Consider the following 115,343-nt stretch of genomic DNA (forward strand, 5'->3'; position numbering starts at 1 on the left):
AAGCCATTCCATTATTGATGAATTAAAAAATCTATTGGATTAATTATGGAAATGAATACAATAGGTAGTTTCTTAAATCGAGTTAAAGACTCGGTTGAAATTCAAGATGATATAGAATACAAAAGAGTAACCATTAAAACCAATCATCAAGGAGTTAAGCTTCGAAATAAGGCTTTAGGTTCTACTATAGGAACGAAGAAACAATTTAAAATCAAAGGAGGAGATTTTATCTTGTCTAAAATTGATGCGAGATATGGAGCATTTGGGATTATTCCAGAAGATTTAGATGGAGCTATAATTACTGGAAACTTTTGGACCTATGAGGTAAATACAGATATGGTAGACATAGAGTGGTTCTTCTATTTTACTCATTCTTTTGATTTTATGCAGATTTGTAAAGAATCGAGTACAGGTACAACTCATAGGAAATATTTAAATGAAAAGATTTTTTTAGGTCACAAAATTTATTTACCAAACAAGTCAGTTCAATCTGAAATGGTGAAAAAGTATAAAGAGGCTTCAATAAAAGGGAATATTCTTGACTCCGAAATCCAAACCCAAAAACAACTCATTTCCCAACTTAAACAAGCTATTTTACAAGAAGCCATACAAGGTAAACTGACACAAGAATGGCGAGAGCAAAACCCAAACACAGAACCCGCAAGCAAATTATTAGAACGCATAAAAGCTGAAAAAGAACAGTTAATAAAGGATAAGAAAATTAGAAAGGAAAAACCTTTGCCACCAATCACAGAAGATGAAATTCCTTTTGATATTCCTGAAAGTTGGAGTTGGTGTAGGTTGGGTTCAGTGTCATTATACTTGAATGGAAAAGGATTTGAAAGCTCTGATTTTCAGAAAAACAAAGGAATTAAGTGCATAAAAATAACGAATGCTGGTGTTGGAGAAGTTATTCCTACAGATGATACTTTACCATTAAATTTTAAAGAAAAGTATTCAGCTTATTTGGTTTATGAAAATGATATAGTAATTGCACTTACTCGTCCATACATTGCAGATGGTTTAAAGGTTAGCTTATGCCCAAAAGAATATAATGAATCCCTTCTTAATCAGCGTGTTGCTGTGATTAAAGGTTTGTTTGTAAAAAATAAGTACATCTATAAATATCTTCGCACAAACTTTGTTCTAAAAGGATATAAAGATGAGTTTGATTCAAAAGGGCAACAACCAAATTTAAAAACGGAACACATTACAAATTTACTTTTCCCTCTTCCACCATTTGAAGAACAAAAAGCAATAGTAGAAAAAGTAGAAACTTTAATGCAAAAATGTAATGCGTTGGAGGAAGAAATAACCCAAAGTGAAGAACACGCCAATATGCTAATGCAATCGGTTTTAAAAGAAGCTTTTGAGGGTTAAACATAAAATGATAAGCTTTTTGTAAGCTTCGGATAATTAATGATTTGTAATATCTAAAAACAATCTAATAATTTTTTTAGACAAACATTTAGATGTAGATTTTTGTAATATGCAGTAATTAGGTTCTTAGTAGATATTTTGATGTCATCATTTAATAAACGATGAATTTCAATCCCCCAAGCAAATAAGTATAGCTTTCATTACATTTCAGCCATACCCATTTTGCTTTCCGCGCAGTAAAAGCTGAAATACCTCCATTGCATTGCAGTATCTCAGCCCTTACTTTTTGCCTTTGCACTTTTCATAACCAATCAAACTCCACAAAGTCAAACCGAAAACCGCCAACTGAGAGCCGATAACCGAGAACCAATTTAGTCTTGTGTCTAATAGTCATGAGTCTTGATTCCAAAGGAAACCGATTTCACGAATAACCAGTTTTACAAATCACCAATTTAGTCCTGAGTCAAAAAGTCGTGTATCAAAAAGTCCATATTGAGTATTGAATAATTCAAAATTTAAAATTCATCATTCAAAATTATTTATCTACCATTCACCAATCAAGAATAACTGATAACCGATAACTGTGAACGGAAAACTGAGAACAGTCAACTGATAACCGATCTAGTCCTGAGTCTAATAGTCTTAAATCTTGAATCTAAGAATAACCGATTTCACGAATAACCAGTTTTACGAATCACCAATCACCATTCACCATTCACTAATCACCATTCACTAATCACGAATAACCGCCAACAGAGAACAGCCAACCGATAACCGATAGAGTCATTCAAAATTATTTAAAGTCTATTCCCTCACAACTTTCATATAAGATTGTTTTCCATTCGTATCTGTTAGGGATAAAATGTACAATCCAGGTTGTAGTTTAGACAAGTTTACTTGCTTATGTTTTAAGTTACCAGATTGTAATACTTTCCCTTGCAAGTCATAAACTTTATAGGCAGTTATTTCATCTTCATAGATGATATTGACAATGCCAGAGGTCGGGTTAGGGTGTATTTTTAGTTTTGTTTTGTTAAAGTCTTCTGATGAGGCCGTTTCAGAGCAATTTCCAGTGCCGTATTGCGCGATAAAGAAATCACTATCCACACCTAGTTTATTAAGTGTTTCAACAGAGTGATTACTAAAGAGGCTACCACCAAAATAGCCACCGCCAATAATATTGCCGTAGCTATCGAGAGCAATAGACATAAAAGCATCGTGGTAGCTAGAGGTTTGAGGCATGCTAATCACATTTTCAACATCACCAGTTGCGGCATCAAAATGGATGATGCTGGGGTCAGGGACAAGTCCCTGAAGTTCAGGACCAGGAACATTAACCCCACCCCAAGTATTGCCTAAGATGCCTAAGCCTAAGTACACATCATCACCGTCAATAGCAATGCTTCGACCAGGGAAACGAGAATACTCAATGGCATTGGTACCCCAAATCAAGTTCCCATCGCTGTCAAGCTTAACAAGAAAAGGACCTTTAGGTTCTTCCATGGATGCAGTCATAAACTCAAAACCAGCAAAACTGTCAGGCGTAAACTCAAGATTAGAATCAAGCAGACCGTCGCCCGTATATTGACCTGTAAAATAAATATCACCATTGGAGTCAAGTTTTATATCTCCAATTGAATATGAATAAGGAAACTGATTTTCGTGATACCAAATCACATTGCCTTGATCATCTAGGGCAGCCAAATAAAAAGCTTTTTCTGTTCCAGAAGCCATACCATAGCCATCTATACTGATTTCATCTGATGGATTACGTTTCGTATCCGCAATATAATAGCGATTTAAGTTGGCATCATAGACCATTTGATGATCATAAAAATTATAAGTTTGCATGTCAATGGTGAAAAAACGATCAAGGTTGCCATCAGCATCATAAACCACCATCGTTGACTGAATTTCACCATCGGCAACTATTAATTGGCCGTTTAAATGTGTGCCTTCAGTAAACCGAATTAAATGATGTGTTGTACCATCAGCTTCTACAGTTGATCGATCTATTAACCCACCAAATAAACCACTCAAAGCCCCTTCAGGTTCTCTTAACCATTGATAATTGCCGTCTTGATCATATTTAATAATAAACATGTTTTTAAGCATTTCGCCAGCTTGAGAGTTGGCAGGACCYTTRATGCTRTCTGTATCAAAATGAGGAGGGGGGGGAGTATTTATACTATTTCTAACATGTCCGCTGAGATATATATTGTTATTGTTATCAATACCTATAGAACTGGCAGAATCGTCAATGCCCCCTCCAATCATTTTATCCCAACGTAAGTTGCCTTCACAATCTGTTGAAAACACATAAATATCTTTTTGATTACCATTAGCACTGTAAGCAGTCAGAGGCATCCCGTCATAATCTGTTTGACTAGAGCCTACTTCGGCTAAAAAGTAATAATTATTATCATTATCCACCACCACTTCCAAGATCCGTTCCATGCCATTGCCATAAATATCAATTCCAGTTGATAATGCTGTGATACCACCCCCGCGTTTGGCCCATTGCCAATCTGGTGTGTCTTCTTGAGCGTGTATGCTTAAACTAGAAAGCAAAACCAAGGCGATGCAATAAAGATGTAATTGTCGTTTCATGTCATATAATTTTAGAATGAATGAAAATAAGCACATTGTGATACAATGTGCTTATTTAAAAAATTATTTTTTGATTAAAATCTTTTGTGCAATATTTTTGCCTTGATAGCTAAAAACAAGCACATATTGTCCCATCGATAAGTGTGTGAAATCAAAACGCTCCACACCTGTTGCCATCTTCAAGTTGCGTTCTGTTTGCAAATGACCACTGATGTTATAAAGCTGTAGCCTTGCACCCTTAAAATCAGATGCATCTATCCCATCAAAGCTGTAGGTAATCTCTGTAAAACTCGTCACAGGGTTTGGTGAAGCAACAATATTCACAGTCAATGGTGGTCCCGCGATACTTGGGTAATCAATATGGAATTCATTTTGACAAATAATATTTCGATTGATAAGAATAAAGATTAACATTACATTAATTTCTAATTTAATTTCTTAAAATTAATAAAAAGCAATAATTAAACAACCTAACTGTGTTAATTGTTTTAACTATATATATTTACATAATGCTTTTTAATGATTTTAAAATAGGTTTAATGAGCATAAAACCTAATAGTTGGGTGTTGTTAAAGAAAAGAATGAGTAATTGAATTTTTCATAAAAATTAAAGATAATTCTATAATTGAAACTAACTGTTTGTTCGATTTTAATCTATTTAAAATTATATAGATATCTACAATTCGACCCTAATATGTCTAGTTACTTTTCAATCAAATTATTAATAGACTAGCCCTTATATTAATAAATTGCGTTTCAATTAATTTGTATCTAAGCCCCAAGCAAATAAGTATAACTTCCATTGCATTTCAGCCATACCCATTTGCTTTCCGCGCAGTAAAAGCTGAAATACCTCCATTGCATTGCAGTATTTCAGCCTTTACTTTTTGCCTTTGCGCTTTTTAAATCCGTTTTCATAAGTGATTTGATTGCAATGTTGAAAGTGACGTGGCAGGTAATAAGGTGAGCTTTCGTCATTCTGTTTTGTTCCATAATACATAGCTGCAAGAGCTAAGAGAATAAATCAATATTTCTACAAGCCAAAAACCTAACACCTACAACCTAAGTATTAGTACCTATTCTCTTGCATCTACCATTCATACACTTTCAACGCCTTCCATCCTCAGGCTTCAAAAGCTATTCATTTGCATTATTTCACACACGTCATTCCTTCAGCACCCGCAGTTTTTTTTGCACCCAAACCCATAAAGATTTGCTGCGCAAGTATAATAGTTGGGTGCAATCACTGCTGATTAATGTGCGAGCCTGCGAACACAACGGGCTGGTGTTTGTCACAGTAATTGGAACAGCCATTTTTGCATAAAGCTTTACATTCATGTGTAAACAGGAACCTTTAAGGATATTGTATCAACATCACATTTTGAATCATATGATAATCACTAAAGCCTTATTGCAAAAGCGCAAAAGAGCTGTGAGTTTTCTCATTCATTACAAGCGCTCCACCTCACGTCATTTCACTTTGTCTTGTCTAAAAAAATAGCCAAACCTCAGCTCATTATGTTCTACTCGCTAACTTTCCATTCATTCCAAAATTACAGCACTTTCTTTCCCACGCCCAATTACTCCGCCAAACGTGTGATACATAGCACTAGCGGTATAAATACCACTTGCTAGTACACCCGTTGTTTAACTCGCAGTCGGCTCGCGCCTCTGGATTACCTGCACAAATTGAAAAGCTTGCAAAGTAAAAAAGCATCTTTCAGTTCATGAAAAAAAATCGATTGAATGAAAGTATTGAACCAATAATGAATGATGAGGTTTCAAAAGTCAGTTGAATAATTATAAATAAATATTATTTGATAAGGTTGTTTATAATGAATGAGTTTTCAAAAGACAATAAAAAGAGTTTTTAAGTCAGAAAAAAAATAAAGCCAAAAATAGGCAGCTCCCAAAAGCCCACCGCCAATAGCTGTAAAGGTCAAGCCATGAAGATTTTCTGAAAAATAGAATTAAGCTTGAATAAGCTTACATTTTTCATCAAACGATTTTTCAGAAAAACCTTGACAGCATCCACCGCTACCAATCTATTAGGCATATTTTTTAGCTGAAAAAAAAATGAGCGAAGCGATTTAGTTTAATTTTTAAATCCTGAATTATGTTTAAACTGAACGTTTACCAATTGAAAGTTCACAACTCAAACGTGAAAACAAATCCGCAACATTCTTTTTTCATCCTTAACAAAGGCAACAACGCAGGCAGACCAATGGTGATGCCTTGCGCAAATTGCTTTGTCGTGACTGTAAAGTCTGAAACTGAAAGAGATGTTTTGTATTGGCTCACTTTTGCAGCTTGGAAAACGAAACGATTTTTACCTTATTTAAAAGGAACCACAATCCTCAATCTGACAACTCCTGATGCTAAATATGTTCTGAATGAATGTATTTTAGGACTGAATCAGTTAGAGGTGAAGCACAAAATTAAGGCCCTTAAAAATACTGAAAAGCTTGAAAAACTTCTTGTTCTTCAACTTGAGAAATTCAAAGAATTAAAACATGTTCTCGCAGCTTCTTTCTTTAAATCTTAACCACAAAAAAGCCCTCATTTAAGAGGGCTTAATTTTTTAAATATGAATTTGAAACTGACGACTATGAATCAAAGGAGCTCGACTCCAACCACTTACTACTAACTACTAACTACTGACTACTGACTACTGACTACTAATCTTTGTCCTGGTCCTTATTAAAATACTTACTCAGAAATTTCAAAACCACCGAACTCATAAAACTGACTGATGCGCCAGTAATAGCCAAAACGCTCGTCGTGATGAAATCATCAAGATTCACACTACCTAGCAAGCTCAGCGCTGATCCACCAATAAACGCAACTTTTTCATGTGTCGTCATAACTTTTTTACTTTTTCAATTGTCTTTTTCCCTTGAATTTTGGCTCATCTTCAATTTCCTTGCCTGTCACCACCTGACTTACCGCTGAAATCGCTGCGCCTGCAGCTAATCCATAACCTGCAATTGTCACGACTAATGCCGGTAATGAGACTGGCGCTGTTAAAATAGCACCGGCAACGGCCGTAATGCCTAAACCTATGTTTCTTAGCTTTCTAAAAAACTTCGGTGTTTTTGATTTGTATCTGTCTTTAACTGTCATTGTTCTGTGTTTTTTTCTGTTTTAAAATAATATCTTCGAAATGTGAACTCTTAAACTCAATGATCACACTTTTCTCTTCTAAAAAGTAGGGGCGAAGTCGTTCTAAAATTTTATCCAAAGCTTTCCTTGACGAATAGCCTTTGGCAACCTCAACCAAACTGCTGACTGGTGCGATGCAGCCTTCCAATTCTTTTAAAGCATCATTCGCTGGATGAAATAAAATCAAATCTCTTTTGTGAACGCCAACGACTAATAAATGCCACTTAAACTTTTTTGAATACCTCAGCTTTAACTCATAAATACCATCAGGGACCGCAGAAATATTTCTTTGATTTTGTCTCCAGGGGAGTTCAATGGTAAAACTTAGGAACTCATCAAATAAATAGAGGGCACCAACTGTACCCTGTGGAAAATGCCCTCTATATAAACCAAGTCGAATCAAAATTAACTGTTATCAACTGCGATGATGTTCAAGGCATTGAATGCACCGTTTTTAAGCGGATACATTGTCCCGTTGACCTCCTGATAGAACTCAATTCCAACAACTTGTACCAAAGGCAAAGTTGATGCAGCTGTCACCGTAGCTGACATACTGATCGCTGAGGTTGTTGAACTATCCCACGGAAGAATACTGGACTCATCAGAATCAAATACTGAATTTTCATTCACGAAATCTAATTCAGCAACACCAGTCACGACTTTAAAATGCGTTGTTCCGCCAGGTGCCTCAACCATTGTCATCGGTTCAAAGGGCTGAATGTCAATTGTGCCTTCACCAGTCACACGATCTAAAGTGTCCGTGATGTCCGCATAAAGCGTTCTCCCAAACTTTGCTTTCGTGTTGAAATCAAAGTTTTGTAAAAGGCTCATATCACCATCCTGAATGGTTCTTTCGCCACGATCATTGACCGCATCCGTCTTGATGACCTTCATCAAATTTCGCTGTAAGTTGTTTGACACACGTTTGTCTGTCACATTCTGAAGCAGCAATCTAATTGCATCTCTCAAAACTTTACCAGCTTTACCTGCTGCTCCAAATTCAGAACCATTCTCACGCGTTCTTTGAAACGCAGGATCATTTTTGATTCTGTTACCATCCACGCCACCTTTTTCTCTTGCAAGGTGTCCATCTGAAGTCTTATAGAATGAAATACCACCTATAGTTCCCTTTAATTTAATAATACCTGTTTGCTTAGCCATAATGATTTATTTTTAAACAAATCAAGAACATAAATACTTGTGATGCAATGAATTACTTCGTATTTGACGCTTTTGGCAGCATAGGCGCAAATGACATCCATGATTTTGTTAGATAAGCGCAAAACGCTTTATATTAGCTATGTGAAAACACCGCATGAGTAGAGTAGGAATAAAGCATAGATAGTGTATGGATAAAGCACACTCAAAGCAAAAAAGTACCAAATAACTATAAAATGAAAATCAAGCGACGTATACAAGTACATCCAACAGACATTCAGAACATCACTGGATTCAGTTTGCGTCATTCCCAACGCATCTTAAAAAGACTCAAGGAGATGAAAGGCAAGTCCAAAAATCAAATCATAACCACCCAAGAATTAGCTGATTATCTAGGTATTGATCTTGAAATTGTTCAAGATTATATTGATTATTAATTGACAAATAAGTTATAAATACTTATATTTATACTACGTTCATTAATATTCGGATTAATCAAAAATATCAAATTAGATATATATAATGATAAAAAGAAAGTGACCTATTCGGTTACCTCTTTACTTTCATAACTCTGAAAGACTGATGATTACAGCGATTAGAGATGTCAGCCTTCGGGCTGCCACCCCGACTTTACTCATTTATAAATACTTATAAATAGTACTAAAAAGACCTGTAAGTCATTGATTTACAGGCCTTTTTGTTTTTAGAAAGTGACCTATTCGGTTACCTATTCGGTTACCTCTTTTTGGTTTATTTTTAATGACGCGATTTGCGTCAAACAACTTAAAATCAAAAAACTAGAATCATTCAAAATTTAAAATTCATCATTTCTTAACCAAGACTCAAAAATAAATATCTTTAAAATGCTTGAGCTTATAATCGCTATCAATAAAAGCTTCAACTGTTTTAAGACTCTTTAATAACTCCTGCTTTAAACTATCTTCCTTTGCCTTAGACTCTAAATATTCATAGGGAATAAGCTCATCAAACTTCTTAACAGCTGCAACAGTAATACTATCAAAATAAGCCTTTTTCTCATGCTCTAAGCTAAACTTATCATAATCAGTTAAATTCATATCAATCCTTGCCTGATAAACACTTTTAGCGATCAACCTTAAATGTTCGTGGGTGAGATAAGATCCCTTGTTTTGCTTATGACGATTTAAGCTAATATTAAAGCGACGTAGTTTGATGAGGTCGTGCAACAAAATCTCATAAGTCTCATTCGTCTCGTTAATCTCATCTTGTACACAAGCATAGACTAAATAAATACCATCAGCTGGACCTTCAGAATAGCGATAAGCGTTCCCTGATTTATAAATTAAGCTTTTAGGTGATTGAGCTTCAAGTGATTTAAAACTCGGAAAACTATCTAAAACTCGATTCACATAGGCTCTTTCAAGATCGAAGGTATCCTTGTTGATCACAAATCTCAAACTATCTTTACCAGTCCCAAAAGCCAAATGATCAAGACTGAAATCCTTATTTATGGTTGGAGAAAGCTCAGGCTCTTCCTTAATCTGTTGAGATGTTGAAACAGAATCAAATTTTTCAGGTATTGTATCATGATGTTCATCTTGACTATTATCAGTTGAGGTTTTTTTCTGACAAGCAGACGTTGAGCAAATAAGAATAAAACTTAAGAAATACAGACTTCGGTAAGCTATGGACATGGCGTTAAAATTGTTTTCCCGAATCTAATCAATTTACAGAAAATAATTATCCACAATACAGATATTTAATTTAAAAACCTAAGACCTAGTACCTAAAACCCGCCAACTGAGAACCGCCAACCGATAACAGTCAACTGAGAACCGATTTTACTATTCACCAATCACTATTCACGAATAACAGTCAATCGAGAACTGTCAATTCGAGACTCTATACAATAATTATGAAAAACGTGGTATTGACGTTTCAAAGTAGCGCTTAGCAATTTTTTTCCCCAGTATAAGTTTTGGTTTGCGTTAAAAAATCTCGAAGCCTTGGAGAGATTTTAGCAAACCAAAACTGGTTTTCAGCTCTGCTGAAAAATACCTTGGAAAAAGCGCCTTTTCTTTTGTTTCGTTTTCTTTGGGCGAGCAAAGAAAATGAAAAGAGGTAATTTTAATTGCTATGTTCAAATCGCTATAAATTAGGTTTTTATGAAAATACGTCAATTCCAGTGTTTTTCGTTGAAACAAAGTTGAAGCGAAAAATGCATCGAGAACAAACAGTTTGAGTCAATAGTCCTGTCTCTAACAGTCTTCCGTCTAGAAGTCTAGAGTATTAAATGTTGAGTCATTCAAAATTCACCATTCAAAACTTTCTAACACTTACTACCTAAGACCTACCACCCAATTAATCGTCAACCGAAAACTGACAACCGCCAACCGAGAACTGTCAATCGACAACTGCCAACAAAAAACAATCAATCGATATCACCATTCACGAACTTGTGTCTAGTGCTATTCGCTAAAATAACTTGTCATATAAAGCTATAATTACTCCATGCTAATAGCATAGGTTAAGTATAGTTGACTCGTAGTTCCTTCGAAGATTATAGGTGTTTTCCTTGGAATAGCAGGTCTTTACCGAAGAAACATCGAAGGATCATCGAATTTACAACGAGTTACATTGCTTATGTATAGGAGTTGATATGGAGTATCCTATTAGTATCTGAGGGTAGACTGCATCATTTATAAAAGATGTTTTTGAGTGGTCGTAACTTTATCTATTTGAAATCTGACTTATGATTCCAGTAAAGCAATCAGAGTTGAGTTGTTCAGCTAAAGAAAAATATATTGTGTGGTTTTTAGTGAACTGATTTTTAAAGTATTAATTCAAATAAAGAGTTAAAATTTGTGAAAGTTAATTTTAAACATGTATTTTTGAAATGTGATGAGAGAAGCATTCCGCAAAATATTATCATTTTTCATGGCTTTTATAGTCATGATTTCTACAATGTCATTTATTGTAGATCTACATTATTGTGGAGAAACTTTGGTCGATAAAGCGATCTTTCATACAGTGGAAACTTGCGGAATGGACATGGAAAATCCTCTAGCTGACGGATGTTCTATCGAAAAAGAAAGTTGCTGCAGCGATGAGCAATTAGTTCTTGATGGTCAAGACGAATTGCAACAATCTGCGAATAAAATAACATTCGAGCAGCAAGTCTTCATAGCTTCTTTTATTTACACGCACATCAATCTTTTTGAAGGACTTGAAAAAGAAGTTATTCCTTTCAGAGATTACAAGCCTCCCTTTCTTATAAGGGATTTTCAAAAGATTCACGAGACTTATTTAATTTGATTTTTAGGAGTTGATTCTATAGCAAGCCCTTTGCCTTAGAATCTTTCTGTGTTTTGAAGCAATTCATTATTAGCTTCAAAAACGATTGTACTTAATACTTTGTTCCAACTGCTAAAATCTTATTACAAATGCTAAACAAAGGCATAAAATTTCTTATTGAAAATAAACTCGTTGCTGTTTTATTGCTCGTGTTTTTTGTCGGCTGGGGTGTTGTCAATGCACCTTTTAACTGGAATACAGGTTTCCTACCAACCGATCCTGTCGCTGTTGATGCCATTCCTGACATTGGAGAGAATCAACAAATTGTATTTACAAAATGGGAAGGTCGATCTCCACAAGATATTGAAGATCAAATCACTTACCCATTAACCACTTCATTATTGGGAATTCCTGGCGTAAAAACGATTCGGAGTTCTTCTATGTTTGGTTTCTCTAGTATTTATATCATTTTTGAAGAAGATGTTGAGTTTTACTGGAGTAGAAGTCGCATTCTCGAAAAATTAAATTCTTTACCAAATGGATTATTGCCTGATGATGTTAATCCATCTTTAGGTCCTGATGCTACTGGTTTAGGACAAATTTATTGGTACACTTTAGAGGGACGAGATAAAGATGGAAACGTCACTGGCGGATGGGATTTACACGAACTTCGAAGTGTGCAAGATTACTATGTGAAATATGCGCTTTCTTCTGCAAGTGGTGTCTCTGAAGTTGCTTCTATTGGCGGTTATGTTCAAGAATATCAAATAGATGTTGATCCAGAGAAAATGCGACAGTATGATGTTGCCTTAAGTGATATTGTGACCTCTGTTAAGAAAAGCAATAAAGATATTGGCGCACAAACTCTTGAAATTAATCAGGCAGAATATTTAGTGCGTGGTTTGGGTTATGTAAAGTCTATTTCTGATATAGAAAATGCCGTCGTCACATCTGAAAACTTTACCTCAATACGCATCAAAGATATTGCTGAAGTTGGTTTAGGGCCAGCACCAAGACGAGGAATTTTAGACAAAGAAGGAGCAGAGGTCGTCGGTGGCGTTGTTGTTGCCCGATATGGTGCTAATCCTATGGAGGTGATCAATAATGTTAAAGATCAGATAGAAGAACTTCAAGCTGGTTTACCTTCAAAAGAACTGGCAGATGGCCGTACTTCTCAATTAACTATTGTTCCGTTTTATGACAGAACAGAGCTCATTCAAGAAACTCTAGGAACGCTTGATGAAGCTTTGACTCTGGAAATTCTCATTACCATTTTTGTAATTATCATTATGGTGTTCAATTTAAGAGCCTCAATTCTTATTTCTGGATTACTTCCAGTAGCGGTTTTGATGGTTTTTATTTCGATGAAACTGTTTAATGTTGATGCCAATATAGTTGCATTATCTGGTATTGCTATTGCTATTGGGACGATGGTTGATGTGGGTGTGATTCTCTGTGAAAATATCATCAGGCATCTCGATGATGAAAAAGAACGATTTGAAAAAACAGGCAAAAAACAGCCTATCAATACTGTTGTGTTTAATGCGACTTCAGAGGTGTCAGGAGCTATATTGACTGCAGTATTAACCACCATTATTAGTTTTATACCTGTTTTTACGATGATAGGTGCTGAGGGAAAGCTGTTTAGACCTTTAGCTTTTACTAAAACGATGGCTTTAGTCGCTTCCCTGATTGTTGCTCTGTTTTTAATTCCTCCTTTTGCATCTTTTTTATTCCGTAGGAAAAGTATCAGACAAACTAGTCAACTCTTGATTAATGCTTTATTAATTATTATAGGCATAACAGCAATTTTATTTGGTTATTGGTTAGGTCTTATATTAATCGTTTTTGGAGTGACGGCATTTTTAAAGGATGATAAAATCACTTCTAAAATTTCACCAAAATTACCTATAACAGAGAAGCGAGCAAACAGCATAAATATTTTTATTTCTGCTTTAGCAATTGTCTTTTTACTTGCAGAATATTGGCGACCACTGGGTGTTGATGAAAGTATTTTTTGGAATTTACTTTTTGTCGGAGTCATCTGTTTTGGTTTATTAGGCGCGTTTTGGTTATTCCAAAGCTACTATACCAGAATTTTACGTTGGGCACTCAGAAACAAGTTTTTATTTCTTTCCGTACCTACTCTGATCGTCATTTTTGGTATCTTAATTATGCAAAATACAGGGAAGGAATTTATGCCGTCTCTAAATGAAGGTTCTTTTCTTTTGATGCCGACCTCTTTGCCTCATGCTGGAATAGAAGAGAATAAAAGAGTCCTGCAACAATTAGATATGGCGGTGGCAAGTCTTCCAGAGATTGAAACTGTGGTTGGTAAAGCTGGTCGCACAGAATCTGCTCTTGATCCTGCGCCACTTTCAATGTATGAAAATATTATTCAGTATAAATCTGAATATATGTTAAATGAAAACGGAAAGCGTCAGCGATATAAAATTAATGAAGACGGATTGTTTGTTTTAAAAAATGGGAATTTAGTGGTAAATCCCAATCACGATGTGGTTGAAAATAAAAGTTATACTGATTCAGAAATTGAAGATCCTTTTCAAGTCAAAAGTCAAAACCTCATTGCTGATGAAGATGGAGAGTTTTACAGAAATTGGCGTCCAGAAATACAATCACCAGATGATATTTGGAACGAAATTGTTCGGGTCACTAAATTACCTGGCGTGACTTCAGCTCCTAAATTGCAACCTATCGAAACCCGTTTAGTCATGCTGCAAACAGGCATGCGTGCACCTATGGGAATTAAAGTAAAAGGCCAAGATTTAAAAGAAATTGAAGACTTTGGAATGCAACTAGAAAACATTCTTAAACAAGCTGAAGGCGTCAAGGAAGAAGCTGTTTTTGCGGATAGAATTGTGGGGAAACCTTACCTTTTAATCGACATTAAAAGAGAACAACTTGCAAGGTACGGAATCTCTATTGAAGATGTTCAAGAAGTCTTAGAAGTTGCCGTCGGTGGGATGCCACTCACCCAAACCGTAGAAGGCAGAGAACGTTATAATGTGAGAGTAAGATATCCGCGTGAGTTGCGAGCCAATCCTGATGATATAAAAGGAATATATGTGCCTGTCGAAAAAGGAAATCCTGTACCACTTGGAGAATTAGTTGATGTTCGATACGAGCAGGGCCCTCAAGTGATTAAAAGTGAGGATACCTTTTTAATCGGTTATGTTTTATTTGATAAATTGGATGGTTTTGCTGAGGTTGATGTCGTTGAAAATGCGCAGGCCTTGATTCAAGATAAAATTGACAATGGCGAGCTAAGAATACCAAAAGGAATTAATTATCAATTTACTGGAACTTATGAAAATCAAATACGAGCAGAAAAAACTTTAAGCATTGTTGTTCCAATGGCTTTGGCAATCATTTTCCTAATTCTCTATTTTCAATTTCGTTCTGTTTCAACTTCTTTGATGGTATTTACCGGCATTGCAGTGGCTTTTGCAGGTGGCTTTTTAATGCTATGGTTTTATGGTCAGGATTGGTTCTTAAACTTTAGTTTTTTTGGTGAAAATCTAAGGGATTTATTCCAGATGCATCCAATTAATTTAAGTGTAGCCGTTTGGGTAGGATTTATTGCCCTTTTTGGTATTGCGACTGATGATGGCGTTGTGATGGCAACTTATCTTACCCAAACTTTTGATCGCAATAAACCAGAGAACAAAATGGAAATACGCGATTCAATTGTAGAGGCTGGGCAAAAAAGAATTCGTCCGTGCTTAATGACAACAGCCACGACAATCTTAGCCTTATTACCAATTCTAACATCAACTGGAAGAGGAAGTGATATTATGATTCCGATGGCGATTCCGAGTTTTGGCGGGATGCTCATCGCACTGATTACACTTTTTGTGGTCCCAGTTTTATTTAGCATGAAAAAAGAATTTCAACTTAAAAGAAAAAACAAATGAGATATATAATTTTAATAGGATTTGCTTTTTTCGCTTTTGCAAAAGTTAATGCTCAAGATTTGCAAAGTCTTATTCAGGAAGCAATATCAAATAATCCGCAGATTCAAAAGTTTGATCTTCAGCACAAGATTGCGCTCGAAAAAATCAATGAAGCTAATAGTTTGCCTAATACCGAGTTTAATGCGGGTTTTATGGCTTTATCGCCTGAAATGGAAATGCCGATGGAAAGATTTAGTGTTTCTGTTATGCAGATGCTACCTTGGTTTGGAACTATTTCTGCCAGAGAAAATTACGCCGAATCAATAGCTGATGCTCAATATATTGAAGTAACCATTGCTAAACGTCAACTGGCACTTTCTGTGTCTGAGTTTTATTATTTGCTCTATGAAATTAATGCTAAAAAAGAAGTGCTTAAAGATAATATTGAACTCTTACAGACTTATGAAGAATTAGCGCTTAATTCAGTTGAAGTCGGTCGGGCTTCTGCTGTTGATGTGTTACGGTTACAAATGAGACAGAATGAATTAGAGCAAGAAATAGAAGTTTTAAATCAAAAAAGTAAAGGTATTCAGGCGGCATTAAACAGTTTGATGAATCGTGAATTTGATAAAAATGTTTCCGTGATCTCAACTTTAAAAATGCCAGAAAATGATGATTTCTATAGTTACGATAATTTATCTGTCAATCCAGAACTACTGAAATATGACAAACTTTATGAGTCTGTAGAACAATCTGAGTTATTAAACCAAAAAGAAAGTGGTCCTCTAATAGGTTTTGGTGTGGAATATATCAATCAAGAAAACAGCCCGATGATTACGAGTTCTTATAAAGATATGGTGATGCCAATGCTTTCCTTGTCGATACCAATTTTTAACAAAAAATATAAATCTCAGACAAGACAAAATGAATTGCGTATGCAGGAGATAAAATCTCAAAAAAATGAACGTTTAAATACGCTCAAAGCTGATTTATCCCAAGCAATATCAGAAAGGAATCAATCACGAATTAAATTTAATACGCAAAAGAAAAACCTAAAACAAGCTGAAAATGCTCAAGAAATTCTCATTAAAAATTATGAAACAGGAGATATCAATTTTAAAGAGGTTTTAGATATTCAGGAGTTACAGTTGAAATTTCAGAAAGCTCAGATTGAATCAGTAAAAATCTATTACGTTCAATCTGCTCTTATTAACTATTTAACAAATTAAGGCATGGGAAAGACTTACTATATAAAAAGTATAGCTTTCAAGCGTAGAATTATGATTTTAAAATAAACAACAGTTAAAAATAAATATTAATAACACTAATTCAAATTAAATCAAAATGAACAAATTAAGATCAACATTAGGTGTAGTTGCAATAGCATTTATAACCTTAACGATAATGTCTTGTAAAGAAAACAAAAATGAGCATAATAATGCAGATGGTCACCATTCTAAAATGAGTTCTGGAGAAGATCATTCAAAAATGAATCACCAAGATGGTATGATACACGACAAGATGAATATGTCAAGTACTATAATGGATTCTGAAACACAAAATTCAGCTTCACAAAAAGTATTGGCTGATTATATGACGCTTAAAGATGCCTTAGTGGAAACTGATAAAAATAAAGCAGCTCAAGCCAGCAATAAATTGAATAAAACTCTAAACGAATTTGATCTTAGCGAGTATAATTCAGAAGAACAAAAAGAACTAAAACAAATTATCGCTGAAGCCAAAGAGCACGCAGAATATATCGGCAAAAACGAAATGAAAAAGCAACGTGAACACTTCGAAACATTGAGCAAGAATATAATGGATATGGTTGCAATTACTGGCACTGAAAATACTTTGTACCAACAATTTTGCCCGATGTATGCTGATAATGGCGGTGTTTGGGTAAGTACTGATAAAAATATTAGGAATCCATATTTCGGTAGTAAAATGATGAAATGCGGAGAAGTTCAAAAAGAGATTAATTAATCAAAATTTGAATTCAAGCCTAAGTTTTGTCTTGGAACTTTATCGCGCATTTATGTCGAGTGTTTGGATCGCCACTCGTGACTAATTAAAAATAAATTCAAGTGAAGATCCGCAACAGCATAGGGTTTAAGAGTTTTGATGACCTTCAAACCCTATGCTAATAAGTCATAAATAATTAAAACCTCATTATGAAACACACATATCACATACACGGAATGACTTGCCAAGGTTGCCGCAAGCATGTAGAAGAAACACTTTCAAAAGCGGAGGGTGTTTCTAATGTATCAGTTAATTTAGAAGAAGAAAATGCAACAATCGAAATGAAATCGCATATTCCTCTTGAAAAATTTCAAGATGTTTTAAAAAATGATGGAGGAACTTACAGCATTCATAAACTAGGTGAAAAACCTCAAACTAAAGAAAAAAAAGATTTGCAACCTAAAGGGAAAGGAACAGGAACTTTTTATTGTCCCATGCATTGCGAAGGCGATAAAACCTATGAAGAACCTGGCGATTGCCCTGTTTGCGGAATGGACTTAGTCGAAGAGCAAAATTTATCTGCTTCTACAGGTGATCAATGGACATGCCCAATGCACCCAGAAATTGTTAAGGATGAAGCAGGTTCTTGTCCTAAATGTGGGATGGACTTGGTGCCAAAAGAACCAGATTTGTCCGCTGAAGAAAAAACCTATAAAAAATTATTAAAAAAGTTTTGGATCGCAAGTGCTTTTACATTGCCAATTTTTATTATCGCCATGAGCGAGATGTTGACTAACAATCCATTATACGATCTCATGGATCAAAAAAAATGGAATTGGATTCAATTTGCTTTATCAATTCCAGTCGTATTTTATGCCACTTGGATGTTTTTTGAGCGTGCGTATAAAAGTATAGTCACTTGGAATCTCAATATGTTTACGCTTATTGGTATTGGTGCAGGCGTAGCTTGGCTTTTTAGTGTATTTGGAATGTTTTTTCCAAATTTCTTCCCAGAGCAATTTTTATCTGAATCTGGTGCTGTACACGTCTATTTCGAAGCAGCAACCGTTATTTTAACGCTTGTGCTTTTGGGTCAGCTTTTAGAAGCTCGTGCGCATAGTAAAACCAATTCAGCTGTAAAAGAATTACTAAAACTAGCGCCAAACAAAGCCGTCAGGGTTGAAAATGGAGAGGAGATTGAGGTCAGTATTGACGAGATTGAACTTGGCGATATATTAAAAGTAAAACCCGGCGATAAAATTCCTGTTGATGGTGTCATTACTGAAGGCGAAACCAGTATAGATGAATCCATGATTACTGGAGAACCTATTCCTGTTAATAAATCAGTAGATGACAAAGTAAATAGCGGAACAATCAACGGTAATCAATCCTTTTTAATGAAAGCCGAGAAGGTGGGGAGCGACACATTACTCTCTCAAATTATTCACATGGTCAACGATGCTAGCCGAAGTCGCGCCCCAATTCAAAATTTGGCAGATAAAGTGTCAGGTTATTTTGTACCGATAGTTGTTATTATTTCAGTAATAACCTTTGCAGTATGGGCTATTTGGGGCCCAAAGCCTGCTTATGTTTATGCTTTGGTTAATGCGATTGCCGTTTTAATTATTGCTTGTCCTTGCGCTTTAGGTTTGGCAACTCCGATGTCGGTTATGGTTGGTGTTGGTAAAGGCGCTCAAAATGGGGTATTGATTAAAAACGCTGAAGCCCTCGAGAAAATGGATAAGGTTGATACGCTTATCGTCGACAAAACAGGAACAATAACTGAAGGCAAGCCTACTGTCGAAACTGTTGGTGCTTTTGGTAATTCATATAACGAAAAAGAAGTCTTGCAATACATTGTATCATTAAATACAAATAGTGAACACCCTTTGGCAGAGGCAACTGTAAAATATGGAAAAGAAATTCTTACTGACTCTGAAACTTCAGAACTAAAGTCCAAAGATTTTAGCGCAGTAACAGGTAAAGGCGTTGAAGCCAAAATTAATGGTAAAAATGTGGCATTAGGTAATCCTAAAATGATGGAACATGCTAAAGCAGAAATCAAGGAGGAGATGCAGAAGGAAGCTAAAACTTACCAAAAACAAGGCAAAACAGTTTCTTATTTAGCTATAGAAAAAAACGTTATTGGTTATGTCATCATTGGCGATAAAATAAAAGAGACAAGTGGCAAAGCTGTTAAAACGCTTCAAGACAAAGGTATTGATGTCATTATGCTTACTGGCGATAATCACGATACAGCCCAAGCTGTTGCTTCAGAATTAAACCTGGCAGATTTTAAAGCCAGTATGTTACCTGAAGATAAACTTAAAGAAGTTGAAAAATTACAAAATAATGGACATGTCGTTGCCATGGCAGGCGATGGTATCAACGATGCGCCAGCTTTAGCTAAAAGCGATGTTGGTATTGCAATGGGAACAGGCACAGACGTTGCAATTGAAAGCGCGATGATAACCCTAGTTGAAGGTAATTTACATGGAATAGTTAAAGCCAAAAACTTAAGCCATGCAGTTATGAAAAACATTAAGCAAAACCTGTTTTTTGCACTTGTTTATAACGCTTTAGGTGTGCCCATTGCAGCAGGTGTTTTATTTCCGATTTTCGGAATTTTATTATCGCCTATGATTGCTGCTTTAGCCATGAGTTTTAGTTCGGTTTCTGTTATTGGAAATGCGTTGCGATTAAGAAGTAAAGAAATTTAATAATGAAGCAAGAAGATATTTTATTTGGGCGCTCGAGCGGGCTTTACGCTATATCTTTTTTTGTTATGAAAAAAACAAAAAAAGGATGCCACTTCAATCCCTAGCGCAAATGCAGTGCCTTAGTAAATCAATCAGGTATAAATAAAATTAGATTTCAAGGCCAAAAACAACATAAATTTAAACGAGTATTAATGTAAAAATTTAAAATTATGAATACACAAAAAGATAAAAACAAAGAAAACGGAATGAGCAACTACACAAAATTCTTTTTGATGTTAGGCGGATCTTTTGTTGCAATGTACATCACCATGTATCTTAATACTTATGAAATTGATCACGTTTGGTTTAGTTTAACAAGGGTTTATATGGTTTGTTTAGGCATCTCGGCAATGGCATTAATTATGTTTTTCTTTATGAAAAATATGTACAAGAATAAAAAGAAAAATATAGGTATTATTTTAGGAAGTATCCTGCTTTTCTTTGGAGCCTTAGGATTGGTACGTGACCAAAAATCAACAGTTGGTGATGTGTTATGGATGAAAGCTATGATTCCGCATCACTCCATTGCAATATTAACAAGTGAAAGAGCAGATATCAAAGATCCAGAAGTTAAAAAGTTAGCAGAAGAGATCATTAAGGCACAACGAAAAGAAATAGAAGAAATGAAAACGATGATAAAACGATTAGAAAATGAAAAATAATAAAATATTTATATACATAGGCTTGCTTGCAGCAGGTGTACTTTTAGGATGGCTGTTTTTTGGAAACTCATCAGAAGAAAAAACAGAACATCAGCATGATGAAGTTGCAGAAACCAATCAAATGTGGACTTGCTCAATGCATCCTCAGATTATGCAACCAGAACCTGGCGATTGCCCGATTTGCGGAATGGATTTGATACCAGCAGAATCTGGAAATGATGGTCTATCTGCAAATGAAATTAAAATGACAAAAAATGCAATGGCATTGGCAAATATTCAAACCAGTATCGTCGGGAATAGTGTTGGTGAAAACGGTAACACAACTTCCTTGTCAGGTAAAATTGTGAAAAACGAAGAAGGAAACTCTGTTCAGGCCAGTTATTTTGATGGACGTATTGAACGCCTGAATGTCAATTACGAAGGACAAGAAGTTCGTAAGGGACAGCTTTTGGCAACAATCTATTCGCCTGATCTCGTTGCTGCACAACAAGAACTTTTAACCACAGCTTCTTTAAAAGAAAGTCAACCAGCACTTTACAAATCAGTGCGAAATAAATTAAAAAACTGGAAACTTTCAGAAAAACAAATCAATAGTATTGAAGAATCAGGAAAAGTACGAGAAAACTTCCCAATTTATGCTACTGTTTCAGGTACGGTTTCAGAAAAAATGCTAAACGAAGGTGATTACGTTAAGCAAGGTCAGCCTATTTTAAAACTGAACAACCTCAGTACTGTTTGGGCAGAATTCGATGCTTATGAAAATCAAATCTCACAATTTAAAAAAGGTCAAAAAATTAAAATAAAAACCAATACTTATCCTGAAAAAGAGTTTGATGCAACAATCTCTTTTATTAATCCTATATTGAATACACAAACAAGAATAGTAACAGTGAGAGCAACAATAAAAAATAAAGATAATTTGCTCAAGCCTGGCATGTTTGTATCAGGCGAGATTGAAGGTGTTAAAGCTTCAACAGAACAACTTGTCGTGCCAACATCTGCAGTGATGTGGACAGGCGAGCGTTCTTTGGTTTACGTAAAAACCAATCCTGAGAAACCTATTTTTGAAATGCGAGAAGTCACAATTGGCAACAGAAATGGTGAAACTTATACAATCACAGAAGGCCTTGAAAGTGGTGATGAAATTGTAACACACGGTACATTTACTGTTGATGCTGCTGCTCAATTACAAAATAAAAAATCCATGATGAATCAAACAAGTGAAAATACTAAAACGGCTCACGATCATCATGAGGAAACCAGCAGTCATTCATCTGAAAACACAAATGCTTACACTAAAACAAATAAGCGTTTGGAAGCACCTCAAGCTTTTCAAAAACAATTAAATAAAGTTTATAAAAATTATATTGATTTAAAAGATGCATTAGTCCAAGACAATACAGCTAAAGCAACTGAAGATGCCAAAGCTTTACTCAATAATTCGAGTCAAGTCGATATGACATTAGTTAAGGGTGAAGCGCATGAAAATTGGATGTCGTTGTCAAAAGAGATCAAAGCTTCTGCAACTGCTATTTCTGAGACATCAGATTTAGAAGAACAAAGAAAATATTTTAGAGATTTGTCTTTACACTTCATTAAAGCTGTGCAAATGTATGGTATTAACGAAAAAGTATATGTGGAATATTGCCCAATGGCAGACAGTAATGAAGGTGCATACTGGTTAAGTCAAGAAGAAAAAGTCATCAACCCATATTTTGGAGACGCAATGCTGACCTGTGGCGAAGTGAAAGAAATTATTGAATAAATGATTGCTATTAAAAACAAAAAAAGACCGTTGAAAAACGGTCTTTTTATAATAAGTTTTCACCTGTAAGAGGTAAATATTATTGAGAATTAATCTATAACTTCTACATTGATAGCGTTTAATCCTTTTCTTCCTTGTTCAGTGTTAAACTGTACTTTATCATCTTCTCTGATATCATCTCTTAAACCAGAATTGTGTACGAAAATATCTTCGCCTGTTTCTGATGATTTAATAAATCCGAATCCTTTTGAGTTGTTGAAAAATTTTACTGTGCCTTCTTGCATCTTTGTTTAATTTTAAATTATTAATTATTTTTTCACAATAAAACTTCCTAGTTAAGAAAAACATACTAAAGATTTATAACTAAATTGTGATAACAACCTGTTAACTAAAAAAATACTATTGAAAAAGTAATTGTAAAAATAAAATTTGAAAGAAGAGATAAACTCGAAATAACTAATTGTACTATATAATAACTTAAAATTCTATAGGAATTTTTATTGTGCTGCAAAGATGCATCATTTTTTTATATAAAAGTGTGTTTTGTTTAAAAAATAATAATTTGAATTGTGTTGTTGTGAAAAAATCAAAGCTTTTTTTAGCTTTCTGTATTTAAAAAACGATGCTAGAGAAAAAGCGTTTTACACTTATTAATACTCTGTTTCTTCTCCAGCAAATTCCCAACCTGCAAGAATTACATGAGATTCTTTAGTCAGCATCATAACAAGGTTTTCCATCAATATTTCTTTCTTCCCAATACTAGCAATTTCGATACTGATACTTATTTCATGAGGTCTAGATTCTTTTGTTTCACGATTAATTGATCGCAATAATAATTGATCATTATTTTCAATATAACTCAATACCAGTCCTCTGACGTTAGATTCATTATTGATTCCACACTTAATGAACACGCGATAATAGGTTTCAATAACTTTATTTTTTCTGTAAGCTGATATTTTGGCAAGCCGATTACTGATAGGTCTTAACAATACGTGAGACAAGACGACTGCAATTGTCGTTAATAAGGCTTCAATTACAAATCCCATTCCTGCTAATGTACCAACTGCTGCAGAACACCAAATAGTGGCAGCAGTATTTAAACCTCTCACATTAAAACCATCTTTCATAATAACACCAGCACCTATAAACCCAATCCCAGTGACAATTTGTGCTGTAATTCTACCCGGATCTCCGCAGTTAATTCATGGAGATTAACTGATAATAATACAAAGGAAGCTGCACCAATTGCCACTAAAGTATTTGTTCTTAAACCTGCATTTTTTTGATGCCACTGTCTTTCAAAACCAATAATACCTCCTAAAACAAAGGCAGTTGATAAGCGTAAAATGTATTCAGTTATTTCCATTTAAATTAAAAAAAGAAGATTATTTATGAAATGTGAGTTTTTATGTTGACTTGATGCAAGTCAAATATAGAGAATATAAAGTTTAGCTGTTCTTTTCAAAAAAAGCTTTTAGATGAGACTATATTTAAAGACTTAAATTTTACAGATTTTTTACTGATATACACTAAGATCATTATTTTATAATCTTAGTTAAGCGACTTTTTAAATTGTGTTTTAAGCTCATTTAAAGACTTATCTTTGTCTTTTTGAAAATAGTAGAGTATGGCGATTCACAGATCAACTTTAAGAGATAAGAAAAACACCCTATCTCTTGATGAGCTTCACTTAAATAATGAGAGCAGAGAGGAAATTAATCAACTCCTTGAAGAGTTTACCTTTTTGGAAGCACTCAAAAAATATGATATTCCTGTTGCCAATAAAATTCTATTGCACGGCCATACAGGTTGTGGTAAAACGGCGACAGCTCATGCCATTGGACAGGCTTTAAAGAGAGAAGTTGTGACTTTAAATCTCGGTGGTTTTGTGTCTTCTAAATTAGGCGAAACTGGTAAAAATGTAACTGATGTTTTCAGGAAAGCTTCTTTTGGTGACACCGTTTTATTTATTGATGAATTTGATTTTATTGGTAAAATAAGAGATTATGATAATCAAGATTCTGGTGAAATGAAACGTTTGGTCAATACATTGATTCAACAAATTGATCAATTACCAGAGGATACTTTACTGATTTGCGCAACCAATCATGTTGAGGTGATTGATACAGCTTTGCTCAGACGCTTCCAAATCAAATTAAAATACCAGCTGCCAAGCCATGAGAAATTAGATCTTTACTACGATGATATTTTAGAACGTTTCCCTGAGGGTATAGCGCGCATCAAAAGAACTTACGGCATTTCTTATGCAGAAGCAAAAGACGTTGCATACCAGCAAATCAAAACGAATATCATCAATCAAGAGAAGTTGAAGTCAATATCTGAGGTTAATTAAAATCAACTTCTACCCATAGTGGAATATGATCTGAAATTTTTCTGGCCAATTTCATATTTTCAAAATCTTCATAAAAATGAATAACACCACAATCACGTATTGATAAGTTGTCCGTTTTTAGGAAAATATGATCATATTCAGAAGCTAAACAATCACCATCAATACATTTGGTTCTTAATGAAGTTTTCTGATTTTCAATGACAGAAATAAAATCCATTTTTTTAAGTGGATTAAAAACTGAATGAGAGTTCGGAATATTAAAATCTCCCACAAAAATCAATTCATCTTCGGGATATAAAGCAGGGTATTTTTTGAAATATTTAATCTCAGTTTCAGGTTGTTTCTTTTTAGGAACGGCATGAAAACTAACAACAGTGAAAACATGTCCATCATTATCTTTTAGCCGGATAAAGTAAGGTTCGCGCTCAATTTCATCGATAAAATTCTCATCTAACCAAGCCTTGCCAACAATTTTTAGCCGGCTTGTTTTCCATAAGTAAGCATAGCGTTCGCTACTGTAAGGCGAACTTTTTGTCGGGTTACTAATGCTGTAATCCCATTTTGCACCCTTTCTGTTGAGTTCGTCAGCCAATCTTGCAACAGCCTTTGCGCCTCCTGGTCCAGCGACAACTTCTTGTATCGCAATGAGATCATGTGTTTTTAAAGCATCAGCGATATATGAAATCTCTTCATCAGATTTTGATTTTCCCATGTGCTGAATATTCCATGTACTCAATTTAACCTGAGCAATACTAATAGAAAAGCAGAAGAAAAATAGGATAAAGCTAAGTTTACTCAAAGCTTGAGAAAAATTCTTCATGTATAAAGATTAAAAGGATTTTTTGACGCGTTAATAAAAATTAGATTTCGATCCAATAACAATTGCAACAAGCTTATCGTCTCTTTCAATTGACCTGATAATTTTGGTTCATCATTTTCAATTTTGCCTTGTTCAAAGATTTATATAAAAAATATAATCAAACCAAACATGCAAATAACAAATCTAATATTTTAAGATGAATCAAGATGAAGAAAAGTTAACATAAAAAAAGCTGAACAATAAAGAATTGCCCAGCTTAATATTAGTAAGTATTTATAATATAAAAATTAAAGAAAGTTTAAAGGTGTTATGATTCCAAAGGACAATCTTCCTGTATCTCCATTGGATAGATTAAATGTATCTTCAGCGAAATCTGTGTAACGGAAAACTCTACCCACATAATTTACAAATAGCTTGACGTTGTAATCTTTAAAAGGGTAGTATTCAATAGCAGGTATGTATGAATATGCATTTCTTACTTTTTTGTAATCACCCATTTCATTTTTTACAGATGAGAAATCAACAAATGCAGTTAAACTTAATTGCCATTGCGGATGTATTCGATGCTGTACACTCAGCCAGTGACTTTCGTATCGTGTGTTTCTTAAAACGTATGTTTGATCATTAGTCGAGATAAGATTCCTAATGATACCAGTTCTATCTACATCTTCTAAACTTAATTTGTAGTCATAGGCGATACTCCATTTATTTAAGTTAAGTTGTTGACCAAAGGCCATGTAGTTCTGGAAATCATCATCACCCTCATTAAATACAGAGTAATGCCATAAAGTATTTAATTTTCCATCAAAGAAGCTACCGCGCCAGTTGAAAACACCAGCCCAAGGCGCTTTTGCAGTTTCAATATCCCCTCCGATAATGACATCTTCACCGTAGATTTCTTCGGCTGTCTGTGTTCTTGGGTTAAGAAGTTGTAATCCAAATGAATGGTCTTTTGTTGCTTGGTATGTAGCTCCTACACCAGCGAGATAGTTGTCAGCTTGTTCGATAATGTCTGAATAAGTATAGATATCAATAGGGTTCAAGTCAAATTCGATACCACCCCAATCTGTCGCCATTTTACCGGCAGTAATAGACCACTTTTCATTTACTTTAAAAGTTAATGCGGCGTAATCAACCCCTTTTATAATGTTATCAACACTTTGTGGTTCAAAAGAACTAGTATAACGGTGTCTAAAACGGAAATGTAATTTTTCTGTCACCCATCCTCTTATTTCCATTCTAAATTGATTCATGTTAAATTTAGAACCTTGCCAGCTGCCATCATCCCAGTCACTACTGTGGCCAAATTGCATGTTTGCAATCAAATCTACATTGCTCAGTAAACTTTGTCTTTCAACAGGAATTATAGACTTGTAAGTTGATACTGTATCGGCTTGTTTCAATTGTGAAAAACTTATTTGGGAAGCTCCAAAAACCAGAATAAGTAGTAAAAGATTTTTAAGTTTCATGATTATAATTTTAATGTTCATAAATTAAACTACACACTTCATAAAAATCAGTCTCATCAGTCTGAGACTGATTTTATAAAGGTTAAATCATATAAAACTCAAGCTCGTTAAGCTTTGTATGATAATTAAAACGTAAAACAAGAATTATTAATAATTGAAAAATATTTCTTGGATTTCGTTGAGGCTTCGGTCTTTTAAGAGAGTTAGCATTAATAAAACTCTTGCTTTTGCAGGATTAAGTTCATCAGAAACAATGGTTTTGTACTCATCGTCATTGACTTCTGCATTTCGCAATACATCACCAAGAGGAACACGTGTACTTCTAACGACAACAATTCCTTTATCTGTTGCTTTCTTAACTTCTTTAAGAGTTGCTGCATTCATATTTCCATTACCTACACCTGCTATAACGATGCCTTTTGCACCTTTTTTAATAGAACTTGTTACAAAATCTGCAGGCATATCTGCATAAGCATAAATAATATCTACACGAGGAAGAGATTTAACGCCCTTAACAGAAAATACGCTTTTTGTTGTATGTGTACTGTATGGTTTTCTGAAGTATTCTATATCGCCATAAATCACACTACCGATTTGACCTTCTATTGGTGACATAAAACTCTGTACAGCTGTTGTGTTAAGCTTGGTCACATCATGCGCTGCATGAATTTGATCGTTCATAACAACAGTTACGCCATGCCCTTTTGATTTTGGACTTGCAGCTACAGCTACAGCATTGTAAAGATTCAACGGCCCTTCAGCACTCAGAGCAGTCGCTGGTCGCATTGCTCCAGTAGTGACAATAGGTTTGTTACTGTCAACAACTAAACTCAAGAAATAAGCTGTCTCTTCTTGTGTATCAGTTCCGTGTGTGATAACGATACCATCAACATCATCTGAAGCTAATAATTCATTCGCTTTTTTAGCGAGCTTTAACCAAATGTCTATTGACATATCTTGTGAGCCAACGTTAGAAATTTGTTCTCCAGTAATATTGGCTAGTTCTTTAATCCCTGGTGCTGCATCAATCATCGTATTGATGCCTAATTGTCCAGCTGTGTATCCTGCTTGATTACTACCTTCAGCTGTACCAGCAATGGTTCCTCCAGTCGCGAGAATGACCACGTGAGGAAGGTCTTTGTTTTGAGCAAAACTTATATTAGTTAAACCAATAACTAAAACAAGTAAAAGCGCATGTCTAAATAATTTGAAAGTTTTCATTTTAATGAGATTTATGTATTAAACATTAATTAATTTGCTTATTAAGCATGATAGTTTTATTCTAAAAAACTATTAACAGTCATTGATGTGCTCCAGTGATTTTTTTACATTTTTTTAATCAGCTACAAAATTTTGCTTTCACATAGCGAGCATTTCCATTATTTCTATCACTGGTTAATTTTATAGCAATATTTTATTTTTTAATCCCTGCAGTATATTTCGGATGCATAAGGTTCTCAGGACTTAAAATTTTATCCAATTCCTCTTCAGAGAGCAATTCTTTTTCAAGAATAAGTTCTCTAATTGTTTTTCCTGTTGCAACTGCTTCTTTCCCGATTACATCTCCCATATGGTGACCTATATAAGGATTAAGAAAAGTGATTAATCCTACAGAGTTGTAAACCATTTTTTTGGTATGTTCAGCGTTAGCTGTGATGCCTGAAATACATTTTCTAGCAAGTGTTTCAATGGCATTTGACAATAGTTCCATTGACTCAAATAAGCATTGTGCCATCACAGGTTCATTAACATTAAGTTGCAATTGTCCTGCTTCAGCAGCAAAAGAAACTGTTGCATCATTACCTATAATTTTAAAACAAACTTGGTTCACAACTTCTGGAATAACAGGATTAACTTTAGCTGGCATAATAGATGACCCAGCTTGCATTTGCGGCAGATTAATTTCATTTAATCCGCAACGAGGTCCTGAAGAAAGCAAACGTAAATCGTTACAGATTTTTGAAACTTTGACAGATGTTCTTTTTAAAGCGCCAGAAATAGTCACATAGTCACCACAATCTGATGTTGCCTCAATAAGATCTTCAGCTTCAACAAAACTTGCCTTTGTAAATTTTTGTAAATATCCTATTGAAAGTTCTGTAAATCCATCAGGTGCATTGACGCGTGTTCCTATTGCTGTACCGCCTAAATTAACTGGGAGAATAAGGTCTCTACAAGCCTTGAGATTTTTTGTTTCTTCTTTTAAATTTGTTGACCAAGCTGAAAACTCGTCACCTAAAGACATTGGGACTGCATCTTGCATTTGTGTTCTTCCCATCTTAATAACTTTTCTAAATTCAGCACTCTTTCTATCAAATTGATTAGTTAGAATATTGATTTTTTCAAGCAAATGGTTGATATAATAAAATATGGCAACGCGAAAACCAGTTGGATAAGCATCATTAGTCGATTGAGATTTATTAACATGGTCATTCGGATGCAGAATATCATAACTGCCTTTTGGATGGCCATTTAAAGTAAGTGCCACATTCGTAATAACTTCATTGGTATTCATGTTAACTGAAGTTCCAGCGCCTCCCTGAAAAACATCAATCGGAAAGTATTCGATATATTTTTCCATATTATTCAAGATCTCGTCACAAGCCTCAATAATCATGTCTGCTTGTTTTTTAGGGACCGTTCCGATTTCTTTATTAGCAAAGGCACAAGCTTTTTTAGTTGTGACCATGCCTTTTATAAATATTGGATAATCACCTATCTTTCCATTTGAAATTTGGAAATTATTGAAGGCACGTTGAGTGTGTACACCAAAATAAACATCATCATTGATATCTAATTGTCCTAATAAATCTTCTTCTTTTCTAGTTTTCATAATATTTATTTTTTGATCAATAGCTTATTTTAATAATTTTAAAGTATTAAACCTCCTATCACAAAGCCGAACACGACACTTAATGCAATAGTTATTATTCCTGGGATGAGGAAAGAGTGGTTAAAAACATACTTTCCTATTTTGGTGGTTCCAGTATCGTCCATCTCTACAGCAGCGATTAATGTTGGATAAGTTGGTAGTACAAACAATGCGCTCACCGCTGCAAAAGATGCTATCGCAGCAACTGGACTCACTCCTAAAGAAAGTGCAGCCGGCATCAAGGCTACTGTTGTTGCAGCCTGAGAATAAAGCAGCATACTCGCAAAAAATAGTATGACAGCCAATAACCAAGAGTAACTATTTAAAAGTCCTCCTGCAGCTTCTTTGATTTCTTCAATATGATTACTTACAAAAGTATCTCCTAGCCAAGCAACTCCGAGAACACAAACACAAGCACTCATACCTGATTTGAAAGTGGACATGCTCGTCACTTTACCGATATCTATTTTGCAAACTAAAGCAATAACTGCTGCAGTTAAGAGCATAATAGCGATGATGGCTTGGTTACGAGAAATAGTCACATTTGTGATAATCCCAATATTCTCAGATGTTAATGTTGCATAAGCGACAACGATAATAATTGCTGCAAGAAAAATTCCTACAGAAAATTTAGCGCTTTTAGAATCTTTATGATCTTTTTTGTCTAAATGTTTGACTAAACCTTTTGCTTCTCTCTTTAAATAAACAGGATCTTGATCTAAAGGTTTCTCCATCAAGTTTGCGATAAATGCGCTACCCATAACTGCTAAGAAAGTGGTAGGAATCGCAACTGCTAACAATTGAAGATATGATACGCCGAGAGGCTCAAGATAGTCTGCGAAAATAACAACAGCTGCAGATATTGGAGATGCTGTAATTGCTATTTGAGATGCAATGACAGATATGCTCAAGGGTTTAGAAGGTCTTACATTTCCTTCTTTAGAAACTTCAGTAATGACTGGCAATGCGGCATAGACAGTGTGGCCTGTGCCTGAAAGTAAAGTCATGAAATAAGTGACTAATGGAGCTAAGAAAGTAACGCGTTTAGGATTTTTACGCAATATTTTTTCGGTAACGTGTACGAGATAATCCAATCCACCTGCGTTTTGCATTGCTGCAATTGCTGCAATAACAGACATAATGATAAGTATAACATCCACAGGAATAGAGCCAGCCTCTAAACCGAAAACCATAGTAAGGACAATAACGCCAGCACCACCAGCGTAGCCAATTCCGATACCTCCCATTCTGGCTCCAATGAGTATAAATAAAAGGACGATTAATAGTTCAACCCAAATCATAAGATATAATTTTAGCGTTTTCAGAGATTTGATATAACCTCTTTAATCTTGTTAATAAATTTTGTAATGGATTCAGTGGTGTGGTATGTCGATTAACATTTACAAATGGCCATTCTAATTAATGGGAATTAGACCGCCTTCTGAATTTTTCCATTCTGCGAATGAACTGTCTAAAGCTTAAGAAGTAATAATACCTTACAAAAAGAGCTTTTCTAAATCTGAAGATTTGCAAATTTTCGCAATCTACTATCAGATTACAATACAAAATTACGCTTCATAAGGATCGCAGTAGATGATTTATATCAGTTATGATTGTTAATGATTTGTTAATGATTTAATAATGCTATTTTAATCTTATTATTTGAAGCTTTATGTCTCTATAAATTAATGTAGAATACTGATAATCATCTTGAATAAGAATATTGATAATCTCACATTTAATTTTGATTTAAATTAATATGGATTTCTGTGCCTAATGCATTCCCATCTTCGTCTTTTTTATCGATGATTTTTAAACTAATTTTTCCTGGGTTTGATTTATTATAAAGCTCAATACGTTCTTTAATAATCTGCATTCCCATGCTTTTGTGAGGTTTTTTCCTTTTACGATTTTTGTTTTTATCTCTACCGACACCGTTGTCTTTAATAATGATCTGAGCTTTATGTTGATTAATAACAATATGGATACTCAATTTTTTCTCAGGATTTTCACTTAATAATAGGCCATGCCAAATTGCATTTTCTAAAAAGGGTTGTAAGAGAAGAGGAGGGATGAAAACGTTTTCTATTTCTGGAGAATCTTCACCTGTAATATTAAAAATAAAATCTTTTTCAAATCTATTTTCTTCAAGCATCATGTAATACTGTGCGAGTTTGAGCTCTTCTTGTAAAGGAATAACATGATGTTTTGAAGTTTCCAAAACCATCCTTGTATAGCGACTAAATATTTTAAGATACTTAATCGCCTTTGCGTTTTGTTCACTTTGTATTAAATAAGTTATGGCATTCAAGCTATTAAATAAAAAGTGAGGATTGACGCGTAATCTTGTTACCAAAATTTCTGCTTGAGCAATATTACGCTCGTAAATTGCATTCATTTTTTCTTTTTCTTCCTTAGAAATGCGTTCGGATGTTTTTTTCTTAGTTCTGTAATTTCTGTATTGTAAAGCAAAAATGATAAGAATGAAAATCAAACCAATGCTCAACAAGATAGTTACAATCCGTCTGCGTTCAAGCTGTTCTTTTTGTTGTTCAACAACGGCTTTTTGTAAAGCTTTATCTTTTTCTAAAAGTTGAATATGGCTTTCTTTTTTTTCAAGATTGTATTGACGTGTGAGTGCTTCTATTTTGATGTTTTGATCTTCTATTTTAATACTGTCTTCATAAGTTTCAGATATTTTATAAAACTCTAAAGCTTTTTTATAGTCCCCTTTTTTTTCTAAAAGTTGAGATATCTTAAATGTGTTAGCGATGATCAAGCCTAATTGATTGATTTGTTGCGAAATCTCAAGTGATTCACTAAAATAGTCTTCAGCCTTATTGTAATTTTTTTTATTATAGTTTACTTGACCTATTCTATATAATAGGCCAGCAACTTTACGTTTGTTTTTTAATTCTTTAAATAAATCGAATGATTTCTCATAATATGATATGGCTTTGTCATAGTTTTTAGCTTCTTTTAGATATGAAGTGCCGAAATATTCATAAGTGATTGCTAGACCAAATATGTCATTTCTATCTTGGTTAAGTTTAAGTAATTTCTGTAGGTATTGTCGTGCTGTTACGTAATCTTTTTTGTCAACATAATAATCAGCAATAGAGAGATAATTCATTGCAGCACCAAGTGTATTTCCAAGTTCTAATTGAGTTTTAAGAGCTCTTTCAAAATAAGATAGGCTTTCATCTTCACGACCTGGTAAGCCGCTTAAAGCATTACCAATTCCATTACAAGCTATACCTATGTTTTTTTTATCATTTTCGGCTTCAGCTATTTTCAAAGCTTTCATATAATATAAGATGGAAATATCATATTTTTGATTGTAACGTGCAGCAACGCCAGCATTATTAGCAAATATCATTTTTTCAAGAGGTTCAACGTCTTTATTCTCAATGAGATTGAAGGCTTTTATGTGCAAGTTGAGCGCCTGATTGTATAATTGGTGATAACGCTTTAGCAAGCCTAGATTATCTAAAGCTTTTGCATAAAGCAAGGTGTCATTTATCTTTAGCGCTAGATCAACTGCATCTTCTGCATAGGCTATTTCTAAAGTATCATTATGGCTTTCTCTGTGAATCTGCCTGGCAAGCTTCATCTGGTAGTTGACTTTTAGTGTTGCGACAGTCGTGTTTTGCACTAGAGATTTTAGGCTATCAATTTTAGATGTTTCTTGTGCTTGATTTATGCTGAAAAACATCAAAAAATTTATTAAAAAAAATATTTTTAAGTATTTATTGTTTTCTGACATTGGTAAGTGGTTAGGATGAGTGTATGAAGGTTTGATGAAGTTAGTTTAATTATTTCATATTTATTAGTAAGAACTTAAATATTTACTAGTTTTTTAAAACTAAGACGACTTCAGTTCCAATTGCTTTGTCATCTAAATTTTTAAGATCATTGATTTTAAAAGAGTAATTGAGCTTATGTTTTTTATTAAAATGCTTTAAGCGTTGGTGATTTATTTTTAGTCCTATTGATTCTTTTTGTCTTAATTTCTTATCTGAATAATATTTTGATTTTTTACGGCCAATTCCGTTATCTGTGATTCTTATAATAATGCCATTCGTTATATTTTCAAATTTTATATTGATCTCTTTGTCCTCTTTTATCAACATTAAGCCATGCCATATTGCGTTTTCGATAAATGGTTGAATAATCATTGGAGGTACTGAAATTGTGTTGAGGTTGATGTCCGTTGGCTGTTGTATATTAAGTTTTATTTTTTCTTCAAAACGTATATTTTCTAAGCTTGTGTATAGCTCAGCAATGGTGAGTTCTTCTTTTAGTGTAATGCTTTCTAGCTCTGCACTACTGAGAATGTGTCTTAAAAGTTTAGAAAACTTATTGAGATAATAAATCGCTTTTTGCTTATCGTCATCTACTAGAAAAGCTTTTATTGAGTTTAAGGCATTAAAAATAAAATGAGGATTCATTTGATTTTGTAAAGAGATCAGGTGAAGATGGTGTATCTGCTCCTCAAATTTAGCTTTTATAGTTTCTAATCTTTCTTTTTCAGCTGAAGCTGTAAGTTCAAGTATTTCTTTTTCTTGTTTTTTTAATTGAGCTTCTAAAACTTTATTCTGGTTTTCTTTGATTTTCTGATTTTCAATTGATTTTTGTAAGAGTTCAGAATTCAAATGTTTTATTTTGATAGCTAAGCCAACACCAAAAATAATTTGCTCAATGAAAATACCAATGTAGAAAAGTGAAAATGGACTGATACCAAAAAAAATCAATCCCATTAAAGGGAAAAAAAGAGCAATCATCGCTAAACCGATAAAAGTACCTCCGCCAAAAATGAAATAATATTTTAAAGTACCAGGAAGTAAACTAGCTTTATAAAGCGTATAAAGAGCAAAACAAAATACAACTGGCACAAAAACATAAATGTAAAATATGTCGAAAACTCTTGAATTACCAATTATAACAGAATAAAGAAATATGATTGAACTTATTATAAAAGCTGCTAATACAACTTTCACAATAAAATTATAAAAGCTATTAAAATGTTGTTTGATATCAAGAAAATATAAAAAGAAAAAAAAGTATGAACAATTGTAAATCACCTGAACATACCATTTGAGAGAACTAAATGAAGAGGCACGAATATTTTCTAACCATTGCGCTTCATAAGGTGACATAATTACAAAGTATGCCAATAAAAAGAAGGTATAGTTTGAGTATAGCAAAAAGCTTTTCTCACGTGAATTTAAGCCGATAACAAAGCTTAAAACACAAAAAACAATTAAGGTGCACACCATTAATTGCCAGAAAAAAACTGACGTTTCAAATTGCATGGGGTAAAGTATTTGTTACTCTAATTATATTTTATCTAAAAACTCTGATTTCTTATTTCTAGAGACAGGTATTTCTATTTGATTATCAAGAATAATGTAGCCTTCCGTTTTAAGATACTCACTAACTTTTTTGAGATTAACTAAATAACTATTGTGCACTCTAAAGAAATCTTGTTCAGGAAGCAAGCCTTGTATTTCTTTTAATTTCTTAGAGATGAAAAGCGGCTTTTTGTCCTCCAAATGTATTTTACAATAATTTCCATCGCTTTTACAATAAATGATATTTTCAATATTTATAAATACAAGTTTGCCTTCCACAGGAATTGCAATACGTTTGGTTGTGTGCTTTTTTAAGCGTTCTTCTAAAGCATCATAAGTACGTCCGTCTCTTCTGTCCGCTCTAATTTTTTCAATTGTTTCTATTAAATCATCTGAGTCAATGGGTTTTAATAAATAATCTAAAGCATTTTCTTTAATAGCTTGAATAGCGTATTGGTTGTAAGCTGTGATAAAAACAACACAGAAATCACGTTTTTGAAAATGATCTAAAAATTGAAAACCATCCATTTCAGGCATTTCAACATCTAAAAAAATACAATCGGGATCGTTGTGTTTTAAATAAGTAATCGCTTCCTCAGGATTTGTAAAAGTCTCCATGATCTCTACATCTTTACAGAAATTAGTGATTTCCCATTCAAGACTTTTGATAGATTTGAGTTCATCATCGATTAAAATTACTTTAAGCATCATAAATAGTTTGAGTTCACATTAAAATTACAAAAAAATATTACTGCTCTTTCATTAAATGTATAATTGACCTGAAACACCTTGTATTTGGCTGTTTTATTAAGGTAATTGATAAAATTGAAATTTAATTAAAACCCTCAATAACCAGTTATCTATCAAAGTGAACCAATTATAAACTAGATACTCCCAACTATAAATTAGTCCGTTGATAATCATTTATTTATCTCAATATTTGTTTTGAACAAATAAATTTAAATCAACATGAAAACATTTATCCGTACTACATTTTTCATAGCATCCTTTCTATTTCTAATGCCAGTTCAAGCTCAGTTTTGGAAGAAACTTGGAGATAAAGTAACAGATGCTGCAGAGAATACTGTGACTAGAAAATCTGCCCAAAAAACTTCAAATGAAGTTGGAAAAGGCATGGATGGCTTTTTTAACAGTACTTCTAAGAAGGAACGAAATAAACTTTCAAAACCAGATTCAAAATACGCATTTGATTACCATTACCAAATGGAAATGACAGCTGATGGCGAGAAAATGCTAATGGATTATTACTTCAAACCTAAAAGTGATTACGCAGGTATGGCAATGTCACAGGAGAACGTCAACATGTTTATTGTTTTTGATTATGACAAAGAAGCAGGTTACACTTTTATGAAAAGCAATAATCAGAAAATGTACACTTCTACGCCTCTCGACATTGAAACAGATAACGATTGGGCTAACAATCCTTATACAAAATCTGACTATACAGTTAAAGACTTACCAAATAGAAACTTTTTAGGCTATACATGTCAGGGGAAACAGATAGAAAATGACGAATGGACTTTTACGATGTATTATACTGAAGAGATTGAGATTAGTTTTCACAATATTCTTAACGCATCAAAAGATCAATCTAATGATCCATCTATACTTCGTGATTATTTCAAAGATGCTGAAAACTCAATGATGATGTACATGAAAACTGTTGATAAAAGGAAAAGAAGAAAAGAAACAGTAACAATGGAATGCGTTGCTTTTGAAAAGGCAAATAATGATTTCAAAACAAACGATTACCAATCTATAAATTATTAAATCTAAAATGATGGAGAACAATACAAAAACTACAGAAGCAACTCAAGATACAAATGTGAATTCTGAGGTTACTTCAGAAGCTAAAACCATTGCTATTATAAGTTATATCACGCTCATCGGTTTGATCATCGCTTTTGTAATGAACAATGATAAAAAAGCAGACTTCTCAACATATCACATCAAACAAGCTTTAGGTATTGGACTGACAGGCTTGGCTTTAGGCGTGGTAGGCATGATTCCTATTCTCGGCTGGATAGCGTCTTTCTTAGGAACAATCGCTTTAATTTATTTATGGATTATGGGGTTGGTAAATGCTGTAAATGCAAAAAAGAAACCAGTACCATGGTTAGGCAAAAAGTATGAGGAATGGTTTAAAAATATTTAATATCTAAAAAGTCTTCCAGGTAAAAAAAGAAACCTGAAAGCAATTAATTTAACTCTAAAATTTATTATTATGAAAACGAAAAATTACTTATCAAACAAAAGTAAATTGAGTACTTGTTTAGCAAGTACCCGGATTTACGTCACATTAGCTGCGATGCTTTTGGGAAGTACATTAATGGCGCAGGTACCTGAGCTAATTGATGGATCACCATTAAATGCTAAGGGTTTTACAGAATTAGGCAATAGGATTTACTTTAATGGGGAAAGCTCAAACGGTGATAAATGGTTGTTAAGTACAACAGGAAATGAGGTCGATAGACATCCAGGAGTAGCACCTGTAAACTATTCAGCAAATGATCCATCTGAAATGGTAGCTCTTAATGGACAATTAATTTTGCAAGGAAGGTTAGTTACTACTGGACAGGTGAATCTTACAGAGTATGAATTATATGGTTTTAATCATTCTGCAACTCATCAAACGTTTGATTTTCCTACAAAGATAAAAGATATAAATCCTGGAGTGAGTAGTAGTTCACCTAGGGGTATGACAGAACTTAACGGAAATATTTATTTTGCTGCAGATGATGGGACAAATGGAAGAGAACTTTGGGTCACAGATGGAACTGAAGCAGGAACACAACTTTTAAAGGATATCAACCCAGGTTCTGATAATAGTTCTCCAAGACGATTTTTCGAGTATAATGGTAGTTTACTGTTTATAGCAGATAATGGTACAGATGGAAGAGAGCTATGGGTGACAGATGGCACAAGTCAAGGTACTGAAATGGTAAAAGATATCAACCCAGGTTTCGCGCCTTCTCAAGCATATGGTTTTGCAGAGTTTGACGATAAGGTTTACTTTAGAGCAACAGGAGATAATGGCACAGAGCCATGGGTCACTGACGGAACTGAGTCTGGAACATATATGTTAAAAGATATATATCCTGGTAATATGAACTCAGGAAGTTTTCCATTTGGATTCACAGCTTTTAACGGCAATCTATATTTTTATGCTGATGACAATATTAATGGTCGAGAACTTTGGATTTCTGATGGAACGACGAGTGGTACTTCAATGTTAAAGGATATCAATCCAGGTAATGGGGGTAGTTACCCTAATCAATTTACGGAATTAGATGGTCTGCTTTATTTTGGTGCTTCTGATGGTACAAATTCTGGTCTTTGGAAAACAGATGGAACCACAGGAGGTACTACACTTGTTTATAGTGATTCAGGAAGCCCTAGGGGTATAATGATAAATTATGATGGTAGATTGTATTATGTCGCTTCTGATGCTAATGGAGATGGTAAACTTTGGGTTTCTGATGGAACCACAGGAGGTACTGAATTAGCTTCTGACCCAAGTATAGCGCCTAATACAAATCCATTTTATTTAGGAGAAGATCCCTCTCAAAAATCTAATTTTATAGTTGCACATGGTAACATGTATTATACAGCAGATTATGATAATAATGGTCTAAAACTTTACAAGTTAACTACTAATAATCTTGGAATTAAAGATTATGAAACAATTGATTTTGTTGTTCACCCAAATCCAGTTGAAGATATACTTCACTTAGAATCAGGAGCACATCAAATCTCTGAAATTATTCTGTTTTCTATAAAAGGTCAACGTTTACAAACTTGGGATGGAAAATCTGAAATCAATCTATCGGAATACAATAGTGGAAACTATTTAGTGAAAATTACTACAGAAAATAATAAATCTGTAACAAAGCAAATCATTAAAAAATAATATCAAATAAGTAAACTGCGGGAGCTTAGGATGGGCTTCCGTGGTTTTAATTCTCTTAATCAGAATTCTTAAAAACAATTAAATCATGAAAAAACAATTATCAACTATGTCATTATTAAGCTTTTTCTTTTTTAGCTTAATTTCTTTGACAAATGCACAAGCTCAAGAAATCGACACAAGAATAGGTGGTATGTTAGCATACGGAACTGAAATAGAAAATATAGGGATTGGTGCTAACGCCGAATTTGGAGTGATGGAGAAATTAAGTATCTCTCCAAGTTTTATCTACTATTTACCGAAAGAAGAAGGACCAATAAAAATGGACTGGTTTGAAGTTAATGCTAATGCTAACTACTACTTCTTAAGCGACGGTAAATTTGATGTTTATGGTCTGGGAGGTCTTAATTATAGTAGCGTTAAAGTGAGCTCTGAAACCCTCTTTGGAGAAAGTTACTCGGTTTCTGATGGTCGTTTTGGACTAAACCTGGGCGCAGGTGCAAATATGCATCTGAACAATGATAGCATTATGCCTTTTGCCGAACTCAAGTACGTCATTATTGATGGCGGGCAGCTTGTGTTAGCTGCAGGTGTAAAATTTAAAATTTAAAAAACAAAAATTATGAAGATTAAACAATTTAGCTTAAAACATATTTTTTATTTATTCATTGCAAGTTTGCTTATGGTGGGCTGTAGTAGTGATGACGATTCACCAGAGCCTCCAAATGAAGAAGCCTCAATTGAAGATAGCTTATTTGAAGACGATGCTGAAGGTTGGACTATTGTAGGCGATGCGCAAGGTGGTTACATTGAAGCTTCATATTCTGAAGAAGGAGGAGTTATTGAAGGCTATATTTATGCAGATGATGATGTCGCAGGTGGCGTATGGTATTTTTCAGCTCCTGATGATTATTTAGGAGACAAAAATGAATATTACGGAGCTACTCTCAATTATAGCTTGTTTCAAAATTCTGCTATGTCAGATCAATTTGAAAGTGAAGACATTATTTTTAAAAGTGATGAAAAGCAAATCTTTTATTTAATATCTGAATACCCAACTTCAGATTGGACACCTTATAGTATTGAAATTATGGATAATGGTCAATGGTACTATGGTTCGTTTGATGAAAATACGATTGCTACAGAAGCTCAAATCAAAGACGTTTTATCTAACGTAACAGAATTCTGGATTCGTGGAGAATTTGAATCAGGCTCAGATGATGGAGGCTTAGATAAAGTTGAAATTATTGAAAATTAAAGATCTAAATAAAAAAATATGTTACATAATAGACCTAAAAATATAAGTTTTCTCTTTATCCTGTTAATGATGTGTGTTGCTGCTTGCAGCAGTGATGATGATAATTCATACAATGAAGAGAACAATAATACAGAAGAACTTATTATCGGAAAATGGCTTTTTGATAATACCGAACAAGAGTTCCCTTCAAATAACTGCGAAGGCAAATCTTTTTTGGTGTTTGATAATGAGGGTTCTGCTGGTGCAGTGATTTATAACGCTGCTGGAGGGGAATGTACACCTCTTATGGTAACCTCATATCACTATGAATTTATTAGCGATGACACTATTAAATTTATCCTTTTAAATGATAATGGAGAAGAAGATCCAAATGACACATTTAACTCTAAGGTTCTATCTATTAGTGAATCAGAGTTAGTGCTCAAAGATGTCGCCTTCATGCAAGGCGAAGTTAGTTTTGTAAAAGGCATGGAATAAGCTAATTGTTTATGATAATAGCTATAACAGTAAAATTTTTATGAAAAAATCTAAATCCATTTTTAAATCATTATCAATCTTAACCCTTTTAAATATTTGTCTTTTAAGTTGTACTTTCTCTTATGCGCAAGAGCTCAAGGGAAAGTGGATTTTATCCAAAAAAAACTCTAGGCAAGTTGTAGTCATAGAGTTTACAAAAGACAGTTTAATCAATTATACTTTTGATAAACATCAAGTCACAATAGGTTACCAAGTTAGTGGTGATCGCATAACTGTAGACCCTGGGTCAATCCCTCTTGATGGGAAGTTTGAGTTTGTCAATGATAATCGATTGCGTTTAACACCAGATCGAGGAAAAAGTTCTATTGACTTTGTAAGATTAAAACCAACGAAAACAAATCTGAATACCTCAGAAATAAAAAACACATGTTATAAAGTAACTTATCAAGGGAGAACGATTGATGTCCAATTTGGTAAGCTTAATGAAGATGTAAATCAAACAATTCGTTTAGATCAAATCGACTCAACTTATTTTTTGTCATTTTTTAGAAATGAAAAAAGATTAGGAGCGATGCCTATCGATCAAATAAATGGAGAAAAGATTATCGTTTACGGTTTTCCTGAAGAACCATATATGGTAACGGGAAAGAGTTACAAAGGAAAAACTACTTCAGATAATATGTCATCAGAATCTACTGAAAACTTACCCGTTGAAGAAAAAATTATTGGTCAATGGTTTTATCGACAGATTGAAGGACGCTCTAGCTTATCAAATTGTACCAAAAAGACTTTTATCCAATTCAGGAATGATCAGGCTTTAATAATTAAACCCTTTGCAGAAAATCGAAGTAATGGGGACTGCATCGAAGGAACAAGTCTAAATGGAACTTATGAAATCATTGACGATGATGAAATTAAGGTAACACAAAATAGCTCAACTGATACTTGGAAAATCATATCTATCACTATTAAAACTTTGATTCTTGAGAAAGATTCTCAGAAACTTACATTGGTCAAAAATTAAATTACACTAACAAAAGAGTAGGAACTAACCCTGGAATCAAAATTTTATAGTAAACTAAAACCTCTAATCATGAAAATATTTCAACTTAAATTTAAAATACTATTGTTTCTAATCGGCTTCGTCATTATCAGTTGCGGTAATGATGAGAAGAGTGAGAGCAGTGACTCAGAGAAAGATTCTGATAAAGTAGAACAAACCTCAATATTAAAAAATGATAAAGAGAATAAAGATTCTAAATTATCCAAGAAAGCTAACTCGCGAATCGCTATTGAGGAAGATGACGAAACGAGCCCCGAGTCACCAGAAGGGAATACCGCTCCAATCGCATTAGACTGTGATTATTTTAGAAAAAATCCCAATACAGTCTTGATAAACAATCTTGATTCTACTGTAGATTATATGATATCTTGTATGACCAGAATAGATGGAAAACTAACAATCGAAGAAGGGGTAGTTATCGCATTTGATCAAGACGCAGGAATGTATTTTACTGATAAGTCGACTTTTAAAATGCAAGGTACCGCCGAGAAACCTATTATCTTGACAGGGAAAGAACAAACAAAAGGCTTTTGGAATGGCGTTCTTAGCAAAAGCTCTAGCTCAAATAACAAAATGAGCCACGTTACCATCGATTATGCAGGAGGCTCAAAAGCAGCCTTAGAAATTGATAATGAAGATAGCAGTTTAAAACTTGAGCATTGTACGCTTTCAAATAGTAAAAACTATGGGATGATTGTACATGATAATGTCGGAAAAGATGTGCATAATATCTTTATGGAAAACTGCACATTTACTAAAAATAAAATTCCATTTAAAACAGACGCAAGTCGCTTGAGATTATTTAATGGAACCAATAGTTTTTCAGGAAACGATGAAGATTACATTGATCTTAATGGCGGAACAGTATACGGCGACGCAACATGGGCAAACTTAAATGTGCCTTATTTTCTTCAAAGTGATTTTAGGTACAGAGACGGCGTGCTAACTGTAGAAGCTGGTACTGAAATCGTAATGCCAGCTCAAAGTTGGATGCATTTACAAGATAAAGCTTCTTTAGTGATGGTAGGCACAGAAGAAGATCCCATCATCATCCGTGGTGAACATGATGTTCCTGGTTTTTGGAATCAACTGACTATTGATTCTAGCAGTCCGCTTAATGAAATTGGACATGTTGTTTTTAAAAATGCAGGACAAACGACTAAGAAACCAAATGGGGCAGTTTTTTTAAAAAGATCAAAATACCTCAAAATTCATGATGTAGTTTTTAGCAAGTGCTTTGCTTATGGTGTAAGCATACAAGATTTAAACAAATCACATTTGGAATATGCTAATTTAAAATTAGACAATACCTCTAAATTATTTTCTGATTGGAGAGGACAAGAAATATCTGTGCCTGATAATTTGCAGTAAATCTCTGATTTTAAAACTTTTATTTATATCAGATTTGAGTGGAGTCCAAGCTAAATAACTTAAAAAACAATGATGAATTTAAAAACCATTAAATTATGAAAACAAACTTTAAAAAAATCAGAAATATTAATTTGATAGCATGTCTTGTACTTATTGTCACTTTAAGTTCATGCCAAGAAGAAAAAAAAAGGCAGTTACTTTGGTTCTAGTCAACGTGACGATATTGGCGAACTCATCACTAAAGAAAATATTCGAGATGTATTTGATTTAAGTAATGATGTTGTTATTGAAAAGAAAGTTAAAAAAGATGCAATAACTTCTTATGACTGGGAGTCACCTGAAACAAAAAAATTGTTTTATTCTATTAAACTTAATTTCTCAAAAGGAAATCGACGAAGCAGTAGTGAGATTGATAAAGTGTGGGAAACACAAAATAAGTTTTTAGAAAAACACAATCCTCAAGAAGTATGAGGTATAGGCGATAAAGCTTCTTGGAGTGAAATGGGAGGAGGACAACTTCGCGTAGCAGCGGATGGATATATCTTCTTCGTGTCTTTCTATATCACACCTAGAAAGGACAATCCTTTAGAAGCTCAAGAAATGATAGATAAGACCAAATCTTTAGCAAACCGGGTGATCAAAAAGATGTAAAACTTCAACTCTCTTTTAAAAGTTAAACTTCCATAAAACAACTATCATGAAATATTTTAAAAAAACTTCTTATTTAATTCTATTAATAGCCCTAAGCTTTTTAGTAGGCTGTACTAGTGATGACGACTCCAATCCGTCAAATCCGAGAGGAAGTCAACTTGAATTTGCAGGTGATCCACATACATACAATTTTACAATTACTGGAGGAGAAATAGCTGGCGATTACATTGGTGAAATAGGAAACGATTTAACCGTCACCGAATTGTTGCTCGCTAATTATTCTGCTTACATGCAATTCGGTAATGAAAAGGATATAAGCTTAAATATTTTTAAAGAGAACCTTATTATTGGTGGTAGTTTTAACTATGCAAACGGAACTATTGGAAGTTTAGATAACAATGCTTCAAATTTAAGTTTCCAGTTTGAGCCCTCAGCCATTAGATATAATAGTGTCTCTGGTAGTATGCAATTATCAGAAGTTGATTTTACAGATTCTCTTGGTATAAATACAGCTTACACAGGATTAGCTGCTTATGAAATTTCTTTTAACGGAACTTTTATCAACGCATTAAATGGTAGTGAAGTACAGATAGAGGGAACCATAAAAGTGAATTTTCCAGAAAATGTAGAGCAGTATTGATCATTGTAATTATGGCTAAGCGCAATTTGATAAATATACAAAAGAATCGTTTTCGTGATTTTGAGATGATGCGTCACTCAATAGCCAAGAAACACACAAAAATTAATTATAAAAATAACTAAAACCACTTAAAATGAAAGCTTTAAAAAATCAATTCAAAACAATCCTTTTTTTATTAATAGTTGGCGCCATATCTGTCGGTTGTAGCAGCGACGATGATATTGGTGACAATGGTGGTGAGCCAAGTATAAATGAAGGAAATGCATCGGCAGTCATTAACGTTGATAATCAGATAATCGAATTCTCATCTGAAACCGATAATAGTTTTGCGACAATAACTCAATTTGAAATAGAAGGAAATGAAATCGATAAATTAACAATCATTATGGCCGATGATAATTCAGGTTTAATGATAGCAGTAGAGGTTGCACCTGCTCCCAACAGCCCAATGAACTATGATTTAAGTAATGTGGGCTTTGGCCAAGACTACATGTTAACGGCCACTGTACTTCTTGATGGAGAAAATTCATCTGAGACAGATATTTACTGAGTTGGTTCTTATAGTCAAGATGGGGAATTGACACAAAGTCAAGGTTTATTTAAAATTACATCCATAACAAACACCACTATTAAAGGGACATTCAACATGACGTTGTATAATAGTTATAGTCCAAATGATGATTTTAACACCAAAGAATTGACAGTAACAGAAGGAGAGTTTAAATTACCAATAGTTGATATAAACTAGACTTATAGCTTACCTATATTATTTCTAGCATTTTTTTCATCCAACATAAATTTAATTATGAAAACACTTTTTAAATTATCCAGAACTACCAAGATTATGCTAGCTGTTTTTTTGATAAGCATATCAGTTTCGTGTAAAGATAAAAAAACTCAAAAGGACCAACCGAAACAGCTTGATCAAATAGAAGAACTAGAAAATGAGGAAAGTTTTGCTGGTTCCAGTAAACGTAAAGATATCTGTCAACTTATAACCGAGGAAGATGTCCGTGGTGTTTTTTCGCTTTCGGATAATGTAGAAATAAAGCAAAAGAAAAATAGAAGTTCATCATGTTCTTATGATTGGGAAGCGACAGGCAAAAAATTTGAGCGATATACCGTTTTATTGAATTTTGCAAAAGGGAAAAAGCGAACTAATAGTCAAATCGATAAAATTTGGAAAAACCAAAATTCAACGGTCTATAAAAATCGTGAGTTACAAAAAGTTTCTGGAGTAGGCGATAAAGCTACTTGGAGTAATCTTGGTGGTGGACAACTTCGCGTATCCAGCGATGGATTTATCTTTTACGTTTCTCATTCCGTGATGGTCATGCCAGGAAAAGATAAACCTAATGATACAAAAGCTATGATAGATAAAGCTAAAAAGCTGGCAAAACTGGTGATTAATAGAGTGTAACTTTTACGGAATCACAAAAAAAACTTGTTTCTAAACACGCAAAATATAAGCGAATGAAAACTTTAAAATTAGGGAATACAATTTTATTGATAATTGTTTGCATGATGTTGGAGAGTTGCATAACACTTCAACAACCCTTACCAAATAGTCTTTGGGGGAATTGGACGTTTGAAGAAGCAGGTTTTTTAAATAAACAATCTAACAGTCAGCTTGAACCTTATCAAAATATATGTCACAAAGAGGGTGATCGCTTAGGCTTTTCTTCAGACCATAAAATGAAATTGAGATGGTACGATGAAAGTTGTATGATTTATGAGTACTTCATTGGTCATTATCAAGTAAATGGCAAGATTTTGACTGTTGATTTGGCTGAAAGCCATTCTTATCAAGATCGTCCTTTTCCGCCTATCACAAAATTCAGAATTATGCAAATTGATGCAACGACTTTAAAGTTAGAAGAAATACCTGATGGCAGCAGAAGAAATCGAGATAGAGCAAGACCAGGTTTTGAGCCTTTGATTTTCATTTTAAAAAAATTGGATTGAGCTTAATGAAGTATAGATTACTAAAAGGATTTATTTGTTCGCGAGAACGTCTCAGGTGTTAAATCAATACTTGGGACTTCTTTTATCAAAAAAGCTCTTAAGATTCAATTCTTAAGAGCTTCATTTATTTTGAAATTTGAAATACTATTTCTTAATTAATTTTTTAATCGCAACACCTTCATTTGTACTGATGTGAATCTGATAAAATCCAGATTGCAAATGAGTCAGGTCGATGTTTTTCATTTTTGAGCTTAAAACAAGTTGACCTGCCGCATTATATATATTGACAGCTGTAACCTCTTTCTCAGTTTGTATTTTAATATTTGATGCTACAGGGTTTGGATAAACCATGAAATCATCAGCAGAAAACTTTGTCGATTTGAGTACCGTTTCTGCTTCTTGAGGGATATAAGGTCTTCTTTCAGAAAAACTTAATCCTAACCAAGAGTTATTTGATAACTGTATTTGATTAAAATCTGTAGCTGTTTGCCAGTTTGATAAATTTGTTCCTGTGTAATACTTCCATTGGTTTTCAGCTGAATTTTGTCCAGAATGAATGTCGAGTTGTACATCTGTAACCTCTTCGCTATCAAATGTATAATTGAAGTAGTTTGTGTTGTTTTCAATTATACTCAAAGCTTCTTCAGCAGTTAGGCTTCCATCATATTGAATGCCAAAAACAAATGAATCTTCAACGCTATCAGTTGAAGTTCCAAAATCAACAATCACTAAACTTCGGTTGCTCCCAGTGCCAATCCAATTTTCAATATCATCATGGTTCAACCATGATGAGCTGTAAGCAGGGATAGGCGTGATTGGCGCTTCAGCCTCAGGATTTGAAAAACCATAAGAACAGCCATACCACATGCCGTTTTCAACAACTTCGCCAATTCCGCCATTCATTTCAAACATTGCTATTGAGCTTCCACTCCACGTACTCCACCAATCCGGGTCACCGCTTAATCCGCTGTGGTTGTTGTAAATGATGTCATTGAGAAAACCACCGGCTTGGTCAATTTGGAAAGCAGGTTCTTCCATTTCAATTGTTTCTAAAATATCTTGAAAAGTAGGATTTTCACTAGCGTTATATTTAAAGCCCCAAGCGTAAGAACGGTCATCAGTTCCATCTTTAAAGTCGATGACCATATAGGCTGTTTGATCGCCGTCACCGACATAAAATTTAACATCCTCTGATGTAAATTGTGCGAAAACAAATTGGGTCAAAAACACAAATAATAAAAAAGTAATTCTTCTCATAACTATATAAATTTAAAAGTTTAACTCCCGAAACTTTATGGAATTTGAGTTACAAAAGAATTTTGCATTCTATTAAATGCAAGTGAAGACTCTTTGTAAACCTTTATTCCCGAAAGTTTATTTTTCATTCTAAAGGCAGGTCTCCTGGCTTGCTTGTTATTGTAAACCTTCCCAGAATAATCCAGTGGTTTTTTATACAATAATTTTTAAAAAGCTTACAGTTGCGGGTACAGCTCAAGATTTGATATCATCTCACTTGATTCCCTATTCATGAACAATCGTTCAACCTTACTGCAAATATATAATAAATATGATGAATTTAATATCTAAAATAAATTCTTATCAAAAACTTAAAAGTGAAACTTTGAGTATGAGATAGTATAATTTTACAAATTCAAATTATTAAGATTTAATATTTTTCCAATAAAAGAATAGACTTTAGTTTTTCAATTAATCGATATTATTTCAAGGTTTAGGCTACGTTTTAATTGAGAATTTTAACTAAATTGAAGGTAAACCTCTTAAATTAATTAAATGTTCAATAGTAAGTGTTTAGTTTTTGCAAAGCTTTTTAGCATTATAGGTGTTGTTTTTTTTCTAAATTCATGCTCTTTAGTTCGAATAGAAAGTGAACAAAAACCTCTTGAGGTTATCGATCTCAATACGCGTTTACTCACGCATGAATTTGTAGGGCATGCGATGAATGTTACTCAAAATGCTTCTGACAGTATTCTTAAAAGTAAACCTAATCAAAAGGTTCAACAATTACTTTTAAGTTGGCAAATAAACACTGCCAAACAACTTAAGAAATTTGGTTTTCAGCCATCACCACAAGTGTCTATGGTTGATGTTTGGACATATACTTTAAAAGCTGATAACTTTTTTAAAACTTATAAAAATGAAAATTTAAATGAGCAGCAACTACAAATTATTAAGTCAGCAACTTCAGATAATCTTTCGCGTATCCAGAAAATTGCTTCGAGTGTAAAATCCAAAAAAGATTATATCGCTTTATCTGATTTCATTAAAAAACAAGCTGCAAAATCACCATTTAAAACCATAGATTTTGACAGAATGGAAACGGTGAAAGATGCTTATTTTGAATTTAAGGACACACCTGATGATGTTGCAGTTGAGACTGTCGGAACTTTGTCTGAAGTGGTTTCAAATATGGGAAGCAAAATCAGTTATGGTTCAGATCTAACCAGAAAACAACTGCAGTGGGAAACACAACTTTATTTAAATGAAAAAGGAATTGATTCTATTAAAATTGAGCAAAAAATCAAAGAATTTCAATCGCAAACCGAACGACTAATTAACGTCGCAGAAAACGCTCCAGAATTAATAGATGACGCACTTATCACTTTCCGACAGCAGATGGATCCTTTGTTTTCAGGTTTAAACACAAGTGTCTCGGATGCAATGTTACGTCTTTCAGAAGAAAGATTATTGATAGATAGAATGATTGAGCGCGAAAGATATGCTTTTGATAAAATGCTTCAACGTGAGCGTAAAATCTTAACTGAAGAAGCTCACACCATTGTCAATGATGGTGTTAAAAACACAATGGCGGAGCTTCGTAGCACTATTCGAACACTCGCTTTGCTGGGAATTCTTTTCGTTATTGTTATTTTAGGACTGCCTTTTTACGCCGGTTATTTATTAGGCAAAAAGAAGAAAAAATGATGAGAATCACCAGAATAATAATCCATAGAGTGTAAGATGGTTTTTGATTCTGATAATGTTTGCTGGCGGACTTTTTCAAAAAATGGAAAATAATCCCAAGGCAAATCATTGGTTTTTCAAAACTGCTGAAGGTCAGCAGCTGTTTAATAGATAAGAAATAGATTATATGCTGTCTTTATGAATCAAGTTTCTTATTTGGACTTTTATACATCAGTCCTGCAATTATGATCGTAAATAAAATTCTAAAAATCATGTTTACTAGAATACGGTTTTCATAAAGTTTCACTGTCTGAGAATGCAAATAAAGTAAAGCCGTTGAGTAAAACAGAAGGAGAGCGACAGAAAGCATGATCCAAAAAGGCCATTTTTGAGACTTTAAATAACCAAAAGCTGCAAGTAAATAAAAAAAACCAGCAGTTAAATTTGTCTTCAATATAAAAGGTGCATAGCTTCCTTGTTTTGCACGAATACCAAACCAATCGAACAAGACAGAACTACTCATAAAGATTGTGGTAAGAGCAAAAATAACTAATATAGTTGCGACAACATATTTGAATTTTTTATTCTTCTTCATAGTTTTATGAGCTTAAATTTTTTGTAATATTCTATATTGAAAATACGATAGAAAATTTTGTATTATTTTGGTTTGTATGAATGTGATAATTTTAAAAAGGGCATTTAAATTTTGCTTTTTGCTCGCGTAATTACAAAGGTATACGAATATTCAATCATTAAAAATATACAGGAAACAAATAAGAATTTTATTGACTTATGTCAATAAGAATTGTGTTTTCTTTTTCTCAGTATGAGAAAAATACATAAGATAGCTCCGAGAATAATAAAGATTATCCACCATTTTATTTGTGGAGAATCTGTTTCTTGAGGTATCTCTATTTCGCCGTAATACACAAATCCAGCCCAATAATAAGGTGATTGTTTATGGTTTCTAATTTCAAAATGATCTAGGTAATCTAATTTTGATTGATGTAAGGCATAGGATTTTGATTGATGATTTTCAAAATAACTATAAAAAGATGTCATCATCTCAGCTGTTGATTGGTCGTTGACTTGCCATAATGAAAAAAGTAAGTTTTTTGCTCCAGCATATTGAAAACCTCTAGCGAGACTCATCGCGCCTTCGCTCCCTTGAATTTTACCAATTCCTGTTTCACAAGCACTCAAAACAACAAGCTCAGGGTTTAAATCTAGAGTATATAACTCGGGTAATATCAGTGTTTCATCATAAAAAGCTAAGCTTGCAGGTACTGAAAAGTTGCCGCCTTGCGCATGAGTTGATAAATGCAATATGTTATAATGAGAGGCTTTTTTTAAAAATTCAGATTTTGTGGCTTTGTTTTGGTATAAAATATCTGAGTTTTCTAATTTTCCAAAGCTTTTTGCTTCTTCTTTTGAGTAGCTTAATTCATAACTGGTATTGTCAAAAATCGGAAAAACGCCAAGTTGATTTTTTAAATCTGATTCTTTTCTATCATCTAAATAAAATGAAATAGAAGTTTGATAAGTCAAAGATTTCTCACGAATTAAAAATGGCATTTTCTCAAATTGGGAGGTCTTACTTTTTTCTGTCAAGAAGGAATCAAATGGCGTAAAACTCAATAAAGCATCAGGAACAATAACAATGTTTTTTGATTGAAGTTGTTTTAAATTTAAATCTTGGTAAAGTCGATGAGCGCTTTCTTTGAAGTCTTTGAGTTGAGAATTGATGGCTGAAGGATCCTCAAAGAAAGATAAGTATGTTTTGACAGGTTTTCGTAAATCTTTAGCGGTTCCTGTTTTGTTAAACGCAGTCGTTTTTTCTGTGATCAGGAAATCGTAAACCGATTCTTGGCCAAAAAAATACAGCTGCATCTCAGCTTTGTCAAGTTCTAATTTCTTTTGAATTTCTCCTATTGAAACCTGATGATTCGTTGTTTGTTTTAAATCTTTATCAATTAGTTCTTGTGTTTGGTTGTATGCTAAATTGATTTTATTTAATGCTTTAAGAACACTGTCAGAAGGTTTTTCATTATTTAATTGAGATCTTATAACACGATTGATAAGTGATTGTTGAAGCTTTTTCAATTCTAGGCTTTTTGATAAAATTGAGTCTTGAGGTTGAGTCTCCGAAATTGCACGTTTCTTTATATTTTTTTTTAAAACGATTGCTTTATTATTTTCAACATAATTCAGCGCTCGTTTGAAAATAGAGTTGTCACTTGATTTTTTTGACTGCTCATATAAAATACCTAAACAAGTTTCGGTTCTTTTTTTTGATGAGCTGAGGTGCAATATTTTAGCTTGTTGACTTGTGATTTCATGATTGATTAAATCAGAAACGTAAAAACTCAAATCATAATACTGAAGTGCTTTTTCCCAATCATCTTGTAGTTTCGCGAGTCCATCAAAAATTGTGAGAAATGTATTTTCAGGATAAAGAATATCTCGATTTGGAAAAGCTTTTAAATCTTTTTGAGGTAGAAGTGTTTTGAGAGCTTTTAAAAAACTTTTTTCAGCTTTATCATATTCTTCATTGAAGAGGAAAATATCAGCTTTTTCAGTGTGAAATTTTGCTAAGTCTCTCGCATTTAGGTCTGTTTTATTAAGCAAAATTTCTTCGGCTAATTTCATTTTGTCTTTGGCTTCTGAAATTTTATTGTTTTTTAAGTGGAGTAAAGCCTCATTTTTATAATTATTGAAAGAGTGTCCAGCTTCAGTAGAACTTGAAACTATTTTTTCTGCTTTTTCGTAATCTTTTAAAGCAATTAGATTTGTGGTTAAATTGTTTTTTAAAGCTTTCTTTTGTTCTGGTTTTAAATCAGCTTCTTTTAATTGATTTTCTAAAATATCAATCGCCATTTCAAAATGACCTGTGTTGTGGTAAACAACAGATAAATTAATGATGCCCGCTATTTCTTGATCTTTATTATTTTCTTTTATCGCTTGATTGATATATGTTTTAATAATGTTTTCAGCTTGAGTGAAATTGCCTGTTTTTGTATAAAGATTGCCTAGCGGTTTAAGGCAATATTCAGTGATGTCGTAATTGTCAAAATTTTCTTCTTGATACAAAAGCCAAGCTTTCTCATACAACGAAACGGCTTGTTGCGTTTGGTTATATTTTTTTGAATAATAACCCATGTTACATTGGGCAATAACCACTGCTAATTTTTCTTCAGGCTTTAAATTTTTCTGAGAAATTTCATTAATTTCAAACTTAAATTGATTGAGATGTTCTTCACTAGGCGAAGCGACAAAAGTATCAAGTGAATTGTATATGCTGTCTTCTAAATTTTGAGCTTGAGCTTGAAAAGCACAGAAAATTAAGATGCAAATAAATCTTAAATATAAATTTCGCATATTAAGCTAATTCTGAATTAAAATTTAGTAATCTAAAACTTCCAAATAGCATAGAGCTGAATGTGATCGTGAGGCGTGTTGTAGTAATAAATATACCTAGCGCCAACACTTGGGCCAATTCTGGCACCACCAATATTGAAGCCTGCAAATGCACCTGCTTGAAAATCATTAAATTGATTTTTGCTTTCTGAAGTTTCCGAGATATCTTTAGATTCATCTCGAATTCTGATATCTTCTCCTTCATAAATCAGGTAATGTTCTGCTTCTGTTTTGTTTTCAATTTTTTGAGATAAATTCATTTTAAGTTCAACCCCAGCACCAACAGCTAAAAAGTTGTTGATATTATAGCGATAGGAAGCGGGAACGAGATGAATGCCGAAGTTTTTAATATCATTTTCTTCTTCATAAAGAAAAAGGCTAGAAGCATTTGTGGCAGCATCTCCTCTTTTTAGTTGTTCATAATTTTTGAATTCATCAAAAGACTCAGCAGTTAACATCAATTCAGCTTGAAAATATCCTCTGTAAGATTTGAAAGGAGAAATTGTTGCGCCTACAAAATACGAACTGTGATTGTCCAAATCTGGCGACAGAATTGTTCCTGCTTTTGCACCGATTGAAATTCCTGGAATAAAACGAGTGGTTGCTGTGTTGGTAATTATAGGCTCGTTTTTATCAAATATAATGGCTGTTTTACTTTTTGTTTTTTGCTTGTGAAAATCATCTTTCAGCTTGATTGTGTATTTGACAAAGCCTTTTGTTGAATCAACATCGGCAACGTTTTTTTGTTGACTTCCTGGCAAATAAATATTTTTAAAAGTAAAAATAGCTTGTTGCTCAGTTCTTGTGGTATCAATACAGCTGTAGCGAACTTCAGTTTCATCGGGACATGTTGGGCATTCAGGATATTGATCAATAATTTTGATGGTTGACATATCAAACATATCTGGAATATCAGTTTTTAATTGAACTGTGCTTGCTGGTCCGTCACCGTTATTTTGAAACTGAATTTTAAATTTAAAAGTCTTAAACCTGACTAATCTATAATTCATCACAGTTGCGTTACTCGACATTTTATTGGGGTCGTGAGAATTGACGATTTCCATTTCTAAATCTTTCACTTTATGATTTTCATAATTTGAATCTGGCACATAAATACTTCTGACGCTAATAATGGCGCTTGTGTCTTTCAGCATTTCTGGTTTTGTACGTAAAGTGAAAAAGATGTTTCGCTCTTCACTTGGTTGCAAATTTTCAAATTCAATACTTTGACTATTGTTGTATTTTTCGTCAGCTTCCATTAAGCTGAGCTGTAAATCTTTTTTTTCGGTTGTATCTTGAGAAGTGATCTTTAAATCTTGAAGACTTTTTTTATGAGAAGCTAACCATGTATGTTCAGAAGAAACTTCTTGATGAGTAGCATAAATAGGTTTTTCATCACTTATTTTTTCACCGTGATAAGATCGTGTCTCTTCAATTTCAAAGTTATCAGCTTTATATTTTTTCTCGTTGTAGAAGAAGTAAAGTTTACCATTCGTCACATATTGTTTTAAGTTTTTATAACTCATCACAACAACGATTTCTTCATCAGGAATAGGATCTCTGTTTTTTCTCAGTTGAATATCTTCAGTCATGAAAGCTCTGTCTTCAGCATCATCTGGCGTGCTTTTTACAGAAACTGATTCAGGTCTGGTTGTTGGTGTTTTGCCATTATCATAGTGGTTTGTCGCCCATAAACGAACTTCATAATCACCTTTCTTTTTGTAGCTGTGCTTGGGTTCTTTTTCTGTACTAAAGTTTCCATCGCCAAACTCCCAATAATAAGTGTAGTAAGCTTGTGGAGCGCCAGCCTTTTGATAAAGAGGCGGTGTATCGGCTTTAAATAAAAGGGAATCTCCCTGAGAGTTAAATTGAATTTTTGCTTCACGACTAAGTGTGTCAACTTGAGTTTGTTGTGCAAAACTAAAGTTGGAGATCAATAAGCAAATAAAAGGTATAATTGCATTTTTCATGAAGATATAATTATAAAATTCTTAAAAATAATAAAATGCGGTGAATAAATCACCGCATCTATTAAAATTCATGCTTCCGGAAAAAAGATTGATTTTCTTCATGAAGCCTTATTAAAATGGCTATTCAATTTTTAGTTATTAAGCTTGATGAAGAAAGATTTCAAATTGATTGGTTTATTATTATTGAAACACTACCAAATCTTATTTCTTTTAAACATGCATTGAGGATAAAGTGCTTTGCCAATTTCATTTTAAATAAGGAATAGACGGAAAAAAACAACAACATTACTTTATAAAGATTTCTATAACTTGTTTATCAGTCTATTGACAAAGCTATACACAACAAATTGTGTTTCATTAACCTTTAGTTATGATGAAGTGCTAAAGGTTTTTTGGTTATTCATGTTAAGGTAAAGCTTCAATTTCTGCTTCAAGTTCATTTAATGAACCAGTTGTCGTATCATTGATATCTACAACGTAAAGATCATTGGCTTGAACTGTCACACCTTGGATTGCATAGCGGTAATCGCCATTATCTTCTGTGATAAATATGATATGCATTTCTAAACCGATTGGGATTTGACCATAATGCTCAGAAAAAATATTGGCTTGATCATCAAAAACATCTAATTTAGCTAGCAAGTTAGGTTCGCCATCATATGATAAATAAACAGCACTATTTTCAAAATCAAAACCAGCAGGAACTTGAACCTGTAAAGTTGTTTTAGGTCTAGGATCTCCCCAGAATCTATCAACATTCGTCCAACCAAAATCTCCAAAATTGACATAATAGGCATCTACATCAGGGAAAACACCTTCTTGTTCTCCTGCTCCACCATCTGGATCGTTTTCATTCCATTCAAGATCTCCATTTTCATTCATAACGCCTGTCCAAAGTGTCATATCGTTTTTAATACCATTTGTTAAATCAGCTGGGACGTTTAAACTTGAAGAACAATCCATATCTAGAGGCTCTCCATTTTGGTAAGCTTGTACAAAAAATTGTCCGCCAGTTTGTAAAGCGGCTTTATCACCATTTGGTTTCACACCCATTAATGGTTTGTTTGAAGTTGCCATAGAAGCACGTTCGTAGAATTCAATAAATTCTAAATCAACTTCACCAGTCACCATATCACCGTTTAATGTTAAACAGTTAGCAGGAATGTATAAACTTGTCCCTGCGTCACTCGTAAATGAAATCCCGTCTTCAGCATCAAATTGAGCGTTTTGTGTTATTGAAGCTAAACTATTATCGAATAACTGATCCATCGCCGCAGCAGTTGGAACGTGATATTCTGGCCCTCCTGGTTGAGGTGAAATGTCGTCGTCATCACTACAGCTAAATAAAAATAAGGCTGCTAGCGCAAGTGTTAAATAAGTTTTCATCGTTTTCATAATTTTTGAATTTAATTGTTCACCCTTACATCAACTTAAAGTCAGAAGTGTTACCCTATAATTTTAAATTTTTTACATTTACTTTTTATAATTTGTATAATGAGCGTACAAAAAACACATCCTGATCAAAAATACATAGAAGGTTTAAAGCGAGACAACTCCTTTATTATCAGAGAAATCTATGATAAATTTGCACCTAAAGTCATTCATTTTATTTGTCAAAATAATGGTGATGAAGCAAAAGCAAAAGATGTTATTCAAGAAGTTCTACTTGTCATTTATGACCAAGCTTGCATTAAAGACCTAAAATTAACCTGCCCTTTTGATGCTTATTTTTTCTTGTTATGTAAAAGAAGATGGTATAATAAATTGAAAAAGAAAAAGCTAGATACGGTAACAATTAAAGAAGAGATTGTATCTGAACATGAAGGAGCCAATCATTTAGAGTTTGAAACAAGTCTTTTTGAAGATCAACAAGAGCTTTTTAAAAGTATGTTTGGAAAATTAGGAAAAGCTTGTCAGGACTTATTGAAGAAATCATTTGAAATAGATTCCATGAAAAAAGTCGCTGAGCAACTTGATATTTCTTATGCTTATGCTAGAAAAAAGAAATCTTTATGCATAGGCCAACTGACTGAAATGATTCAGAAATCTCCTCGTTATAAAAATTTAAAATCGTAAAAATGGAAGAGCAGGCATACATTTTAATGGAGAGTTATTTGGCTGGAGATTTATCAGTTGATGAGAAAAAGGATTTTGAAGAAAGATTAAAAACCGATTCAGATTTTAAAGAAGCATTTGAAAATTATCAAAACGTTTCTCATCAACTTGAGCATAAATTTAAAAAGCATTCGGAAAGAGAAGCTGTCAAAAAATCAATTGATCGAGTTGCTGATTCTTATTTTGAAAAGAAATCTTCAAATGAAAATAATCAAACCAAAAAATCAAGTTTTAAACCATGGCGAATAGGCGTGGCAGCGATGATTTTAATTCTTGTTGGAATTTACGCTTACCAAGAATTTTCAACGCCAGTTTACAGTGATTATAATCAATACGCAACTATAAGTTTTCAGAGTAGAGGAGAAGAAAATAAAAATTTAAAAGAAGCTGAAGAAGCTTTCAACTCTCATCAATTTGCTGAAGCTGCATCTTATTTTGAAACTTTGGTTAAAGAAAATGATAATATTGAATACAAGCTCTATTGGGCAATTTCTTTAGTTGAAACCGATGAGTTTGAAAAAGCAGATCAACTTTATCTTGATATTTTAAAAAGCGAAAGCGTTTTTGTTAATGAAGCTTTATGGTTCGGTGCATTGAGCAAACTAAAACAGGAAAATAATAAAGCAACTTCACAATTACTGAGTCAGATTCCTGAAGAAAGTGATAGATACGAAGAAGCTCAAAAGCTTTATAAAAAACTGAATTAGATTTATAGAACTAAAACTTTTTTAAACCTGATGTTGAATTTTATTTCAATATCAGGTTTTTGCTTTTTATAAGTGCAATTCTTTGATATCTGTTATATTTGTTGTCAAATTTAATGACAGGTGAGGAACAAAGGGTTTGGAAAAGATATAGAAATCTTTAAACTTTTATTTGAAGGTATTTCTGAAGGCGTGATCGTTGTTAATAAAACCAAAAACATTGTTGAGGTCAACACATCTGCTTGCGACATGTTCGGCTATTCTTATGATGAATTGGTTGGACAACATCTAGATATATTGATACCTACGCAATTTCATCATGCTCATAAAGAATACACCGATCAATATTTAGACACGCCAAAACGCCGACAAATGGGAATTGGTAAAGAGCTTTACGGTGTAACCAAAGATGGACATGAATTTCCTGTTGAAGTTGGCTTGAATCCTTTTAAACTTAAAGGCGAAAATTTTGTCATGTCGTTGGTGACGGATATCACTATTCGAAAGGAAAGTGAGGTTGTTATTGAAAAACTCAACGAAGAACTTGAAAAGAAAATTCAACTCCGGACAGAGGAATTAGAACGCACAATTAAGAAGCTGACAGACTTGAATGCAGCTCTTGAAATTGAGATTAACAAAAGGAAAATTGCTGAAGCAAAAACCAAAGATGCGCTCCAAAAAGAACGTGAATTGAGCGATTTGAAAACTAAATTTTTATCTCTGGTTTCTCATGAGTTTAAAACACCTTTAAGCGGAATTTTGACATCAACCACATTAATTGGGAAGTATCAAAAAACCGATCAGCAAGATAAGAGAGAGAAACATCTCAAAACCATAAAAAATAAAGTACATTATTTAACGGGAATTCTGAATGACTTCCTGTCTGTTGAACGCCTAGAGACAGGCAAAGTTTCTTATAACTATGAAGAATTTAGCTTGGTTAATCTTGTTAACGAAATAATTTATGGTGCAAATATTACTTTAAAAGAAGGACAGAATTTACATTATCCCAAAGACCTTGATGACACCATTTTAAGGCAAGACAAGAAAGTTATTGAGTTGGTTTTTGCAAATTTATTAGGAAATGCCATTAAATATTCACCAGACCATACAGATATTTATTTTAAAGTTGACACATCTGACAATAAAATTATAAAATTTGAAATTCAAGATCAAGGCATGGGAATTCCCGCTAAAGATCAGAAGCATATTTTTGAGCGTTATTTTCGGGCTGAAAACGCTTTACTTAATCAAGGAACAGGAATAGGTTTAAATATTGTCAAAGATCACCTTGAAAATCTCAATGGAAAAATTAAATTTGAAAGCAAAGAAAATATAGGAACGATTTTTTTTATAGAAATACCAAAGAGACATGAGTAAGAAAGTGCTTTTAATTGAAGACGATCAAACTGTAAGAGAAAATACAGCCGAAATTTTGGAATTATCTGATTACGATGTCGAAACTGCGGCAAATGGAGAACTAGGAATTCAAAGTGCGATTCAGTTTCAGCCAGATATCATTGTATGCGACATTATGATGCCAAAATTAGATGGCTACGATGTTCTGAAGGCATTATCTCAACATCCAAAAACTAAGCGACTTCCTTTTATATTTCTATCTGCAAAAACCGATCGCAATGACGTCCGCAGAGGAATGAATCTTGGCGCAGATGATTATTTAACAAAGCCTTTTGAAGAAGACGATTTGATACATGCGATTGAAAGCAGAATTGCAAAAACTAAAATATTACAAGAGCGAGAAATTGAAGAAGTTGAAGACTCTAATCAACTTCAGTCTTTTGAGGCCTTGAAAGAAATTATTAAAGATTTTGAAATTCAAGTTTACGATCAAAATGAAATGATTTATGAAGCTGGACAAACAGCTAATCGTGTTTTTTTAATTGAAAGAGGTGTTGTGAAAACACATCAAATCGATCAAAACGGGAAAGAGTTAACCACAGCTCTTTTTCGAGATGATAACTTTTTTGGGCAGTTAAGCTTTACTAAAACTTCAAACTATGTTGATAATGCAACTGCTATGGAAAAAACAAAGCTTTATGAAATTTCTATAGATGATTTCAGGAAGTTTTTTAATAAAAATCCACAAGTTATGTTTGAGTTCATTGATAATCTTGGCGATTCTTTAAATGAAACAAAATCTCAACTTGTAGAGATGGCTTATAGTTCTGTCCGTAAAAAAACAGCCCAAACGGTATTGGTTTTTGCTGAGCGCTTAAAGAAAAACAAGTTGAATCAAATTCGTATTTCTAGAGCAGACCTTGCTGCTGTTGCTGGAATAGCATCGGAAAGTTTAATTAGGACTTTATCTGATTTTAAAAAAAGAGGAATCATCCAAGTTGAGGGAAGAAATATAAAAATTCTTGATTTTGAGGCTTTAAAGAATATTTCCTAAACATGATTTTTATCATAAAAAACTAGCACTCCACCAGATACATTTGCACTTAGACTTAAGTGATATGAATGTATTGGTACTAACAGATTTTTCGGAAAACGCCGAGCATATTTTAAAATATGCTGGGACAGTTTTGCATGATCGCGACGTGCATTTTACACTTTTGAACATTCAGTTGCCATGTTCAGTTTTTGATTGTGGCGGAGAATGTAAAGATTTGGTTAAGCCAAAATTTGAGAAAAATCTAAAGACAATCAAGCCATTTTTAGATGAAAAACATACGATTGAACCTTTATTTTTAGAAGGGCAATACATTGACTCAATTCGTGAAACTGTTGAATCTCTCAAAATTGATTTGATTATTTTAGGCAATAGCCATTCTTATCAAACTTCAAATGCTTCTGAACTTGATAAAAAAACCTTTGATATTATCACAAAGATCAAATGTCATGTTTTGTTGGTTTCAAAATACAGTCAAATAAAAATTCCTAGAAAGTTTGTACTGCCAACAGATTTTTCAATATCAGTTGATCATAAATTGTTTTCAATCATCAAGCAGATTTATTCAGTTGATCTTAGTGAATTAACGGTTCTCTCTCTTTCAAAATCAGAAAAAATGTCTGAAAGACAATACTTGACGAAGGAACGCATTAATAGAATTGTTTCTAACTTAGATTTTGAAAGTATTAAAAATATCAGTGCAAATAATGATAATTTTCAAACTGAGAGAATATTTGATTCAAGTATCATTTTTGCCAGAAACCTCAGTGTTTTCAACCGAATTTTTTCAGCCTCTCACCAAACTGCACAACTTATAAGCGATAAACATTTACCAATGTTGTTTTTACATGGTTGATTTCATAAGATTTTATATCTTTAAAAACTCAATCTAACCAATGAAAAAAACATCAAAATTTCTTTTTTCAATGCTTATTATTCTAGGCGTTTATGTAGCTGCTATTTTTATTGCAGAATATTTCATAGAAAAGAAAGTCAATGCGGAGTATGATTTAGAGTATAGTCAATTTAACTTGTCATTATCGACGAGTCTTAAAGTTAAAGATTTACATTTTATTCAAGATGGAATCGACTTAAAAGCTGAGAAACTAAGGGTGGACCTTGGTTTGTGGTCAACTTTGCTGTCAGATAAAACGGTGATTGATCAAGCTGATTTATACAATGCGAAGCTTAATTATACTATTCCTCAGGAAAAGGAGCCAAAAAATTCAGATTCAAAATCTTCTAAAATTGAACTGAATCATGTTTCTTTAGAAGAATTTAATGCTATTGTTTTAAAAGGAAAAGATACAATTGCCAAAATTGCAAACGTTAACCTTGAACTGACAAATCCTTTAAATGAAAATCTCGATACTTCGAATATCGATTTTTTCAAGATGGATGAATTGCATTTTCGTTTAGATAAAATTCAAGATTTATCTGTTTACAATTTTGATTATGCTAATGATGGTTTTGATATCGATTCGCTTTCTATTGATTCAGATTACACAAAGGAAAATTACATAAGTCAGCTTTCTAAAGAAAAGGATTTGATCACGATGAAGAGTTATGGTTTGCATTTCAATAATTTTTCATTTAATGTCACTTCTAAAAAATTGAATCAAATTGCTTTTAAAAATATCGCTATAGATTCAAGTCAAACGCTAATTTATCGTGATAAAACGATTGCTGATGACAAGTCTATCAAGAAAACTTACGGTCAAAAACTTCAAAACCTAGATTTTGATTTATCAATTGACAAGATTTCCGTTGATGATTCTCAATTAACTTATTCTGAAAAATTAAATCAAAAGAAAACCAGTCAGATTGTTCTCAAGGATTTAAATGTTAAGCTTAACAACTTCCATAATCTTGAAAATAAATCAGATCAACACATGAAATTAATTGGCTCCTTTTCTTTAAGTCCAGATTCAGAGCTTGATGTTGGTATTGATTACAATCAATTTGCCGATGTAGAAACTTTTCAGTTAGATTTAAATGCAAAAAACATCAACACAAAAGCTTTAAATCAAATTATGAAACCAACCATGAATTTTGGTATGGAAGGCTATTTTGAAATGATTAAGGCTAAAATGATTTCAAACAACAATGCACAGGGTATTTTCAATCTCACAGCTAAAGATATTGAGTTAACAATGTATTCAGACTCTGGCCGTGAGAAGAAAATTATGTCATTTATGGCAAATAAACTTCTTAACAATAATATTTCAGAAGAAGTAGAAATTGAAAAAGTTGAGCGTAATCCAACAAAATCCATGTGGAATTTTATTTGGAATTACATTAAATCTGGCCTGACAAAAATATTGCTTTAAATTTTAAAGGTGATCACAGGCCGTTGCGCATGGTTAACGATGTTCTCAGAGAGACTGCCATTAAAGAAATGCGAAATGCCTTTTCGACCATGAGTTCCTATACCGATTAAATCGGCGTTGATTTTGTTAGCATAATTTCTGATGCCGTTCTCAATAGATTTATCAGAGTACACTTCAAAATTAAATGAGTCACGGTCAATTCCTTTCGTAAATTTCTCTAAACGCTCCTCAATAAACGCATTTGTTCTAAATGAATGCGGTGTATTAATGTAAACCAAGTTCAATTTTGAATCCAAAATTTTAGCCAAATTAACTGCCTCAATAAAAGTTTTATATTGAGATTCTTTTAAGCTTGAAGAGAAGACCATTTCTTGTGTTGAAAAAATAGGAATATCATCTTTAATAACTAGCACCGGAACATTAGAATGTCTAACAACTTTTTCTGTGTTTGAGCCTATAAATACCTCTTGCAAGCCTGAAACACTGCTAGACCCCATCACAATGAGTTCACATCCATGTTTATTAGTGATTTCCATAATTCCTTCAAAAGCTTGATTGAATTCAACAGTTTCATGAACTACTAATCCATCCAGCTCTTTTTGGTACTTCTCAAATGTTTCTGTGAACCTTTTGTGAGCTAACTTCATAAAAAAAAGAGATTCAGGTAAATCTCTAGCAACACCTTCATTAAGTGGGTCAATTAACTCTAAGGGAAGGTCTAGTAAATGTAAAAGATGAATCTCGCTGTTGTACTTACGTGCGATTTGAGCACTAACTTTTAATGCGTTTAAGGATTGTTCCGAAAAATCAGTCGGAACAAGAATTTTTTTTATAGCCATTGTCTATTATTTATAGTTATGAAGAACATTAAAGCTACAATTTTTTTGGAAATTTCATTTGTTTTTCTATTTAAAAAATAATTGTATCTTTGCAACAGCAAAAATTGAATGATGAGGGGACAACAGTCCCCTCTTTTTATACAGATATGGCAATAGAAAAAGAACTTGTTTTAGAATTGATTGACAAAGCTTTAGAGACTCATGATCACCTTTATGTTGTTGACTTAGAGATTCTTCAGGGAAGTCAAATTCAATTGACCATTGATGGTGATAAGGATGTTTCTATACAGGATTGTATCAATTTAAGCCGTGCGATTGAGCATAACTTAGATCGTGAAGAAGAAGATTTTTCTTTAGATGTTGCTTCAGCAGGAGCAACATCTCCAATAAAAATTCCGCGTCAATACCGAAAAAACTTAAATCGTAAGTTAGAAGTGTTGACAAGTGAAGATGAAGAAATTAAGGCAGACTTGATTGAAGTGACTGATAATTCGATAAAATTACAGTGGAAGCAGCGAGAGCCAAAACCAGTGGGTAAAGGAAAAAGAACAGTGCAGAAAGAAAAAGAACTTCTTTTTGATCAAATTAAAAAAGCAAAAGTGATGATAAATTTTAACAAAAAGTGATATGGAAAATATCGATTTAATCAACTCGTTTTCTGAGTTTAAAGACGATAAATTAATAGATAGAGTTACCTTAATGGCCATTCTTGAAGATGTGTTTAGAAACGCATTAAAAAAGAAATTTGGTGATGATGATAACTTTGATATTATTATAAATCCAGACAAAGGCGACCTTGAGATATGGAGAAACCGAGTTGTTGTTAACGATGGCGAGGTTGAGGATGAAAACAAGGAGATTTCACTTTCTGAAGCACGTAAAATCGAACCGGATTTTGAGGTTGATGAAGATGTTTCTGAAGAAGTTAAGCTTTTTCAATTAGGAAGACGTGCGATTTTAGCATTGCGACAAAACCTAATTTCAAAAATTAATGAACACGATAGTACAAATACATATAAGCACTTTAAAGATTTAATTGGCGAAATTTATTCTGCTGAAGTTCATCACGTGAGAAGACACGTTGTCATTTTACTTGATGACGAAGGTAACGAACTTGTGATTCCTAAAGAACACCAAATTCAAGGTGATTTTTACAGAAAAGGAGATAGCGTTAGAGGCGTTATTGAGCAAGTTGAGCTTAAAGGAAACAAGCCGATTATTATTTTGTCAAGAACATCACCTCAATTTTTGGAAAAATTATTTGAACAAGAAATTCCAGAAGTTTTTGATGGCTTAATCAATGTCAAGGCAGCTGTAAGAGTTCCTGGCGAAAAAGCTAAAGTCGCTGTTGATACTTATGATGACAGAATTGATCCAGTTGGTGCTTGTGTTGGTATGAAGGGTTCACGTATTCACGGGATTGTTCGTGAATTAGGGAATGAAAATATTGATGTGATCAATTACACAACAAACCCACGTTTATATATCCAACGTGCTTTAAGTCCTGCAAAAATCGTTGACATGAAAATTGACGAAGATAAAATGCATGCTGAAGTCACTTTAAAACCAGAAGAAGTTTCAAGAGCAATCGGTAGAGGCGGACATAATATTCGTTTAGCTTGTCAAATAACAGGTTACGAAATTGAAGTCTTTAGAGATGATGTACAGGATGAAGATGTTGAATTATCTGAGTTCTCTGATGAAATTGAAGACTGGGTTATTAAAGAATTTTCTAGAATCGGTTTAGATACTGCAAAAAGTATTTTAGAGCTTGAAATTGAAGATTTGTTAAGACGTACTGATTTAGAAGAAGAGACAATTCTAAACGTAAGAAAAATTTTAGAAGAAGAGTTTGAAGAATAATAATATTAGACTCATCTTTGTTGAATATTTAAAATAGAATTATTTAGAGGCAATTTATGGCTGAAAAAAAACAAAAAAGGTTAAATAAAGTATTAAAAGAATTCAATATATCGCTAGATAGAGCGGTTGAATATTTGGGCTCTGAAGGATACGAAATTGAGGCTAGACCAACAACGAAAATTTCTCACGAAGTTTACGAGGTCTTATTTGACAAGTTTGAAACAGATAAGTCAAAGCGTGCTGCCTCTAAAGAAGCGAGTGAAGAGCGCAAGCGTGAAAAAGAAGAAATTCGAAAAGCACGTGAAAAAGAATTGCTGAAAAAGAAAGAAGAAGAAGCAAAGCGTGAAGCCGAAACTAAAAAGCGTCAAGAAGAAGCTTTAAAGGAAAAGCAGCAGAAGGAAGAAAAGGAAAAAGAGGAGAAAGAAAAAGCTGCCAAGGAAGAAGCTGAAGCGAAGCAAAAAGAGGAAGAGAAACAAAAATCTGACTCTGAGTCTTCAAAATCAAAACTTTCTGGACCTAAGTATGTTGGTAAAATTGACCTTGAAGAAAAAGGTAAAAAGCCAAAAAGTAAAAAGCCTAATCAAAAATCTGACTCTAAAGACAAGCCTAAGTCTGAATCTAAGCAGAAAAATCAAGAGTCTCCAAAAGCTTCTAAAGCCTCAGAAGCAAAGGAAACAGATAAAGATTCTAAAGCTGAAGAGAAAACAGAAGAAGAAGTTAAGCACGAAACGCAATACACAAAATTAAAAGGTCCTAACTTTACGGGTCAAAAAATTGATCTTGATAAGTTCAAAAAACCAGCTAAAAAGAAGGATGATAATAAAGACAACAAAGGTTCTAAAAAACGCAAACGTAAGCGTATAAATAAACCTGGTCAATCATCTCAACAAAACTCTAAATTTAGAGATAAAAAAGGTGCAGGTAAGGGTCGCAAGAAAAAATCTGTTGTTAAAGAAGAGCCTACAGAAGCTGAAGTACAAAAGCAAATTAGAGAAACGCTTGAAAAACTTCAAGGGAAATCCTCTAAAGGGAAAGGTTCTAAGTACAGAAAAGATAAACGTCAACAACACCGTCAGAAAACACAAGAAGAGTCTGATCAATTAGAGAAAGACAGCAAAATCTTGAAGGTAACTGAGTTTGTTACTGTTTCAGAAGTTGCTACAATGATGGATGTGCCAGCGACTAAAGTGATTTCAGCTTGTATGTCATTGGGTATGATGGTAACCATGAATCAAAGACTAGATGCAGAAACATTAAGTGTTGTTGCTGAAGAGTTTGGTTACGAAGTTGAATTTGTTTCAGCTGAAATCGAAGATCCAATTGAAGAAGTTGAGGTTGATGATCCATCTAAAATGGTTGATCGTGCACCTATCGTTACTGTTATGGGACACGTTGATCACGGTAAAACATCTCTTCTTGATTACGTTCGTAAAGAAAATGTAATTGCAGGAGAAAGTGGAGGCATCACTCAGCACATCGGTGCATATGGTGTTGAACTTGATAATGGTCAAAAAATCGCATTTCTTGATACACCTGGTCACGAAGCCTTTACGGCAATGCGTGCAAGAGGTGCTCAAGTCACTGACGTTGCTATTATTGTAATTGCTGCTGATGATGATGTCATGCCGCAAACTAAAGAGGCAATTTCTCATGCTCAAGCAGCTGGAGTGCCAATTGTTTTTGCAATTAACAAGGTTGACTTACCAACAGCTAACGTTGAAAAAGTTAAAGAATCTTTAGCAAACATGAATTTGCTGGTTGAAGATTGGGGCGGTAAAGTACAGTCTCAAGATATCTCAGCTAAAAAAGGAACTGGTGTTAAAGAATTACTTGAAAAAGTACTTCTTGAAGCTGAAATCTTAGAATTGAAAGCTAACCCAGATCGTAACGCAAAAGGAACTGTTGTTGAAGCTTACCTTGATAAAGGTCGTGGTTATGTTTCTACAATTCTTGTTCAATCTGGAACATTAAAAGTTGGAGATTACGTTCTCGCAGGAACAACAAGTGGTAAAATAAAAGCGCTTCATGATGAGCGTGGTAATAAAGTTAATGAAGCTGGTCCTTCTACGCCTGTATCTATTCTTGGTTTAGATGGTGCGCCGCAAGCTGGTGATACTTTCCAAGTGATGAACGATGAACGTGAAGCAAAAGATATCGCTTCTAAACGTACACAGTTACAACGTGAACAGTCAGTTCGTACACAAAAGCATGTTACGCTTGATGAAATTGGGCGTCGTATTGCTTTAGGTGACTTTAAAGAATTAAATATTATTCTTAAAGCTGATGTTGATGGTTCTGTTGAAGCATTAACTGACAGTTTGCAGAAATTATCAACTGAAGAAATTCAAGTTAATATTATTCATAAAGGTGTTGGAGCAATCACGGAAAGTGATGTTTTACTTGCCTCTGCGTCAGACGCGGTCATAATCGGCTTTAATGTGAGACCTGCAGGTAATGCAAGAACACTAGCTGATAAGGAAGAAATCGATATCAGATCTTACTCAATTATCTATGATGCAATTAACGACATCAAAGATGCGATGGAAGGTATGCTTTCTCCAAAATTGAAAGAAGAAATTACAGGTACTGCTGAAGTGAGAGAAACTTTCAAAATTTCTAAAATTGGTACGATTGCAGGTTGTATGGTAACTTCTGGTAAAATTTACAGAAATTCTGGCATCAGACTTATCCGTGACGGAATTGTGATTTATACAGGAACACTAGCTTCTTTAAAACGCTTTAAAGATGATGTTAAAGAAGTTTCTAAAGGTTACGATTGTGGTATCCAAATCAAGAATTATAACGACCTGAAAAATGATGATATCATTGAAGCTTACCAAGAGGTAGAAGTCAAGAAGAAATTAAAATAAGTAAAGAATAAATTCATTAAAAAGAGCTATCTTTAAAGGTAGCTTTTTTTATTTCAAAATTTAAACGCCATCGAAAATAATCAAAAACATAAAGCCGGATTTGTCAACATAATTGGTAATCCAAATGTTGGAAAATCAACATTGATGAATGCTTTTATTGGTGAGAAATTATCAATTATCACGAATAAAGCTCAAACAACACGACACAGAATTTTAGGAATTTTAAGTGGAGACGATTTTCAAATGATTTTAAGCGATACACCTGGTATTATAAAACCAGCTTATACACTTCAAGAATCAATGATGAATTTTGTGAAGTCAGCTTTTCAAGATGCTGATGTTTTGGTTTACCTTGTTGAAGCTGGCGAGAAAGCCTTGAAGGATGAAGATTTCTTTCAAAAATTAAAAAATACTGATATTCCTATTTTATTGCTACTCAACAAAATTGATTTAAAAGATCAAGAGTTTGTTGAAGAGCAAATTTCTTATTGGCAAGAAGAATTACCTAATGCTGAAATTTATGCTATCTCAGCTCTTAATAAATTTGGTGTTGACTCAGTTTTGCATCGTTTGGTGGAATTACTGCCTGAGTCTCCAGCTTTTTATCCTAAAGACCAAATGACGGATAAACCTGAACGTTTCTTTGTGAATGAAAAAATCAGAGAGAAAATTCTGATTCACTATAAAAAAGAAATTCCTTATAGTGTAGAAGTAGAAACAGAAGAATTTATCGAGGATAAAAACATCATTCGCATACGAAGCTTAATTATGGTCGAGCGTGAATCTCAGCGCGGTATTATTATCGGTCATCAAGGTAAAGGTGTTAAACGCGTCGGAACTGAAGCAAGAAAAGATTTGGAAAAGTTTTTCGACAAGAAAATACATCTTGAACTTTATGTGAAAGTCAATAAAAACTGGCGTAATAATGCACAACAGCTCAAGCGTTTTGGTTATGACGACTAATGAACAATGATTTTATAAATTTCAAAAAGCTCTTTTGTTTGTTCTTTACCTCTTAGTCGATTTTGTCTCGCAAAAATATAAAGGCCAATCCATAATAAACTGATAGTTGCCATCAAACTATAAACAACAGCATTGCTGTTGCCTAAACTGTAATTTGTGTAAAACCACATCAGTAAAGCGATAAAAACAATGGCTAGGAAAAAATGAAAGAACATAAACATCGTCCATAAGTTTGGATCAGGGCCAAATGTCCCTTTAATAATAGGTTTTTCTTTTTCTTCCTTAATATATTCAAGATGTAATTGAGGCGAATAAAGCTTACGATGTTTTTTTGTGAATGATATCCAGACATGCTGATCTCCAGACAATTTCAATTGAAATTTATCTGAAATTTTTTGATGCGCTTTTTTAACCTCTTCCTTAAAAAGAGATTGTGACATTTCTGTTTCTGTTGAAAAACGAATCTTAAGCTGCGCTTGTTCATTGAGTTTGTTAAAATCTGGATGATTGACCATTCAATTATGTTTGAATTTCTAAAAATATCTAAAAATTTGGATTTATCAAGTGAGATTCTTTTTTTTAGTCAAATTACAATTTTATAAAAATGCATTAAAAGGCATTTCTAAAAAATAAACACCTAAATTTGCAAAATATTTAAAACTGAAAAATGAGTATTGTAGCTGTTGTAGGCCGACCAAATGTCGGGAAATCTACTTTTTTTAACCGTTTAATCAAACGTCGTGAAGCCATAGTTGATGCTGTGAGTGGTGTGACGCGAGACCGTCATTACGGAAAGTCTGACTGGAACGGAAAAGAGTTCACCTTAATTGATACAGGTGGCTACGTTAAAGGAAGTGATGATATTTTTGAACACGAAATTGATAAACAAGTTGAGCTTGCTATTGATGAATCTGACGTCATTATTTTTGTGGTCGATGTGTCGACTGGTATTACGCCGATGGATGATGAAGTCGCCAAGCTTTTACGAAAGCATAACAAACCCGTCTGTATTGCGGTTAACAAAGTTGACTCCAATAAAGCAAGACAAGATGCTGTTGAATTTTATAACCTCGGTCTAGGAGATTATCATTGTATTTCAGCAATTAATGGTAGTGGAACTGGTGAGCTCTTAGATGAAGTCGTTGAAAAATTGCCAGAAACCAGTGTTGATGATTTTGATGATTTACCAAAGTTTGCTGTTGTTGGTCGACCAAATGCTGGGAAATCTTCTTTTATCAATGCTTTAATTGGTGAGGAAAGATACATTGTAACTGATGTTGCAGGGACAACGCGTGATTCTATTGATACGCGTTATAATAGGTTTGGTTTCGATTTTAAACTTGTAGATACCGCTGGAATTCGTCGTAAAGCTAAAGTCAAAGAAGATCTTGAATTTTACTCAGTCATGCGTAGTGTTCGCGCCATTGAAAACTCTGATGTTTGTCTTCTCATCCTTGATGCAACGAGAGGTTTTGATAGCCAAGTTCAAAACATATTTTGGCTAGCTGAAAAGAATAGAAAGGGAGTTGTTATCCTTGTTAATAAATGGGATTTAGTTGAAAAAGAGACGAATACCATTAAAGAGTTTAAAGATTTTATTAAAGAGAAAATCTCTCCTTTTACTGATGTGCCAATCGTCTTTATTTCTGTTTTGAATAAACAACGAATCTTTAAAGCAATAGAAACAGCTGTTGAGGTTTATAAAGCAAGAAGTAAACGTGTTAAAACACGAGAATTGAACGATGTTTTACTACCGATTATTCAGAATAATCCACCGCCTGCTTTTAAAGGGAAATATGTGAAAATTAAGTTTATCACGCAGTTGCCAACACCGCAACCGCAATTTGCTTTTTTCTGTAACTTACCTCAGTATGTGAAGGATCCTTATAAACGTTTCTTAGAAAATAAATTGCGAGAACATTTTGATTTTAATGGCGTACCGATTTCGGTTTATATGCGTAAGAAATAAAATCAAACGATTATTAAAAAAAAGAGCTGCAATTTTTTATAAATTGCAGCTCTTTTTTTGCTTTTAATCAACTTAGGATTTACCAGCTTCCACTAGCGCCTCCGCCGCCAAAACCGCCTCCGCCGAAGCCGCCACTAAAGCCACCTCCGCCAAAACCGCCGCCTGATGATCCGCCGAAGCTTCCACCACCAAAGCCACCAGATCTTCCTAAACTGCTTAATACAAGAATATCAAATAAGTCTGGTCCGCCTTTACGAGTTCCTGAACCACCGCCAGAACCACCATTCTTGCTACGACTTTTGATAATGATAATGACAATTAATATGATAAATGGAAATATCAAAAATGACCAACGTACATCACCATATTCTGCTTGATGCGCTTGTGCATCAAACTTTCCATTTAAAAGTTGGATGATGGCATCCGTTCCTTTATCTAAACCTTCATAATAATTTGCTTTCCTGAATTCAGGTAATATGATCTGATTTATAATTGCTGATGAATTCATGTCGGTTAAAAAAGGCTCAAGACCATATCCGTTTTGAATACTGATTTGCTGATCTCTTTTTGACATCAAAATAATCATGCCATTATCTTTACCTTCCTGACCAATTTTCCATTTGTGAGCCCATTCAGCAGCTAATAAATTTATTTCTTCACCCTTTAGACTATTGACACTTACAAATACAATTTGCGTCGATGTGCTGTCAGCGTAAGTTTCAAGTTTTTTGCGAAGTTGCATCACTTGAGCTTCTTTCATGATTTCAGCGTAATCGTAAATAGCTTTTTGTTTTTTAGGAACTTCAGGAATGTCGTACTGCGCAAATCCTGAAAAACTAAATAGTAAAAATAAAAGGCTTAAAAAGTATGTGTTTAAACTAATTCTCATAAACTTTATTTTGAAATATCGTCTGATAATTCGTTGATGTCGTCAGATTGATAAGGGAAATTCTCTTTCAGTTCTTCGCCTGCTTTGATAATGCCTTCAACTAGACCTTGCTTGTATTTTTCTTCTTTAAAGTGAGAAATGACAATGTCTTTTGTTGCATCCCAAAAATTGTTTTCAACAGCATCGTTGATTCCTTTATCTCCACAAATAACGAACTGATGATCTTCTAAAGCGACGTAAAATAAAACACCGTTTTGAAGTTCTGTCTTATGCATTTCTAATTTTTCAAAGATTTGTAGAGCACGATCAAAAGCATCATCTTCAGGACATTTGTTTTCTATATGAACTCTTATTTCTCCTGATGTATTTTTTTCAGCTTGTTTAATAGCGTTGATGATTTCTTTTTCATCTTGCTTTGAGATGTGCTGTGTAATGTCTGACATATATTAATTATTTATCAAAATTAAACTCTACTTCTTTTGCATTCTCTGAGCCTTCATCAGCTTGGTATCTCGTCATTTCTTCAAAATCAAACCAACCTGCAAATATGCTATTCGGGAAAATTTTTATATGCTTGTTATAGGTCCCTACATTCTCATTGAAACGATTTCTAGCGATATTAATTCTGTTTTCAGTCCCTTCTAATTGATTCTGTAAATTCAAGAAATTCTGATTAGATTTTAAGTCAGGGTAACGCTCAACACTTACTAATAACCTTGATAAAGCTGAAGTTAAACCGCCTTGAGCTTGGCTAAATTCTTGTATTTGCTGCGCATTTAAATTCCCTGCATCAACATTGACCGATGTTGCTTTTGCTCTGGCTTCAATAACTTCTGTTAAAGTGCTGCGTTCAAAATCTGCTGACCCTTGAACAGTTTTAACAAGGTTGCCGATAAGATCATTTCGGCGTTGGTAAGAGCTTTCTACATTGCTCCAACTTGTTTTCGCATCTTCTTGTAAGGTGACAGCTGTGTTGTTAAAGCCTTTGACCCAACTGTACATGCCGAATCCGACAATAACAATAATAATCAGTGGTATAAGCCATTTTTTCATGAGTGTTTTTGTTTTAGAGATTGTTTTTAATTGCGATTAATTCTTCTTTAATATTTTTTAATTTTCTAATGATTTCAAACTTAGAAAGTGTTTCACTTTTGGTTTCTCTTAAATGTGTTTTCGCACCTTCAAGTGTAAAACCACGTTCTTTGACTAAATGATAAATCAGTTCTAATTTCTTAATGTCTTCTTGAGAAAACTTTCTATTTCCTTTAGCGTTTTTCTTGGGTTTGATTTCATCAAATTCTTTTTCCCAAAATCGAATTAATGAAGTGTTGACATCAAAAGCTTCAGCAACTTCGCCTATTGAGTAATAAAGTTTATGTCGTAAACCTGTTTTCATTAATCCAATGATTGATTTTCTAGAGAAGACAAGTTAAACATAATATCGTATTCCTCAGGTGTTAAATCAGCGTGATAAAAGTTAATCGGATTCATCACCCGACCATCTTTATGAACTTCATAATGTAAGTGAGGACCAGTGGAAACGCCTGTGCTTCCCACGTAACCAATAATGTCACCACGCTTAACTTTTTGGCCTTTTTTAACGTTAAATTTGTTCATGTGTGCGTAATAAGTCTCATAACCAAAACCATGGTCTAAAATGACAAGGTTCCCATATCCAGGTGTTAATCTAACCTTTTTCACAACAGCATTCCCAGTTGCATAAATTTCGGTTCCACGCGGTGCAGAAAAATCCATACCGTTATGCATTCTTCGATATTTATAGATTGGATGTACACGCATGCCATAACCAGAAGCTGTTCTTTTAAGATCCTTGTTATTTATTGGTTGAATAGCAGGAATCGATGCTAAAAGTTCTTCTTTGTTTTTTGCTAATTTGGCAATATCATCTAAGGATTCAGATTGAATTGAAATGCGTTTAGATAGAATATCAATTTTTCGTGTTGTTGATTTAATCAACTCAGAATTTTGGTAACCTTCTAGCATTTCATAACGGTTAACACCACCGAAACCAGATTGTCTTTGTTCTTCAGAAATCGGATTAGACTCAAAATATACACGATAAATTTTATTGTCTCTTTCTTCTATGTTTTCTAAAACACCAACTAAGTTTCCAACTCTTTTATTTAAAATGTCATATTGAAGTTGCAAATTCGTCAACTCACGTTTATATTTTCGCTCTTTAGGTGTTTCAATACCTGGAATGTTTAAATAGAGCAGAAGCAACAAAGCGCTGGTTCCCAGAATACCAACTGAAAAAGCTAAAATAATAGCGATTTTTCGACTTCTCTTGCGTTCAATTTTTCTGTACGAAAGAGTTTCGCTATCATAATAATATTTTACTTTACGCATCCCTTAAATTTAGTACTTTTGCACAAAAGTGTACAAAAATAAACATTGCATTGTACAAATATAAGTTAAAACATCACTAAGTCAAACAACACTCAGTATTAAGCCTTATGAAATCACAAGAACTACGCTCGAAATTTCTTTCTTTTTTTGAATCAAAACAACATCAGATTGTCCCTTCTGCACCAATGGTGATGAAAAATGATCCGACTTTGTTGTTTACCAATGCAGGAATGAACCAGTTTAAGGAATATTTCTTAGGAAATGCAAACCCAAAGCATACGCGTCTTACAGATAGTCAGAAATGTTTACGTGTCAGCGGAAAACATAATGATTTAGAGGAAGTAGGAAAAGATACTTATCACCATACCATGTTCGAAATGCTAGGGAATTGGAGTATTGGTGATTATTTTAAGGATGAAGCTATTGCCTGGGCGTGGGAGTTTTTTGTTGATATTCTTAAAATAGATAAAGACAATCTATATGTCACAATCTTTGAAGGCGATAAAAATGACGGACTTGAGAAAGATCAAGAAGCTTATGATTTATGGAAAAGACATATTTCAGAAGATAGAATTCTTTTAGGTAACAAAAAAGATAATTTCTGGGAAATGGGAGATCAAGGTCCTTGTGGTCCTGCTTCAGAAATACATATTGACATCCGTAGTGATGAGGAAAAGGCTAAAGTTAGCGGTAAAGATCTTGTTAATGAAGATCACCCGCAAGTTGTTGAAGTGTGGAACTTGGTTTTTATGCAGTATAACCGAATGGCAAACGGTAGCTTAAAAGACTTACCTGCAAAACACATTGATACAGGAATGGGTTTTGAGCGCTTGGCGATGGTAATGCAAGGCAAGCAATCAAACTATGATACGGATGTTTTTATGCCAATTATTAAAGAAATTGAAACAATCACAAACTCAGTTTATGGTCCTTCAGAAGAAGTAGATATCGCTATCCGTGTGATTGCTGATCATTTACGCGCTGTAAGTTTTGCAATTGCAGATGGTCAATTGCCAAGTAATAATGGTGCTGGTTATGTGATTAGACGTATTCTGCGTCGTGCAATTCGTTACGGATTTACGTTTTTAAACATTAAAGAACCTTTTATCTATAAGCTTGTCAATGTTTTAAGCGATCAAATGGGAGAGGCCTTTCCTGAGCTTAAAAAGCAAAGTCAGCTTTGTGAAAATGTGATTAAAGAAGAAGAGAATTCTTTTATGAAAACACTAGAGCAAGGTTTAAGTTTATTAGAACAAATGATCGAAAGCACAAAAGGTCAAGAAATGTCAGGCAAGAAAGCTTTTGAGCTGTATGACACATTTGGTTTTCCGATTGATTTAACTGCGCTGATTTTGGAAGAAAAAGGCATGTCGCTTAACCATAAAGAATTTGAAGTTGAGCTCCAAAAACAAAAAGACCGCTCGCGTTCTGCAGCAGAAGCTTCAACTGAAGATTGGGTCGTTTTAAGAGAAGATGATGTTGAAGAATTTATCGGCTATGATCATCTTGAAACGGATGTTAAAATCACAAAATATAGAAAGGTTAAAAGCAAAAAAGACGGTGAACTTTTTCAGCTTGTTTTTAACTTAACACCTTTTTATCCTGAAGGAGGTGGACAAATTGGTGACAAAGGTTATCTTGAAGAAAGCAACGGAAATGTTGTCCATATTATTGATACCAAAAAAGAAAATAACCTGATTATCCATTTGACTAAAAATTTACCTCAAAATATCGAAGGCGTTTTTAAAGCAATTGTGAATGAAGATCTAAGGAATAAAGCAGCTGCAAACCATACAGCAACGCACTTGTTACATCAGGCATTAAGAAGGATTCTTGGAGATCACGTTGAACAAAAAGGCTCTTTGGTTCACGATCAGTATCTGAGATTTGATTTCGCTCATTTTGGAAAAGTGACTGAAGATGAATTAAAAGAAATTGAGAAGTTTGTTAATGCGCGTATTTATGAGCAAATCAACTTAGATGAAAGGAGAAACGTGCCGTTTGATGATGCTATCAAAGAAGGTGCAACAGCTTTATTTGGAGAAAAATATGGCGACACTGTTCGAATGATTCAGTTTGGAGAATCTGTCGAACTTTGTGGCGGAACGCATGTGAGCAATACTTCAGATATTTGGCATTTTAAAATTTTATCAGAAAGTGCTGTGGCGTCTGGAATCAGACGTATTGAAGCTATAACGAGAGACGCTGCAAAAGATTATTTTACAGAAAAAACACAGCAATTTGATGCTATTAAAAAACTGTTGAACAACGCTAAAGATCCTGAGAAATCTGTCAAAGATTTACAAGCAGAAAATAATAAGTTGAAAAAACAAATCGATCAACTTTTAAGTGAGAAAGCAGGAAATATAAAAGGCGATTTAAAAGCGAAAATCAAGGAAGTCAACGGAATTCATTTCCTTGCTGAAAAAGTTGATTTAGATGCCAATGCTATTAAAGATGTTGCTTTTCAACTTGGTGGAGAGGTTGAGAATTTATTTCTCGTCTTGGCTTCTGATCAAAAAGGGAAAGCTTTGATGTCGTGCTATATTTCTAAAGATTTAGTCAAAGAAAAAGAACTCAATGCTGGACAAATTATCCGTGATTTGGGTAAATATATACAAGGTGGCGGTGGTGGTCAGCCATTCTTCGCAACGGCTGGTGGAAAAAATCCTGAAGGAATTGCACAAGCATTAGCTGAAGCAGAAAAATATATGACAAGCTGATTTTTAAATAATGCAATTACAAACAGAAATTAAACTCAAAGATGGTGAGCCAAAAATTAATTATGGTTCCCATCTTTTTGTTTTGGGCTCATGTTTTTCTGAACATATTGGAGATCGTTTAAGCGCATCTCAATTACGAGTTCTTCAAAATCCATTTGGTATTTTATTTCATCCTTTTAGTCTAGAGAATTTTATCAATCGTGTTGTTGAGCAGAATTTTTTTACAGAAAAAGATATTTTTCACCACAACGGATTATGGCATTCTTTTGATGCGCATTCAAAAATGAGTCATCAAAATCCTGATGTTGTTTTAGAAAAATTGAACGAAGCGATTAAATCTTCATTTGAATTTATTAATAAAAGCTCTCATGTCTTGATAACTTTAGGAACTGCATTTATTTATAGGCATATTGAAAAAGGTGAATATGTCGCGAATTGCCATAAAATTCCTCAGAAAAATTTTGATAAGGAATTGATTTCTTCAACACAAATTCAACAGAGTTTATGGCGAATGATTAAATGTTTAAAAAGTATAAATCCTGAGATAAACCTCATTTTTACAGTATCACCTGTGCGTCATCAAAAAGAAGGTTTTGTAGAAAATAACAGAAGCAAAGCTCAGTTGATTTCGGCGATTCATCATATTGTTGAAAAAGAAGAATCATCTTATTTCCCTTCTTATGAAATCATGATGGATGAGTTGCGTGATTATCGTTTTTACAAGTCTGATATGTTACATCCTAATGAAACTGCAATCGCATATATTTGGGAGAAATTTACTGCAACTTGGATGACTGCTGATACTCTGAAAATCATGGAAAAAGTTGATAAACTTCAAAGAAATTTAAAACACAAAGCTTTTAATCCAGATAGTGAAGCGCATCAGTCATTTCTTCAAAAAGTGGAGAAACAAAAAAAGGAACTTAAAAAGCGTTTTCCGCATTTTAAATTCCTTCTTTAACAATCATCATGAAAAAATTATCGAGCAGATAAATTTTTAATTTAATCTGCTTTGAAGGCTACTCCAGCCTCCACCATTGATGCAATCAATGCCATGTTTTTTAAGTGTATTTGCGGCATTACCTGAACGTATACCGCTGGCACAACAACAAATAACAGGTTTATTCATTTTTTTGATGCGCTCAATTTGTGAGTCGATTTGTTGTAAAGGAATGTTTTTTGAGCCAGGAATTGCCCCGCCTGAAAATTCAGCTTTACTTCTCACATCAATTATTATCGCTTGTCGATTTTTATATTCTTCAATCATTTTACTTTTATTTCCGAATAGAAAACTTAATAATCCCATATTCATTAATTTGGATGCAAAGCAACAAACTTTTGACTTGCTGTAAAGTAACCAAAGTTACATTCTTTAGTTTTCTGTCATTTTATTGTAAAAATAAAATATAGCTCAATGAAGTGACAGAAATAATGATCCACAATGCCATGCCAAGTATAATGGGTTGCGCACCACTTTCTTTAATTGATTGTATTGTTAAACCTGAACCAACGAGAAACAAAGTTAAAACAAGAAGTTGTTTTGAAATCATAGGAACGCCAGCTTCAATGAAGTTTGGCAAATCAACATAAGAGTTGATGATAACCGCTAAAACAAAAAGCAAAATAAACCATGGGATTTTGATTTTACCTGATTGTCCTTTGAAAATAAACATGGTAACAATACTTAAAGGAATAATCCATAAAGCACGAGCTAACTTAACGGTGACAGCGATTTCAAGCGCTTCTTCTCCATAAGCTAAAGCTGCACCCACAACAGAACTTGTGTCGTGAATAGCAATTGCACTCCACAAACCAAAGTCAGCTTGAGATAAATCTAGCATGTGACCAAAAATTGGGAAAACAAATAAAGCCAAAGCATTTAAAAAGAAAACAACGCCAAGTGCGATTGAGATTTGTTTCTCTTTAGCTTGTATAACTGCTGAGACAGCTGCAATGGCACTTCCGCCACAAATGGCAGTTCCTGATGAAATCAAATAAGCGATTTTTTTATCAAGTTTTAAAAGCTTGCCAATAAGAAATCCTAAAACTAAAGTTGTGACAATTGTAAAAACTGTTAGAGAAAGCCCTTCTTTGCCAACTTCTAAAGTTTTATTGAGATTCATGCCAAAACCTAAACCAACGACACATATCTTTAATAACCAACTAACAATTTTACCAGTATATTTTTTAAAAGGATTGTAAACGATATTTGTCACAATAAACCCTAAGAGTAAAGCGATAGGTGAAGAAACGAAAGGTGTTAAGCATAACACAGCTAAAATCAAAAAAAGCGCTTTCGCTGCGAGAGGTGATAATTTTAATTGCATGATTTTACGATTTTGATGCAAAGTTCAGTCAAAATCAGCAAATCAACCCAACGTAATTTTTTATAAGCTATAACCTGTTGTTATGACCTTTTTTAAAAAAGAGCTTTATAGTGTCATAAATAGAAGATTGATAACCTTGTTTTGATACAAAATAAAGTGGCCTTTTAATTTCGAAACTCTCTATATCAATGATTTGGAGTTTGTTGTTTTTGAGTTCTTCAATCACAGAAAAAATAGAAACAAAAGCAAAACTCTCACCGTGGTACAAATATGTTTTGATGCTTTCTGTGCTACCTAAAACCATTTCAATTTGTAAATGGTTTATGTCAATTCCAGCTTCTGTAAGCTGATGCTCAAGAATATGTCTCGTTCCAGATCCTTCTTCTCTTAAAACCATTGGAAGTTGGGTTAAGTCACCAATTTTAATCGTTCTAAATTTAGATTTTACATTGGTCACAAGAACCAATTCATCATCTAGAAATTTTTCATATTTCAGCAATGGATTTTGATTCTTACCTTCAATTAAAGCGAAATTGATTTCGTTGGTTTCGATCTTATGCTCAATCGTTGCTGAATTGTCATTGATTAACGTAAAAGCTGTGTCAGGAAATCTTTGTTTGAGCGCGGCCAATGATTTAGGAACAATGTATTGTGCGATAGTTGTACTGGCACCAATTTTAATTTTTTTAGGAAATTTCTGTTGAAGACTTAAAAAATGATTCTCTAATTCTTCATAATGCAATAAGATTTTATCGCTATACTGAAGAAAATCGTGTCCAGCAGGCGTTAGGGATATGGAATTGCCTTGTCTTTCAAAAAGTTTGACGCCATAGCGTATTTCTATTTCTTTAATATGTTTAGAAACAGCAGGCTGAGAAAGATGCAGTGTTTTTGAAGCTTTAGAGAAACTCAAGCTTTTAGCAACTTCAGAAAAAACACGCAATCTAAATTCCATAAATAAAAGTTATAGCGCAAATTTACTGATTTCGGGTGAATACAGATTTGTATATTTGTTGTTATTCCATTTTATTTATAGTTTATATACAATTTTTATGAGCAAAATTTTAGCCTTTGCAGGTTCCAATAGTAGTCAGTCTATCAACCATGAGCTAGTCAGTTATGTTGTTAATCAGTTAATTGATGAAGAAGTCAAATTGATTAGATTAACGGATTATCACTTACCGATTTATCAAATTGATCATGAACAGGAGAAAGGTTTCCCTGAAGATCTTGAAAAACTTTATGATGAAATTAAAGCTGCAAATGCTTTAATTATTTCGGTTAATGAACACAATGGGATGGTCTCAAGTTTTTTCAAAAATGTTTTAGATTGGTTGTCCCGTTTAGATCGTAATTTCTTGGCTTCTAAGAAAGTCCTTTTAATGAGTACATCTACTGGTGATAATGCGGCTTCAGCTTCACGTGCTTATGTTGAGATTGCTGTTGAAAGATATCAAGGTCAGCTTGTGAGTAGTTTTGGATTTCCTTCATTTCCTGATAATTTTGATCAAGAGAAAAATCAAATCACAAATGAGGCTTTAGAACTAGGTGTTAAGGATACACTATCCCAATTTCAACAAGAAATTACTTTAAAATAGAGTTTGAGTTATTTAGCTTTTTCTAACAATATTATGAATCAAAATCGTCAGCAAGAAATAATCAACGCAGCCGCTTTACTCTTTCAAGAAAAGGGTTTTAGCGCTGTCTCTATGCGTGATTTAGCAGCGCATCTCAATATCAAAGCGGCGAGTTTATACAATCATATTTCATCAAAACAAGAGATTCTCGCGTCAATTGTTCTTCAAGTTGCTGAAGAATTTACAACCCACATTAACGCTATTTCACCTGACGATTTAACAACCCAACAAAAACTTGAAGCCATTATTCAAAATCATATTGACATTACAATAAGGTTGACAAATAAATTAGCCTGCATGAACAATGATTGGATTCACTTAGAAAATGAAAATAAAGAGAAATACCGTCATTTAAGAAATACCTATGAAGATAAATTCCGTGCAATTCTAAAAGAAGGAAAAGAAAAAGGCGAGGTCAAAGATGTTGATCTTGAAATTATTGTTTTTTCATTTTTAACCACATTGCGAACTTTATATTTATGGTATACTAAAAAAACGAGTGTTGAGGTTGAAATACTTCAAAGAGATTTACCTAAAACTTTATTGAATGGTATTATTTCATAATATCATTTAATTATATGATGCTATAATTCTTTAAAATCAACCTCAAAATGCTTTATTTATGTGAGCTTTTTTGAAGCACCTCATTTAATTTTCTAAATATTTTATTCATATAATCAATAAGTTGATCAATTTTAACAAAAGTGATTTGTAACAAGCGCTAACAATCGTTAGTTTTGGCAGGTAACTTTTATAAAAATGGCAAAATTTCACGAGATTAAAGTCAAAGATGTGATGAAAGAAACAGCTGACACAACAGTTGTTACTTTTGATATTCCAGAAGAATTACAAGAGAATTTTAAATTTAGACAAGGACAACATTTGACTTTGCGTAGGGAAATTGATGGGGAAGATGTGCGTCGCTCATACTCGCTTTGTTCAAGTCCGCTTGATAAAGAATGGCGAGTGGCTGTCAAACAGATTCCGACAGGAAAATTTTCAAGTTTCATCAATAAAGAACTCAAAGCAGGAGATCATCTTGAAGTGATGAAGCCAAGTGGTGAATTCGGGGTTGAGGTTTCTACTGATCGCCCAAAAAATTATATTGTTTTTGTCGCAGGAAGCGGCATTACGCCAATATTGTCGATGGTAAAAACCCATTTGGCATCTGAGCCAGAAAGTACATTTAAGTTGTTTTATTTGAATAAGAATGCCAAATCCATTATATTTAAAGAAGAACTTGAGCAGCTAAGAAATAAATACTTTGGACGATTAGAGATTTATTATTTCTTGACACGTGAACAACGTGATATCCCTTTGTTTAATGGACGTTTTGATAGTCAAAAATTAGAGCTGCTCACCAATACATTTATAGATGTAGAAGATACAGCGGAATGTTTTATCTGTGGTCCTGAAGAAATGATATTTTTCTTAAAAGACGAGTTGATAAAAGTAGGTTTGCCTGAAGATCAAATTCATTATGAATTGTTTGTGACAGGTTTGTCTAAGGAAGATAAAAAGCGAACTGAAAAAGCTTTAGAGAATAAATTTGAAGGGACGAAAGTGACAATCCTTGATGGCGGTAAGGAGTTCCATTTTGGGATGACAAATGATTATGATAACATTTTAGACGCAGCACTTGGCGCAGGAGCAGATTTGCCTTTTGCTTGTAAAGGAGGTGTTTGCAGTACCTGTAAATGTAAGCTTGTTGAAGGCTCTGTCGAAATGAAACTAAATTACGCACTTGAAGATGATGAGGTTGCTCAAAACTATGTATTGAGTTGCCAATCAGTTCCAACTTCAGAAAAAGTCGTCGTCGATTTTGATGTGTAATTTCTTGAATAAGGAATTTAAAATTGAGTTTTAATCCTATTAAAATGAAAAATTATGAGTGAGAAAGAAGTGAAAAATATGGAAGCGATTTTTGATCAAAAAATTGCGAATGATGAAAAAATAGAACCTAAAGATTGGATGCCCGAGAAGTATAGAAAAACACATATTCGTCAAATTTCTCAGCACGCCCACTCAGAAATAGTTGGGATGCTTCCTGAAGGAAACTGGATCACAAGAGCACCTTCATTAAGACGAAAAGTTGCTTTGTTGGCAAAAGTGCAAGACGAAGCAGGTCACGGATTATACTTGTACAGTGCATGTGAAACCTTAGGGATTTCTCGTGAAGAACTTTATGACCAATTACATTCTGGAAAAGCTAAATATTCGAGTATTTTCAATTACCCAACCATCACTTGGGCAGATATTGGCGCCATTGGTTGGCTTGTTGATGGTGCAGCAATCATTAATCAAGTTCCTCTTTGTAGTACATCTTTCGGGCCTTATGCCAGAGCAATGGTACGTGTTTGTAAGGAAGAAAGTTTCCATCAAAGACAAGGTTATGAAATTATGCTGACCTTATGTAACGGAACGTCTGAACAAAAAGAAATGGCACAAGATGCATTGAATCGCTGGTGGTGGCCATCCTTAATGATGTTTGGACCAATTGATGATGAGTCAACACATACAGAGCAATCGATGAAATGGAAATTGAAACGTAAAACAAATGATGAATTACGTCAGCAATTTATCGATCAAACTGTGCCTCAAGCAGAAATATTAGGAATCACAATTCCTGATAATGATCTAAAATGGAACGAAGAAAGAGGACATTATGATTTTGGAAAGATCGACTGGGATGAATTTTGGCAGGTCGTCAAAGGTCATGGTCCTTGTAATAAAGAACGATTAGAAACTAGAGTTAATGCTTGGGAAGAAGGTGAATGGGTTCGTGATGCTGCAATGGCTTATGCCGAAAAACAAGCTGATAGAAAAGTGAGGAAAGTAGGATAAAACTGAATTTGAAATTGAAAAAGAACTTGAAACAAGTTAATTCAGTGTTTTAAATATTTGATATCAAGATGAAATTTGATTTAAGTGATCGACTAGAAAATTTTGCTGCAAGAATTATCAGGATTTATGATAAGAAACCTATATCATTTGCAGCTGATTATTTAGCTAAGCAACTTATTCGCTCGTCTTGTTCATCAGCTTTGAACTATGGTGAAGTTCTAGGTTCAGGAACCGATAAAGATAAAATAAATAAACTAAGAATATGTTTGAAAGAACTTCGAGAATGCCTGCGAAATATAAATATACAAGTAAAATCAGGACTCGTAAGTGAAGATCGGATAAAAGAATTAAAAGATGAAAATGATCAATTGATTAGAATCATTGTAACTCGAATAAAAAATATTAAGTGAAGCTAATTTTCGATTTCGGATTCAATTTCATTTTCGATTTAAAATATGATTATGTCAGATAATAAAGAAAACAAAAAAAAACCAGCTACTGATTCTTCGAAGGCGATAACAGGAAAAAAGAACTGGCCTTTATGGGAAATTTTTGTTCGTAGCAAAAACGGACTTGAACATAGGCACTTCGGAAGCTTACATGCGGCTGATGCCGACATGGCTTTAGAAAATGCAAGAGATGTTTATACACGCAGAAATGAAGGAGTGAGCATTTGGGTTGTCGAATCTAAAAATATTACTGCCTCAAATCCTGAGCACAACGGAGAAATGTTTGAGCCAGCATCTGATAAAGTCTATCGTCATCCAACATTTTACGATTTACCTGACGATGTCAAACACATGTAACAAATTCCTGCTTAGGCAGGAATCTTAGAAGCGCAAGAGTGAGAAAATTTTATATGGATAAAATTTTAGAGCTGAAGAGTGAATAAGCTTGATTTTCAATAACTAACAAGCCTCGCTCAAACAGAAGAAAACAAAATATTTTTGAATAAATAATAAATAAAATGAGTTCAAAACAAAAAGATTCAAGCTTTAGCGAGAATATGATCAAATATATTTATGGCATTGCTGATAATAGTTTGATATTAGGTCAACGCTTGGGCGAATTAACAGGTCACGGACCGACTTTAGAAGTCGATATCGCGTTGACAAATATCTCTTTAGATTTATTTGGGCAAGTGAGAAGTTACTTTCAATACGCAGCTGAAATATCAGATAAAGATGTGACAGAAGACGATTTAGCTTTTTTAAGAACTGAGCGAGAATACCTTAATGTACTTTTAGTAGAGCAACCCAATAAAGATTTTGCATACAGCATAGGTCGTCAGTTTTTATTTGATCACTTTCACTTTATGTTGATGACAGAATTACAAAATTCAAAAGATGAAACATTGGTGGCAATCGCTAAAAAAACCATCAAAGAAGTCAGTTATCATAAGAGGTTTTCATCAGATTGGGTCAAACGTTTAGGAGACGGAACTGAAAAAAGTCATCAAAAAATGCAAACAGCCATTGATGATTTATGGAAATACACAGATGAACTTTTTCATACAACTGAAGCAGATGAAAAAATGATTGAAGCAGGTGTAGGTGTTGATGTTAAGAAATTAAAAACAAAATATTATAAAGATGTTTCTGAGGTTTTAGAAGAAGCAGCTTTAAAAGTACCTGAATTGAAATTTTTCCAAAAAGGCGGTAAAAAAGGAATTCATAGTGAACATATGGGTTTTATTTTGACAGAAATGCAATATATGCAACGCACATATCCTGGTATGAAATGGTAAATTCCTGCGCAGGAAGGAATCTTAAAGCGCAAGAGTGAAAAGTTGAGATTCCCACCTGCATGGGAATGTTACGCAGGCAGGAATCATTAATCAGAATATTGAGAACCATGAAGTTCGATTAAAAAATTTGAAATATCAGTATTGACTATTCAACATTATGACTCAAGAAAAAGCACATATCGATAAAAAGCTAGAACCTATTTTAAGAGAGGTTCCAGATCCTGAAATACCAGTTATTTCAATATTTGATTTAGGTGTTGTGCGTGAAGCAAAAATAGAGGGTGATCAAGCATTTATAAAAATTACACCGACTTACAGCGGTTGTCCAGCCATGGATGTAATCGGAGACGACATCACTTCAGCTTTTAAAAAAGCAGGGTATGAGCCTCATGTGAAATTAATTTTAGCACCAGCCTGGACAACAGACTGGATTACAGAACGAGGCAGAAAAGCAATGGAAGAATACGGAATCGCAGCACCTCTTGATGCCTCAGCTGATAAACGCGCTTTGTTAGGTGAGGAGCAAATCGTCAAATGTCCTCAATGTCAATCCACTAATACACATCTTGTTAGTCAATTCGGATCAACAGCTTGCAAGGCTTTGTTTAAATGTGATGACTGTCAAGAACCCTTTGATTATTTTAAATGTTTAATATAATTTCTGCATAAGCAGGAATCTTTTTTATAGTTCAATATGAATAAAAATATACAAGCAGAAATAAAAAACCAAGTCGCATTGATCAATTTAAATCGACCAGATGTTTTTAATAGTTTTAATCGTGAAATGGCATTCGAAATGCAAGATGCCTTAAAAAATGCTGCTCAAAATACTGAGGTTAGAGCGATTTTGATCACAGGTAACGGAAAAGCATTTTGTGCTGGGCAAGACTTAAAAGAAGTGACTCAACCTGAATTAAATCCAGGTTTTAAAGCTATTCTTGAAGAACACTACAACCCGATTATTCGGCTGATTAGAGAAATATCTAAGCCAATTGTCGCAGCTGTTAATGGTGTCGCAGCCGGGGCAGGAGCGAATATTGCTTTAGCTTGTGATGTTGTAGTAGCTTCTGAACATGCAGCTTTTATTCAAGCTTTTAGTAAAATTGGTTTGATCCCTGATTCTGCAGGAACTTTCTTTTTACCGCGCTTAATTGGTTTCCAGAAAGCTTCTGCCTTGATGATGTTAGGCGATAAAATTGATGCAGTTGAAGCTGAACGTTTAGGAATGATTTATAAATATTTCTCTGCTGAAAAATTTGAAGAAGAAAGCATTAAGTTAGTTGAAAAAATGGCACAAATGCCAACTAAAGCTTTAGCACTAACCAAAGAAGCAATGAATCAGTCTTTTACAAATAATTTGGATGAACAATTAGCTTTAGAGAGTAAATTCCAAATAGAAGCCGCATCTTCAAAAGATTATAAAGAAGGCGTTAATGCTTTTGTAGAAAAGAGAAAACCGAAGTTTGAAGGGGAATAAATATCGAATACTGAATATTCAATTAAGAATAGCCTAGTAATTGGTGTAGGAGAAAAAGAAAAGGGTTTAAACTTTACAAAAATTAAGATGCCAAATTATAAATATGATATTGAAGAGCGTTTAATTAATCTTTCTGTTAAAATAATCCTTGCCTGTGATAAAATGGAAGGATCGTTCGCTTCTCAACATCTTTCAAAACAATTAATAAGATCCACGACCTCTGCGGCACTCAACTATGGTGAAGCTCAAAGTGCACAATCACCGAGAGATTTTCTGCATAAAATGCGTTTATGTTTAAAAGAACTGCGTGAATCCTTAGTGAATTTAAAAATTCAAAAAGAAGCGAAACTCTTTGAGAATATAAAAGAAGTAGATGGATTATTAGAAGAAAATAATCAACTCATAGCCATCTTCGTAACCAGTATTAGAACTTCGGAACAAAAAAACAGATAATATTAAAATAGAAAAATTTAAAAATCTCAATTATCGCTTAATTAAAATTTCATCATTCAGCATTAATTATTCGATATTCAATATTCTAACATATGAAAGTAGCTATAATAGGAGCAGGAACCATGGGAAGCGGCATTGCACAAGTTGCAGCAACCGCCGGATGTGAAGTAAAGCTTTACGATACTAAAGAAGAAGCTTTAGATAAAAGCAAAACAAAATTAGAAAAAGTTCTAGCGCGTTTAATCGAAAAAGGAAGAATTGAAATAGACAAAAAAAACAAAATTCAAAGTAATATCACTTATGTTAACTCTTTAAAAGATTTAGGCGATGCTCATTTAACAATTGAAGCAATAGTCGAAAATCTTGATATCAAAAAACAAGTCCTTCAAGAGCTAGAAAGCTTACAATCTCAAGATGCAATTATCGCTTCAAATACATCATCACTTTCAATTGCTTCTATTGCAGCTTCACTAGAAAATCCGGAACGCGTGATTGGCATTCATTTTTTTAATCCTGCACCACTTATGCCTTTGGTTGAAATTATTCCAGCTGTACAAACTTCAAATGATGTTAAAAATAAAGTTGTTGAAATTATAGCCGATTGGAAAAAAGTAGGCGTGCTTGCAAAAGACACACCTGGCTTTATCGTGAATCGTGTGGCGCGTCCTTTTTACGGAGAAGCACTTCGTATTTATGAAGAAGGAGGAGCAAGTTTTGCAGAGATTGATCAGGCTATGAAAACTTTAGGCGGTTTCAGAATGGGACCTTTTGAGTTGATGGATTTTATTGGAAACGACGTCAATTACACAGTGACAGAGACAGTTTTTAAAGAGTTTTATTACGATCCGCGTTACAAACCATCTTTCACTCAAAAACGCTTGTCAGAAGCTGGTTACCTCGGAAGGAAAACCGGAAAAGGTTTTTACCATTATAAAGATGGCAAGATTGATAAAAATGATCATCCTGAACTTGATTCAGAATCTTTTAACCATGAAAAAGCAAATCAAATTCTTGATCGAATTTTAGTGATGCTTATCAATGAAGCTGCAGATGCTCTGTTTTTAAATATCGCAACAGCAAAAGACATAGACTTAGCAATGACTAAAGGCGTCAATTACCCTAAAGGCCTACTCGCTTGGGCAAACGAAAAAGGTATAAATTGGTGCGTAGAAAAAATGGATGCATTTTATGATAAGTACCATGAAGACAGATATAGATGTAGCCCGCTTTTGAGGAAAATGAAGAAATTAGACAATAGGTTTGAGGTCTGAGGTAGTCAGTTTTAGTTAGAGATTAGTAGAAAAACTACGAATATGAAATCTAAATATCATTTTAATTTTGAGGATTTAAAGGTTTACCAAAAGGCAATAGAATTCGGAGAATACGTTCATAATCAAACAAAACAATTCCCAAAACCAGAACGCTTTGAGTTGACTTCTCAATTCAAAAGAGCTAGCGATTCTATAGCCTTGAATATAGCCGAAGGTTCCTCCGGTACGGATAAGCAGTTTTATAATTATTTAGGAAACGCATATCACAGTATGCATGAATGTGTTGCATGCAGTTCAAAGGCTTCCTTGAGAAGCTACATCAATGAACAGCAGAATGAGAAAAATCGTGAATTTTTGACAGAACTCGCTAAAATGATTAAGCTCATTACGTTTAAAAATCTTAAATAGAATTAATGATAATAATGGAAGAAAGTAAAAATCAACAGCCTATTACCGACAAGCTAATACCTGAAAAGATGCTTTCACTTGACGCTTTCAGCCAGTGGTTAGGCATCGAAATTGTTGAGGTCAGAGAAGCCTATTGTCAAGTCAAAATGATAATTCGTAAAGACATGCTCAACAGCATGAAAAAGGCACATGGCGGTATCACATACGCTTTAGCCGATACCGCTTTTGGTTTTGCAACAAACACTTTGGGTCGAAAAGCCGTTTCTATCGAAACCTCAATCAATCACATTGAGGCACTTGAAGAAGGCGATGTCATTACGGCAACTTCAGACTTAAAAAGTATGAAAAATAAACTCGGATTTTATATCGTTGAAGTTCAGAAAGAAAACGAAATTGTTGCACTTTTCAAGGGTGTCGCATATCGCACAAATGCAGAATGGAATATTTAAAATAATAATTAGGGCGCAACCCTATCGGGTCGGGCTTTCGCGAGTCGCTTTTATTAATTGCTGTAAAAGGCAGCAATTAATAAAGAGCTTCAACAAACGCTCTATCCCTTGCGCAAAATAGTTGACCATAAAATTTAAAATGTAAAAGTGAAAAATTAGAGGGTTCGTATTAAAAACTTTATCTTTTGCATTTAAAATTAATAACCTAAAATTTAAAATTAGAAATGGACGCATATATCATCGACGGAATCAGAACGCCTATTGGGAATTATAAAGGAACTTTATCTCCCGTTAGAACAGATGATTTGGGCGCTTTAGTCATTAAAGAAATCGTTAAAAGAAACCCGAATATTCCAGAATCAGCTTATGACGATGTGATTCTAGGCTGTGCTAATCAAGCAGGTGAAGACAATCGCAATGTCGCAAGAATGTGTTCTTTATTAGCTGGTCTACCCCATAGTGTTCCTGGCGAAACTGTTAACCGATTATGCAGTAGCGGACTTTCCGCGATTATTCATGCCAATCGTGCTATTAAAGCTGGCGATGGAGATTTATTTATTAGCGGAGGAGTTGAGCACATGACACGAGGACCTTACGCAATAGCTAAACCATCTTCTGCTTATGGAAATGATGCAAAAATGTACGATACAAGTTTTGGTTGGCGCTTTGTGAATCCAAAAATGAAAGCTTTGTATGGTGTTGATGGAATGGGAGTGACGGCTGAAAATTTAGTAGACAAATACAATATCTCCCGAGAAGATCAAGATGCCTTTGCTTATTGGAGTCAGATGAAAGCCAGTAAATCTCAAGAAAATGGCCGCTTAGCTAAAGAACTTGTCACAGTAGAAATTCCTCAGCGTAAAAAAGACCCGATTCTCTTTAATCAAGATGAATTTATAAAACCTAATACATCTTTAGAGGTTTTAGCAAAATTAAGACCAGCTTTTCGCAGAGAAGGAGGAAGCGTTACTGCTGGAAATTCATCAGGTCTGAATGATGGCGCTGCAGCAACAATTATAGCTTCAGAAAAAGCAGTCAAGGAATATGATTTAAAACCAATGGCGAAAATTTTGAGTTCAACTGTTGTTGGCGTCGAACCGCGTGTCATGGGAATTGGTCCTGTTGAAGCCTCAAACAAAGCCTTGAAAAAAACAGGTTTAACGATGGATGATATGGATATCATCGAATTGAATGAAGCTTTTGCTGCTCAAGCTTTAGCATGCATCAGAGCTTGGGGATTAAAAGATGATGATCCGCGTTTAAATCCAAATGGAGGTGCAATAGCCATCGGGCATCCATTGGGTGTAACAGGTGCAAGATTAGCTTATTCAGCAGCTCTAGAATTACAATTAACCGGCAAAAAATACGCCCTAGTTACCATGTGTGTTGGCGTTGGACAGGGATATGCTGCGGTTATCGAGCGCGCCTAATTCCTACGCAGGCAGGAATCTTTTAGAGCATGAGTAAGAAATGTATAGTTTGAGTAATTGTGTTATTCAGATTAGTTTGAGATTCCCACTTACGTTGGAATATTGCGCAGGCAGGAATCTTTAAGGGCAAGAGTAAGAAATGTAGGTTTTTTAATTAATTGATATTGTGATCCTTATATTTAATATTTATTAATTATATTTACATTAAATAAATATAAAATGACAACATTTACATCCTCACTTCCAGATCATTTATTGAAAGAGCTTTCCAAAACAGCTAAGGAGTTAAAAATGCCTAAAAATAAAGTCATTGAAAAAGCTTTACAAATTTTTTTAGACGAAATTCAAAGAGCGAAATATGCTGAATCATATCGAAGAGCTGCAAAAGATAAAGATATAATGGCGATGGCCGAAGAAGGAATGGCAGATTATTTTAAACAGCTTCAAAATTTGGATAAAGAATGAAGCAAGGAGATATCTGGAACGTTTACTTTGATCCGATAAAAGGAAGTGAACAAGGCGGAAATCGTCCAGCAGTTGTTATAAGCGGTAATACCTTAAATAAAAATTTGGGAGTTATTGTTGTTTGTCCACTTTCAACTGCTATTCATAATTATGAAGGAAATCCAGTCTTAATTCCTACAAAAGAAAATGGACTAAAATTAACTTCTGAAATATTGGTATTTCATATTCGTTCTCTTTCTAAAGAACGGTTTAAAATAAAAATTGGAGAGGTTACTAAAGAGGAATTAGAGAAAGTTAAACAAACAGTTCTTGATATTTTAAAATATTAAATGAGATAAACTGAGTCTTTTTATCAGATTAAATCAAAAAAACAAAATAAATGCAAAAATTACAAAGTTATATTCATGGAAAATGGGTTGAAGGTTCAGGTGAAGGTGTTCCTTTAATTGATGCCGTCACCGGAGAAACAATTGCTTTAAGTGATACAAAAGGACTTGATTTTGATCAGGCTTTAAAATATGGTCGTCAGAAAGGTGAAACATTAAGGAAAATGACTTTCCAAGAGCGTGGAAATATGCTCAAAAAATTAGCCTTACATCTAACCAAAAAGAAAAAACAATTTTATGAAGTAAGTTTCCGAACAGGTGCTACGAAAGTTGATAGCTGGATTGATATTGAAGGTGGTTTTGGGAATTTATTTGCCAATGCTTCATTGCGTAAAATTTTTCCAAATCAAGCTTTTGATGTTGAAGGCGATCCTATTGATTTATCTCGCGGAGGCCGATTTATGGCACATCATATTTTAGTTCCTAAAGAAGGTGTTGCAGTGCATATTAATGCTTTTAATTTTCCTGTTTGGGGAATGTTAGAAAAATGTGCTGTGAATTGGATGGCTGGTATGCCAGCTGTAGTTAAGCCAGCGACAAACACATCCTTCTTAACTGAAGCTGTGGTGCGCGAAATCATCAATTCAGGTATTCTACCAGAAGGTTCTTTGCAACTTATTTCTGGTTCTGCTCGTTCAATTTTAGACACCGTAGAATCTCAAGATGTGGTCACTTTTACAGGTTCTGCCGATACTGGTAGAATGCTGAAATCACACAAGAGGTTATTAGAAGAATCTGTGCCTTTCAATATGGAGGCAGATTCTCTAAATGCTTCTATTCTTGGTGAAGATGCCAAGCCTGGTACGCCAGAATTTGATCTGTTTATCAAAGAAGTACGAAATGAAATGACCGTGAAATGCGGACAAAAATGTACGGCGATTCGTCGTGTAATTGTTCCTGAAAATTTAGTTGAAGATGTTCAAATTGCTCTCGGGAAATCATTAGGGAAAGTCACAATAGGTGATCCGCGTTTAAAAGAAGTCCGTATGGGTGCCCTGGTGAGTAAAGATCAAGTTCAGGAAGTGCGAGAGCGAATTCAAGAAATGACAAAAACGGCTTCGATCGTTTATGGTGATTTAGAAAAAATACAAACAATTGGTGCAGATACAAGTAAAGGTGCATTTATGTCGCCAATCGTGATGCGAGAAGACAATCCGTATGAAAATATAGCAGTGCATTCCACTGAAGCTTTTGGACCTGTCAGTACCATTATGCCTTATAAAAATATGGGTGAAGCGATTGAATTATCTAAAATGGGTAAAGGCTCTTTAGTTAGTTCTATCGCAACAAACGATGATAAAATCGCTGCTGATTATACAGTTAATGCAGCGACACATCATGGCCGAATTTTAGTAATCAATAGAGAAAGTGCTAAACAAAGCACAGGTCATGGATCTCCATTACCTTTATTAGTTCACGGAGGACCTGGTCGTGCTGGAGGCGGTGAAGAAATGGGTGGTAAACGCGGTATCAAGCATTATATGCAGCGTTGTGCAATACAAGGTTCGCCTACGACTTTAACTGAGATTACAGGAATTTATCAGCCTAAAGCAAAATATAAGCAAGCTGAAAAACATCCTTTCGCTTATCATTGGGAGGATATCCAGCCAGGGATGTCTTTAAAAACTCACAATCGTACTTTAACGGATACGGATATTGTTAATTTCGGGAATCTCACCTGGGATCATTTTTATGCGCATACCGATATCACTTCTCTTGAAGGCAGTATTTTTGAAAAAAGAACCGCTCATGGCTATTTCATTATTTCTGCAGCTGCAGGATTATTTGTTTATCCTAATAAAGGTCCAGTGGCAGCAAATTATGGTTTAGAAGAAATTCGATTCTTACGTCCACTTTATCATAACGATACAATTCATGTCCGTTTAACCTGTAAAGAAAAAGTTGATAGAGATCAGAAAGGAACTGAACTTCCGAGCGGAATTGTAAAATGGTATGTTGAGGTGTTTGATACAGAAGCTGTTGATGAAGAAGATAAACTCGTTGCGATTGCCACGATTCTGACAATGGTGCAAAAAAAGCAAGATGTTTTCCATGAAATTGATCGCTCATTTTTAGAGGAAAAATTAAGCCTTTTAAAAGAAGACCAAAAACCAGAATGGGGAATGATGATGCCTCAGCACATGCTTGAACATTTAGAGGGAAGTTTTAAATTAGGAAGAGGTTTAGGAGGTGATGTTGAAATTATCACACCTGAAGAACATCTTGATAAAGTGAAAGAAACACTTTATACTTATGAAAAAATGCCTCAAGGTTATAAACATCCTTTGATGAAACAAAATGAACTTGAGCCTCTAAAACATGAAAGTTTTGATGAAGCAAAAAAATCTTTCTTAAAGGCTTATGATGATTTTCATCAATTTCATCAAGAAAATCCAGATGAGATGATTAGCAATGCTGTTTTTGGAGAGTTGACTTATTTTGAATGGAAACTTCTTAACAGAAAACATATCAATCATCATTTTGAGCAATTTGGTTTGATTTAATGTTTCATTGTAAAGCATAAGAAAAGCCGTTTAAATTCGAATTTAAACGGCTTTTTTAATCAAAAACTTAAAGTGTTTTATTTCACTAAAGTCAATTCATCGATAATATGTGTTGCGCCAGCATATTTATCGATTAAGAATAAAACGTATCTGATATCAACACTGATTGTTCTTTGTAATTCATCGTCAAAAATAACGTCACCCGCCATGGCTTCAATGTTTCCATCAAAAGCAAGACCGATTAATTCACCATTTCCATTTAAAACTGGTGAACCTGAGTTTCCTCCAGTAATATCATTATCAGTGAGGAAGTTGACAGGCAAATAGCCATCTTCATCAGCATATTGTCCAAAATCTTTATTCTCATATAATTCGATGAGTTTTTTAGGCATGTCAAACTCATCATCACCTGGCTGATATTTTGCAACAGTTCCTTTTAAAGTAGTATAATAATTATGCTTTGCATCATTTGTTTCATCTTCAGGTAAAGAAATGACTTTCCCGTAAGTCAAACGCAAAGTACTGTTTGCATCTGGATAATACTTTTTATCCGGGTTTTGTAAACGCATTCCTTTTACCATCAATCTGAAAGATTTTTTAAACTTGTCGTCCCAAGCTTTTTGCTCTTCAGATTTGTAACGGTAACGTGTCAATAAATCATTTGAAAGTAAGTAAAGCGGATCTTTTGCTAAAACTTCAGTATCAGGGTTATCTAAAAAGTTATTCACTTCTTTTTCAGATCTGAAGATACTATTATCAATATTCTTATTAATGTAATTTGTCCACGCTTCAATAGTGTTTCCATTTTTGTCAGCAATCTCTTTCACCATTGGCGCAATATTTTCAGCTTTTTCTGTGTAAAGTTGTAATTGTGCTGCTAAGAGATCTTTTTCTAAAGGCAAATGCAAACCGTCATAAAGACGCGTTACTTGTGCTTTTATCCTTGGCATCAATTCAGCTTGTTTTGCTTCATTTTGCTCAGCATAATATTCCATTGTTTGCCCAACACGATAAGGAATCGTCGCAATTTTTGATCGTAATAAAATACGCATATAGTTATCATGACGACTTATTTCATTTGTGTTATCGTAATAATCATTAATGACAGGCATCACATTTTTATATTTGCCATCTTCATTCTTTTTCGCCCATCTTTTAAACTTTCTTTCGGCCTTGCGCTTGCTTTTTGCAGTTTTATGTTGCTTTAAAGCATCGATCATACCTTGTCTGTTTTTCCAGTAATTTGCAATTCCTGCATAACTTGAAGCATAATCTAAATTCACTTGTGCATCTTCGCTCATATATTTTTCCATCACATCCATCGATGTTCTTGAAGCCTCAACCCAAGCAGGATATGCGTATTCTACGTTTTGCTCAATTCCGCCAGAAGGCATCCAGCGATTTGTTCTTCCTGGGTAACCCAAAATCATAGCAAAATCATTTTCTTTAAATCCTTTGATGCTCGTTGGTAAATGATGTTTAGGATTTAACGGGACATTGTCTTCAGAATATTCAGCAGGATTACCATCTTGGTCTGCATAAACTCTAAAAAGAGAAAAATCACCAGTGTGTCTTGGCCATTCCCAGTTATCAGTATCTCCACCAAATTTACCAATGCTTTTTGGAGGTGTTCCTACTAAGCGAACATCGTTGTAATCTTCATAAACGAAATAGTAAAATTCATTTCCGTTGTAAAATGATTTAACAGAAACTGTGTATTTTCCGCCTTCATCATTTTCTTTCTGAATTTTAGCAATTTCTTTGTTAATAGCAGCTTCACGCTCATCTTCAGTCATTTCATCATTCACCTGACCTAAAATACGTTTAGAAACATCATCCATTCTGACAAAAAATCTTACTGATAAGCTTTCAGGCTTTAATTCTTCTTCATGATTTTGAGCCCAAAATCCGTTGTTTAAATAATCGTTTTCTGCAGTAGAAAGTTCTGCAATTGCACCGTAACCACAGTGGTGATTTGTTAAAACTAAACCTTTATCAGAAATAATTTCAGCAGTACAACCACCACCAAACTGAACAATGGCATCTTTTAAGCTAGAGTTGTTAACGCTATAAATTTCTTCAGGCGTTAATTGTAAACCCATTTTTTGCATGTCAACATAGTTGAGTCGTTCGATGTGCATCAAAAACCACATGCCTTCATTTGCCTTGACTGGTAGAATAAACAGTGCAAGGAGTAAACCAAAAATAATCTTTTTCATAAGTCTATTACTATTAAATAAATATTGAGTAAAGCAATAATTAAACTAGATATTTAAGAATAATTATCTAGTCACAAATATACTTTTTATTGACTTTTAAGACTTCATCATAAGATGAAAGTTTAATCTCGTATGATAGATTTTCAAGTTGATGATGTTATTTTTTGAAGATTAGGTTTGTTAGATTTTCAGATTTTTTATGGTAAGTCAAAAGCTTTAAGTTGTAAGTATTGGCATTAAAGCTAACATTCATTAGTTTTGGATATAAAAAATAAAAAAAATGAAAGAAGCATACGTTAAGAAACAAATTGAAAATAAAGTCGCAACCGTTGAATTTTTTCATCCTGCGCATAATTCTTTACCGAGTGATATTTTATCAAAATTAGCAACCACAATTACCGAAGTTGGCCAAGATGATGAAGTTTTAGTGATTATCCTGAAATCTGGCGGTGATCGTACTTTTTGTGCAGGTGCTAGCTTTACAGAACTCATCAATATCCAAGATGAAACCGAAGGAGAAAAATTCTTCATGGGTTTTGCAAATGTGATTAATGCAATGCGTAAATGTCCGAAATTTATTATCGGAAGGGTGCAAGGTAAAACTGTTGGCGGTGGTGTTGGCTTAGCTTCTGCGATGGATTATTGCATGGCTACAAAATATGCTGCGATTAAACTAAGTGAATTAAACTTAGGGATAGGACCTTTTGTTGTTGGGCCTGCGGTTCAAAGAAAATTAGGCGCAAGCGGAATGTCTCAAATTGCAATTGATGCAAACACATTTTATTCACCTGAATGGGCTAAGCAGAAAGGTTTATATGCGAATGTTTATGACTCAACTGAAGAGCTTGATGAAGCCGTTATTGACTTTGCAAAAAATTTATGCGAGTATAATCCTGAAGCGGTCAAAGAGATGAAACAAATGTTCTGGAGAGGAACAGAAGATTGGGATCAACTACTGAATGAACGTGCAAAAATTAGCGGACGATTGGTCTTATCTGATTTTACAAAAGAGAAATTGGAAAGGTTTAAATAAAATTCCTGCGCAGGCAGGAATCTTAAAGCGCAAGAGTAAGAAGTATTGAGTTTGATTAAATGGAATAGGTTCAGTTTAGCTTGAGATTCACACCTACGTGGGAATTCATTGCAGGCAGGAATCTTAAAGCGCAAGAGTAAGAAATATAGATTTTGAGTAAGGGAATTTATTCAGTTTAGCTTGAGATTCACACCTACGTGGGAATTTATAGGATTTTGACTATCTTACATTAATTTAGAAATTCAACATACTTGAAACGATGAGTTTTAATCTTATACAATGAAAAAACTTTGGTACGTTTATATTATGACCAATAAACCTCAAGGCGTCCTTTATATTGGTATGACTGATAATATTGAAGAAAGAGTAAAAGAACATAAATTAAAGATTTATCCTAAATCTTTTACAGCCAAATATAATTGTCATAAACTGGTTTACTTCGAGGAATTTGATAATGGATTGAGAGCTAGCATCAGAGAGAAACAGTTTAAGAAATGGAAACGAGAGTGGAAGATCAAACACATTATAGATATGAATCCATCTTGGATCGACATAAGTGAAAACTGGAATATTAATTTTAACCGAACAAGGTTGAGAGAATAAACTATAAAGAATTATTAATATCAATCATCTGTGATTGAAAAAGATTTCTGCCTACACAGAAAAAATTATGATCTACAAATTTAAAAATCATATTCCTGTCGTACACGAAAGCAGTTTTGTGCATCCTTTAGCGGCAGTGACTGGTAATGTTATTATCGGCAAAGACTGTTATATCGGTCCTGGTGCTGCCATTCGTGGTGATTGGGGCGAAATTATTTTAGAAGACGGTGTGAATGTTCAGGAAAACTGTACAGTTCATATGTTTCCTGGAAAAAGTATTACACTGAAAAAAAGAGCGCATGTAGGGCATGGTGCTGTGATACATGGTGCAAACTTAGGCGAGAATTGTCTTATCGGAATGAACTCTGTGATTATGGATGATGCAGAAATTGGTGATGAAAGCATCATTGGCGCAATGGCTTTTGTAAAGGCTGAAACTAAGATTCCGAAAAGAAGCTTGGTTGTAGGAAATCCTGCAAAAATTATCAAAGAAGTTTCTGACGATATGATTGCTTGGAAAACTGCAGGAACAAAACTTTACCAGCGTTTACCTTCTGATTGTCATGAAGGTTTAGAGGAGGTTGAGCCTCTGAGAGAAGTTCAAGAAAATAGACCACAGCAAGAAAATTTTTATCAAACTCTTCAGGAAATGAAAAAATAAAATTAGCTATAAGCTTTTCTGCAAATGTTCATAAGCATGCGTGTCGAGATTGACCGTATGCGTATAATTAAAACCCAATCGTGAATACAATCTCTTTGCGGCTGGGTTTTCTTCATCGACAAGTAAACCTATCTTTTTAAACTGATTTTTCTGAGCGTAATTCTCTGCAAAAGAAATCAATTGACTCCCGATTTTCTGACCACGGTATTCTGGATTAACACTTAACGCATCAATATAAAATTCGCCTTCTTCAGTTTCAGGGTTTAATTCATCATTAAAATGATAATCTTTTTTGAGTGATTCAATTAGGTTCTGTTGTAGTTTTTGATGAATTTCTCCATCATAAGCCACAAGAAGACCAACAACCTTTTGATCGATTAATGCGACAAAAGAATTTTTATAGCTGTAAAGCGAGTTCTCGATTTTAAATTGATTTACAAGAAAATCAATAGCACTATTTTTATCTTCTGATCCGATATAATAATAAATCAAATCCTCCATAGCGGCCAAAAGAAGCTGTGCTGAATCTTTAGCATGAGAGATATTGGCTGAGGTTATCTGAATCGACATGAGAAAAATAAGCTGATTGGTTTATTTTGAGTGCATAGATAGTATATTTGTCAATCTTCACAGAAAAATTATCATAAGATTATGCTTAAGAAAATAACTCACAATTTATTGTTCAAGGTTTTTGTCGCGATTATTTTAGGTATTCTGATTGGCTTATATACGCCTGAATCAGTCAACCGGATTGTCAACACATTTAATGCTTTTTTTGGTGAGTTTTTAGGTTTTGCAATTCCGTTAATTATTCTTGGTTTGATCATGCCAGCGATAGCAGATTTAGGCAAAGGCGCAGGTAAACTCCTGCTAATCACAGCTGCCTTAGCTTATGGTTCAACATTGTTTTCAGGGTTTTCAACATATTTTGTCGCATCTAGTATATTTCCGTCGTTTATTGAAGCTCAAAATGTTCAAGCTATAGAAGAGACGGCGCGAGAATTAACACCATATTTTTCATTGACAATTCCGCCAGTTTTAGATGTGATGTCTGCTTTGGTTCTTGCATTTGTCATTGGTTTAGGCTTGGCGCCTTTAGGAAATAGCGCGCTGAAAAAAGTAACTTCTAACTTTCAGAAAATCATCATGTTTTTAATTGAGAAAGTGATTATTCCTCTTTTACCACTTTATATCTTAAGTATCTTCTCGGCTATTGCTTTTAAAGGGCAAGTGGCTTCTGTTTTATCAGTTTTCGTCAAAATTATCGGTGTGATTTTTATCATGCACATTTTATTGATGGTGATTCAATATATCATTGCTGGGGCAATTACAAAGAAAAACCCATTTAAGGCATTGATAACAATGGCACCAGCTTACTTTACAGCTTTAGGAACGCAATCTTCAGCAGCAACAATTCCTGTGACACTTCAACAAGCTGAGAAAAATGGGGTTTCTCCTAAAGTTGCTAATTTTGTTATTCCCTTAGGCGCAACAATTCACTTGGCAGGAAGCACGATGAAAATTGTGGCTTGTGCTGTGGCTCTGATGCTGATGCAAGGCATGGATTTTAATTTCGGAATGTTTGCAGGTTTTGTGATGATGCTTGGTATTGCTATGGTTGCAGCGCCTGGTGTTCCTGGAGGAGCAATTATGGCTGCCGTGGGTATTTTACAAACGATGTTAGGTTTCGATGCAGAAGCACAAGCTTTAATGATTGCACTTTACATCGCGATGGATAGTTTTGGTACAGCCGCTAATATTACGGGTGATGGTGCAATTGCTTTAATTGTAAACAGAATTGTAAGAGATAAAAAAGAAACTTCAACTTCCTGATGATTAAACTTTACTAATATAAAATCAGAAAAGCCGTCTCAAAAATAATTTTTGAGACGACTTTTTTTTGCAATAATCTTCTGATTATTGAAGTTTATTTTGATGAGTTATCTTTCGATTTTGGGTGAACCAATTTCATTTCATTAATTAAATGTGTTGCATTTGCATATTTATCAATGATAAATAAAATATAACGTGCATCAACCATAATATTTCTTGAAATCACAGGGTCATAAAAGAAATCACTCATCGTGCCTTCCCAAACTCTGTCAAAGTTTAAACCGATCAAGTTCCCATGTGCATCAATGACTGGGCTTCCAGAGTTTCCGCCTGTTGTGTGGTTTGTTCCTATAAAGTTAATCGGCATCTTGCCATCTTTATCAGCGTATCTGCCATAATCTTTATTGGCGTGTAAATCTAAAAGTTTTTGAGGTGCATCAAATTCATAATCACCAGGAACATATTTTTCAACAACGCCTTCTAAATGTGTTACTGGCTCATAGTAAACAGCGTCTTTAGGGCTGTAACCCTTCACTTGACCGTAAGTGACGCGAAGTGTTCCGTTAGCGTCTGGGAAAATACGCGCTTCTTTCGGACTTAACTCCACAATCGCTTTCATGTATTTTTTCTGAATTGCTTCAATCTCTAAACTTTTACTTCTATAAGTTGGTAAAACTTCAGTGTAAAATTTTTCAGCTTGCTCTTTAACGAAAGTGTAACCTAAATCTTTATTTAATCTTTTAATAACTTTATTAGGATTCCCTTTCAATAAATCTTCAAGAGCTTCATAAGAAGTTAAAGCTGAACTTGAATAAATTTCTTGTGTTAAGTTAGCTTTATTTTTCTGTTTTAATTCATTTGAAATAAACTGCTCTGGCATTTCATGCGCATAATATTCAATCACTTTTTCAAAAACCTTTTCATCAACTTGCGCGCTGTAATCTTTGTAAGAAGATTTGAATCTTTTTAGTAAATTATCTTTACGATCATTAAAAGATTGTTTGCCTCTATTGTTCAGAATTTGTTCCAATTGATAAAGCTGGAAACCATTTCTAAGCAACTCAACATTTCTGACAAATGCTTCAGAAAACAAGTTATAAGCTAAATTGTAATCTTCGTATTCAGCATAGGCTTTATCAAAATCGCTTAATATTGAGCCATATTCATTCTCAAGACCTTCAGCTTTTACACGCTGCATAAATTCTTTTTCTTGGTCTTTTTTAATGTTGACAACACCAGTTTTTTTCATCCCTTGGCTCTCACCAATCCATTTTTTATAATAATTGGCAATGCTCGAATATTTAGAAGCATACTGAATTTTTATTTTTTTGTCTTTACGCATAAAAACATCTTGCTCTTTTAAAGCAACCTCTCGTAAACCGATTCGTGCAGGGTTAATTGTTTCAACCAATTGCTCGATTGCAACCGCAGGTAAGTATTCGTCAGTTGAGCCTGGGAAACCAAAAACAAGAGTGAAATCGCCTTCTTCAACACCGTCTAAACTTACTGGTAAGTAATGTTTAGGTGTGTATGGCACATTGTCTTCACTGTATTCTGCTGGCCTGTTATTTTCGTCAGCATAAATTCTAAACAAAGCAAAATCGCCAGTATGTCTTGGCCACGTCCAGTTGTCAGTATCTGAACCAAACTTACCAATTGATGAAGGTGGCGCACCAACTAAACGGATGTCTTTAAATGTTTCTACACGAAATAACATAAACTGATTTCCGCCATAAAAAGTACTTACACGGTTAGTTTGCCATTCTTCTTTAGGAGAATTTTCAACAACGTTTTGTTTGTTTCTTTCAATGATTTGTTGGCGTTCTTCTTCTGAAGAAGCAGATTCAGTATCTTTTAAAACTTGCTCAGTCACATCAGTGATTTCTACAATAAAAGTGACTGTCATTCCTGGATTAGCCAATTCATGCGATTTGCTTTTAGCCCAAAATCCATCGGCTAAATAATCGTTTTCTACAGAAGAATGCGATTGAATTTGACCATAACCACAGTGATGGTTTGTCAATAAAAGACCTTGCGGTGAGATCACTTCAGAAGTACATCCACCATTAAAATGAGGGACAGCATCTTTAAGACTGCTTTGGTTGACGCTGTAAATGTCTTCAGCCGACATTTTCATGCCAAGGTTTTGCATTTCATTTTCGTTCATTCCTTCAAGTAGAGAGGGAATCCACATTCCGCCTTGCTGTGCAAAAAGCGGTAAGGCGAATAAAAAGACAAATAATCGAATTAATTTCATCATAAGTTTATAAATATTTTATGTCATAATAGGCAAAAAGCCATCAAGCCGCAAAATAATAAATTTTGAGGTGACTTTTTAATTTCTTGTTTGAATTTGCGGACGATTCTAAGACGCTTTCGTGATTAAAAATTTTGTTCACATGCTATTTGATGTAAAGAAATGGCTTTGCCTATTTTATTTTTAACGCTAAAATTAATGACTATTGTTAAAGCTTAGGAATTCAAATAAGAATCCTTTAGAAATAGGCTTAAAATGTTATTTTTGTTAGCAATCCAATTCAAGTAAATCAGAAATTAACTTCTTAATAATGTAAGTTTTCTTGCTTAATTGAAGATCAAAATGAATCATTGACCTTAAAGAATTGAAAAATTCTTGGTAAGTAAAAAAATATAAAATGAGTGAAGAAAAAAAATCTCCATCAATATGGGAATTTAAATTGCCTAAAATGGGTGAAAGTATCACTGAAGGAACAATTATCAATTGGTTAGTCAGCGAAGGTGATGAGGTTGAAAAAGATCAAATTATTCTTGAAGTTGCCACTGATAAAGTTGACTCTGAAGTGCCGTCACCGGTTCGAGGAACGATAAAAAATATTCTAGCAGAAGCCGATTCAATTGTCAAAGTTGGTGAAGTTATCGCTAAAATTGAAGCTTCTGAAGATCAATCAGACCAACCGAAAGAGGTTTCTACAAAAAAAACTAAGGCAGAATCAAAAAAATCTAAACCGACGGAAAAGAAAACAATTTCAAATTCGGCTTCAACTTCAACTTCTCAAAGTTATACACTTCATAAAAATCAAAACACCTACATTTCGCCCTTAATTCAGAATATTGCGATTGATTATCATATCAGTTATGAAGAATTGGCACGGATTCCTGCAACAGGACATGACGGACGTTTACGCAAAAGCGATGTGTTTAAATATATAGAAGAAGGTCGACCAGCGCAGTTTGCACAACCTCAAACTGAAACAAACGGTTTCCAGGTGCCCGACTTGAAACTTGACAAGGGCAAAGGCAAAATTATCGAAATGGATCGTATGCGACAAATGATCGCCGATCACATGGTGTATTCAAAACACACTTCGCCTCACGTCACTGCTTATGTTGAAGCAGATTTGACAGATATGGTGAATTGGCGAAATGCCAACAAAAAAGCTTTTCAAGAAAAATACGGAGAGAAATTGACTTTTACACCATTATTCGTTGAAGCAGTCGCAAAGGCTGTTAAAGATTTCCCGATGATTAACGTCAGTGTTGATGGTAAAAACATCATTAAAAAGGAAGAGATTAATATTGGTATGGCAACGGCCTTACCTAGTGGAAACCTCATTGTGCCAGTTGTGAAAAATGCCGATCAAAAGGATTTAAAAACGATTGCAAAAGAAGTGAATGCTTTAGCTGAAAAGGCAAGAGAAAATAAACTTAAGCATGATGAAACAAGCGGAAGCACATTCACAATTTCAAATGTGGGAACTTTCGGAAGCTTGATGGGAACACCAATTATCAATCAGCCTGAAGTTGCCATTTTAGCAACAGGAATTATCAAAAAACGCGCTGAAGTGATGGAATATGAAGAAGGCGATAAAATTGAAATCAGAAGCATGATGTATCTCTCATTATCTTTCGATCATCGTGTGGTTGATGGTTTCCTCGGCGGAAGTTTTCTAAGAAGTGTAGCAGATTACTTTGAAGATTTTAATCGATCTAATTATTAATTATAAAAAATAAAATCACGCAAAGTCCGCAAAGTATAAAACGCAAAGTTTACAATCAAAAACGCATCAAGAATGCAAAAAAAATAATTTTGACAGAAAACGAACTTTCATATAAAATTATAGGAGCTGCTTTAAATATGCATAAAAGCATAGGTCCTGGCCTGCTAGAATCAGTTTACGAAAATGCGTTGTGTTATGATTTACGTGAGCTTGGTTTGAAAGTTGAACAACAAACTCCAATGCCCTTTATATATAAAGAAGTTAAAATGAATGTTGGTTATCGTCTAGATTTGCTAGTAGAAAATAAAGTCATTATCGAAATAAAATCTTTAGAAAATTTGGCTCCTGTTCACTTTGCTCAAACCTTGACTTATCTAAAATTATCAAATATGAAATTAACTTTAATACAAAATTGTTAAAAAGCGGAATTCACCGTATTGTTAACAATCTATAAAGTTGATTTTGCGAACTTAGCGAAAGCCTTAGCGGTTTTTGCGTGAAAAATATAGAAGATAAAGAAAAATGAAAATAGATAAAAAAATACTTAAAAGAGCTTTTTCAAATCTCTGTACGGCGAAAGCTTTAACAGATTTATACGAAGAGAATTTTAAAACAGTTTCAAAATATGTTCACGCAACCTCTCGTGGCCATGAAGTTATTCAGATTGCTGTAGGAATGCAGCTTTTACCGCAAGATTATGTCTTTCCTTATTATAGAGACGATTCAATTTTACTTTCTATCGGCATGCAACCTAAAGACTTAATGCTACAAGTTTTAGCCAAAAAAGATGATCCTTTTTCAGGCGGACGAACTTATTATTCTCATCCAAGTGTAAAAGATGCTGATAAACCAAAAGTTCCTCACCAAAGTTCAGCAACAGGTATGCAAGCCATTCCTGCAACTGGTGTCGCTCTAGGAATGCATTACAGAGAAGGCGGCGACCTTTTTAAGGATGACGAAAAATATGCCTTTTTTAAAGATATGGGACATGAGGAAGATTTGATTAATGGCAAATCACCTGTCGTCGTCTGTTCTTTAGGAGATGCGAGTGTGACGGAAGGTGAGGTGGCAGAAGCATTCCAAATGGCAGTTCTCAAAAAGTTACCTATTTTATACGTTGTTCAGGATAATGGCTGGGATATTTCTGCCAATGAAGCTGAAACAAGAGCACAAAGTGCTGCAGAATATGCCAAAGGATTTAAAGGCTTAGAGGCGATTTCTATAGACGGAACTGATTTTGAAGAAAGTTATCAAACAGTACAAGATGCCATCAAAACAATTAGGGACGAACGCCGACCAATGTTGATTCATGCGAAAGTACCATTATTAAACCACCACACATCTGGTGTGCGTATGGAATTTTATCGCGACGATTTGGAAGAAGCCAGAACGCGTGACCCTTATCCGAAAATGAAAAAATTACTTTCTGAAAATGATTTTTCTGAGGATGAAATTGAAGCGATTGAAGCTTTGGCTCGCGTTAAAGTGAAAGAACATTTTGATGAAGCCTTAAAAGCTGAAGACCCTAAGCCTGAAGATTTATTTACGAATGATTTTGCACCGACGCCAATTACTGAAGAAAAAGGTGAGCGTTCGCCAGAAGGCGCTGAAAAAGTAGTGATGGTTGATTGTGCACTTTTTGGCATTGAAGAACTCATGAAAAAGCATAAAGAATGCTTGCTTTATGGCCAAGATGTTGGTGGCAGATTGGGCGGTGTTTTTAGAGAAGCAGCAACTTTAGCACAAAAGTTTGGCGATAATCGTGTGTTTAATACGCCAATTCAAGAAGCTTTCATTATCGGCTCAACAGTCGGAATGTCAGCAGTTGGCTTAAAACCTATTGTTGAGGTTCAGTTTGCAGATTACATTTGGCCTGGCCTCAATCAATTGTTTACAGAAGTGAGCAGAAGCTGTTATTTATCTAATGGAAAATGGCCGGTTTCTATGGTGTTACGTGTGCCAATTGGTGCTTATGGCAGCGGCGGTCCTTATCATTCATCTTCGGTTGAAAGTGTGGTGAGCAACATACGCGGCATCAAAATCGCATATCCAAGTAATGGCGCTGATTTAAAAGGTTTGATGAAAGCGGCTTATTATGACCCGAATCCAGTTGTGATTTTTGAGCACAAAGGTTTGTATTGGAGTAAAGTGCCAGGAACAAAGGGCGCCACTTCGGTAGAGCCGAGTGAAGATTATGTTTTGCCTTTCGGGAAAGCTTGGGTTTTACAAGAAATTTGGAAGCAAGAAGATAAAGAAACATTAAGCATTATCACTTATGGAATGGGCGTGCATTGGGCAATGAATGCTTCAGAAGAATTAGGAATGCAAGACCAAATTGAAGTTGTTGATTTGAGAACTCTACATCCCTTAGATGAAGAAACGATTATGAAATCTGTCAAGAAATGCGGAAAATGTTTAGTTGTCACTGAAGAGCCTTCTGATAATACTTTTGCAAGAGCTTTATCTGGAAAAATTCAAGAAGAATGCTTTAAATATCTTGATGCGCCAGTGATGACAATTGGTTCTGAAAATATGCCTGCCATTCCGTTAAATTCAACTTTAGAGCAAAGCATGATTCCTTCTACAGAAAAAGTGAAAAAGAAAATTGAAGTGATGTTAGATTATTAGTTTAAAACAAAATAAGAATGATATATTTTCCGAAATTTAAGACTGTAAAATCCACTTTAATACTTGTATTTTTTAGCTTAATGATGATTTCTTGTCAAAATGGGAAGACTCAAAATTCTGAAAGAAAGGAAAAAGAACCTTCTAAGACTACAGAGAAAACAAAAATAAAAGGTTTGAAAGCTGAGAATGATGAATTAGGCGAAAGAATAAAAGCATATTTAGAATCTGACTTTTTAAATGATGCAGATTTACGTGCGATTGACAAAGAAGATAAGCAATTTCAAATCCATGAAATCGATTTAAATAGGGATGGTGAGAATGAAATTTTTGTCAATTTTAAAACACCTTATTTTTGTGGAACAGGCGGATGCCAATTGTTGTTATTAACTTCTGATTTAAAACTTGTCACAAAATTTACTGTAACACGTACACCATTTTATGTGAGTCATAAAATGAAAAATGGATGGTCAGTTTTGGAAGTTTATTCTGAAGGAAACTTAAAAGAATTGGTTTATAACAATAATTCTTATCCGTCAAACCCATCATTACTCGAAAATTCTCAAGATGGTAAGCCAAGTGATAAATCAAAGATTCTGTTTCAAAACAATGCTGAAAAATATAAAAACTATCGGTTTTAAATACATTTGCTATTATGAAAGCAATTTATCAAGAAAAGCAAGTGATATGGTTGATCGTCATACCATTTTCCATATTCTTGTTTTTCTTGATTCCTAAGTTGATTTTAATAGTTAAAAGTGTTTTAAATTATTAAAAATTTGTAGTTTTAAATACAAACATTATAGATGATTCGCCAGTTTATTTTTATTCTCTTATTAAATTTAACTTTTTTTTCAAAGGCGATAGCTCAAGATTCGACAGATCTTTTAATGGACAGTCTAGTTAAAGCTCTAACATATCACGAGAAGACAGATATAAGCTTGACGATTGCATCTTTATTGAAAGATGATGATTGGGATCGAACATTATATTATATAGAGGTCGCTAAAAATAATGCGATTAAGTCTGGCTCAGATAAAATTGTTGCTAATTATAACCACGAAGCTGGAAATCTTTTTTTTGGTAAGGACGCTTTAGATATTGCTTTAGAGTATTATTTAAAAGCTTACGATTATTATAAGAAGAATGCACCTAGCAAGTCTAGCGTAGAATTAGAACAAAATATAGCCATTACTTATGGTAGGATAAATGAGTTAGAAAAAGCTCGTTTCTATTTTAAAAAATTGCATACGTATGCTAAAAAAGAAAAAGATACAATTCTTATAGCTAAATTGTTAAATAACTTGGGTAGCAGCTATTTGGATTCACAAATAGACTCTTCTAATTATTATTTTCAGAAAGCAAAAAAAATACTAGATAAAGTCCCGAAAGAGATGCATCTTAAGGCCTACCTTAATGCTAATATGGGAAGAGCTTACTTTTTTAAGGATAGTTTAGGGGAAGCTGAAAAGCACTTTCTGCTGTCAGCTAGTTATATAGAGAAAGATACGGGCGCATCTGCGCGATCTTTAGGATGGATTTATAATACTATTTCTACTTATTACGAAAAAACTAATCAGCTAGATACAGCCATTGCTTACGCCAAAAAAGCAAATCTAGCATTAATAGAAAAAGAGTTTAGCTTTGAAAATCAAGCCGCATTACAAACGCTCTATAAATCCTACTTACAGAAAGAAGATTATAAAAATTCTGCGTATTATTTTCAAGAGTATGAGAGCGTAAGAGATAGTCTCGATTTAGAAAAAAAAACAGCTAACCTCGAAAAAATTAAAGTAGAACAAAAATATAAAGCCAAAGAAGAAATACGTAAATTACAAGATAGTAAAAGAAAGTTTAGAAATTACGTTTTGGTTTTGAGTTTATTAGCCATATTGTTACTATTAAGTATGTTGGTAGTTAGATTTCGCAATAAATTGAAAAGCACGAAGTTAGAAAAGCAATTGGCGCTTTCGAAACAACGAGAGTTAGACTCCAATCTTCAGCTTAAAAACAAAGAACTTATAGGAAAAGCGATGATAGAAATACATCGTACCGAAATTATTGAAGAAATACTGTTAGATTTAAAGAAAGTAAAACGTAGAGTCGTTAAAAAGGAAACCCAACAAGCAATAGATTTTATTGCTAAACGCTTAAAACGAGATGGCAATAGTAATATTTGGGAAGAATTTGAAATGCGTTTTGAACGAGTACACGAGTCTTTTTATGAAAATCTGTCTATTAAACATCCTGAATTAACTGCTGGCGATAAACGCTTATGTGCATTACTAAAATTAAATCTCACCTCTAAAGAAATAGCACAAATTACGGGCAAAACTCCTAAGTCGGTAGAAAATGCACGAACGCGCTTAAGAAAAAAGTTAGCTATAACTCATTCTAATACAGATTTATCATTTTACTTATCTAATTTAAATAGATAATATTTCTATTTTATTATAAAAACACTTTAACTAAACTTCTGATTTTCATGATCTTATATAATTATGAGTGCTGCTGTTGTGATGGGTTTTACGGCATGAGTGATTTTGGTAGGGCAAATTTTTCTTTCTACTTTAAAGCATAATCTATATTTGAATCGGTTTTGAACTACAAAACAAATTTTAAATTATAATGATAAATAAAGAAGACAAATTGACTGAGCTATTAGCAAATAGTAAAGAAAAAAAAAATGCTTTAAAGAAACTTATCAAAGCCTTGAATGAAAACACTAAACCGAAATCAAACTAAAATTAATTAATATGAAACTTATGAAATCAATTATTACTTGTTTTACATTTTTAACGGTATTTATTACGCAAGCGCAATGGACAACCGATATAGCAGAAAATACACTAGTTGCACAATCTGAAGCATTAGATATGCAAGCCAAAGGTACTTCCGATGGAATGACCTATGTTGTATTTTGGAAAGATGTGGAAGCTCCCGTCAATATAGAATTACGAATGCAAGTTTTGGATGCAAATGGCAATCAAATGCTTGGTTCAGATGGAGTTTTGGTAAGCGACCAGATACCAATGAATACATACACTGTAATATGGAATATAGTTGTTGATAATGATGATAATTTATATATAGGTGTTACTGGAACTGGTCAAGATGCAGGTGAGCCAGCGTATGCTTTCAAAATGGATACTGAAGGAAATCATTTGTGGGGTTCGAATGGTCTTAACGTTGGTAATGGAAATGTGGTTACTGTCTTACCTCTTTCTAGTGGAAATGTAATTGTAAGCTGGATAGCTTCTACTGGTGCGGTAATGCAAAAATATGATAGTACTGGAGGAGCAGTTTGGCCATCTACCAAACCTATAGAATCAGGAGCTGAGTTTACATCTCCTGCTAATTTCTTTGAACTTTCAAATGGTGATTATGTTGCGGTTTTTCATACCTTGGTTTTTGGTGAAAATTCAAACCTTTGGGCACAGCGTTATGACATTGACGGTAATCCAATGTGGACAAAAGCTACTCAATTATCTGACAGAGCAACGGTGTATAACCGTTCTTATACAGGAGTACAAGATGGCGATGTAATTTATATGGGGTATTTTGCATCTGTTGCTATACGTTTTGATTCTTACGTTCAACGCATAAATCCAGATGGAACGATTCCTTGGGGCATCAATGGAGCAGATTTTGATGTAGAAGAAACCGACTATGAGCTAGATACACAAATAGCATTTGAGCCTGGTTCACAGTACGTTTGGGCTATATCTACTTTTTCTAATGAGGCCGAAGATCAATATGGAGAATATGTTCAGAAATTTGATAAAGAAACAGGCACAAGACAATTTACTGATAATGCAAAAGTTGTGTTTCCAATCGGCTCTGATAAAGTGCACGCTGGCGGTCTTCAATTAAAGAACGGTAGCCCGCTTTTTCTTAACGAGGAAGGAGAGGATAATGGGGGAGCAACTCCAACCACTTTAAATTCAGTGCATCTTGATGAAAATGGAGATTTTGCTTGGACAGAAGAGACTATCTCTGTTGCTGCTTTTTCAGCAAATAAAAGAAGGGTTCAATACACTATTCCAGTAAATAACCAGAGCGTAGCTGTGTTTGTTGAAGATAAAGGAGACGGATCTAAAGTATATGCACAAAATGTTATGAATGAAACATTGGATACTAAAGATTTTGATCAGGCCGTGTTTACTTATAAGAATCCTGTGCAAAATGAAATTACTCTCAACAGTACAACAAATATTAAGGGAGTTAGTATATACAACATGTTGGGAAAACAAGTGTTCAATAAGTCATTTCCTGGGAACAAGACGATTAAAATAGATGTGCAAAGTTGGAGAAATGGTATTTATATCATGAAGATTAAAACAGAAAATAAAATATCTAAAAGTATAAAGCTGATTAAGAAATAATCTTTTTAAAATTTATTACTTATTAAAAGCTATCTTAATTAAGATAGCTTTTTTAGTAATTTATCTAGGTATTGCTGTTAAAAATATTGACCCTGATAGTTTTACGGAAGTGAAGTTGCCTTGGTATTATGGTTTAGGTTGGAAATATGATTTAAAAGGTCACGAGTTCTTCAGTGCAAAACCTGGCTTAGCTTTGAGTTTCAGATTAAATGACAGCCCCAAACAATACAGATTGGTCGCAAAAAACAATCAAGCTTTGAAGGAAGCGATCATTAAGGCATCAGCAAATTTAAAAAGTTAGTTTACTTTATTTCGGTTAACATCTCTTCTTTTAAATTGTAAGAATGATCATCGTATGCATAGTTATTGATCTAAGCGTACACCAATTAAGGCTAGCAAAGATATGATGAGTATAATGATTTGTTGATTTCTTTTCATTCGATATGATGTTTTATTTTAAGACTCAGTAAGACCCTCAATTTGCTCATCTGTCATTTCCCAACTTTCTTGCAAGTCACAGTTGACGAGATAATATTTGACTTTTAAATTTTCTTCTTTTGCCTTCTCAATTAAATCTATCCAAGCAAATGCTTTGATTTTATTGATTCTACCAGCATATTTTGACCAAGTGATAAAAACATAAACTTCTTGATCTCTATTAATTTGAAGAGGCTTTCCATTGGTATGCTTTAAAAGTGAATTCAACTTATTTAATGTTAAGGAAGAATTAGTTTCTTTATTGTTAATGCTTTTGAGGTCACTTAGAAAGCTATCAACGTCAGCATTACAACTTTCGGCAGACTCTTTATAAGGGACAAATTCTCCATTTGAGTTAAAAAACATCGCATCTGGTATAGCTAGCAAGTCTGTATTTGATGCGATAGCAAAACTCATAAGATCTTTGAAAATAATTGTATTTGTTGTGTCAATCCCTTTTTTAACTAAATACTTTTGCGTGCTAGCAATGCTTTCTATTTTTGGATTTTTAACGCCATAAAGCGTTTTAGTTACAGATTTACAGCTTGCTAAAAATGCGACAAAGCTGATTAAAATAAGTGTTTTTTTCATGAGTCGTTAATAAATATTTGTATTATCAAATTAATACTAATTTAAGTTAATATCAAAACATATTATTATTAATATTTTATTTTAATATGTAAAAATTTATTCTTCAAAATTGTTGTAAATCAAAAAAACATTTAATATTGAAATAGAATTCGCTGAGTCAATTGAAACTTTTCTATTTTTAAGCTTTGTTTAAGCACGGATGAATAAAGTTTTAGAAACATACAGAAAAAGTCGTTTTAGGCAGTTTGTAAGAAAACATCAAAAATATGCACCGCTTTTATTTTTCATTGGCGGATTTATTTTCGATTCCCTGACGCTCAGACGCATTGATCGTATGTACGATTTGGTTGTTTTGTGCTTGCACATGACTTCGCTAACAGTCGTTTTGTATCTCTATAATTTAGCTGATGATGGGAAGTGGAGAAACACTTTTTTAGAGCGATTTCAGCTTTATTTTCCATTAGCCATTCAGTTCTTTTTTGGTGCGCTTTCCAGTGCTTTTGTTATTTATTTTTCTAGAAGTGTTTCCTTATCCAAAACCATATTTTTCTTTGTTATTCTTGTTGGTTTATTGATTGCCAATGAGTTTTTAAGAAAGCGAATCTCAAATAAATATCTTCAGTTTAGTGTTTATTTTTTTGTCAGTTTTACCTTTTTTACATTTATAATTCCTGTGTTTGTCAAGATGATGAATACTGGTGTTTTTATTTTTTCTGGTTTAGTGAGTTTGATTTTGACCCTCTTACTTTTAATGACAATTTATTATCGGAGTCCGAGTACAAGAGCAGAGGTGAAGCTTAAGAAAATTCTGAGTTTTATTTTTGGTATTTATCTGATGATTAATATTTTTTATTTCTTCAATTTAATTCCGCCTGTTCCACTATCTCTTGAAGATGGAATGGCAGCACATCATGTTGAAAAAGTTAGTCAAGAATATACCGTCACTTATGAAACTGATGATTGGTACGTGTTTTGGCGAGATCATCGATTGAAATTTATAACATCACCAGGCGAAAAAGTTTATGTTTTTACTTCTATTTTTGCACCGACAGAAATCGAAAAAAAGATTTTTCATCGGTGGAAATGGTTTAATAAGGAAACTGATGAATGGGAATTGATAGAAGATATTGGCTACAACATCACTGGAGGTAGAGGTGAAGGTTTTCGTGGTTATACTTATAAACAAAACATGAAAGAAGGCCTCTGGGAGGTTGAAGTTATTACTGAGGAAGAATTGATTTTAGGGGTGATTGAATTTGATGTCATCTTTGATAATTCACTTCAGCCTAAAGGCTTAATTCAAAAAACATTTTAATTTAACCAATCTTTACTTAAATTTAAAAAGAATACTTTATTAAAGTGTTCCTTAATGTTATATATTGTGAAATCACACTAAAGCTATAAGTTGATGGATCAAAACTTCTGGATACATCTTAAAGATGATTTTATAGAATTATTATTACATATAGGCCCACGCGTTATTTATGCAATTATCGCTTTTATGATAGGGATGTTTGCAATCAAGATATTGATGCGTTCTCTTAAAAAATTGCTCAATAAATCTAAAACAGAATTATCATTACAAACTTTTATAGAAAGCCTCTCTGTTTTTATTCTCTGGGGAGTCTTAATTTTTATAATTGGTTCCATCATTGGTATAAAAGCATCATCTTTTTTCGCAATCTTTGGAGCCGCAGGTATTGCTATAGGTCTTGCATTACAAGGGAGTTTGTCAAATTTTGCCGGAGGTGTTTTAATTCTGGTATTTAAACCTTTTAAAGTTGGTGATTTAATTGAAGTGAATGGTGTTTTGGGCTTTGTGCAACAAATTGATATTCTCTACACACGTGTCAAAACTTACGATGGTCGTATCGTCACCATGCCAAATGGTAATCTTTCTAACAGCGATGTTGATAACAGAAGTATGAATCCTTATCGACGTGTTGAACTTGACTTGAAGTTTCATTACAGTGAAGATATGGGTCGCATTCGTGAAATTTTATTGAGAACTTTAAACAAACATCCCGATATATTGAAAGATCCAGAACCTGATGCTTGGCTTGATAAAATAGGCGAATATCAATTAGTGATTACAGCGCGTTGCTGGACAAAATCAGAAATATTTTGGGATGTGTATTGGGATCAACTTGAGGCTGTTAAAAAAGCTTTAGATGATGAAGGTATTGAAATTCCTATTCCAAAACAAAAAATTGAAGCCAACCAATTTCAAGCTGAAATTATCCCTCAAGAAAATCAGAAGGAATGAGACATAAACAATTCTAAAAAACAAAACCGCAGAATTGAATTTTTCA

General features: G+C 33.9%; 103 protein-coding genes and 1 riboswitch (1 of these 104 running past the window's edge). Of the genes, 67 read left to right on the forward strand and 36 right to left on the reverse strand.

All coding sequences use genetic code 11. From position 1 onward, the window contains the following. On the forward strand, positions 1-43 hold the 3' portion of the coding sequence (locus CAP47_RS07135; protein ID WP_100776000.1) for an N-6 DNA methylase. It extends 1,394 nt beyond the left edge of the window; 43 of the gene's 1,437 nt are visible here — the last part of the coding sequence; its start codon lies off the left edge, out of view; its stop codon occupies positions 41-43. A gap of 2 nt (positions 44-45) precedes the next feature. Continuing rightward, complete coding sequence (locus CAP47_RS07140) at positions 46-1,380, forward strand: restriction endonuclease subunit S (RefSeq protein ID WP_100776001.1); 1,335 nt, start codon at positions 46-48, stop codon at positions 1,378-1,380. Positions 1,381-2,184: 804 nt separating this feature from the next. Here the strand turns inward: CAP47_RS07140 and CAP47_RS07145 are convergent. Together CAP47_RS07145 and CAP47_RS07150 are read right to left on the reverse strand one after the other, a co-directional pair. Then, positions 2,185-3,990 carry a T9SS type A sorting domain-containing protein gene (locus CAP47_RS07145; protein WP_192869962.1) on the reverse strand — a complete coding sequence of 602 codons (1,806 nt, stop codon included), beginning with the start codon at positions 3,988-3,990 and terminating at the stop codon, positions 2,185-2,187. 63 nt (positions 3,991-4,053) lie between these two features. After that, complete coding sequence (locus CAP47_RS07150; RefSeq protein ID WP_100776003.1) at positions 4,054-4,404, reverse strand: T9SS type A sorting domain-containing protein; 351 nt, start codon at positions 4,402-4,404, stop codon at positions 4,054-4,056. A gap of 1,702 nt (positions 4,405-6,106) precedes the next feature. On the opposite strand from CAP47_RS07150, the gene CAP47_RS07155 reads away from it, so the two are divergent. After that, positions 6,107-6,535, forward strand: coding sequence for a DUF6943 family protein (locus CAP47_RS07155; protein ID WP_100776004.1), 429 nt, complete (start codon positions 6,107-6,109; stop codon positions 6,533-6,535). A 326-nt stretch (positions 6,536-6,861) separates the two neighbouring features. On the opposite strand, the gene CAP47_RS07165 is transcribed toward CAP47_RS07155, so the two are convergent. The 3 genes from CAP47_RS07165 to CAP47_RS07175 are packed head-to-tail and all read right to left on the reverse strand — an operon-like array spanning position 6,862 to position 8,313. Beyond that, the gene (locus CAP47_RS07165; RefSeq protein WP_100776006.1) at positions 6,862-7,113 is read right to left on the reverse strand and encodes a hypothetical protein; all 252 of its coding nucleotides are present in this window, start codon (positions 7,111-7,113) and stop codon (positions 6,862-6,864) included. Further along, the gene (locus tag CAP47_RS07170) at positions 7,103-7,555 is read right to left on the reverse strand and encodes a DUF5675 family protein (RefSeq protein ID WP_192869963.1); all 453 of its coding nucleotides are present in this window, start codon (positions 7,553-7,555) and stop codon (positions 7,103-7,105) included. The genes CAP47_RS07165 and CAP47_RS07170 overlap by 11 nt, the downstream gene beginning before the upstream one ends. 2 nt (positions 7,556-7,557) lie before the next feature. Further along, a complete protein-coding gene (locus CAP47_RS07175; protein WP_100776007.1) occupies positions 7,558-8,313 on the reverse strand; it encodes a hypothetical protein in 756 nt (251 codons plus the stop codon). 233 nt (positions 8,314-8,546) lie between these two features. Between CAP47_RS07175 and CAP47_RS07180 the strand changes: the two genes are divergently transcribed. Continuing rightward, positions 8,547-8,747 carry a hypothetical protein gene (locus tag CAP47_RS07180; RefSeq protein WP_100776008.1) on the forward strand — a complete coding sequence of 67 codons (201 nt, stop codon included), beginning with the start codon at positions 8,547-8,549 and terminating at the stop codon, positions 8,745-8,747. 405 nt (positions 8,748-9,152) lie between these two features. Here CAP47_RS07180 and CAP47_RS07185 read toward each other — a convergent pair whose 3' ends face one another. After that, the gene (locus CAP47_RS07185) at positions 9,153-9,983 is read right to left on the reverse strand and encodes a hypothetical protein (RefSeq protein ID WP_100776009.1); all 831 of its coding nucleotides are present in this window, start codon (positions 9,981-9,983) and stop codon (positions 9,153-9,155) included. 1,207 nt (positions 9,984-11,190) lie between these two features. On the opposite strand from CAP47_RS07185, the gene CAP47_RS07190 reads away from it, so the two are divergent. The 7 genes from CAP47_RS07190 to CAP47_RS07220 all read left to right on the forward strand — a co-directional run bounded on the left by CAP47_RS07190 (position 11,191) and on the right by CAP47_RS07220 (position 22,648). Continuing rightward, positions 11,191-11,604, forward strand: a complete 414-nt coding sequence (locus CAP47_RS07190) for an HYC_CC_PP family protein (protein WP_100776010.1) — start codon at positions 11,191-11,193, stop codon at positions 11,602-11,604. Between the two features lie 128 nt (positions 11,605-11,732). Continuing rightward, entirely contained in the window at positions 11,733-15,518 is a 3,786-nt protein-coding gene (locus CAP47_RS07195) for an efflux RND transporter permease subunit (RefSeq protein WP_100776011.1), read from the forward strand. Further along, positions 15,515-16,726: a TolC family protein gene (locus tag CAP47_RS07200; RefSeq protein WP_100776012.1), complete on the forward strand. Its 1,212-nt coding sequence runs from the start codon at positions 15,515-15,517 to the stop codon at positions 16,724-16,726. The genes CAP47_RS07195 and CAP47_RS07200 overlap by 4 nt, the downstream gene beginning before the upstream one ends. A gap of 115 nt (positions 16,727-16,841) precedes the next feature. Further along, entirely contained in the window at positions 16,842-17,483 is a 642-nt protein-coding gene (locus CAP47_RS07205; RefSeq protein WP_093242362.1) for a DUF3347 domain-containing protein, read from the forward strand. Positions 17,484-17,671: 188 nt separating this feature from the next. Beyond that, positions 17,672-20,182 carry a heavy metal translocating P-type ATPase gene (locus CAP47_RS07210; protein ID WP_093242367.1) on the forward strand — a complete coding sequence of 837 codons (2,511 nt, stop codon included), beginning with the start codon at positions 17,672-17,674 and terminating at the stop codon, positions 20,180-20,182. Between the two features lie 209 nt (positions 20,183-20,391). Further along, entirely contained in the window at positions 20,392-20,883 is a 492-nt protein-coding gene (locus CAP47_RS07215) for a DUF305 domain-containing protein (RefSeq protein ID WP_093242372.1), read from the forward strand. Next, positions 20,873-22,648 carry an efflux RND transporter periplasmic adaptor subunit gene (locus CAP47_RS07220; protein ID WP_100776013.1) on the forward strand — a complete coding sequence of 592 codons (1,776 nt, stop codon included), beginning with the start codon at positions 20,873-20,875 and terminating at the stop codon, positions 22,646-22,648. Before CAP47_RS07215 ends, CAP47_RS07220 begins: the two co-directional genes overlap by 11 nt. Before the next feature lie 89 nt (positions 22,649-22,737). On the opposite strand, the gene CAP47_RS07225 is transcribed toward CAP47_RS07220, so the two are convergent. The 3 genes from CAP47_RS07225 to CAP47_RS12500 form a co-directional block, all read right to left on the reverse strand. Beyond that, positions 22,738-22,932, reverse strand: a complete 195-nt coding sequence (locus tag CAP47_RS07225; RefSeq protein ID WP_093242381.1) for a cold-shock protein — start codon at positions 22,930-22,932, stop codon at positions 22,738-22,740. A 366-nt stretch (positions 22,933-23,298) separates the two neighbouring features. Further along, a complete protein-coding gene (locus CAP47_RS07230; protein ID WP_238140991.1) occupies positions 23,299-23,778 on the reverse strand; it encodes an MgtC/SapB family protein in 480 nt (159 codons plus the stop codon). A gap of 14 nt (positions 23,779-23,792) precedes the next feature. Further along, the gene (locus CAP47_RS12500; RefSeq protein ID WP_238140994.1) at positions 23,793-24,017 is read right to left on the reverse strand and encodes an MgtC/SapB family protein; all 225 of its coding nucleotides are present in this window, start codon (positions 24,015-24,017) and stop codon (positions 23,793-23,795) included. Between the two features lie 261 nt (positions 24,018-24,278). On the opposite strand from CAP47_RS12500, the gene CAP47_RS07235 reads away from it, so the two are divergent. After that, complete coding sequence (locus tag CAP47_RS07235; protein ID WP_100776014.1) at positions 24,279-25,004, forward strand: AAA family ATPase; 726 nt, start codon at positions 24,279-24,281, stop codon at positions 25,002-25,004. On the opposite strand, the gene CAP47_RS07240 is transcribed toward CAP47_RS07235, so the two are convergent. From CAP47_RS07240 to CAP47_RS07275, 8 genes are all read right to left on the reverse strand, one after another. Then, positions 24,997-25,824 carry an endonuclease/exonuclease/phosphatase family protein gene (locus tag CAP47_RS07240; protein ID WP_100776015.1) on the reverse strand — a complete coding sequence of 276 codons (828 nt, stop codon included), beginning with the start codon at positions 25,822-25,824 and terminating at the stop codon, positions 24,997-24,999. The two genes, CAP47_RS07235 and CAP47_RS07240, sit on opposite strands and share 8 nt — an antisense overlap. Before the next feature lie 287 nt (positions 25,825-26,111). After that, positions 26,112-27,293 carry a porin gene (locus CAP47_RS07245; RefSeq protein ID WP_192869964.1) on the reverse strand — a complete coding sequence of 394 codons (1,182 nt, stop codon included), beginning with the start codon at positions 27,291-27,293 and terminating at the stop codon, positions 26,112-26,114. Between the two features lie 147 nt (positions 27,294-27,440). Further along, positions 27,441-28,514: a type II asparaginase gene (locus tag CAP47_RS07250; RefSeq protein WP_100776017.1), complete on the reverse strand. Its 1,074-nt coding sequence runs from the start codon at positions 28,512-28,514 to the stop codon at positions 27,441-27,443. 193 nt (positions 28,515-28,707) lie between these two features. Continuing rightward, a complete protein-coding gene (aspA, locus tag CAP47_RS07255; protein ID WP_100776018.1) occupies positions 28,708-30,126 on the reverse strand; it encodes an aspartate ammonia-lyase in 1,419 nt (472 codons plus the stop codon). A gap of 38 nt (positions 30,127-30,164) precedes the next feature. Next, positions 30,165-31,466, reverse strand: coding sequence for an anaerobic C4-dicarboxylate transporter (locus tag CAP47_RS07260; RefSeq protein WP_093242413.1), 1,302 nt, complete (start codon positions 31,464-31,466; stop codon positions 30,165-30,167). 437 nt (positions 31,467-31,903) lie between these two features. Next, a complete protein-coding gene (locus CAP47_RS07265) occupies positions 31,904-33,880 on the reverse strand; it encodes a tetratricopeptide repeat protein (protein WP_192869965.1) in 1,977 nt (658 codons plus the stop codon). A 136-nt stretch (positions 33,881-34,016) separates the two neighbouring features. Continuing rightward, positions 34,017-35,480, reverse strand: coding sequence for a sensor histidine kinase (locus CAP47_RS07270; RefSeq protein ID WP_100776020.1), 1,464 nt, complete (start codon positions 35,478-35,480; stop codon positions 34,017-34,019). Positions 35,481-35,504: 24 nt separating this feature from the next. Further along, entirely contained in the window at positions 35,505-36,227 is a 723-nt protein-coding gene (locus CAP47_RS07275; protein ID WP_100776108.1) for a LytR/AlgR family response regulator transcription factor, read from the reverse strand. A 261-nt stretch (positions 36,228-36,488) separates the two neighbouring features. On the opposite strand from CAP47_RS07275, the gene CAP47_RS07280 reads away from it, so the two are divergent. The 12 genes from CAP47_RS07280 to CAP47_RS07335 all read left to right on the forward strand — a co-directional run bounded on the left by CAP47_RS07280 (position 36,489) and on the right by CAP47_RS07335 (position 46,872). Next, on the forward strand, positions 36,489-37,310 hold the full coding sequence (locus tag CAP47_RS07280) for a DUF4412 domain-containing protein (RefSeq protein WP_100776021.1): 822 nt from the start codon (positions 36,489-36,491) through the stop codon (positions 37,308-37,310). Positions 37,311-37,320: 10 nt separating this feature from the next. Continuing rightward, entirely contained in the window at positions 37,321-37,695 is a 375-nt protein-coding gene (locus tag CAP47_RS07285; protein ID WP_192869967.1) for a DUF4870 domain-containing protein, read from the forward strand. Between the two features lie 69 nt (positions 37,696-37,764). After that, positions 37,765-39,450, forward strand: a complete 1,686-nt coding sequence (locus tag CAP47_RS07290) for an ELWxxDGT repeat protein (RefSeq protein WP_100776022.1) — start codon at positions 37,765-37,767, stop codon at positions 39,448-39,450. 85 nt (positions 39,451-39,535) lie between these two features. Beyond that, positions 39,536-40,057 carry an outer membrane beta-barrel protein gene (locus tag CAP47_RS07295; RefSeq protein ID WP_238140995.1) on the forward strand — a complete coding sequence of 174 codons (522 nt, stop codon included), beginning with the start codon at positions 39,536-39,538 and terminating at the stop codon, positions 40,055-40,057. Positions 40,058-40,069: 12 nt separating this feature from the next. Beyond that, entirely contained in the window at positions 40,070-40,705 is a 636-nt protein-coding gene (locus CAP47_RS07300; protein ID WP_100776023.1) for a laminin B domain-containing protein, read from the forward strand. An 18-nt stretch (positions 40,706-40,723) separates the two neighbouring features. Beyond that, entirely contained in the window at positions 40,724-41,182 is a 459-nt protein-coding gene (locus tag CAP47_RS07305) for a lipocalin family protein (RefSeq protein WP_153043505.1), read from the forward strand. A gap of 40 nt (positions 41,183-41,222) precedes the next feature. Further along, positions 41,223-42,206 (forward strand): lipocalin family protein, encoded by a 984-nt coding sequence (locus CAP47_RS07310; RefSeq protein ID WP_100776025.1) that lies wholly within the window; start codon positions 41,223-41,225, stop codon positions 42,204-42,206. A gap of 69 nt (positions 42,207-42,275) precedes the next feature. Beyond that, on the forward strand, positions 42,276-43,616 hold the full coding sequence (locus tag CAP47_RS07315; protein ID WP_100776026.1) for a hypothetical protein: 1,341 nt from the start codon (positions 42,276-42,278) through the stop codon (positions 43,614-43,616). Positions 43,617-44,313: 697 nt separating this feature from the next. Next, positions 44,314-44,907, forward strand: coding sequence for a hypothetical protein (locus CAP47_RS07320; RefSeq protein ID WP_100776027.1), 594 nt, complete (start codon positions 44,314-44,316; stop codon positions 44,905-44,907). 133 nt (positions 44,908-45,040) lie between these two features. Further along, on the forward strand, positions 45,041-45,457 hold the full coding sequence (locus CAP47_RS07325; protein ID WP_100776028.1) for a hypothetical protein: 417 nt from the start codon (positions 45,041-45,043) through the stop codon (positions 45,455-45,457). Between the two features lie 255 nt (positions 45,458-45,712). Beyond that, entirely contained in the window at positions 45,713-46,327 is a 615-nt protein-coding gene (locus CAP47_RS07330; RefSeq protein WP_100776029.1) for a hypothetical protein, read from the forward strand. A 53-nt stretch (positions 46,328-46,380) separates the two neighbouring features. Further along, entirely contained in the window at positions 46,381-46,872 is a 492-nt protein-coding gene (locus CAP47_RS07335) for a hypothetical protein (RefSeq protein ID WP_100776030.1), read from the forward strand. 144 nt (positions 46,873-47,016) lie between these two features. On the opposite strand, the gene CAP47_RS07340 is transcribed toward CAP47_RS07335, so the two are convergent. After that, on the reverse strand, positions 47,017-48,129 hold the full coding sequence (locus tag CAP47_RS07340; protein WP_100776031.1) for a T9SS type A sorting domain-containing protein: 1,113 nt from the start codon (positions 48,127-48,129) through the stop codon (positions 47,017-47,019). 116 nt (positions 48,130-48,245) lie between these two features. Then, positions 48,246-48,435: riboswitch (cobalamin riboswitch) on the reverse strand. Positions 48,436-48,663: 228 nt separating this feature from the next. On the opposite strand from CAP47_RS07340, the gene CAP47_RS07345 reads away from it, so the two are divergent. Continuing rightward, a complete protein-coding gene (locus CAP47_RS07345; protein ID WP_100776032.1) occupies positions 48,664-49,815 on the forward strand; it encodes a hypothetical protein in 1,152 nt (383 codons plus the stop codon). A gap of 175 nt (positions 49,816-49,990) precedes the next feature. Here CAP47_RS07345 and CAP47_RS07350 read toward each other — a convergent pair whose 3' ends face one another. The 4 genes from CAP47_RS07350 to CAP47_RS07365 form a co-directional block, all read right to left on the reverse strand. Next, positions 49,991-50,389, reverse strand: coding sequence for a hypothetical protein (locus CAP47_RS07350; protein ID WP_100776033.1), 399 nt, complete (start codon positions 50,387-50,389; stop codon positions 49,991-49,993). Positions 50,390-50,589: 200 nt separating this feature from the next. Continuing rightward, positions 50,590-53,172 (reverse strand): CHAT domain-containing protein, encoded by a 2,583-nt coding sequence (locus CAP47_RS07355; RefSeq protein WP_100776034.1) that lies wholly within the window; start codon positions 53,170-53,172, stop codon positions 50,590-50,592. A gap of 32 nt (positions 53,173-53,204) precedes the next feature. Next, positions 53,205-55,181, reverse strand: coding sequence for a PKD domain-containing protein (locus CAP47_RS07360; protein WP_100776035.1), 1,977 nt, complete (start codon positions 55,179-55,181; stop codon positions 53,205-53,207). 405 nt (positions 55,182-55,586) lie between these two features. Then, entirely contained in the window at positions 55,587-56,576 is a 990-nt protein-coding gene (locus CAP47_RS07365; RefSeq protein WP_100776036.1) for a hypothetical protein, read from the reverse strand. A 99-nt stretch (positions 56,577-56,675) separates the two neighbouring features. Between CAP47_RS07365 and CAP47_RS07370 the strand changes: the two genes are divergently transcribed. The 6 genes from CAP47_RS07370 to CAP47_RS07395 all read left to right on the forward strand — a co-directional run bounded on the left by CAP47_RS07370 (position 56,676) and on the right by CAP47_RS07395 (position 62,743). Continuing rightward, positions 56,676-57,257, forward strand: a complete 582-nt coding sequence (locus CAP47_RS07370; RefSeq protein WP_100776037.1) for an RNA polymerase sigma factor — start codon at positions 56,676-56,678, stop codon at positions 57,255-57,257. Between the two features lie 2 nt (positions 57,258-57,259). Then, on the forward strand, positions 57,260-58,003 hold the full coding sequence (locus tag CAP47_RS07375; protein ID WP_100776038.1) for a tetratricopeptide repeat protein: 744 nt from the start codon (positions 57,260-57,262) through the stop codon (positions 58,001-58,003). A gap of 120 nt (positions 58,004-58,123) precedes the next feature. After that, the gene (locus tag CAP47_RS07380; RefSeq protein WP_100776039.1) at positions 58,124-59,380 is read left to right on the forward strand and encodes a PAS domain-containing sensor histidine kinase; all 1,257 of its coding nucleotides are present in this window, start codon (positions 58,124-58,126) and stop codon (positions 59,378-59,380) included. Further along, entirely contained in the window at positions 59,373-60,413 is a 1,041-nt protein-coding gene (locus tag CAP47_RS07385) for a response regulator (protein WP_100776040.1), read from the forward strand. The genes CAP47_RS07380 and CAP47_RS07385 overlap by 8 nt, the downstream gene beginning before the upstream one ends. A gap of 64 nt (positions 60,414-60,477) precedes the next feature. Then, positions 60,478-61,269 carry a universal stress protein gene (locus CAP47_RS07390; protein ID WP_100776041.1) on the forward strand — a complete coding sequence of 264 codons (792 nt, stop codon included), beginning with the start codon at positions 60,478-60,480 and terminating at the stop codon, positions 61,267-61,269. A gap of 40 nt (positions 61,270-61,309) precedes the next feature. Further along, complete coding sequence (locus CAP47_RS07395; protein ID WP_100776042.1) at positions 61,310-62,743, forward strand: DUF748 domain-containing protein; 1,434 nt, start codon at positions 61,310-61,312, stop codon at positions 62,741-62,743. Here CAP47_RS07395 and CAP47_RS07400 read toward each other — a convergent pair. Beyond that, positions 62,740-63,582 (reverse strand): universal stress protein, encoded by an 843-nt coding sequence (locus tag CAP47_RS07400; RefSeq protein WP_317042698.1) that lies wholly within the window; start codon positions 63,580-63,582, stop codon positions 62,740-62,742. The genes CAP47_RS07395 and CAP47_RS07400 overlap by 4 nt on opposite strands. 146 nt (positions 63,583-63,728) lie before the next feature. Here CAP47_RS07400 and rimP point away from each other — a divergent pair, with 146 nt between their 5' ends. The 4 genes from rimP to era all read left to right on the forward strand — a co-directional run bounded on the left by rimP (position 63,729) and on the right by era (position 69,278). Then, positions 63,729-64,208 carry a ribosome assembly cofactor RimP gene (rimP, locus tag CAP47_RS07405; RefSeq protein WP_100776112.1) on the forward strand — a complete coding sequence of 160 codons (480 nt, stop codon included), beginning with the start codon at positions 63,729-63,731 and terminating at the stop codon, positions 64,206-64,208. Between the two features lies 1 nt (position 64,209). Then, positions 64,210-65,445: a transcription termination factor NusA gene (nusA, locus tag CAP47_RS07410; RefSeq protein WP_100776043.1), complete on the forward strand. Its 1,236-nt coding sequence runs from the start codon at positions 64,210-64,212 to the stop codon at positions 65,443-65,445. A gap of 56 nt (positions 65,446-65,501) precedes the next feature. Further along, entirely contained in the window at positions 65,502-68,315 is a 2,814-nt protein-coding gene (gene infB / locus CAP47_RS07415; protein WP_100776044.1) for a translation initiation factor IF-2, read from the forward strand. Between the two features lie 69 nt (positions 68,316-68,384). Continuing rightward, positions 68,385-69,278 carry a GTPase Era gene (gene era / locus CAP47_RS07420; protein ID WP_093243716.1) on the forward strand — a complete coding sequence of 298 codons (894 nt, stop codon included), beginning with the start codon at positions 68,385-68,387 and terminating at the stop codon, positions 69,276-69,278. Here era and CAP47_RS07425 read toward each other — a convergent pair. Then, the gene (locus CAP47_RS07425; RefSeq protein ID WP_100776045.1) at positions 69,275-69,793 is read right to left on the reverse strand and encodes a hypothetical protein; all 519 of its coding nucleotides are present in this window, start codon (positions 69,791-69,793) and stop codon (positions 69,275-69,277) included. The two genes, era and CAP47_RS07425, sit on opposite strands and share 4 nt — an antisense overlap. 152 nt (positions 69,794-69,945) lie before the next feature. On the opposite strand from CAP47_RS07425, the gene der reads away from it, so the two are divergent. Further along, a complete protein-coding gene (der, locus tag CAP47_RS07430; protein WP_100776046.1) occupies positions 69,946-71,247 on the forward strand; it encodes a ribosome biogenesis GTPase Der in 1,302 nt (433 codons plus the stop codon). A 79-nt stretch (positions 71,248-71,326) separates the two neighbouring features. Here the strand turns inward: der and CAP47_RS07435 are convergent, their stop codons facing one another. From CAP47_RS07435 to CAP47_RS07455, 5 genes are read right to left on the reverse strand one after another with little or no spacing between them, the layout of a single operon-like run. Further along, positions 71,327-72,136 carry a TPM domain-containing protein gene (locus CAP47_RS07435; RefSeq protein WP_100776047.1) on the reverse strand — a complete coding sequence of 270 codons (810 nt, stop codon included), beginning with the start codon at positions 72,134-72,136 and terminating at the stop codon, positions 71,327-71,329. 5 nt (positions 72,137-72,141) lie between these two features. Continuing rightward, on the reverse strand, positions 72,142-72,579 hold the full coding sequence (locus tag CAP47_RS07440; protein WP_100776048.1) for a TPM domain-containing protein: 438 nt from the start codon (positions 72,577-72,579) through the stop codon (positions 72,142-72,144). Between the two features lie 7 nt (positions 72,580-72,586). After that, the gene (locus CAP47_RS07445) at positions 72,587-73,189 is read right to left on the reverse strand and encodes a LemA family protein (RefSeq protein ID WP_100776049.1); all 603 of its coding nucleotides are present in this window, start codon (positions 73,187-73,189) and stop codon (positions 72,587-72,589) included. A 13-nt stretch (positions 73,190-73,202) separates the two neighbouring features. Beyond that, positions 73,203-73,532, reverse strand: coding sequence for a MerR family transcriptional regulator (locus CAP47_RS07450; protein ID WP_100776050.1), 330 nt, complete (start codon positions 73,530-73,532; stop codon positions 73,203-73,205). Continuing rightward, complete coding sequence (locus CAP47_RS07455) at positions 73,532-74,506, reverse strand: M23 family metallopeptidase (protein ID WP_100776051.1); 975 nt, start codon at positions 74,504-74,506, stop codon at positions 73,532-73,534. The genes CAP47_RS07450 and CAP47_RS07455 overlap by 1 nt, the downstream gene beginning before the upstream one ends. Positions 74,507-74,613: 107 nt before the next feature. Between CAP47_RS07455 and alaS the strand changes: the two genes are divergently transcribed. Beyond that, entirely contained in the window at positions 74,614-77,229 is a 2,616-nt protein-coding gene (gene alaS / locus CAP47_RS07460; RefSeq protein ID WP_100776052.1) for an alanine--tRNA ligase, read from the forward strand. 10 nt (positions 77,230-77,239) lie between these two features. After that, positions 77,240-78,190, forward strand: a complete 951-nt coding sequence (locus tag CAP47_RS07465) for a GSCFA domain-containing protein (RefSeq protein ID WP_100776053.1) — start codon at positions 77,240-77,242, stop codon at positions 78,188-78,190. 36 nt (positions 78,191-78,226) lie between these two features. On the opposite strand, the gene CAP47_RS07470 is transcribed toward CAP47_RS07465, so the two are convergent. From CAP47_RS07470 to CAP47_RS07480, 3 genes are all read right to left on the reverse strand, one after another. Continuing rightward, positions 78,227-78,535 (reverse strand): rhodanese-like domain-containing protein, encoded by a 309-nt coding sequence (locus tag CAP47_RS07470; RefSeq protein ID WP_093243757.1) that lies wholly within the window; start codon positions 78,533-78,535, stop codon positions 78,227-78,229. Positions 78,536-78,617: 82 nt separating this feature from the next. Beyond that, positions 78,618-79,556, reverse strand: a complete 939-nt coding sequence (locus tag CAP47_RS07475) for a YeiH family protein (RefSeq protein ID WP_100776054.1) — start codon at positions 79,554-79,556, stop codon at positions 78,618-78,620. A 67-nt stretch (positions 79,557-79,623) separates the two neighbouring features. Next, complete coding sequence (locus tag CAP47_RS07480; RefSeq protein WP_100776055.1) at positions 79,624-80,511, reverse strand: LysR family transcriptional regulator; 888 nt, start codon at positions 80,509-80,511, stop codon at positions 79,624-79,626. A 97-nt stretch (positions 80,512-80,608) separates the two neighbouring features. Here CAP47_RS07480 and CAP47_RS07485 point away from each other — a divergent pair, with 97 nt between their 5' ends. The 17 genes from CAP47_RS07485 (at position 80,609) to paaZ (ending at position 94,627) form a co-directional block, all read left to right on the forward strand. Next, a complete protein-coding gene (locus CAP47_RS07485; RefSeq protein ID WP_100776056.1) occupies positions 80,609-81,154 on the forward strand; it encodes an NADPH-dependent FMN reductase in 546 nt (181 codons plus the stop codon). Between the two features lie 33 nt (positions 81,155-81,187). Further along, positions 81,188-81,757 (forward strand): TetR/AcrR family transcriptional regulator, encoded by a 570-nt coding sequence (locus CAP47_RS07490; protein WP_100776057.1) that lies wholly within the window; start codon positions 81,188-81,190, stop codon positions 81,755-81,757. A 195-nt stretch (positions 81,758-81,952) separates the two neighbouring features. Beyond that, positions 81,953-83,026: a 1,2-phenylacetyl-CoA epoxidase subunit PaaE gene (gene paaE / locus CAP47_RS07495; protein WP_100776058.1), complete on the forward strand. Its 1,074-nt coding sequence runs from the start codon at positions 81,953-81,955 to the stop codon at positions 83,024-83,026. A 54-nt stretch (positions 83,027-83,080) separates the two neighbouring features. Further along, positions 83,081-84,037, forward strand: a complete 957-nt coding sequence (gene paaA, locus CAP47_RS07500) for a 1,2-phenylacetyl-CoA epoxidase subunit PaaA (protein ID WP_100776059.1) — start codon at positions 83,081-83,083, stop codon at positions 84,035-84,037. 68 nt (positions 84,038-84,105) lie between these two features. Then, a complete protein-coding gene (locus CAP47_RS07505; RefSeq protein WP_100776060.1) occupies positions 84,106-84,447 on the forward strand; it encodes a four helix bundle protein in 342 nt (113 codons plus the stop codon). Positions 84,448-84,552: 105 nt separating this feature from the next. After that, on the forward strand, positions 84,553-84,843 hold the full coding sequence (gene paaB, locus CAP47_RS07510) for a 1,2-phenylacetyl-CoA epoxidase subunit PaaB (RefSeq protein ID WP_100776113.1): 291 nt from the start codon (positions 84,553-84,555) through the stop codon (positions 84,841-84,843). A gap of 161 nt (positions 84,844-85,004) precedes the next feature. Beyond that, on the forward strand, positions 85,005-85,784 hold the full coding sequence (gene paaC, locus CAP47_RS07515; protein WP_100776061.1) for a 1,2-phenylacetyl-CoA epoxidase subunit PaaC: 780 nt from the start codon (positions 85,005-85,007) through the stop codon (positions 85,782-85,784). A gap of 157 nt (positions 85,785-85,941) precedes the next feature. Further along, positions 85,942-86,442: a 1,2-phenylacetyl-CoA epoxidase subunit PaaD gene (gene paaD, locus CAP47_RS07520; protein WP_100776062.1), complete on the forward strand. Its 501-nt coding sequence runs from the start codon at positions 85,942-85,944 to the stop codon at positions 86,440-86,442. A 36-nt stretch (positions 86,443-86,478) separates the two neighbouring features. Then, positions 86,479-87,261, forward strand: coding sequence for an enoyl-CoA hydratase-related protein (locus CAP47_RS07525; RefSeq protein WP_093243801.1), 783 nt, complete (start codon positions 86,479-86,481; stop codon positions 87,259-87,261). Between the two features lie 87 nt (positions 87,262-87,348). After that, positions 87,349-87,714 carry a four helix bundle protein gene (locus CAP47_RS07530; RefSeq protein WP_100776063.1) on the forward strand — a complete coding sequence of 122 codons (366 nt, stop codon included), beginning with the start codon at positions 87,349-87,351 and terminating at the stop codon, positions 87,712-87,714. Positions 87,715-87,806: 92 nt separating this feature from the next. Next, positions 87,807-88,985 carry a 3-hydroxyacyl-CoA dehydrogenase NAD-binding domain-containing protein gene (locus tag CAP47_RS07535; RefSeq protein ID WP_100776064.1) on the forward strand — a complete coding sequence of 393 codons (1,179 nt, stop codon included), beginning with the start codon at positions 87,807-87,809 and terminating at the stop codon, positions 88,983-88,985. A gap of 42 nt (positions 88,986-89,027) precedes the next feature. Continuing rightward, entirely contained in the window at positions 89,028-89,393 is a 366-nt protein-coding gene (locus tag CAP47_RS07540) for a four helix bundle protein (RefSeq protein WP_100776065.1), read from the forward strand. A gap of 14 nt (positions 89,394-89,407) precedes the next feature. Next, positions 89,408-89,842, forward strand: a complete 435-nt coding sequence (locus tag CAP47_RS07545) for a PaaI family thioesterase (protein WP_100776066.1) — start codon at positions 89,408-89,410, stop codon at positions 89,840-89,842. Positions 89,843-90,066: 224 nt separating this feature from the next. Beyond that, on the forward strand, positions 90,067-91,272 hold the full coding sequence (gene pcaF / locus CAP47_RS07550; RefSeq protein ID WP_100776067.1) for a 3-oxoadipyl-CoA thiolase: 1,206 nt from the start codon (positions 90,067-90,069) through the stop codon (positions 91,270-91,272). A gap of 219 nt (positions 91,273-91,491) precedes the next feature. After that, positions 91,492-91,737: a CopG family transcriptional regulator gene (locus CAP47_RS07555; RefSeq protein ID WP_093243823.1), complete on the forward strand. Its 246-nt coding sequence runs from the start codon at positions 91,492-91,494 to the stop codon at positions 91,735-91,737. Next, positions 91,734-92,066 (forward strand): type II toxin-antitoxin system PemK/MazF family toxin, encoded by a 333-nt coding sequence (locus CAP47_RS07560; RefSeq protein ID WP_100776068.1) that lies wholly within the window; start codon positions 91,734-91,736, stop codon positions 92,064-92,066. Before CAP47_RS07555 ends, CAP47_RS07560 begins: the two co-directional genes overlap by 4 nt. Before the next feature lie 50 nt (positions 92,067-92,116). After that, positions 92,117-94,627, forward strand: a complete 2,511-nt coding sequence (paaZ, locus tag CAP47_RS07565) for a phenylacetic acid degradation bifunctional protein PaaZ (RefSeq protein WP_100776069.1) — start codon at positions 92,117-92,119, stop codon at positions 94,625-94,627. A 77-nt stretch (positions 94,628-94,704) separates the two neighbouring features. Here paaZ and CAP47_RS07570 read toward each other — a convergent pair whose 3' ends face one another. Beyond that, positions 94,705-96,846 (reverse strand): S46 family peptidase, encoded by a 2,142-nt coding sequence (locus CAP47_RS07570; protein WP_100776070.1) that lies wholly within the window; start codon positions 96,844-96,846, stop codon positions 94,705-94,707. A gap of 280 nt (positions 96,847-97,126) precedes the next feature. On the opposite strand from CAP47_RS07570, the gene CAP47_RS07575 reads away from it, so the two are divergent. The 3 genes from CAP47_RS07575 (at position 97,127) to CAP47_RS07585 (ending at position 99,143) form a co-directional block, all read left to right on the forward strand. Then, positions 97,127-97,879, forward strand: a complete 753-nt coding sequence (locus CAP47_RS07575; protein WP_100776071.1) for an enoyl-CoA hydratase/isomerase family protein — start codon at positions 97,127-97,129, stop codon at positions 97,877-97,879. A 279-nt stretch (positions 97,880-98,158) separates the two neighbouring features. Next, the gene (locus CAP47_RS07580) at positions 98,159-98,482 is read left to right on the forward strand and encodes a GIY-YIG nuclease family protein (RefSeq protein WP_238140998.1); all 324 of its coding nucleotides are present in this window, start codon (positions 98,159-98,161) and stop codon (positions 98,480-98,482) included. Positions 98,483-98,549: 67 nt separating this feature from the next. Next, positions 98,550-99,143: a transferase hexapeptide repeat family protein gene (locus CAP47_RS07585; RefSeq protein WP_100776115.1), complete on the forward strand. Its 594-nt coding sequence runs from the start codon at positions 98,550-98,552 to the stop codon at positions 99,141-99,143. A 6-nt stretch (positions 99,144-99,149) separates the two neighbouring features. On the opposite strand, the gene CAP47_RS07590 is transcribed toward CAP47_RS07585, so the two are convergent. Beyond that, positions 99,150-99,713 carry a GNAT family N-acetyltransferase gene (locus CAP47_RS07590; protein ID WP_100776072.1) on the reverse strand — a complete coding sequence of 188 codons (564 nt, stop codon included), beginning with the start codon at positions 99,711-99,713 and terminating at the stop codon, positions 99,150-99,152. 81 nt (positions 99,714-99,794) lie between these two features. Between CAP47_RS07590 and CAP47_RS07595 the strand changes: the two genes are divergently transcribed. Next, positions 99,795-100,976, forward strand: coding sequence for a dicarboxylate/amino acid:cation symporter (locus CAP47_RS07595; protein ID WP_100776073.1), 1,182 nt, complete (start codon positions 99,795-99,797; stop codon positions 100,974-100,976). Positions 100,977-101,070: 94 nt separating this feature from the next. Here CAP47_RS07595 and CAP47_RS07600 read toward each other — a convergent pair whose 3' ends face one another. Continuing rightward, positions 101,071-103,233: a S46 family peptidase gene (locus CAP47_RS07600; protein WP_100776116.1), complete on the reverse strand. Its 2,163-nt coding sequence runs from the start codon at positions 103,231-103,233 to the stop codon at positions 101,071-101,073. A 397-nt stretch (positions 103,234-103,630) separates the two neighbouring features. Here CAP47_RS07600 and CAP47_RS07605 point away from each other — a divergent pair, with 397 nt between their 5' ends. The 6 genes from CAP47_RS07605 to CAP47_RS07630 all read left to right on the forward strand — a co-directional run bounded on the left by CAP47_RS07605 (position 103,631) and on the right by CAP47_RS07630 (position 111,963). Beyond that, positions 103,631-104,953 (forward strand): dihydrolipoamide acetyltransferase family protein, encoded by a 1,323-nt coding sequence (locus tag CAP47_RS07605; protein WP_100776074.1) that lies wholly within the window; start codon positions 103,631-103,633, stop codon positions 104,951-104,953. Positions 104,954-105,042: 89 nt separating this feature from the next. Next, a complete protein-coding gene (locus CAP47_RS07610; protein ID WP_238140999.1) occupies positions 105,043-105,372 on the forward strand; it encodes a GxxExxY protein in 330 nt (109 codons plus the stop codon). A 103-nt stretch (positions 105,373-105,475) separates the two neighbouring features. Further along, the gene (locus CAP47_RS07615; protein ID WP_100776075.1) at positions 105,476-107,581 is read left to right on the forward strand and encodes a thiamine pyrophosphate-dependent enzyme; all 2,106 of its coding nucleotides are present in this window, start codon (positions 105,476-105,478) and stop codon (positions 107,579-107,581) included. Between the two features lie 17 nt (positions 107,582-107,598). Further along, positions 107,599-108,219 carry a hypothetical protein gene (locus CAP47_RS07620; RefSeq protein ID WP_153043506.1) on the forward strand — a complete coding sequence of 207 codons (621 nt, stop codon included), beginning with the start codon at positions 107,599-107,601 and terminating at the stop codon, positions 108,217-108,219. Positions 108,220-108,384: 165 nt separating this feature from the next. Beyond that, positions 108,385-110,016, forward strand: a complete 1,632-nt coding sequence (locus tag CAP47_RS07625; protein ID WP_100776077.1) for a helix-turn-helix transcriptional regulator — start codon at positions 108,385-108,387, stop codon at positions 110,014-110,016. A 327-nt stretch (positions 110,017-110,343) separates the two neighbouring features. After that, positions 110,344-111,963, forward strand: coding sequence for a T9SS type A sorting domain-containing protein (locus tag CAP47_RS07630; RefSeq protein WP_192869968.1), 1,620 nt, complete (start codon positions 110,344-110,346; stop codon positions 111,961-111,963). 456 nt (positions 111,964-112,419) lie between these two features. On the opposite strand, the gene CAP47_RS07640 is transcribed toward CAP47_RS07630, so the two are convergent. Continuing rightward, entirely contained in the window at positions 112,420-113,031 is a 612-nt protein-coding gene (locus CAP47_RS07640; protein WP_100776080.1) for a hypothetical protein, read from the reverse strand. Positions 113,032-113,230: 199 nt separating this feature from the next. Between CAP47_RS07640 and CAP47_RS07645 the strand changes: the two genes are divergently transcribed. Together CAP47_RS07645 and CAP47_RS07650 are read left to right on the forward strand one after the other, a co-directional pair. Continuing rightward, a complete protein-coding gene (locus CAP47_RS07645; RefSeq protein WP_100776081.1) occupies positions 113,231-114,346 on the forward strand; it encodes a DUF2914 domain-containing protein in 1,116 nt (371 codons plus the stop codon). 93 nt (positions 114,347-114,439) lie between these two features. Continuing rightward, positions 114,440-115,297 carry a mechanosensitive ion channel family protein gene (locus CAP47_RS07650; protein ID WP_100776082.1) on the forward strand — a complete coding sequence of 286 codons (858 nt, stop codon included), beginning with the start codon at positions 114,440-114,442 and terminating at the stop codon, positions 115,295-115,297. Positions 115,298-115,343: the final 46 nt, after the last annotated feature.

It is taken from the genome of Psychroflexus sp. S27, assembly GCF_002810405.1.
In the GTDB taxonomy this organism is placed as follows: Bacteria; Bacteroidota; Bacteroidia; order Flavobacteriales; family Flavobacteriaceae; genus Psychroflexus; species Psychroflexus halocasei_A.

Coding starts and splice junctions, on each gene's coding strand:
- CAP47_RS07140 (WP_100776001.1), top strand. CDS start 46: ATGGAAATGAATACAATAGGTAGTTTCTTAAATCGAGTTAAAGACTCG.
- CAP47_RS07150 (WP_100776003.1), bottom strand. CDS start 4,404: ATGTTAATCTTTATTCTTATCAATCGAAATATTATTTGTCAAAATGAA.
- CAP47_RS07155 (WP_100776004.1), top strand. CDS start 6,107: ATGTTTAAACTGAACGTTTACCAATTGAAAGTTCACAACTCAAACGTG.
- CAP47_RS07165 (WP_100776006.1), bottom strand. CDS start 7,113: ATGACAGTTAAAGACAGATACAAATCAAAAACACCGAAGTTTTTTAGA.
- CAP47_RS07175 (WP_100776007.1), bottom strand. CDS start 8,313: ATGGCTAAGCAAACAGGTATTATTAAATTAAAGGGAACTATAGGTGGT.
- CAP47_RS07180 (WP_100776008.1), top strand. CDS start 8,547: ATGAAAATCAAGCGACGTATACAAGTACATCCAACAGACATTCAGAAC.
- CAP47_RS07185 (WP_100776009.1), bottom strand. CDS start 9,983: ATGTCCATAGCTTACCGAAGTCTGTATTTCTTAAGTTTTATTCTTATT.
- CAP47_RS07190 (WP_100776010.1), top strand. CDS start 11,191: ATGAGAGAAGCATTCCGCAAAATATTATCATTTTTCATGGCTTTTATA.
- CAP47_RS07195 (WP_100776011.1), top strand. CDS start 11,733: ATGCTAAACAAAGGCATAAAATTTCTTATTGAAAATAAACTCGTTGCT.
- CAP47_RS07200 (WP_100776012.1), top strand. CDS start 15,515: ATGAGATATATAATTTTAATAGGATTTGCTTTTTTCGCTTTTGCAAAA.
- CAP47_RS07205 (WP_093242362.1), top strand. CDS start 16,842: ATGAACAAATTAAGATCAACATTAGGTGTAGTTGCAATAGCATTTATA.
- CAP47_RS07210 (WP_093242367.1), top strand. CDS start 17,672: ATGAAACACACATATCACATACACGGAATGACTTGCCAAGGTTGCCGC.
- CAP47_RS07215 (WP_093242372.1), top strand. CDS start 20,392: ATGAATACACAAAAAGATAAAAACAAAGAAAACGGAATGAGCAACTAC.
- CAP47_RS07220 (WP_100776013.1), top strand. CDS start 20,873: ATGAAAAATAATAAAATATTTATATACATAGGCTTGCTTGCAGCAGGT.
- CAP47_RS07225 (WP_093242381.1), bottom strand. CDS start 22,932: ATGCAAGAAGGCACAGTAAAATTTTTCAACAACTCAAAAGGATTCGGA.
- CAP47_RS07230 (WP_238140991.1), bottom strand. CDS start 23,778: ATGAAAGATGGTTTTAATGTGAGAGGTTTAAATACTGCTGCCACTATT.
- CAP47_RS12500 (WP_238140994.1), bottom strand. CDS start 24,017: ATGGAAATAACTGAATACATTTTACGCTTATCAACTGCCTTTGTTTTA.
- CAP47_RS07235 (WP_100776014.1), top strand. CDS start 24,279: ATGGCGATTCACAGATCAACTTTAAGAGATAAGAAAAACACCCTATCT.
- CAP47_RS07240 (WP_100776015.1), bottom strand. CDS start 25,824: ATGAAGAATTTTTCTCAAGCTTTGAGTAAACTTAGCTTTATCCTATTT.
- CAP47_RS07245 (WP_192869964.1), bottom strand. CDS start 27,293: ATGAAACTTAAAAATCTTTTACTACTTATTCTGGTTTTTGGAGCTTCC.
- CAP47_RS07250 (WP_100776017.1), bottom strand. CDS start 28,514: ATGAAAACTTTCAAATTATTTAGACATGCGCTTTTACTTGTTTTAGTT.
- aspA (WP_100776018.1), bottom strand. CDS start 30,126: ATGAAAACTAGAAAAGAAGAAGATTTATTAGGACAATTAGATATCAAT.
- CAP47_RS07260 (WP_093242413.1), bottom strand. CDS start 31,466: ATGATTTGGGTTGAACTATTAATCGTCCTTTTATTTATACTCATTGGA.
- CAP47_RS07265 (WP_192869965.1), bottom strand. CDS start 33,880: ATGTTTTTCAGCATAAATCAAGCACAAGAAACATCTAAAATTGATAGC.
- CAP47_RS07270 (WP_100776020.1), bottom strand. CDS start 35,480: ATGCAATTTGAAACGTCAGTTTTTTTCTGGCAATTAATGGTGTGCACC.
- CAP47_RS07275 (WP_100776108.1), bottom strand. CDS start 36,227: ATGCTTAAAGTAATTTTAATCGATGATGAACTCAAATCTATCAAAAGT.
- CAP47_RS07280 (WP_100776021.1), top strand. CDS start 36,489: ATGAAAACATTTATCCGTACTACATTTTTCATAGCATCCTTTCTATTT.
- CAP47_RS07285 (WP_192869967.1), top strand. CDS start 37,321: ATGGAGAACAATACAAAAACTACAGAAGCAACTCAAGATACAAATGTG.
- CAP47_RS07290 (WP_100776022.1), top strand. CDS start 37,765: ATGAAAACGAAAAATTACTTATCAAACAAAAGTAAATTGAGTACTTGT.
- CAP47_RS07295 (WP_238140995.1), top strand. CDS start 39,536: ATGAAAAAACAATTATCAACTATGTCATTATTAAGCTTTTTCTTTTTT.
- CAP47_RS07300 (WP_100776023.1), top strand. CDS start 40,070: ATGAAGATTAAACAATTTAGCTTAAAACATATTTTTTATTTATTCATT.
- CAP47_RS07305 (WP_153043505.1), top strand. CDS start 40,724: ATGTTACATAATAGACCTAAAAATATAAGTTTTCTCTTTATCCTGTTA.
- CAP47_RS07310 (WP_100776025.1), top strand. CDS start 41,223: ATGAAAAAATCTAAATCCATTTTTAAATCATTATCAATCTTAACCCTT.
- CAP47_RS07315 (WP_100776026.1), top strand. CDS start 42,276: ATGAAAATATTTCAACTTAAATTTAAAATACTATTGTTTCTAATCGGC.
- CAP47_RS07320 (WP_100776027.1), top strand. CDS start 44,314: ATGAAATATTTTAAAAAAACTTCTTATTTAATTCTATTAATAGCCCTA.
- CAP47_RS07325 (WP_100776028.1), top strand. CDS start 45,041: ATGAAAGCTTTAAAAAATCAATTCAAAACAATCCTTTTTTTATTAATA.
- CAP47_RS07330 (WP_100776029.1), top strand. CDS start 45,713: ATGAAAACACTTTTTAAATTATCCAGAACTACCAAGATTATGCTAGCT.
- CAP47_RS07335 (WP_100776030.1), top strand. CDS start 46,381: ATGAAAACTTTAAAATTAGGGAATACAATTTTATTGATAATTGTTTGC.
- CAP47_RS07340 (WP_100776031.1), bottom strand. CDS start 48,129: ATGAGAAGAATTACTTTTTTATTATTTGTGTTTTTGACCCAATTTGTT.
- CAP47_RS07345 (WP_100776032.1), top strand. CDS start 48,664: ATGTTCAATAGTAAGTGTTTAGTTTTTGCAAAGCTTTTTAGCATTATA.
- CAP47_RS07350 (WP_100776033.1), bottom strand. CDS start 50,389: ATGAAGAAGAATAAAAAATTCAAATATGTTGTCGCAACTATATTAGTT.
- CAP47_RS07355 (WP_100776034.1), bottom strand. CDS start 53,172: ATGCGAAATTTATATTTAAGATTTATTTGCATCTTAATTTTCTGTGCT.
- CAP47_RS07360 (WP_100776035.1), bottom strand. CDS start 55,181: ATGAAAAATGCAATTATACCTTTTATTTGCTTATTGATCTCCAACTTT.
- CAP47_RS07365 (WP_100776036.1), bottom strand. CDS start 56,576: ATGAAAACGATGAAAACTTATTTAACACTTGCGCTAGCAGCCTTATTT.
- CAP47_RS07370 (WP_100776037.1), top strand. CDS start 56,676: ATGAGCGTACAAAAAACACATCCTGATCAAAAATACATAGAAGGTTTA.
- CAP47_RS07375 (WP_100776038.1), top strand. CDS start 57,260: ATGGAAGAGCAGGCATACATTTTAATGGAGAGTTATTTGGCTGGAGAT.
- CAP47_RS07385 (WP_100776040.1), top strand. CDS start 59,373: ATGAGTAAGAAAGTGCTTTTAATTGAAGACGATCAAACTGTAAGAGAA.
- CAP47_RS07390 (WP_100776041.1), top strand. CDS start 60,478: ATGAATGTATTGGTACTAACAGATTTTTCGGAAAACGCCGAGCATATT.
- CAP47_RS07395 (WP_100776042.1), top strand. CDS start 61,310: ATGAAAAAAACATCAAAATTTCTTTTTTCAATGCTTATTATTCTAGGC.
- CAP47_RS07400 (WP_317042698.1), bottom strand. CDS start 63,582: ATGGCTATAAAAAAAATTCTTGTTCCGACTGATTTTTCGGAACAATCC.
- rimP (WP_100776112.1), top strand. CDS start 63,729: ATGGCAATAGAAAAAGAACTTGTTTTAGAATTGATTGACAAAGCTTTA.
- nusA (WP_100776043.1), top strand. CDS start 64,210: ATGGAAAATATCGATTTAATCAACTCGTTTTCTGAGTTTAAAGACGAT.
- infB (WP_100776044.1), top strand. CDS start 65,502: ATGGCTGAAAAAAAACAAAAAAGGTTAAATAAAGTATTAAAAGAATTC.
- CAP47_RS07425 (WP_100776045.1), bottom strand. CDS start 69,793: ATGGTCAATCATCCAGATTTTAACAAACTCAATGAACAAGCGCAGCTT.
- der (WP_100776046.1), top strand. CDS start 69,946: ATGAGTATTGTAGCTGTTGTAGGCCGACCAAATGTCGGGAAATCTACT.
- CAP47_RS07435 (WP_100776047.1), bottom strand. CDS start 72,136: ATGAGAATTAGTTTAAACACATACTTTTTAAGCCTTTTATTTTTACTA.
- CAP47_RS07440 (WP_100776048.1), bottom strand. CDS start 72,579: ATGTCAGACATTACACAGCACATCTCAAAGCAAGATGAAAAAGAAATC.
- CAP47_RS07445 (WP_100776049.1), bottom strand. CDS start 73,189: ATGAAAAAATGGCTTATACCACTGATTATTATTGTTATTGTCGGATTC.
- CAP47_RS07450 (WP_100776050.1), bottom strand. CDS start 73,532: ATGAAAACAGGTTTACGACATAAACTTTATTACTCAATAGGCGAAGTT.
- CAP47_RS07455 (WP_100776051.1), bottom strand. CDS start 74,506: ATGCGTAAAGTAAAATATTATTATGATAGCGAAACTCTTTCGTACAGA.
- alaS (WP_100776052.1), top strand. CDS start 74,614: ATGAAATCACAAGAACTACGCTCGAAATTTCTTTCTTTTTTTGAATCA.
- CAP47_RS07465 (WP_100776053.1), top strand. CDS start 77,240: ATGCAATTACAAACAGAAATTAAACTCAAAGATGGTGAGCCAAAAATT.
- CAP47_RS07470 (WP_093243757.1), bottom strand. CDS start 78,535: ATGGGATTATTAAGTTTTCTATTCGGAAATAAAAGTAAAATGATTGAA.
- CAP47_RS07475 (WP_100776054.1), bottom strand. CDS start 79,556: ATGCAATTAAAATTATCACCTCTCGCAGCGAAAGCGCTTTTTTTGATT.
- CAP47_RS07480 (WP_100776055.1), bottom strand. CDS start 80,511: ATGGAATTTAGATTGCGTGTTTTTTCTGAAGTTGCTAAAAGCTTGAGT.
- CAP47_RS07485 (WP_100776056.1), top strand. CDS start 80,609: ATGAGCAAAATTTTAGCCTTTGCAGGTTCCAATAGTAGTCAGTCTATC.
- CAP47_RS07490 (WP_100776057.1), top strand. CDS start 81,188: ATGAATCAAAATCGTCAGCAAGAAATAATCAACGCAGCCGCTTTACTC.
- paaE (WP_100776058.1), top strand. CDS start 81,953: ATGGCAAAATTTCACGAGATTAAAGTCAAAGATGTGATGAAAGAAACA.
- paaA (WP_100776059.1), top strand. CDS start 83,081: ATGAGTGAGAAAGAAGTGAAAAATATGGAAGCGATTTTTGATCAAAAA.
- CAP47_RS07505 (WP_100776060.1), top strand. CDS start 84,106: ATGAAATTTGATTTAAGTGATCGACTAGAAAATTTTGCTGCAAGAATT.
- paaC (WP_100776061.1), top strand. CDS start 85,005: ATGAGTTCAAAACAAAAAGATTCAAGCTTTAGCGAGAATATGATCAAA.
- paaD (WP_100776062.1), top strand. CDS start 85,942: ATGACTCAAGAAAAAGCACATATCGATAAAAAGCTAGAACCTATTTTA.
- CAP47_RS07525 (WP_093243801.1), top strand. CDS start 86,479: ATGAATAAAAATATACAAGCAGAAATAAAAAACCAAGTCGCATTGATC.
- CAP47_RS07530 (WP_100776063.1), top strand. CDS start 87,349: ATGCCAAATTATAAATATGATATTGAAGAGCGTTTAATTAATCTTTCT.
- CAP47_RS07535 (WP_100776064.1), top strand. CDS start 87,807: ATGAAAGTAGCTATAATAGGAGCAGGAACCATGGGAAGCGGCATTGCA.
- CAP47_RS07540 (WP_100776065.1), top strand. CDS start 89,028: ATGAAATCTAAATATCATTTTAATTTTGAGGATTTAAAGGTTTACCAA.
- CAP47_RS07545 (WP_100776066.1), top strand. CDS start 89,408: ATGGAAGAAAGTAAAAATCAACAGCCTATTACCGACAAGCTAATACCT.
- pcaF (WP_100776067.1), top strand. CDS start 90,067: ATGGACGCATATATCATCGACGGAATCAGAACGCCTATTGGGAATTAT.
- CAP47_RS07555 (WP_093243823.1), top strand. CDS start 91,492: ATGACAACATTTACATCCTCACTTCCAGATCATTTATTGAAAGAGCTT.
- CAP47_RS07560 (WP_100776068.1), top strand. CDS start 91,734: ATGAAGCAAGGAGATATCTGGAACGTTTACTTTGATCCGATAAAAGGA.
- paaZ (WP_100776069.1), top strand. CDS start 92,117: ATGCAAAAATTACAAAGTTATATTCATGGAAAATGGGTTGAAGGTTCA.
- CAP47_RS07570 (WP_100776070.1), bottom strand. CDS start 96,846: ATGAAAAAGATTATTTTTGGTTTACTCCTTGCACTGTTTATTCTACCA.
- CAP47_RS07575 (WP_100776071.1), top strand. CDS start 97,127: ATGAAAGAAGCATACGTTAAGAAACAAATTGAAAATAAAGTCGCAACC.
- CAP47_RS07580 (WP_238140998.1), top strand. CDS start 98,159: ATGAAAAAACTTTGGTACGTTTATATTATGACCAATAAACCTCAAGGC.
- CAP47_RS07585 (WP_100776115.1), top strand. CDS start 98,550: ATGATCTACAAATTTAAAAATCATATTCCTGTCGTACACGAAAGCAGT.
- CAP47_RS07590 (WP_100776072.1), bottom strand. CDS start 99,713: ATGTCGATTCAGATAACCTCAGCCAATATCTCTCATGCTAAAGATTCA.
- CAP47_RS07595 (WP_100776073.1), top strand. CDS start 99,795: ATGCTTAAGAAAATAACTCACAATTTATTGTTCAAGGTTTTTGTCGCG.
- CAP47_RS07600 (WP_100776116.1), bottom strand. CDS start 103,233: ATGAAATTAATTCGATTATTTGTCTTTTTATTCGCCTTACCGCTTTTT.
- CAP47_RS07605 (WP_100776074.1), top strand. CDS start 103,631: ATGAGTGAAGAAAAAAAATCTCCATCAATATGGGAATTTAAATTGCCT.
- CAP47_RS07615 (WP_100776075.1), top strand. CDS start 105,476: ATGAAAATAGATAAAAAAATACTTAAAAGAGCTTTTTCAAATCTCTGT.
- CAP47_RS07620 (WP_153043506.1), top strand. CDS start 107,599: ATGATATATTTTCCGAAATTTAAGACTGTAAAATCCACTTTAATACTT.
- CAP47_RS07625 (WP_100776077.1), top strand. CDS start 108,385: ATGATTCGCCAGTTTATTTTTATTCTCTTATTAAATTTAACTTTTTTT.
- CAP47_RS07630 (WP_192869968.1), top strand. CDS start 110,344: ATGAAATCAATTATTACTTGTTTTACATTTTTAACGGTATTTATTACG.
- CAP47_RS07640 (WP_100776080.1), bottom strand. CDS start 113,031: ATGAAAAAAACACTTATTTTAATCAGCTTTGTCGCATTTTTAGCAAGC.
- CAP47_RS07645 (WP_100776081.1), top strand. CDS start 113,231: ATGAATAAAGTTTTAGAAACATACAGAAAAAGTCGTTTTAGGCAGTTT.
- CAP47_RS07650 (WP_100776082.1), top strand. CDS start 114,440: ATGGATCAAAACTTCTGGATACATCTTAAAGATGATTTTATAGAATTA.